The following is a 115,042-nucleotide window of genomic DNA, read 5'->3' as shown; positions in this document are numbered from 1 at the left end:
ATCGACGCGGGCGCGATCATCGACGGCTGGCACGGCGACGCGGCGCTGACCGTCTTCGTCGGCGAGGGGCACTCGGCCGAGCTGCGGGAGCTCTCCCGGGTGACGGAGGAGTCCATGTGGGCGGGGCTCGCCGCCATGCGCAAGGGCAACCGGCTGGTGGACGTCTCCAAGGCGATCGAGAGCTACATCCGCAGGCAGCCGCGTCCTGCCGGCGGCAAGTACGGGATCATCGAGGACTACGGCGGCCACGGCATCGGCTCGCAGATGCACATGGACCCCCACCTGCTGAACTACGTCGAGCGGCGCCGGGGCCGCGGTCCCAAGCTGGTGCCCGGCATGTGCCTGGCCATCGAGCCGATGGTGAGCCTCGGCACGGCGCGCACGCACGTTCTCTCCGACGAGTGGACGGTCAAGACGAACGACGGCACGTGGTCGTCCCACTGGGAGCACTCGATCGCTCTGACGGAGCAGGGCCCGTTCGTGCTGACCGCCCCCGACGGGGGGCGCGCGAAGCTCGCCGAGCTCGGCGTCGAGGTGGCACCCGACCCGCTGGGCTGAGGTGGCTGAAACCTCTGCCCCGCCCCTCCCGGAACCGGGGTCGCGGGCCTCTCCGGAGCCGGGAAGTTTCGGGAACAGGCGAGGTGGGGGGAATAACGAGGGCGGGTAGCGGGGATACTCCACGATTCGTCTTTCTCGACGGCGTGTCGTAGACTGGCTCGTCGGCCCAGGTATATCCGTATGCGTGCGGAGAGCCGGGGCCTCCCAGGTAGCCGATCCCGGAAGGTGAAGCGCTCAAGCATGGCCAAAAAACAAGGGGCCATCGAGATCGAGGGCACCGTCGTCGAGTCTCTCCCGAACGCGATGTTCAAGGTGGAGCTCCAGAACGGGCACCAGGTCCTCGCGCACATCAGCGGCAAGATGCGGATGCACTACATCCGTATCCTTCCCGACGACCGGGTCGTGGTGGAGCTGTCTCCGTACGACCTGACGCGCGGACGGATCGTCTACCGCTACAAGTAGAGCGACAGATCGTGCCGGTATCCCCGCCCCGTGAGGCTCGTGGGGAGAAGGCCAGACCCGGAGAACCTCACCACATGAAGGTCAAGCCGAGCGTCAAGAAGATCTGCGACAAGTGCAAGGTGATCCGCCGCCACGGCCGGGTCATGGTCATCTGCGACAACCTGCGCCACAAGCAGCGCCAGGGCTGACGCACACCACCTGCCTTTCGCAGTACCTTCGCGCGACGCGAGCAACAGTCACATAAGCAGGGCCCGACACCCTCGACGGTGTCGACACCCCCGGTCGGAGGCCGGGGACCCTCCCTCACGCTCTTCGAGCAGGGGACACCCCCAGCCGAAAGGCATGGAGGGAACGGCACTGCTGCAGACCTCCGACGAAATCATCAGGAGCCACATCCATGGCACGCCTCGCTGGCGTCGACCTTCCGCGCGAGAAGCGCGTCGAGGTCGCCCTCACCTACGTCTTCGGCATCGGCCGCACCCTTGCCCAGCAGACCCTGCGCGAGACCGGGGTCAGCCCCGACACCCGCGTGCGGGACCTGGGCGAGGAGGAGATGGTCCAGCTCCGCGAATACGTGGACAACAACCTCCAGGTCGAGGGTGACCTCCGCCGTGAGATCCAGGCCGACATCCGCCGCAAGGTGGAGATCGGCTGCTACGAGGGTCTGCGTCACCGGCGCGGTCTCCCGGTCCACGGCCAGCGCACCAAGACCAACGCCCGCACCCGTAAGGGCCCGCGTCGCGCCATCGCCGGCAAGAAGAAGCCGGGCAAGAAGTAGTCCGCACCGGACACGCTGCAAGCGGTCCGCGTAGTAGGACCGACCACCTCACGGGAGTTATCTCTATATGCCTCCGAAGGGCCGTACGGCCGGCGCCAAGAAGGTGCGCCGCAAGGAGAAGAAGAACGTCGCCCACGGGCACGCTCACATCAAGAGCACGTTCAACAACACGATCGTCTCGATCACCGACCCCACCGGCAACGTGATCTCCTGGGCCTCGGCCGGCCACGTCGGCTTCAAGGGCTCGCGGAAGTCGACGCCGTTCGCCGCGCAGATGGCCGCCGAGAACGCGGCGCGCCGCGCGCAGGAGCACGGCATGCGCAAGGTCGACGTCTTCGTCAAGGGTCCCGGCTCCGGCCGTGAGACCGCGATCCGTTCCCTCCAGGCCACCGGCCTCGAGGTCGGCTCGATCCAGGACGTCACCCCCACCCCGCACAACGGCTGCCGCCCGCCGAAGCGTCGCCGGGTCTGAGAACTGAAGTAGGAGATCACCACACATGGCGCGTTACACCGGGGCCGACTGCAAGCGTTGCCGTCGGGAGAAGCAGAAGCTCTTCCTCAAGGGAGCTAAGTGCGAGAGCGCGAAGTGCCCGATCGAGATCCGTCCTTACCCCCCGGGTGAGCACGGACGCGGGCGCACCAAGGACTCCGAGTACCTGCTGCAGAAGCGTGAGAAGCAGAAGGCCGCTCGGATCTACGGTGTCCTCGAGAAGCAGTTCCGCGGGTACTACAACGAGGCCAACCGGCTCCAGGGCAAGACGGGTGACAACCTGCTGCGCATCCTGGAGACCCGCCTGGACAACGTCGTGTACCGGGCCGGCTTCGCCAAGTCCCGCGACCACGCACGTCAGCTGGTCAAGCACGGTCACATCACGCTGAACGGTCGCAAGACCGACATCCCCTCGGCGCGGGTGTCCGTGAACGACATCGTCGAGGTGCGCGAGCCCTCCCGTAACCTGACCCCCTTCCAGGTGGCGGTCGCGGAGGCCGGAGACAAGACGGTTCCGGCGTGGCTGGAGGCCATCCCCTCCAAGCTGCGGGTCCTCGTCCACTCGCTGCCCGAGCGCCAGGTCATCGACACCCAGGTGCAGGAGCAGCTGATCGTCGAGCTGTACTCGAAGTAATCGGGTCGGTTCCTCGTTCCGGTACCTGGTCTGCGGGCCCGCCCCGGTTTCGGCTTGGGGTTCGGGGATCGTTCCCCGAGGGGACGCAGTATCGACACCCAGGTGCAGGAGCAGCTGATCGTCGAGCTGTACTCGAAGTAAGCAGTACATCGAGCCGTCCTCGGGCCTGTTCGAGGCACGGCTCACAGGGTGGGGGCGGTTCGGTCGGATTCGGCCGGGCCGCCCGTACCCTTGCAGTACCGGCATCAAATAGCGGTTGCCGAAAACTGGAGGCACACATCTCATGCTGATCGCTCAGCGTCCTTCCCTGACCGAAGAGGTCGTCGACGAGTTCCGGTCCCGGTTCGTGATCGAGCCGCTGGAGCCGGGCTTCGGCTACACCCTCGGTAACTCTCTGCGTCGTACGCTCCTCTCCTCGATCCCGGGTGCGGCGGTCACGTCCATCCGCATCGACGGTGTCCTGCACGAGTTCTCCACCGTGCCGGGCGTCAAGGAGGACGTCACCGACCTCATCCTCAACATCAAGTCCCTCGTCGTCTCCTCGGAGCACGACGAGCCGGTCGTGATGTACCTGCGCAAGCAGGGCCCGGGCCTGGTCACCGCCGCGGACATCGCGCCGCCCGCGGGTGTCGAGGTGCACAACCCGGACCTGGTCCTCGCCACGCTGAACGGCAAGGGCAAGCTGGAGATGGAGCTGACCGTCGAGCGCGGCCGCGGCTACGTCTCCGCCGTGCAGAACAAGCAGGTGGGCCAGGAGATCGGCCGCATCCCGGTCGACTCCATCTACTCGCCCGTCCTCAAGGTCACCTACAAGGTCGAGGCGACCCGTGTCGAGCAGCGCACCGACTTCGACAAGCTGATCGTCGACGTCGAGACCAAGCAGGCCATGCGCCCGCGTGACGCCATGGCGTCGGCCGGCAAGACCCTGGTCGAGCTGTTCGGTCTGGCTCGCGAGCTCAACGTCGACGCCGAGGGCATCGACATGGGCCCGTCCCCGACCGACGCCGCGCTCGCCGCCGACCTGGCGCTGCCGATCGAGGAGCTGGAGCTCACCGTTCGGTCGTACAACTGCCTCAAGCGCGAGGGCATCCACTCGGTGGGCGAGCTGGTGGCCCGCTCCGAGGCGGACCTGCTCGACATCCGCAACTTCGGTGCGAAGTCGATCGACGAGGTCAAGGCGAAGCTGGCCGGCATGGGCCTGGCGCTGAAGGACTCGCCTCCCGGGTTCGACCCGACGGCTGCGGCCGACGCCTTCGGCGCCGAGGACGACACGGACGCCGGGTTCGTGGAGACCGAGCAGTACTGAGACCTTCGGTGACGGGGCGGTCCTGAGCGTCTGCCCTGTCGCTGTTGTCGGGGAGCTGCAGGCCGGCTGTGGCCGGTCGCGCAGTTCCCCGCGCCCCTTCGGGGGCATCCCGCTCGGGCAGCAGCCCGCCGCGGGTCCGAAACCCCGGTACCTGATACGGCCGGGACTGCCGCCGGTTCCTGACACGGCCGGTGCAGGGACAACGTAAGGAGAAGCACCATGCCGAAGCCCACCAAGGGTCCCCGTCTGGGCGGCAGCGCCTCGCACCAGAAGGCGATGCTGGGCAACCTGGCGACCGCGCTGTTCGAGCACGGCCGCATCACGACGACCGAGTCGAAGGCCCGCCGCCTGCGTCCGGTCGCCGAGCGTCTGATCACCAAGGCGAAGAAGGGCGACCTGCACAACCGTCGCCAGGTCATGCGCACGATCCTCGACAAGAGCGTCGTCCACACCCTCTTCACCGAGATCGGCCCGCGGTACGAGAACCGTCCCGGTGGCTACACCCGCATCACCAAGATCGGCCCGCGTCGTGGCGACAACGCCCCGATGGCGGTCATCGAGCTGGTCGAGGCGCTGACGGTGCAGCAGACCGCGGTCGGCGAGGCCGAGGCCGCGACCAAGCGCTCCGCGAAGGACGCCGCCGGTGACGAGGCTGTCGCCGACCTGAAGAAGGAGTCGGCCGAGGCCGACGCCGAGGCCGAGGGCGAGTCCAAGGACGCCTGACGCCGCGCGCCTGACGCGTGAGCGGGCCCGTTCCCCAGCCGGGGGGCGGGCCCGCTCGTCATGTGCGGGCCCGAGTGGATGAGAGGATCGCCGAGTGACGAACGACGTGGTGCGCGTACGCCTCGACCTGGCCTATGACGGACGGGACTTCTCCGGTTGGGCCAGGCAGCGGGAGGGGCAGCGCACGGTCCAGGGGGAGATCGAGGACGCGCTCCGCGTCGTGCTGCGGCGCGAGGAGACGCCCGAGCTGACCGTCGCGGGACGGACGGACGCGGGTGTGCACGCGCGCGGCCAGGTCGCGCACGTGGACCTGCCGGCCGAGGTGTGGGCCGAGCAGGGTGACCGGCTCCTGCGGCGGCTCGCGGGACGTCTGCCCATGGACGTACGCGTCCGGCGCGTCAGCGAGGCGCCCGCGCACTTCGACGCCCGCTTCTCGGCGGTCTGGCGCCGCTACGCCTACCGCGTCACCGACCACCCCGGCGGCGTCGACCCGCTGCTGCGCGGCCATGTGCTCTGGCACAACTGGCCGCTGGACCTCGACGCCATGAACGAGGCGGCGCGCGGTCTGCTGGGCGAGCACGACTTCGCCGCGTACTGCAAGAAGCGCGAGGGCGCCACGACGATCCGCACCCTCCAGCGGCTGGAGTGGGCGCGCCGCCCGGACGGGGTGCTGGAGGCCACGGTCCAGGCCGACGCGTTCTGCCACAACATGGTCCGCGCCCTGGTGGGAGCCATGCTCTTCGTCGGCGACGGCCACCGGACCCCCGAGTGGCCCGCCACGGTCCTGGCCGCGGGTGTCCGCGACTCGGCCGTCCACGTGGTGCGCCCGCACGGGCTCACCCTGGAGGAGGTCGCCTACCCCTCCGACGAGGAACTGGAGGCCCGCAACCTCGCCTCCCGCAACAAGCGCACACTGCCACCGCTGCCGCCCTCGCCGGGCTGCTGCTGAACAGAGCGGCCCCCGCCCTACGGGATCGCCACAGGCCCGTCGTCGGGGCCTGTGCGGGGGGCCGGGGACCTCGGGGTCCCGGTGGTGGTGGTTTCGCCCTCGGCCGGTTTGCCGAGGTTCTGCTTGACGGTGTCGAGGATCGTCAGCCCCTGGCTGACGAGCCCCGCTGCGACCTCGCCGAGGCCGTCGGCGCCGTTGAGGACGTTGACGTTGGCGTGGGAGAGGCCGGTCGCGGCTTCCTTGACGATCTGCGGGAGCTGGTCGATCAGCAGTTGGTCGAGGGCGACCCGGTCGTGGGAGGCGGCGGCCTCGGCCTGGATCTTCATGCGTTCCGCCTCGGCGAGGGCGACGACCTTGATGCGTTCGGCCTCGGCCTCGGCGGGCTTGACGACCTCGGCGACCAGTTCCTGCTGCCGCAACTGTGCGGCGCGCTCGGCCAGTTCCGTCTGCGCGGCGAGGACCTCCTGCTGGGCGTGGGCCTGGGCGAGCGGGCCCGCCTGCGCTGACTGGGCCTGTGCGCGGTCGACCTCGGCCTTGTACTCGGCCTCGACGATGGCGGTCTGGCGTTCGTACTCGGCCTGGTTGCGGGCGGCTTCCTGCTGGGCCTCGACGGACGCCTGGGTGGCCTGCGCCTCGGCGATCTTGGCCTGGCGCTGGATGGCTGCCTTGTGCGGGGACGACATGGCCTCGATGTAGCCGGTGTCGCCGTCGTCGATGGACTGGATCTGGAAGGAGTCGACGATCAGGCCGATCTTGCCCATCTCCGTCTTGGAGGTCTCCAGCACCTCGGTGGCCAGCTTCTGCCGCTCGGTGACGATCTCCTCGACCGTCATGGAGCCGATGATGGACCGCAGATGGCCGGAGAAGATGCGGCCCGTCAGCACCGACATCTGCTCCTGTTCGGAGAGGAAGCGCTGGCCGGCGTTGACGATGGATTCGTTGTCGTTGCCGACCTTGAACGCGATGACGGCGCGGACGGTCAGCACGATGCCCTGCTTGGTCACGCACGTCTCGGCGACCTCGGACTCGCTCATCGCCAGCGTGAGGAACCGCACCTTGCGGAAGATCGGCAGGACGAACGTGCCGTGGCCGGTGACGACGCGGAACGGTGCCCCCTTGAGGCCGCGTCGGCCACCCGAGATCAGCATGGCCTCGTCCGGCGAGGGGACGCGGTATCCGAACATGTTTCATCCTCTCCTCGACCGCGCCGGGGCGCGGGGCGGTTCATGGCTCCAGTGGGTCTCGCCACGCGCTGACGTCGACCTGGCGGGTGCCGCGCGACTCGATCACCAGGACGGTCGTGCCGGTGGGCAGCGGCTCGGGCGACCAGGCCAGGAACGTCTCGGACCCGCCCCTGACGCTCACCAGCACCTCGCCGGGGCCCGCCGCGCCCCTGGTGCCGATGACGAGTACGCCGAAGCAGCCGATGACGGCCTCGTCGGACTGCACCGCTTCCCCCTTCGCCCCCGCGGGGCCCACCAGTTCTTCGGCCCCGCGGGGCCGGCCAGTCCTTCGGGTCAGTCGGGCTCGGGAGCCTGCGCGGCGTCCGAGGACTGGCTGCGGCCGCGCTCCAGGACGCGCGCGTAGGCGTAGTTGGAGCCGTCGAGGGCGGCCTGCTGCGCCTCCTTGTCGCCGGCGTCCGAGGCCTTCCCGTTGGTGCGTCCCGCGATGGTGAAGTAGGCGTAGCGGCCCAGGGAGTTGGCTGTGGTGCGGCAGGTGACGGTGCGGCAGAAGTCGGGGACACCGCTGCCGGGCAGCGCCACGAGGTTGGGCTGGTAGTCCTTCTTGACCTGCGCGGCCGTCTTGGCGTCCGCGAAGACCGCGATGCCGACCGTGACGGCGAGCCCGTCGTGGGTGTAGGTGGCGCGGTAGAGGGTGTCGCACTTGTTGCGGGTCAGCACGGGGCCCAGGCCCGAGTGCGCCGCGTCGGCGCAGTTCTCGCTGGTGGAGGTCTTGGCCAGCTCGTAGGGGTGGCCGTTGACGGTCACCTTCTTGCTCGGGTAGAGCGTGTCGGCGGACAGCGGCGCCTTGTCTCGCTTGGCGTCGGAGATGAAGTCCTTGGGCGGCGGCGGGGGCGGCGGCTCGTTCTTGAAGGTGGGCTCGGGTTCCTTGTCGTCGCTCGGGATGCTCGACGAGGGCGGCAGCGAATCCGACGGCTTGTCGGAGGCGCCCTGCGAGCCGCCCTCGTTGACGACGGCCACCGCGACGATGCCCGCGACGGCGGCGGTCGCCAGCGCGCCGCCGCCCGCCAGCAGCCAGCGGCGGCGCCGGGTGCGCCGGCGTTCTGCCTCGTCTGCGAGTTCCGCCCAGTCGGGTGTCGGTGTGGAGCCGCCGGTGTTCCAGCCGGGTCCGCCGGGTCCGCCGCCCTGGGACCCCCACTGGGGTCCCCCCTGCCCAAAGCTCATGTCCGCATCTTATGGCGCCGCGCCTGTTGCCCGATATTCGCTTGGTGTGGGCGTCGTCAGACCGTGACAATCGCCGCATGGGACATGTCGAGGCCGCGCACCTTGCCTTCTCTCTGCCCGACGGGAGGGCGCTGTTCGACGACGCGTCGCTGCGGGTGGGTGAGGGTGCCTCGGTGGCGCTGGTGGGGGCTGGGGGCACCTCCCGGCGTTAGCTGGGGGAGGCGCGGGTAAGACGACGCTGTTGCGGCTGATCGCGGGCGAGGTGAAGCCGGACGCGGGGACGGTCACCGTCAGCGGCGGGCTCGGCGTGATGCCGCAGTTCGTGGGGAGCGTGCGGGACGAGTCGAGTGTGCGGGACCTCCTCGTCTCGGTGGCCCACCCGCGGATCCGTACGGCGGCGAGGGCGGTGGACGAGGCGGAGTACGCGGTGATGACCGTCGACGACGAGGCCGCGCAGCTGCGCTACGCGCAGGCCCTCGCCGACTGGGCCGAGGTGCGCGGCTACGAGGCCGAGACGCTGTGGGACATGTGCACCGTCGCCGCGCTGGGCGTGCCGTACGAGAAGGCGCAGTGGCGCCAGGTGCGCACGCTCTCGGGTGGTGAGCAGAAGAGGCTGGTGCTGGAGTCTCCCCCAGCTTCCGGCCGGGCGGTGCCCCCATGCGCGGCACGGACGAGGTGCTGCTGCTGGACGAGCCGGACAACTATCTCGACGTCCCCGGCAAGCGCTGGCTGGAGGAGCGGCTGCGCGAGACGAAGAAGACGGTGCTGTTCATCTCCCACGACCGGGAGCTGCTGGCGCGCGCCGCCGACCGTGTCGTGGCGGTCGAGCCGGGCGCGGCGGGCAGTGACGTGTGGGTGCACGGCGGTGGCTTCGCGACGTTCCACGCGGCGCGCAAGGAGCGGTTCGCGCGGTTCGGGGAGTTGCGGCGGAGGTGGGATGAGGAGCACGCCAAGCTCAAGCGGCTGGTCATCATGTACAAGCAGAAGGCCGCCTTCAACTCGGACATGGCCTCCAGGCTGCAGGCGGCCCGTACGCGGCTGCACAGGTTCGAGGAGGCGGGGCCGCCGCTGGAGCCGCCGCGCGAGCAGGACATCCGCATGCGGCTGCGCGGCGGCAGGACGGGCGTGCGGGCGATCACCTGTGCCGGCCTGGAGCTGGCGGGACTGATGCGCCCCTTCGACCTGGAGGTCTTCTACGGGGAGCGGGTCGCCGTGCTCGGCTCTGGGGGCACCTCCCGGCGTTAGCTGGGGGAGGCTCGGGGAAGTCGCACTTCCTGCGGCTGCTGGCGGGCGGGGACGTGGCGCACACGGGCGACTGGAAACTGGGCGCCCGCGTCGTCCCGGGCCACTTCGCCCAGACCCACTCCCATCCGGAACTGGCCGAACGCACCCTGCTGGACATCCTGTGGAAGGAGCACGCCCACGACCGCGGCGCCGCGATGTCCGCGCTGCGCCGCTACGAGCTGACCCGGCAGGCGGAGCTGGCCTTCGGGCGCCTGTCCGGCGGCCAGCAGGCCCGCTTCCAGATCCTGCTGCTGGAGCTGGCCGGAGCCACGGCCCTGCTGTTGGACGAGCCGACGGACAACCTGGACCTGAAGTCCGCCGAGGCACTCCAGGAGGGGCTGGAAACGTTCGAGGGTACCGTCCTGGCAGTCACCCACGACCGCTGGTTCGCCCGTTCCTTCGACCGCTTCCTGGTCTTCGGCGCGGACGGCCGGGTGCGGGAGGCGCCGGATCCGGTGTGGGACGAGGGCAGGGTGGCGCGGGCGCGGTGAGGGGCTGCCGGTAGGCGGTGGGGCCGGGACGGTTTTGACCCGTACAGGGGAGGGTCGGTATTCTGTTGGATCGTTGTGTGTATTGGCTTGCCTGTTCTCACGTGGGGGGTCTTTACACCCGGCCTACCGGTCGATGACCAGCGATCACCTGCGGATGCGTCACCGTGCGTGGTCTCGCCTGTCGTGATCTGCCTGGTTGGCCCGCTGTCAGGACCCAATCATTGAGAGAAGCGAAGGCTACGACCGTGCGTACGTACAGCCCCAAGCCCGGCGACATCCAGCGCCAGTGGCACGTGATCGACGCCCAGGACGTCGTCCTCGGCCGTCTGGCCTCTCAGGCCGCCACTCTCCTGCGTGGTAAGCACAAGCCCACCTACGCGCCCCACGTCGACACCGGTGACTTCGTCATCATCGTCAACGCCGACAAGGTGCACCTGTCGGGCAACAAGCGGACCCAGAAGATGGCCTACCGGCACTCCGGTTACCCGGGTGGTCTGCGCTCCGTCCGCTACGACGAGCTGCTGGACAAGAACCCGGAGAAGGCGGTGGAGAAGGCCGTCAAGGGCATGCTCCCCAAGAACGCTCTGGGCCGTCAGATGCTCTCGAAGCTGAAGGTCTACGCGGGTGAGCAGCACCCCCACGGTGCGCAGCAGCCCGTGCCGTTCGAGATCAGCCAGGTCGCGCAGTAAGTCCGGCCACCCCCTAAGACTGAAGAAAAGCTGAGGAGAATCGTGGCCGAGACCACCGCCGAGACCCCCGTCGAGGGCGTCGAGGAGTACACGACCGAGACCCCTGAGGCCCCGCAGGAGTACACCTCCGAGTCCATGGCCTCCCGGTTCGGCGACCCGCAGCCGGCCGCCGGCACCGGTCGCCGGAAGAACGCCATCGCCCGTGTCCGCATCATCCCGGGCTCGGGCCAGTGGAAGATCAACGGTCGCACCCTGGAGGGGTACTTCCCCAACAAGGTGCACCAGCAGGAAGTCAACGAGCCCTTCAAGGTTCTGGAGCTCGACGAGCGCTACGACGTCGTCGCCCGCATCTCCGGCGGCGGCATCTCGGGTCAGGCCGGCGCCCTGCGCCTGGGCGTGGCCCGCGCGCTGAACGAGGCGGACGCGGACAACAACCGCGGCCCGCTGAAGAAGGCCGGGTTCCTCACGCGTGACGCCCGTGCGGTCGAGCGCAAGAAGGCCGGTCTCAAGAAGGCCCGCAAGGGCACGCAGTACAGCAAGCGCTGAGGCAGCGCTCGCTGGAGCTGGAGCCTTTCCGGATGCCCCGTCGGCACCCCACACCGGTGCCGACGGGGCATCCGTCGTATCGGGTGCCGTCGGGGCATCCGTTCTCTCGCCGGGGTCGGGACCGGCATCCCCTCATCGGGGGCGTGCGGGCGCACGGACGGGCGTGTGCGCGTTCGGGCATCCGGGCCGCCCTGCGGGCCCCCGTGGCGGTGCCCGCGCCGTCACGCTGACAACGGGGCGTATATCTGGTGTGCCGGGCTTCCCACGCCCGCCCGGTGAACGCCCGGAGAACTCGGAGGAACGACAGTGGCACGACTCTTCGGAACCGACGGTGTACGCGGTGTCGCGAACGCGGGGCTGACGGCCGAGCTGGCGCTCGGGCTGTCCGTCGCGGCGGCCCACGTGCTGACCGAGGCGAAGGCGGGGGCGAGCGCCGAGGCGGCGCAGGACACCACCCGTCCGGTGGCCGTCGTCGGACGGGATCCGCGTGCCTCGGGCGAGTTCCTGGAGGCCGCCGTCGTGGCCGGGCTGGCCAGCGCGGGGGTGGACGTGCTGCGCGTCGGCGTACTGCCCACGCCTGCGGTCGCCTATCTGACCGGTTCCCTCGGTGCCGACCTGGGCGTGATGCTGTCGGCCAGCCACAACCCGATGCCCGACAACGGCATCAAGTTCTTCGCCCGCGGCGGCCACAAGCTGGCCGACGAGCTGGAGGACCGCATCGAGGCCCTTTACCGCGAGCACGCGGGCGGTCAGGCGTGGGAGCGTCCCCTCGGCGCGGGCGTCGGCCGGGTCAGGGACTACGACGAGGGCTTCGACAACTACGTCGCCCACCTCGTGGGTGTGCTGCCCAACCGGCTGGACGGGCTGAAGGTCGTCATCGACGGTGCGCACGGCGCCGCGGCGCGGGTGTCCCCGGAGGCGTTCGCGCGGGCCGGGGCCGATGTGGTGACCATCGGCACCGACCCCGACGGGCTCAACATCAACGACGACTGCGGCTCCACCCACCTCGACGGGCTGCGCGAGGCGGTCGTGCGCAGCGGCGCCGACCTCGGGGTGGCGCACGACGGCGACGCGGACCGCTGCCTGGCCGTCGACGCCGACGGGCACGAGGTGGACGGGGACCAGATCCTCGCCGTGCTGGCTCTGGCCATGAAGGAGGCCGGGCAGCTGCGCAAGGACACCGTCGTGGCCACGGTGATGTCCAACCTCGGCTTCAAGCTGGCCATGGAGCGCGAGGGCGTCGAGCTGGCCCGCACGGCGGTGGGCGACCGCTACGTGCTGGAGGAGATGAAGCACGGCGGGTTCTCGCTGGGCGGCGAGCAGTCCGGGCACGTGATCGTCCTCGACCACGCGACCACGGGTGACGGCACGCTGACCGGGCTCATGCTGGCGGCCCGCGTGGCGGCGACGGACCGCTCTCTCGCCGAGCTGGCCGGGGTCATGGAGCGGCTGCCGCAGGTGCTGGTGAACGTGTCCGATGTGGACAAGTCGCGGGTCGAGTCGGCTTCGGAGCTGGTGTCCGCCGTCGCCGAGGCGGAGCGGGAGCTGGGGGAGACCGGGCGGGTGCTGCTGCGCCCGTCGGGGACCGAACCGCTGGTGCGGGTGATGGTGGAGGCCGCCGACATCGAGCACGCGCGGGCGGTGGCCGGGCGGCTCGCGGACGTGGTCAAGCGCGCGCTGGGCTGAGGCCCCGAGGAGGACCGCGGGATGCGGCTCTCACAGCTTGCGCAGGGACAGCCGCTCCACCGTGTGGTCGGGGCCCTTGTGCAGCTGGAGGGTCGCTCGGCCGCGGGTGGGGGCTATGTTCTCGCGGAGGTTGGGTTCGTTGATCGTGCGCCAGGTGGTGCGGGCGTAGTCGAGGGCCTCTTCCTCGCTGACGCCGGTGTAGGTGTGGAAGTACGAGCGCGGGTTCTGGAAGGCCGTCTGGCGCAGCTCGCGGAAGCGGTGCAGGTACCACCGCTCGATGTCCGCGGTGCGCGCGTCCACGTACACGGAGAAGTCGAAGTAGTCGGCGACGGCCACCCGGGTGCGGTTGTCCTTGCCGGGCAGCGCGGGCTGGAGCACGTTGAGGCCCTCGACGATCAGGATGTCGGGGCGGCGCACGGTCAGGTGTGCGCCGGGGACGATGTCGTAGACCAGGTGTGAGTAGACGGGGGCCGTCACCTCGGGCTTGCCGGCTTTGACGTCGGCGACGAAGCGGGTGAGGGCGCGGCGGTCGTAGGACTCGGGGAAGCCCTTGCGGGACATCAGGCCGCGTCGTTCCAGTTCGGCCTTGGGCAGCAGGAAGCCGTCGGTGGTCACGCGTTCGACGCGCGGCGCTTCCGGCTGCGGGTGCCCCTCGGCCGGGGGCTGCGGGCGGGCGAGCAGCGCTTGCAGGAGCCGGGAGACGGTGGACTTGCCGACGGCGACGCTGCCGGCGACCCCGATGACGAAGGGGGTGCCGCGCTGCGGCGTCGGACTGCCCGGGGAGCGGGGGTCGGTGAGGAAGGTGTTGAGCGCTCTGCGCAGCCCGTGCGTGGCCTCGACGTACAGGTGCAGCAGCCGGGCCAGCGGCAGGTAGATGTCCCGCACCTCGTCGAGGTCGATGACGTCGCCGAGTCCGCGCAGGGCCTCGACCTCGGCGGCGGTCAGCGGGAGGGGGGTGCGCTCGCGCAGGGCGCTCCAGTCCGCGCGGCTGAGGTCGACGTACGGCTTCGTGGACACGTCCGCCATTCTGCGGGGTCGCCGCCGGGCGCTCACCCGCGGGGCGGCCCGGCCCGGGGCGGCCGGCGGGCGCGTGCCTGACCTGCCCGGATGGCAGCGCGATCGGATGAGAGGCCCGCAGAAGGTGTACGTGGGGTGGAATTGCCGCTATGTTCCGCTCATGTCACGCCCCCTGAGTCGCATACGTCGCCCCCGCATCCGGCGCGCCGCCCGCACCGACCAGCTGTCCGGCTTCGCCGGGCACGTCTACAGCGACCTCGCCGACGGCCTGCCCGACGAGGATCTGACGGAGGACCTGACCGACTCGCTGGAGCTGTACGTGATGGGCAGCAAACCGCGCTGCGAGGAGTCGGAGTACCTGGAGCTGATGGAGGACGCCATAGAGCGCATGGCCCGCGCCCGGTGACCGCGTCCCGCGCCGGGGCCTGAGCCGCGGGTGGGTGCCGCGGCGCCCGGGCGCGCTGCGCGTACCCTCGCCCCGACGGCGGTGTGCCGTGGCACGGGGCCCGGAACGAGGCGACCAGGCGACGAGGCGACGAGGCGACGAGGCGCGGGAGTGAGGCAGCGGTGATCATCGGGGTGGGAATCGACGTCGCGGAGATCGACCGCTTCGCCGCCGCACTGGAGCGCACCCCCACCATGGCGGACCGGCTCTTCGTCGGGCGCGAGCTGTGGTTGCCCGGCGGTCAGCGGCGCGGCACCGCCTCGCTGGCCGCCCGGTTCGCCGCCAAGGAGGCGTTGGCCAAGGCGCTGGGGGCGCCCGGCGGGTTGCGGTGGACGGACGCCGAGGTGTGCGCCGCCGCGACGGGGCAGCCGTATCTGCGGGTGTGCGGCACGGTCGCCGAACGCGCCGCCGAGCTGGGCGTCAGCAGCTGGCACGTGTCCCTCTCGCACGACGCGGGGGTGGCCTCGGCCGTCGTCGTCGCCGAGGGAGACCCGGGTGCGGCCCGCCCTCGGCACGATCAGGGACCTGGGGACGCGACCGGTTGAGGCAGCGGCCACACTGGGGGCATGAGGACTGGTTACGGCGTGGAGACCGTGCGCGCCGCCGAGCGGGAGCTGATGGCGGCGCTGCCCGAGGGCGCGCTGATGCGGCGGGCCGCCGCCGGCCTCGCCGCGGCGTGCGCGGGGCTGCTGGGGCGGGTCTACGGCGCGCGCGTGGTGCTCCTGGTGGGCAGCGGCGACAACGGCGGTGACGCCCTGTACGCGGGCGCCGGGCTGGCGCGGCGGGGCGCCGGAGTGACCGCCGTGCTGCTGTCGCCCGAACGTACGCACGAGGGCGGGCTGGCGGCGTTGCGGGCCGCCTCGGGGCGCACGGTGGTGGCACCGGGCGCGGTCGTCGAGGGCACCGCCGCACCGCTCGGCGCTCTCCTCGCCCGGGCCGACCTGGTGGTCGACGGCATCGTCGGCATCGGCGGCAGGGGAGGACTGCGGCCCGCGGCCGTGGAGCTGGCCGACGCGGTACGCGAGGCCGGGGTGCCCCTCGTCGCGGTGGACCTGCCCAGCGGGGTGGACGCCGACACCGGCGAGGTCGCCGGCGCGGCCGTGGACGCCGCCGCCACCGTCACCTTCGGCGCCTACAAGCCGGGACTGCTCGTCGACCCGGCGCGGGAGCGCGCCGGTGCCGTCCGGCTGATCGACATCGGCCTCGGCCCCCACCTGCCCCCCGTGCCCGACGTCGAGGCGCTCCAGCACGCGGACGTGGCCGCGCTGCTGCCGCACCCCACGGCGGAGACCGACAAGTACCGGCGCGGCGTCGTCGGCGTCGTCGCCGGCTCGGCGCGCTACCCGGGCGCCGCCGTACTGGCCGTCGCGGGCGCCCTGCGCAGCGGCGCCGGAGCCGTGCGCTACGTCGGGCCCGGCCAGGAGGCGGTCCTCGCGCGCTTCCCCGAGACACTGGTCTCCGAGGGGCCGCCGCAGCACGCGGGCCGCGTCCAGGCGTGGGCGATCGGCCCGGGCCTGGGCGACGAACCGGCCTCGCGGCGCGCCGTCGAGGAGGTACTCGCCCACGACGTGCCCGTCCTCGTGGACGCGGACGGGCTGCGGCTGATGGACGTGGAGACCGTCCGCGCCCGCACGGCACCCACCCTGCTGACCCCGCACGCCGGCGAGGCCTCCGCGCTGCTGGGTGTCGCACGCGAGCAGGTGGAGGCGGGACGGCTGGCAGCCGTGCGGGACCTGGCGGCGCACACGGGCGCGACCGTGCTGCTCAAGGGCTCCACGACGCTGATCGCCGCGCCCCCCGACGGCTCCACGGGCCAGGCGTCCCCCGTCCGGGTGAACGCCACCGGGACGAGCCGGCTGGCCACCGCGGGCAGCGGCGACGTGTTGACCGGCCTCGCCGGGGGCCTGCTGGCCACCGGGCTGACCGCCCGCGACGCGGCGTCCGTCGCCGCCTACGTGCACGGTCTCGCCGGCCGCCTCGCCCCCGACCCGCCCTCCGCCACGGATGTCGCCGCCGCACTGCCGCCCGCGTGGCAGGACGTCCTGCGAGCGGGATAGCGCCGGCCCCGCGCCCCCGGCCTACTCGGGGGAGGCCGCCTGCTCGGGTATGTGGCCGAGGGCGCCGGCGGCACGGGGACAGCGGGCGGACCTGCGACACTGAAGCGGTGAACGACGTCCGACAGGCCCACGAGCACGCGCGCGCCTCCGCTCCCTCCGGCGCGGGTGCCGCCGTCGCGGCCGGGGCGCCGCACGTCGCCCCCGCACGGGGCGCGACCTGCCATGAGGGGCCGGGGGATCATGAGGGGCCGGGGGACGAGGCCCGGGTGCGGGCACGGGCCGAGATCGACCTGGCGGCCGTGCGGGACAACGTGCGCACGCTGCGCGGGTACGCGCCGCACGCCGAGCTGATGGCGGTCGTCAAAGCGGACGGGTACGGGCACGGCGCCCAGGCCTGCGCGCGGGCCGCGCGCCAGGCGGGAGCCACCTGGATCGGCACCGCCACCCCCCAGGAGGCCTTCGCGCTGCGGGACGCCGGTGACCGTGGCCGCCTCATGTGCTGGCTGTGGACCCCAGGCGGACCCTGGCAGGAGGCCCTCGGACGGGACATCGACGTCTCCGCGAGCGGCACCTGGGCGCTCACCGAGATCGTCGCCGCCGCCCGCGCGAGCGGACGCACGGCCCGCGTGCACCTGAAGGCCGACACCGGACTGGGGCGCGGCGGCTGCCAGCCCGCCGACTGGCCCCAGCTGGTGGCGGCGGCCCGCGCGGCCGAGGCGGAGGGCGCCGTGAAGGTGACGGGCATCTGGTCGCACTTCGCCTGTGCCGACGAACCGGGTCACCCCGCCAACGCCGCGCAGCTCGCCGCCTTCCACACGGCGCTGTCCGTCGCGGAGCGGGCCGGGCTCGATCCTGAGGTGCGCCACCACGCGAACTCGCCGGCGACGCTCACCCTCCCCTCCTCGCACTTCGACCTGGTGCGCCCCGGCGTCTCCGTCTACGGCCTCTCGCCGTCCCCCGAGGTCGGCACCGCCGAGTCCCTCGGTCTGCGTCCGGCCATGACGCTCAGCGCCTCGCTCGCCCTCGTCAAGCGGGTGCCGGGCGGACACGGCGTCAGTTACGGGCACACCTACACCACGCCGGGCGAGACGACGCTGGGCCTCGTCCCGCTCGGTTACGGCGACGGCCTTCCCCGGCACGCCTCCGGCGGCGGACCCGTGCTGGTGGCGGGCGCGTGGCGCACGGTGACCGGGCGCCTCGCCATGGACCAGTTCGTCGTCGACCTGGGCGGTGACACCGCCTCAGCGGGCGACCGCGCCGTCCTCTTCGGCCCCGGCGACCAGGGCGAGCCGACGGCGGAGGACTGGGCGCGCGCGGCGGGCACCATCTCCTACGAGATCGTCACCCGCATCAGTCCCCGTGTGCCGCGGGTATACGCCAACCAGGACGGGTGACCAGCACGTGTGGCCACACCCTGTGAGCAGGGCGGGTCACCGGCGCGGGTGACCGGGACGTACGCGCACGGACGAGGGACGGGGCGGTCATGGGCGAGGACGGCGGGGCGCGGTCGGCGGTGCACGCGGCCGACGTGACGGGGGCCGCGGCCGCGGCCCGGCAGGCCTGGCGCACGGCGGAAGCCGCCGCGTCGGGTGCGCGCACGCACCCCGGCGCGCCGCCCGTGCCGCCGGCGGCCGGGGGCACGGGCCGGCCGCGCGGGGTGGGGCTGGCCGGCGCCGCCCTCGGAATCGCGGCCGCCGGTGTCGCCCTCGAACGCCTCACCGTGCACCGCGCCGTCCGCCGCAGGGCACGGCTCGCGCTCGACGCCGCCGCCCCCTACGGCTCGCTGCGCGGCACCCCGGGCAGCGTCAGCGCCGAGGACGGCACGGAGCTGTACTACGAGACGGACGAGGCGGATGCTTCTCCCCAGGACCCGCCGCCCGGGCCCTCGCCGGACCCGCCGCCGGTGACCGTGGTCTTCTCGCACGGCTACTGCCTGGGCCAGGACGTGTGGCACTTCCAGCGGGCCGCGCTGCGCGGGAAGGTGCGGTGCGTCTACTGGGACCAGCGCAGTCACGGGCGTTCGGCGCGCGCGCCGGTGGGGGAGCCGGTCTCCATCGACCTGCTGGGGCGCGACCTGAAGGCCGTCCTCGACGCCGCCGCACCGGAGGGGCCCTTGGTGCTGGTCGGGCACTCGATGGGCGGGATGACGCTGATGGCGCTCGCCGAGCAGTACCCGCGCTTCGTCGCCGAGCGCGTCGCGGGCGTCGCGCTTTTGGGCACCAGCGCCGGCGGCCTCGCCGAGGTGACCTACGGGCTCCCCGCGGCCGGGGCGCGCGTGGTCCGGCGGGTGGTGCCCGGGGTGCTGCGGGCGCTGGCTGCGCGTTCCGAGCTGGTGGAGCGGGGGCGCCGGGCGAGCGCGGACGTGTTCGCCGGGCTCGTGAAGCGGTACTCGTTCGGCAGCCCCCGTCAGGTCGATGCGGGCGTGGCCAGGTTCGCGGAGCGGCTGATCGAGTCGGTGCCGGTGGACGTGGTCGCGGACTTCTACCCCGCCTTCGCCGAGCACGAGAAGACGGCGGCGCTGGCGGCCTTCGGCACGGCGTCGGGGCCGCAGGCGCTGGTGATGGCGGGGGACCGCGATCTGATGACCCCGAGCGAGCACAGCGAACGCATCGCGGCGGCTCTGCCGCGCGCCGCGTTCGTGCTCCTGGAGGCGACGGGGCACCTGCTCATGCTGGAGCGCCCCGAGGAGGTCGACGGCCACCTGGCCCGGTTGCTGGCGCGTACCATCCGGACGCATGGAAGCACCGCACCACCAGCATCCCGCCCCGGCCCCGCAGACCCCGCACGGCGACGTCCGGGCCTCTGAGACCCCCGCGCACGGCGGTACGCGGCAGGAGGTCGCCGTCACCGTGCCGACCGCGGAGGGCATGCGCGCCCTCGGCGTACGTCTCGCGGGGCTGCTGCGCGCCGGCGACCTCGTCATGCTCACGGGTGAACTCGGTGCGGGCAAGACGACGTTGACCCGCGGGCTGGGCGAGGGCCTGGGGGTGCGCGGCGCCGTGACGTCGCCCACGTTCGTCATCGCCCGCGTCCACCCGTCGCTGGCGGACGGTCCTCCCCTCGTCCACGTCGACGCCTACCGGCTCGGTGGCGGGCTGGAGGAGATGGAGGACCTGGACCTCGACGTCTCGCTGCCCGAGTCGGTGGTCGTCGTCGAGTGGGGCGAGGGCAAGGTCGAGGAGTTGACCGAGGACCGGCTGCAGGTCCTGATCTCCCGCACGATCGGAGCGGAGGCCGGGGCTGCCGGGGCCGCCGGAGCCGCCGGAGCCGCCGGAGCCGCCGGAGCCGCCGGAGCCGCCGGAGCCGCCGGAGACAAGGCTTCCGCCGCCGGGGACGGGGCCGAGGACGTGCGGATCGTCACGCTCGTCGGGGTGGGGGAGCGCTGGGCCGGGGAGAACCTGGCGTCCTCGGTCTGAGCGGACCGCCCTGTCCCGACAGGGTGTCGGCAAGATGTTGCGTCGTCGGTACGGGGCATGGTCCCATGGGAGGTGAGAGCACGGTTAGGTATGCCTAAGTGCCACCGTGCTGATGCCCCTGGAGGAGCCATGACCGCACAGAATCCCGGGCACCAGCCGGAGCGGGACGACGCGGTGCCCGCCGAAGCGACCGCGCCGGTGCCCGGCACTCCGCCCATGAGCGAGCTGCTCGCGTCCTGCGCCGCCGCGGCCGCCGTCTCCAGCCCCCCGCCGCAGGCCGCTTCCGACGGCGAAGCCGAGGCGGTCGCCCCGCCCCGGGGCTGACCCCGGGCCCGGAGCCCGCCGGCACGTCGGCTCGGGTCAGCTCACCACGATGGTCAGCTCACCACGATGGTCAGCTCACCACGATGGTCAGCTCACCACGACGACGCGGGTGCCGATGGGCGCGTGCAGCCACAGCGCCTCGCCGTCCGCGCGCTTCTCGCGGATGCCGCCCGTCTTGCGCGAGGTGTCCGGGTCGGGAGTGGAACCGTCGAGCGCGGCGCTGAAACCGATGGTGACGCCTCCGACACTGGCGAACCTGACGACGTTCTCCACGGGCACCCCGTCGGAGCCCTTCACATGCGAGGAGCGCGAGGTCACCTCGTAGGTGCCAGGCTGCGGGCTGACCGAGCTGGGCGCCACCTCGAAGGTGCGGGCGGCCTTGCCGTCCTTGCCGACCAGCCACACCCGCTGCCGTTCCAGCGCGTAGACGACGCGCAGACCCTCGCCGGAGCGGGGCGGCAGCGCCGTCTCCTTCTGGGAGGGGGCGTGGCCCTTCGCGTCGCCGCCGTCGTCACCGGGGGACGGCTTGGCCGTCTTCGCGGCGGACGGCCTCTCGGCGCGGTCCTGGGCGGCCGAGGCCTGGTAGGCGAAGAACCCGATCACGGCCAGGGCCGCTACGGTCAGCCCGGCCACGACCACTCCCGCGCTGCCGCCGCTGCTGCGTGCCACCGTGTGCCGCCACCTCTCCTGTCGGCTCCCTGGGGAGCCGTCCGCCGTCTCCGGTCGACGGTAGCAGCAGGCGCGGCACGCCCCGCTGGTCGCGCGGCTGGTGACCGGGAGGGCGGCCACGAGGTGGCCCGGGAGGGAACTTTGAGTAACGGCCGCGCCTGTGTTCGCATGTGCCGATGACCCCCCACGGTTCATCGGCGAACTCCACAACCCCCATACCGAAAATCCCCGATCCGCTCGGGGACCCCGCGGCCGCCGCACGCCCGGCCAACCCGTACGAGGAACTCGCCGCCCTCGCGGACGACCCGCACCCCGGCGCCCCCGACCCGTCCCACGACGGCGCCTACGGCCGCCCCCACGACGCGCCGTACGGCCGCGCGGAAGAGGAGGGGCTGCGCGGGCTCGGCTTCGGTGTGCGCTCTTACTACGACGAGCCCGCCGAGCCCGCCTACGAGGACCGGATGCCGCACCTGCGCGCGGTGCGGCGGCGGCGCCGCTCCCGGCTGACGCGGACCGTGAAGACCGCCATCGCCTGCGGCACGCTGCTGGCCTTCCTGGCGGTCGGCGACCGCTGGGCGGCGCTCTACGCCGAGGGCAAGGCGGCGGAGAAGGTGCAGGACTCGCTGCACCTGCACGCGAGGCCTGAGGTCCACATCAACGGCTTCCCCTTCCTCACCCAGGTGGCGCGCGGCCGCCTCGACCACGTCGAAGCCGCCATCCCCGACGTTCCCGCGGGACGGGTCTCCGTCGCCCAGGTCAGCGGCGACGTGCGGGACGTGAAGATCGTCGGCGACGCCCCGTCGTCCGTCCGCGGCGCGGTCCTGGGCCGGATGAAGGGCGACGTGCTGCTCGACTTCGACGACCTCGACCGCGAACTGGGCACCTCGCAGGTGGCGTTCACGGCGGGCGGCGCGCACACCGTGCGGGCCGCGGGCGAGCTGCCCGTCGCCAAAACCGTGGTCAAGGTCCGCGCCCGCGCCCAGCTCCAGCGCACCGGCGACCACGGGGTGGGCACCACCGTGGACGAGATGCGGCTGGTCGTCCCCGGCCTGTTCAGCTTCACGCCGGGCACCGGCGAGGACGCGGGCCTGCGGCTGTCCCGTCCGCTGGCCGAACGCATCCAGCACGACGCCGCCAAGGCGCGTGCCCTGTTCGGGGTGCGCTCGATCGCGCAGCGGTTCGGGCTCACCCCCGAGCGGGCCGAGCGGGTACGGCACAGCGAGCGCGAGCTGCACCGGGTGACGGGGGCGCCCAAGTTCGTGGACAAGGTGATGCGGCTCAACATGCTCGACGTCGTCGTCGCGCACCCCCAGCTGCTGAGGAAGGTCGGTATCGATCCGGCGCTGGTGGAGGCGCTCAAGAAGATCGAGGAACCGAAGCTCGCGGACAAGCTGGCGCTGCACCTCACCCTGCCCGACCTGCCGGGGGACGTGCGGCTGCGCGGTGTCTCCGTCGTCAAGGAGGGCATCCGCGCCGAGCTGACGGGTTCGGACATTCCCTTCGGCAAGACGGCCGCCGGGCGGTAGCCGGCGGCCTGGGACCGGCTCTGAGGCCTGTCCCGGAAACCTTGTTCCTGTTCTGTTCGGGAAGGGGGTGCCACTGTTCGCGGAGTGCGGTCCGCGGGCGCGAGGTGGCTCGCCCCGCCGCTCCCCGCGCCCCTTCGGGGCGCCCGGAACGGGTGAGAGAGGGGGAACAGGTCGGGGGGTGGGGTGCGGGCGCCGTAGGCTGGTCGGGTGTTGATGCTCGCGCTGGATACCGCCACACCCGCCGTGACCGTCGCCCTCCACGACGCCGACGGCGACCGCACGCTCGCCGCCGCCCACCAGGTCGACGCCCGCCGCCACGGCGAACTGCTGCTGCCCTGCGTCGAGCGGGTGCTTGAGGAGGCGGGGCGGAAGCTGGCCGAGGTCACCGACCTCGTCGTCGGCGTGGGGCCCGGGCCCTACACCGGGCTGCGGGTCGGTCTGGTGACGGCCGAGGCGTTCGCGGCCGCGCTCGGCCAGCGGGTGCACGGCGTGTGCACGCTGGACGGTCTCGCGTACGCCTCGGGGCTGGACGAACCCTTCGTCGTCGCCACGGACGCGCGGCGCAAGGAGGTCTACTGGGCGCGGTACGACGACGCCCGCACCAGGGTCGGCGGACCGGCCGTGGACCGCCCCGCCGCCATCGAGGAGCAGGTCGCCGAGGTGCCGTCCGTCGGCGCGGGCGCCGTGCTCTACGACTCCGTCTTCCGCGGCGTGCGCCGCGACCTGCCCACCGAGCAGTCGGCCGCGGCGCTGGCCAGGCTCGCCGCCGAGCGGCTGGCCGGCGGCGCGGAGCTGCTGCCGCCGCGCCCGCTGTACCTGCGGCGCCCCGACGCGCAGGTGCCCGCGGGCTACAAGGTGGTCACCCCGCGGTGAGCCGCGCGCAGACGGCCAGGGGCGGTGCGGTCACCGGTATCGCCCTGCGCGAGATGCGGTGGTGGGACATCGACCCCGTGCTGGAGCTGGAGCGCGAGCTCTTTCCCGAGGACGCCTGGTCGGCGGGGATGTTCTGGGCGGAGCTGGCCTCCGCGCGCGGCCCGGACGCCACCCGGCGGTATCTGGTCGCCGAGGCGCCGGACGGCTCCCTGGTGGGTTACGGCGGCCTGGCCGCCGTGGCGGGCACCGGCGACATCCAGACCATCGGCATCCTCGCGGCCCACCGGGGCACGGGACTCGGGTCCCGGCTGCTGCGCGCCCTGCTGCGGGCCGCCACCGACTTCGAGTGCGGTGAGGTGCTGCTGGAGGTGCGCGTCGACAACGCGCCCGCGCAGCGCCTCTACGAGCGGTTCGGCTTCGCCCCCCTCGGTATCCGGCGCGGCTACTACCAGCCGGCGAACGTCGACGCGCTGGTGATGCGGCTCGCGGACCCGGAGTCGTACGCAGCCGCGGCGGACGCCCCCGCGCCGGACGCCGGCCGGGGCGCTCCGGACGACGCGCCCCCGAACCCGTCCCCGCCCTCGTCTCCCCACTCGCCTCCGACCACGCACCAAGGAACGAACACCCATGGCTGACGAACCGCTCGTCCTCGGCATCGAGACCTCCTGCGACGAGACAGGCGTCGGAATCGTGCGCGGCCACACGCTGCTGGCCGACGCGGTCGCCTCCAGCGTGGACACCCACGCGCGCTTCGGCGGCGTCGTCCCGGAGATCGCCAGCCGGGCGCACCTGGAGGCGATGGTCCCGACCATCCAGCGTGCGCTCGACCAGGCCGGCATCGCGGCGAGCGACCTCGACGGCGTCGCCGTCACCGCGGGCCCGGGCCTCGCGGGCGCCCTGCTGGTCGGGGTGTCGGCGGCCAAGGCGTACGCGTACGCGCTGGGCAAGCCCCTCTACGGCGTCAACCACCTGGCCTCCCACATCTGCGTCGACCAGCTCGAACACGGGGCCCTGCCGGAGCCCACGATGGCTCTGCTGGTGAGCGGCGGCCACTCCTCGCTGCTGCTGGCGCCCGACATCACCGCCGACGTGCGGCCGCTGGGCTCCACCATCGACGACGCGGCGGGCGAGGCCTTCGACAAGGTCGCCCGCGTGCTGAACCTGGGCTTCCCCGGGGGGCCCGTCATCGACAAGTACGCCAAGGAGGGCGACCCCGACGCCATCGCCTTCCCGCGCGGCCTCACCGGGCCGCGCGACGCGCCCTACGACTTCTCCTTCTCCGGGCTCAAGACCGCCGTGGCGCGCTGGATCGAGGCACGGCGCAACGCCGGTGAGGAGGTGCCCGTCGCCGACGTCTCCGCCTCCTTCCAGGAAGCGGTCACCGACGTGCTGACCCGCAAGGCCCTCCGCGCCTGCCGTGACGAGGGCGTCGACCACCTGATGATCGGCGGCGGCGTCGCCGCCAACTCGCGGCTGCGCGCCATGGCCGAGGAGCGCTGTGCCGCCGCCGGTATCACGCTGCGCGTGCCCCGCCCCAAGCTGTGCACCGACAACGGCGCCATGGTCGCCGCGCTCGGGGCGGAGATGGTCGCCCGCAACCGCGCCGCCTCCGCCTGGGACCTGCCCGCCGACTCCTCCCTCCCGGTGACCGAGCCGCACGTCCCCGCCCCGTCCCCGCACCACGCGCACGACCACGACCACGTGCACGAGACGAGCAGGAAGAACCTCTACGCCTGATGCCGACGGTAGCCCTCATGTGGGAGGCCAGGGCCGCGCACGGCCACGCCCCCGCCCTGTTGGAGTGGGCACGCTCCGCCGCGTTGGCACCGGCGCCCTCGCGCCGTGAGCACTACACGGCGCCGGGCGACCGCGTCCTCGTCATCACCTGGTGGGAAGGCCCCTACGACGCCGACGTCCCCGAATTCCCCGACCCGCCCGGCGACCTCCTCGCCCGCCCCGTGCACCGGTGGAGGTTCGCGCAGGTGTGAACCGGGGCCCGAGTGCGCCGGCAGCGGCGCGGCGCGCCAGTATGGAGCCCGCCGACGGGAGCCGGACGGCGCCGGGAGGCACCGGAAGACAGCGGGGAGCGGGGAGCGCATGCGGGGGCGGTGGGCCGCGCGAGCGGGCGCGGTGGTGTGGTGCGCACTCGTGGGGCTCGCGGGCGCGGGCGGTGCCCACGCGGCCGAGCGGCACGAGACGCCCGCCGCCTACCTGGCCGAGCAGCTGAAGAAGTCCCCCGTCTTCCTCTCCGATCAGATGCCGCGCACCACGCCGCGCTCGGCCAGGCCCGCCTTCGTGAAGGAGGCGAAGCGCACCGGGGTGCCGACGTACGTGGCGGTGGTGCCGGCGTCGGCGAGGTTCGGGGACGAGGGCCTGCTGGAGGCGGTGCACGACCGGGTGGGCCGGCGGGGGCTGTACGTGCTGCTCAGCGGAGACGGCGGCAGCCCCCGGGCCGCCGCCTTCGGTGTGGACGTGCAGGCCCGCGAGGCGGCCATGGCCACCACGTTCGAACTGCCCTACGACGCGGGGGCGCTGGACGCCTTCCGCCATTTCGTCGACGTCATACGCTCCGGCGACGCCGCCGCGCGCGCCGACAGCGGCGCTTCGCAGAGCCGGGCGGGCGAGGAGCCCGACTCCCGCTACACCAGCCTCTCGGACCGGGACAACCAGAGCTTCCTGACCGGCCTCCTGCTGGTCGGCGTGCCGGTGGTCTGGGTGAGCGCCGGCTGGTACGTACGCCGGTGGTGCCACGGAAAGGGCGCGAGACCGCCGGTGGTGGGGGCGGTGCTCCCCGCGGTGGTGAGCGCCGTCGTCATCGGCGTCGGGGCGCCGCTCCTGTGGGACGACACCCGCACGGACAGCGATCCGCTGCCCACCGCCGCCGACATGGCGGCCAGGACCGACAGAGTCGCCGAAGCGCTGCGCGACGACCCCGTCTACGTCGACCCCTTCGCGAGCGGGCTGCTGACCCGTGGGCAGCGCGCCGAACTGGAGGCGCACGCGCAGCGTCTCGAGCGCCGGGGCGTGCCCGTGCGCGTGGTGGTCGTCCCGCTCAGTCCCGAGGACGAGTCGGCGGGCGACGGCGAGGCGTTCGCGCGCCGCATCCACCAGCGGCTGGGCACGGCGGGCGACGGCGTGTACGTCGTCGCGCCCCCGTCCGAGACGGGCGGTCTCGACCTCGTCAACTACGGCGCGAAGGTCGCGAGCAGGCAGCTCCACGACAGCACGGAGAAGCTGCGTTACGGGGAGGAGACCTCGGCGGGGGACGGGCTGTACGGGCGGCTGGACGCGGCACTGCGCGCCGTCGGCCGCGCCCCCTCCGGCTCGTCCGAAGGCCCCTACCTTCAGCCGCCTGCCGCCCCCGACCCCGTCGAGGAGGACGCGCTGCCCGCCCTCTACTCGGGTGACTTCACCGCTGGTGCCGCGCTGGGCGCTGTCGCGGGCCCGCTGGCCCTCGGGCTGACCGCGGGCGGTCTGGGCCTCGCGCGCCGCACCGGGCTCGGCTGGGCGGCGCCCGTCACCGGCGGCCGGGGAGCGGGGCGCACCGGCACGGCGAACCGCTCGGGCCCCGGCGGCCCCCGCACGCGCGCGCCCGGCGACGGGCCGCCGCCGGGTGGGGTGCCGCACGCCCCGGCCCGGCCGTCGACGGGCTGGCTGCGGCGCACCGCCCGGCGGGAACTCGACGCGCTCAGCGCCGGGTTCGAGCGGCTGTCCGACCAGCTGGACGACCGGGTCCGCACCCGTGCCTGGGGGTGTCTGGACGCGGCGACGCTCCTCCTCGACCAGGAGGGCGACAGCCGGGTCGACGCCGACGCCGACGCGCCCACCCTCGCCGCCGGGCTGGCCCTGGTGCGGGCGGGGCACGCCGCCGTGCGCGACCGCGACCTGCCCTTCCCCGCCGAGCTGCGGCTCTGCCTCCTCAATCCGCTGCACGGTCCGGCGTCCGCCACCCGGAGGCTGGAGCTGCCGGGAGAGGGTTCGGCGCGGGCCCGCCCGGTGTGCTCCGCCTGCGCTGCCGCGCTCGCCGCGCGCGACTCCGCCTCCGAGGTGCAGTCCGCCGTCCACGTCGTCCAGACCGTCGGGGCGCGGCTGCTGTGCCTGCGCGCCTCCGGTTCCGGGCGCCTGGCGGCACGCGAGCCGTACCACCGCGTGCCGGGTCCGCTCGGGGCCCGGCACGGCACGGGGCGGGGCGCGAGCCTGACCGCCGACCAGATCGTCCGCCGCGTACGGGAGCAGCTGGGTGTCCACTGAAACGTTCACGGAAGCGTCCTCGGGCTTCTCCGCCGGGACGGGCCGCGCCCGGGGCGGGCCCGGCCGTCTCTTCCGCCTCCCGCGCGCCGCCGTGCCGGGTGGCCGGGGCGCCGCCGTTGCCGCCGCCGTCGCGGCGGCGCTGCTGCTGGTGTGGGGGGCCGTCGCACCGGCCCGGGCCGCCGGGAGCCCCGGCGAGCGGATAGCCGAAGCGCTGCGCACCTCGCCTGTCTACGTCGACCCCGCCTACGAACAGGCGTTCACCGCCGGGGAGCAGCACAAGCTGGAGCGGCGGATCGAGGCGTCGGGACTGCCGGTGCGGGTCATCGTCGTGCCCTTCGTCACCGGCGACGCCTGGGACGCGGACCCGCGCAAGATGATCGACGTCGTCCGCGACCGGCTGGGGGAGAGCCCGCGCAAGGAAGCCGTCTACATGACCCTCAGCGGCACCGACGGGTTCCTGGAGGGGCGCGAGTACCCGCGCGAGGGAACCCACCAGGCGAACTGGGGCGTGGCCGCCGTCGGGCACCAGGAGGACATGGACGGCAAGAGCCTCTACGCGAAGTTCTCCCGGGCGCTGGAGATCGTCGAGGCGGGCAACGGCGACGAGGTGTACGAGAAGGCCACGGCGGACCTGTCCGAAGGACCGGCCGCCGACGGGGCCGGGGGCGGTACCTCCTGGCTGCTGCCGACGCTGCTGACGGCGGGCGCCCTGGCCGTGCTGGCCGCCGCGGTCCTGGTCGTGCGCGCCGTGCGCCGCGGCGGCGCCGCCCGTGGCGCCTTCACCTCCCCGCGCTCCGTCTTCGCCAGCGCGCGCAAGGCCGGCGTGGGCGACCTGCGGCGGCGGGCACAGCGCGAACTGCTCGCCTACAACGGGGAACTCCTCGCCCGCGACCTCGGCGAGGAGGGGGCCGACAGCGCGCTGCTCCAACTCGCCCTCGACGCCTACGACGCCGCCGGCGCCGTCCTGGACGCCGCGCGCGACACACCCGACCTCGCGGGCGTCCTCGCGCTCGTCCACGAGGGGCGCGGCGCGCTGCGCAGGTCTGCGCCCGAGCGGGGAAGGGGCCGCAAGAGCCGCAAGACCGGCGGCGGCGCCGCACTGCCGCTGTGCTTCTTCCACCCGCTGCACGGCCCCGCCACGGGCCGCATCCGCTGGCGTCCGCTGGGGCGCAGGGAAGCGCTGCACGTCGCCGCCTGCGGCACCTGCGCGGCGGCCGTGGCCGCCCACCGCACCCCCGAGGTGCTGACCCAGACCCACGAGGGCCGCACCGTCCCCTACTTCGAGGTGCCGGCCGAGGAGAGCCTGTGGGCCGGGACGGGATACGGCTCCCTCGGCGAGACCACCCTGACCGCACGGGTGCGGCGCGGCGACTTCTCCCGTACCCGGGACTGAGGCGTCGCGGTCAGCGCGGCTCGCGCGGCAGCGGATGCCCCAGCAGCATGCTCGGGGCGCCCGCGACGCGGGTGAGGAAGACGGTGCACGATCCTGTCGCCGCCTTCGGGTCGAGCTTCAGCTTCCTGCGCAGCTCCTCGGGCTCGACGGCCGAGCCGCGCTTCTTCACGGTGACCGTGCCGACGCCGCGCTCGCGCAGCAGCGCTCGCAGCTTCTTGACGTGGAACGGCAGCACGTCGGTGATCTCGTAACCGGTCGCGTACGGGATCGCTCGCGGCGGGGCGTCCGTCGTCACGTAGGCGATCGTCGGATCGATCAACCGCCCCTCCAGCAGCGCCGCCACGTCGGCGACCAGGTGGGCGCGGACGACGGCGCCGTCCGGCTCGTAGAGGTAGCGGCCAACAGGACCCGCGGGGGGATCGGGCAGGCCCCGGCCTGCCAGGGTCTCCCCCGAGGGCAGCAGCGTGGCCAGGGGCGCGGCGGCGGCGCCGCTGCCGGGGGTGAACCACAAGACGGCCTCCTTGACGTCGCCCGAGTGGGAGACCCACTCGGCCTGCGCCTGCGCCGGTACTGCCTCGTGCGGAATGCCGGGCGCCACCTTGAGCGCGGCCAGCGGCGCGGCGAGGGCCGCCTCCACGGCCCAGCTCAGGGGCGGGGAGTAGGCCTCGGGGTCGAAGATCCGGCCGCGCCCTGACCGGCGGGCCGGGTCGGCGAAGAGCGCGTCGTAACCCGCCGTCGAGACGTCCGCGACGTCGGCGCAGCGCACCTCGACGCGGTCGGCCAGGCCCAGCACGTGCGCGTTGGCCCGGGCGACGGCGCAGGTCAGCGGATCGCGGTCGACGGCCAGCACCTCGATGCCCGCCCGGGCGAGGGCCAGCGCGTCCGCGCCGACGCCGCAGCACAGGTCGGCGGCGCTGCCGGCGCCGAGCGCGGCGAAACGGCGGGCCCGGTGGTCGGCCACCGAGGTGCGCGTGGCCTGTTCCAGGCCGTCCGCGGTGAAGTACAGGGCCGCCGCCTCGGCGGCGCCGAACTTGGCCACGGCGCGGGTGCGCAGGCGGCTCTGCGTCAGCGCAGCCGCCACCAGCGCGGGAGCGTACCGCTGCCGCAGCCGCGTGGCGAGGGCCAACTCCTCCGCGGGCGTGACCCCGCGCACCTCCCGCAGCAGCGACTGGCCCGCGGGGGAGAGCAACTCGGCGAACACCTCGACATCCACCCCGCCATTCTCCCGTGCCGCCGGGGCCCGGACGGGAAGGGGTGCGCTGTACGGTCGTGACCGTGAAGTGAGGACCCGATGAGCGCCGCCGCCGCGCGGCGCCCGTGCGCGCAGCGCCGTGTGAGCCCCCTCCGGGCCCCGGCGCCGGTTTCGCGCGCCCGTATCGCCCTCCTCCACTTCGACGATCGGAACCCCATGCACCCCACGCACCCCATGCCCGAGGAACCGCTGAACGGCACCTCGATGTCCGAGGCCCGCAGGCCCGACACCCCGATGTCCGACGCGGCGATGTCCGACGCGGCGTTTCTCGACCACGTCGCCGACCGGCTGGCCGCGCTGCCCGCCGTGCACGCCGTCACCCTGGGCGGATCCCGCGCACAGGGCGCCCACCACCCGGGCAGCGACTGGGACTTCGCCGTCTACTACCGGGGCGCCTTCGACCCCGCCGCCCTGCGCGCCGTCGGCTGGGAAGGCCAGGTCTGTGAGCTCGGCGAGTGGGGAGGGGGCGTCTTCAACGGCGGGGCGTGGCTGACCGTCGAGGGGCGGCACGTCGACGTCCACTACCGGGACCTGGACGTGGTCGAGCACCAGACCGCCGAGGCGCGCGCCGGGCGGTTCCACTGGGAGCCGCTGATGTTCCACCTCGCCGGCATCCCCAGCTATCTGGTGGTCGCCGAACTCGCCACGGGCCAGGTGCTCCGCGGCGACCTGCCGCGCCCCACCTACCCGGAAGCGCTGCGGGCCGCGGCGCCGCCGGTGTGGCGGGACAAGGCGGCGCTCACCCTCCGGTACGCGCTGGGCGCCCACGTGCCCCGCGGCCAGGCCACCGAGGTCGCGGGCGCGCTCGCCACGGCCGCCGCGCAGACCGCCCACGCGGTGCTCGCCGCCCGCGGCGAGTGGATCACCAACGAGAAGCTGCTGCTCACGCGGGCGGGCCTGCGGGAGGTGGACACGCTCCTGGCCGCGCTCGGGTCCGATCCGACGACGCTCAGGCGCGCCGTGAACGAGGCGGCAGCCCTCTTTCGGGGCGTTTCCTGAGCCGTTCGCAGCCTCGCCGGACAGGCCTCGTTCGGGGGCCCGCGCGGCGAGCGCCTAGCACTCGGCTTGACCGAGTGCTAGCGGAGCAATAATCTCAACCTTGGCACTCTCCCCGTGGGAGTGCCAGTAGTACGCGACGGGCAGATCCGGCACCCGCGACGGCGGATCCACCTGGTCGCCACCCCAGACACAAGACCCCATTGAGATCTCCGAAGGGGGAGGTCGGATCGTGACGACCGCCAGCTCCAAGGTTGCCATCAAGCCGCTCGAGGACCGCATCGTGGTCCAGCCGCTCGACGCCGAGGAGACCACGGCCTCTGGCCTGGTCATCCCGGACACCGCCAAGGAGAAGCCGCAGGAGGGCACCGTCCTGGCCGTCGGCCCGGGCCGCTTCGAGGACGGCAACCGGCTCCCGCTCGACGTCAAGGTCGGCGACATCGTGCTGTACAGCAAGTACGGCGGCACCGAGGTGAAGTACAGCGGCGAGGACTACCTCGTTCTCTCGGCCCGCGACGTGCTCGCGATCGTCGAGAAGTAAGACAGCCGCAGCTGCCGCGGTGCACGCGGCAGCTCGCAGCAAACCGCGCCCTGGTGCCCGCTCCCGAGAGGTAGCAGGGTCCAGGGCGCGGTTCGTGCGAGACGTGTCTCGAAACGTGTGAGAGGACACAACAGCTTCCATGGCGAAGATCCTGAAGTTCGACGAGGACGCCCGTCGCGCCCTTGAGCGCGGTGTCAACAACCTCGCCGACACCGTGAAGGTGACGATCGGCCCCAAGGGCCGCAACGTCGTCATCGACAAGAAGTTCGGCGCCCCCACCATCACCAACGACGGTGTCACCATCGCCCGCGAGGTCGAGGTCGAGGACCCGTACGAGAACCTGGGCGCCCAGCTCCTCAAGGAGGTGGCGACCAAGACCAACGACATCGCGGGTGACGGCACCACCACCGCCACGGTGCTGGCCCAGGCCCTGGTCCGCGAAGGCCTGCGCAACGTCGCCGCCGGCGCCTCCCCGGCCGCCCTGAAGAAGGGCATCGACGCGGCCGTCTCCGCCGTCTCCGACGAGCTGGTGAAGACCGCGCGTCCGATCGACTCCAAGGAGGACATCGCCTCCGTCGCCGCGCTGTCGGCGCAGGACAAGCAGGTCGGCGAGCTGATCGCCGAGGCGATGGACAAGGTCGGCAAGGACGGTGTCATCACCGTCGAGGAGTCCCAGACCTTCGGTCTCGAACTGGACTTCACCGAGGGCATGGCCTTCGACAAGGGCTACCTCTCGCCCTACTTCGTCACCGACCAGGAGCGTATGGAGGCCGTCCTCGACGACCCGTACATCCTGATCCACCAGGGCAAGATCAGCTCCATCCAGGACATGCTGCCGCTGCTGGAGAAGGTCATGCAGGCCGGCGGCTCCAAGCCGCTGCTGATCATCGCCGAGGACGTGGAGGGCGAGGCCCTGTCCACCCTCGTCGTCAACAAGATCCGCGGCACCTTCAACGCCGTCGCCGTCAAGGCTCCCGGCTTCGGTGACCGCCGCAAGGCCATGCTCGGCGACATGGCGACGCTGACCGGCGCCACCGTCATCGCCGAGGAGGTCGGCCTCAAGCTCGACCAGGCCGGTCTCGACGTGCTCGGCACCGCCCGCCGCGTGACCGTCACCAAGGACGACACCACCCTCGTCGACGGTGCGGGCAAGAGCGAGGACGTGGCCGGCCGCGTTGCCCAGATCAAGGGCGAGATCGAGGCCACCGACTCCGACTGGGACCGCGAGAAGCTCCAGGAGCGCCTCGCCAAGCTCGCCGGCGGCGTCTGCGTCATCCGCGTCGGCGCGGCCACCGAGGTCGAGCTCAAGGAGAAGAAGCACCGCCTGGAGGACGCGATCTCCGCGACCCGCGCGGCCGTCGAGGAGGGCATCGTCTCCGGCGGTGGCTCCGCGCTCGTCCACGCCGTCAAGGTCCTGGAGGGCAACCTCGGCAAGAGCGACGACGAGGCCACCGGTGTCGCCACCGTGCGCCGCGCCGCCGTCGAGCCGCTGCGCTGGATCGCCGAGAACGCGGGCCTCGAGGGCTACGTCATCACCTCCAAGGTCGCCGAGCTGGAGGCCGGTCAGGGCTTCAACGCCGCCACCGGTGAGTACGGCGACCTGGTGAAGGCCGGCGTCATCGACCCGGTGAAGGTGACGCGCTCCGCGCTGGAGAACGCCGCCTCCATCGCCTCGCTGCTGCTGACGACCGAGACCCTGGTCGTCGAGAAGCCGGCGGAGGAGGAAGAGGCCGCCGCGGGCCACGGCCACGGCCACGCCCACTGAGGCGACCCGCCTCTTCGGCGAGGGCGCACCCCCTGCGGGGTGCGCCCTCGCTGTGCGTACGCCCGGCAGATCACTTCGGGCCGTACTTGCGGCCCGTGGAGGACGAGGCGCGGGCCAGCAGCGCGCGGGGAACGAGGCGCGAGGCGCCCAGCAGCGTCTTGTACCGGGGGTCGGGGACGCACAGCGAACGCCCCCTGGCGAGGTCACGCAGGGCGGTGTCGACCACCTTGTCGGCGTCGAGCCACATCCACCCGGGAATGTCCTCGGTGCCCATCTCGGCCCGCTCGTGGAACTCGGTGCGGACGAATCCCGGGCACAGCGCGAGCAGCCGTACGCCCTGCCCCGCCAGGTCCTTGGCGGCACCCTGGGTGAACTGGGTGACCCACGCCTTGGAGGCGCCGTACGTCCCGCGGGGGAAGAACGCGGCGACGGAGGCGACGTTGATGACGCCGCCCCTGCCCCGCTCGCGCATCGACGCGGTGGCGGCGCTGGTCAGCCGCAGCACCGCCTCGCAGTGCACCTTGAGCATCGCCAACTCGTCGGCGAGCCCCACCTCCAGATAGCGGCCCTTGTTGCCGAAGCCGGCGTTGTTGACCAGCAGGTCGACCGGGTGCGCGGTGTCGCGCAGCCGCTCCTCGACGGCCGCGATACCGTCGTCGGTCGCCAGGTCGGCGGTGATGACGTCCGCCTCCACGCCGTGCCGGTCGTGCAGCTCGGTCGCCTCGCGCCACAGGCGCTCGGTGTCGCGCGCGGCGAGCACGAGGTGGTAGCCGCGGGAGGCGAGGCGGCGCGCGAAGGCGGCGCCGATCCCCGCGGTGGCTCCCGTAATCAGTGCAGTCGTCATACGGCAACGCTATCGGCCCGGCCGCCGGGGTCCGGGCCGAGGCGCCCACGCCCTGACCTGGAGTCAGGCCCGGATGCGCCGCAGCGCCTTGTCCCGCGCCTCGTGGTCCAGCGGCTCACCCGCCGCCAGGATGCGGGGCAGCAGTTCCGGTTCGCCCGTCAGGGACCGGAAGAGGAAACTGACCGTGACCTCGTGGTCGGGGCGGTGCACGACGGTGACCGCGTCCCCCGCCCGCAGGCGGCCCGGGTCGAGCACCCGCAGGTAGGCGCCGGGGCGCCGGCGCGCGGTGAAGCGGTGCAGCCACCGCTCCTCGGCCATCCACCCCGCGAAGGTGCGGCAGGGGATCCGCATGGAGCACACCTCCAGCAGCGGCCCCGCACCGGGGACGCCGATCTGCCAGCGCTCGCCGATGAGCGCCGCGTCGACGTCGATGCCCTCGGTGGTGAGGTTCTCACCGAAGAAGCCGTTGGGCAGGGTGCGGCCCAACTCGCGCTCCCAGTGGTCGAGTTCTTCCCGGGCGTAGGCGTAGACGGCCTGCTCGTCGCCGCCGTGGTGCCGCTTGTTGCCGATGGTGTCCCCGGCCAGCGCGCTGCCGCCGGTGCCGCGGGGCCCCGGAGCGGAGACGGCGACCGGATCGCTGGTGGGCTGCTTGTCGATGCCGGTCCGGTTGTCCGCGGCGTCGCTGTACTCGGACCGGTGGGGTTTGGCCAGGTTCACGGAGAGCAGCTGCATGGCCCGAGGCTAGCCGCGCCCGCCTCAAGCCGCGAACGCGTTTCCCAGCCGACTCCCCAAGGTGTCCTTATGGATGGACGTATGCTCGAAGCATGATCGAGGCACGACATCTGCGGGTGCTGCGCACGGTCGCCACCACCGGGTCCTTCTCCGCCGCCGCGCGCGAGCTGGGCTGCACCCAGCCCGCCGTCAGCCAGCAGATGAAGGCCCTGGAGGCCGCCGCGGGGACCCCGCTGCTGGTCCGGGCCGGACGCGAGATGCGGCTCACCGAGGCGGGCGAGGCGCTGGTGCGGCACGCGGCGGGAATCCTGGCGGGGCTGACCGCCGCGGAGGAGGAGGTCGCGGCGCTGGCCGGGCTGCGCGCAGGACGGGTACGCCTGGTCTCCTTCCCCAGCGGCAGCTCGACCCTGGTGCCGACGGCCGTCGCGGCCATGCGCGCCGACCACCCGGGAACCCGGGTCTCCCTGGTGGAGGCGGAGCCGCCGCGCTCGGTGGACATGCTGCGTGCCGGGGACTGCGAGATCGCGCTGGCCTTCCGCTACGACGCGACCCCGTGGGGGTACCACACGGGCGGAGGCTGGGGGAGGGACGAACTGGTGGCACGGCCCCTACTCACGGACCGGCTGGTCGGTCTGGTGCCGGAGGAACACCCGTTCGCCGACGCCGACGAGGTCGACATCGGCACACTCGCCGAGGAACCGTGGATCGCGGGCTGCCCCCGCTGCCGCCGGCACCTCGTCGAGGTGTGCGAGGCGGCGGGCTTCACCCCGCGCATCGACTTCGCCACCGACGATTACCCGGCGGTGGTCGGCCTGGTCGGTGCCGGACTCGGAGTCGCCGTCCTCCCCGAACTGGCCGTGGAGTCCGTACGCCCCAAGGGCACCCGCGCGGTACGGGTCACCCCGGCGGTACAGCGCGAGGTGGTGGCCCTCACCCTGCCCGACCTCGCCCAGGTACCGGCCGTCGCCGCCATGCTGGACCGACTGGAGACAGCAGCCCGCCGCTGAGCCACTGCCGGGCGCGCCCCGCGCCCGGCCGACTCCGGCCGCCGTCGGGAGACGGCGGCTCGCCCCGGCCCCGGGCCGCCGTCTCCCGCGGGCGGGATGTCCGCGGGCACCCATGGCCGCCAGCCGTGCCTGCTGCTGCCGACCGGCCGGGCCGGGGCCGCAGGCCGCTATCGTTCGCCGACCGGTTCGGTCCGTCCGTACCGGTCGGCGGCGTCGAATCGTTCGCGCTGCTCGAAGCGCTCCATTTCGTCGAACGGCTCGTCCCCGTCGAGGGGCTCGGCGTCGTCGAACCGTTCGGCGGCGTCCATGGCCGCGGCGTCGTCGAAGCGCTCGTCCGCGTCGGGCGCCGGGTCGGGCTCGTCGCGTCGTTCGCTTCCGCCGGTCCGTCCGGGGGCACCGAACGGGTTGGCCGGCTCGGGGGTGGGGGCGGGGGCCGCGCCGCCCGGTCCGGGGGTGGTCTCGGCGCGCCGGTCGTGGGGCGCCGCCACCAGGCGGCTGCGCGCCCGGCCCAGCAGTTCCTCGCGCTCGTCCTCGGTGAGTCCGCCCCACACGCCGTAGGGCTCGCGTACCTGGAGGGCGTGCGCCGCGCACTCCGCGCGCACGGGGCAGCGCATGCACACCTCCTTGGCGGACGCCTCCCGCGCACTGCGGGCCGCGCCGCGCTCCCCCTCGGGGTGGAAGAACAGCGAGCTGTCCACCCCCCGGCAGGCGGCGAGTAGCTGCCAGTCCCACAGATCCGCGTTGGGTCCAGGAAGGCGGGAGAAGTCTGCCATCGCGTCTCTCCTGAGTGCTGCTGGAGGTGATCTGTCACTCGTGCGTAAATATGACTCTTTCGCGAATCTAGCGACCGATCCCGCAAAACGGAAGAAATGCAGCTAAATAGGGCATCGCAGGAAAGAAGGGGCGAGCGCCGTTTCAATGAGGGGATGTTGCTGCTCTGTGTACGGTTGCTCACGTAGAGTGCTGAGAGCGGTACCGGGAAGCCGTAACTCTTTCGGGTGACCGTCGTTGAGAGAGCGAAAGCGATTGACTCGGAACCGGCCGGGGGCACACGTGTCCGAGGCCGTCAATCGCGAGGTGACGATTCTTCCCAAGCAGCCTGGAGGCTCAAGGTGATGCGCATCAGCAGCGGAGGGCGGTCATGACATCCGTCCTCGTATGCGACGACTCCCCGCTCGCCCGAGAGGCCCTGCGCCGCGCGGTCGCGACCGTGCCCGGCGTCGAGCGTGTGACGACGGCGGCCAACGGCGAGGAAGTACTCCGCCGCTGGGGCGCCGACCGGTCCGACCTGATCCTGATGGACGTCCGGATGCCCGGCCTGGGCGGAGTGGAGACCGTGCGCCGGCTGCTCTCCGCGGACCCCGGCGCCCGCATCATCATGCTGACGGTCGCCGAGGACCTCGACGGCGTGGCGCTGGCCGTCGCCGCGGGCGCGCGCGGCTACCTGCACAAGGACGCCTCCCGCGCCGAGCTGCGCGCGACCGTCACCCAGGCCCTCGCCGACCCCACCTGGCGGCTCGCCCCCCGGCGGCTGCGCTCGGCCGAGATGGGCGCGGCTCCCACTCTCACCGCGCGGGAGATCCAGGTGCTGGAGGGCATGAGCCACGGCCGTTCGAACGCGGAGATCGGGCGGGAGCTGTTCCTTTCGGAGGACACCGTCAAGACCCACGCCAGGCGGCTCTTCAAGAAGCTCGGCGCCTCCGACCGCGCGCACGCGGTGGCCCTCGGCTTCCGCTGGGGCCTCGTCCGCTAGCGCACCGCTTCCCCTCGGCGTGCGGCCGGGAGGTGCCCAGGCGGCGGGTAGCACGTCCCCGCCCCCGTGGACGCCCCTGGCCGACTGCCGGTCAGCTCTCGGCGGGCGGCTCCGGGCCCGGCGCCCGGACGTACGCGCCGACCGGCCCGGCGGCTCCGTCCCGGCGCTGTCCCGGCTCCGTGCCGGGGCGACGATCCCCATGGGCGCTGCCGCGGCATCCTGAAAATCTCGCGCGTGTCGCATGCTTGTTGTATGGAGTTCCTCGGGGACCGTTCGGTCAGGCGTGAGGGGAGGGCATGGACATGAGGGCCAGTGCGCCTGCTCATAACGCTTCGGCTCACATCCACGGACGCGGTGCGGCGAACGGCGCCGCGTCGGTGCACCATGGACCGATGCGCGACGACGAGAACGGGCCGCCGCCCGGGCCCGTAAACGGCCAGGGGCCGGTCGTCGCGAGCGCGGAAACCGCCACCGGGGCCGGCGCGGCCGCGGGTGCCGAGAGCGGTGCGGACGCCGCGGGCGCCGCGGAGGCGGCCAGGGTCGCGAAGGTCAGCCGGCTCGTCCAGCGCGCCGTCGAGGGGGACCGCCAGGCCACCCACGACCTGCTCGCCCACGTGCATCCGCTCGCCGTGCGGTACTGCCGCACCCGGCTGACGCGGCTGCCCGGTGACGCGCGTCACTTCGTCGACGACCTCGCGCAGGAGGTCTGCATCGCGGTGCTCTGCGCGCTGCCGCGCTACCGGGACACCGGAAAACCCTTCGAGGCGTTCGTCGTCGCCATCGCCCAGCACAAGGTCGCCGACCTCCAGCGCGCGGCCATGCGCGGTCCCGGCTCCACGGCGGTGCCGTCGGACGAGATGCCCGAGCGCCCCGACGACTCCCTCGGTCCCGAGGAGCGGGCGCTGCTGAGCAGCGACGCCGAGTGGGCCAAGAAGCTCCTCGCCAATCTGCCCGAACACCAGCGCGAGCTGGTGCTGCTGCGGGTCGCCGTCGGGCTGACGGCCGAGGAGACCGGACAGATGCTGGGCATGTCACCCGGAGCCGTACGCGTCGCCCAGCACAGGGCGCTCAGCAGGCTGCGGGCGCTGGCCGAGCAGTAGGGGCCTGCGGTCCGCGGGACACGACCTGCGGTCCGCGGGATTACGCCTCGCGGTTCGGCGGGGGTGCCGACCGTGCCGTCGCGCCGGGGTTTTCCACAGGCGGTCCGGTCACCCTCACCGGGCCGATAGCATGGAGATCCGGCCGGGGCAAGCAGTGGTTCCCCGCGCAAGCGGGGGTGGACCGCATGGGAAAGGTGTCATGACTGAAAACGTCGACGGAGTGCCCGCCAAATTCGCCACTCTGGGCCTGACATACGACGACGTCCTGCTGCTGCCGGGCGAGTCGGACATGGCCCCCCAGGACATCGACACCGCGTCGTACGTCTCGCGGAACGTGCGGGTCAACGTGCCGCTGCTGTCCGCCGCCATGGACAAGGTCACCGAGGCCCGCATGGCCATCGCGATGGCCCGCCAGGGCGGCGTGGGCGTCCTGCACCGCAACCTGTCGATCGAGGGCCAGGCCAACCAGGTCGACCAGGTCAAGAGGTCCGAGTCCGGCATGGTCGCCGACCCCATCACCATCCGGCCCGACGCGACGCTGGAAGAGGCGGACGCGCTGTGCGGGCGGTTCCGGATCAGCGGCGTCCCGGTCACCGACGGCGCGGGCAAGCTGCTGGGCATCGTCACCAACCGCGACATGGCCTTCGAACTGGACCGCAGCCGCCAGGTGCGCGACGTGATGACGCCGATGCCGCTGGTCACCGGGCAGGTCGGCATCTCCCGCGAGGACGCGATGGAGCTGCTGCGCCGCCACAAGATCGAGAAGCTGCCGCTGGTGGACGGCGCGGGCACCCTCAAGGGCCTCATCACCGTCAAGGACTTCGTCAAGGCCGAGCAGTACCCCAACGCCGCCAAGGACGGCGAGGGCCGCCTCGTCGTCGGTGCCGCCGTCGGCGTGGCCGGTGACGCGTACGACCGCGCGCAGGCCCTCATCGAGGCGGGCGTCGACTTCGTCGTCGTCGACACCGCGCACGGCCACTCCCGGCTGGTCGGCGACATGGTCGCCAAGATCAAGTCCAACCATCCGGGCATCGATGTCGTCGGCGGCAACATCGCCACCCGCGACGGCGCCAAGTCGCTCATCGACGCGGGCGTGGACGGCGTCAAGGTCGGCGTGGGCCCCGGCTCCATCTGCACCACCCGCGTCGTCGCCGGTATCGGCGTCCCGCAGGTCACCGCCATCCACGAGGCGTCGCTCGCCGCCCACGAGGCCGGCGTCCCCGTCATCGGCGACGGCGGCCTGCAGTACAGCGGCGACATCGCCAAGGCCATCGTCGCCGGCGCCGACACCGTCATGCTCGGCAGCCTCCTGGCGGGCTGCGAGGAGTCCCCCGGCGAGCTGCTGTTCATCAACGGGAAACAGTTCAAGTCCTACCGCGGCATGGGCTCCCTCGGCGCGATGCAGACCCGCGGCGACAGCAAGTCCTACTCCAAGGACCGCTACTTCCAAGAGGGCGTCAGCGGGGACGACAAGCTGATCCCCGAGGGCGTCGAGGGACAGGTCGCCTACCGCGGCCCGCTCTCCGCCGTCGTCCACCAGCTCACCGGCGGCCTCAAGCAGTCGATGTTCTACGTCGGCGGCCGCACCGTGCCCGAGATGAAGGCCCGCGGCCGCTTCGTCCGCATCACCGCCGCGGGCCTCAAGGAGAGCCACCCCCACGACATCCAGATGACGACCGAGGCCCCGAACTACTCGCGGCGCTGACGCGTTGGACCGAGGGGGGTGCCGGGCCGTACCCCGCCGCGGGCGGCGGGGATACTGGGGCGCGGCACACCAGAGTGAGAGGCAGTAGTAGACGTGACTGAGATCGAGATCGGGCGCGGCAAGCGCGGGCGCCGGGCGTACGCCTTCGACGACATCGCCGTGGTGCCCAGCAGGCGCACCCGCGACCCGAAGGAGGTCTCGATCGCCTGGCAGATCGACGCCTACCGCTTCGAGCTGCCGTTCCTCGCCGCGCCCATGGACTCCGTCGTCTCGCCGCACACCGCCATCCGCATCGGCGAACTCGGCGGCCTCGGCGTCCTCAACCTCGAGGGCCTGTGGACGCGGTACGAGGACCCCGAGCCGCTGCTGGCGGAGATCGCCGAGCTCGACGAGGCCACGGCCAACCGCCGCATGCGGGAGCTGTACGCCGCGCCCATCAAGGAAGAGCTGATCGGGCAGCGCATCAAGGAGGTCCGCGACTCCGGCGTCGTCACGGCCGCCGCCCTCTCCCCGGGCCGCACCGCCCAGTTCTCCAAGGCGGTCGTCGACGCGGGCGTGGATCTGTTCGTGATCCGCGGCACCACCGTCTCCGCCGAGCACGTCTCCAGCGCGGCCGAGCCGCTGAACCTCAAGCAGTTCATCTACGAGCTGGACGTGCCGGTCATCGTCGGCGGCTGCGCCACCTACACCGCCGCCCTCCACCTCATGCGCACCGGCGCCGCGGGTGTGCTCGTCGGCTTCGGCGGGGGCGCCGCGCACACCACGCGGAACGTGCTGGGTATCCAGGTGCCGATGGCGACCGCCGTCGCCGACGTCGCCGCGGCCCGCCGGGACTACATGGACGAGTCCGGCGGCCGCTACGTCCACGTCATCGCCGACGGCGGCGTCGGCTGGTCCGGCGACCTGCCCAAGGCGATCGCCTGCGGCGCCGACGCGGTGATGATGGGCTCGCCGCTCGCCCGTGCGACGGATGCGCCCGGCAAGGGGCACCACTGGGGTATGGAGGCGGTGCACGCGGATGTGCCGCGTGGCCGTCGTGTCGACCTCGGTGCGGTCGGCACGGTGGAAGAGGTCCTTCTCGGTCCCTCCCACACGCCTGACGGGTCCATGAACTTCTTCGGTGCGTTGCGCCGGGCGATGGCCACCACGGGGTACTCCGACTTGAAGGAGTTCCAACGAGTAGAGGTCACCGTCGCCCGCTGACCCCCTGCGGGGCGCACCTCCCCCACGCCCCTCACCTATGTGGGGCGGGCCCCCCATACCTCCCCCTTTACCTGTGGGGCCAGCCCACCCCCGAAGGGCTGCTCTCTATCCGGGGGAGGAGCCGCCCCAACGCCTGGCCGGCGAGGCCCGGGGGTTTGGGGGCGGAGCCCCCAACCACGGCCGAGGGCACCCTCACGGAAGAAGGGGAAGACCATGGGGGCAGGGGCGCAGCCCCGAGAAGAGGGGGAGGTCACAGTCGGTGCGCCGCACCAGTGGGGCTCACGCCCCGAGTGTCCAGCAGCAACTGCGCCTTCGCCGCAATCCCCTGCAAATCGTAAACCCGATGATTCTGCAACAGCAGAGTGAGATCCGCCGCGGCGGCGGCCTCGTAGAGGGAGTCGGCGCGGGGCACGGGCTGCCCCGCGACCCGCCATTGCGGCACGTACGGATCGTGGTAGCTCAGCTGGGCGCCGAGTTCTTTGAGGCGTCCGGCGACTTCCCTCGCGGGGCCGCCTTCCTGGCTGGCGAGGTCGGGTTTGTAGGTGACTCCGAGGAGGAGGACGCGCGCTCCGCGCGCGGATTTGCCGTGTTCGTTGAGCAGGGCGGCGGCCCGCTGGGAGACGTAGCGGGGCATCCGTTCGTTGACTTCCTGGGCGAGTTCGACCATCCGCAGGGGGTAGCCCAGAGAACGGCTGTGGTAGGCGAGGTAGTTGGGGTCGACGGGGACTCCGGGGCCGCCCACGCCGGGCCCTGGCCGGAAGGACTGGAAGCCGAACGGCTTGGTCTCGGCGCACCGGACGACGTCCCACAGGTCGATGCCCAGGTCGTGGCAGAAGACGGCCATCTCGTTCATGAGGGCGATGTTGATGTGCCGGTAGTTGGTCTCCAGGAGTTTGCTGGTTTCCGCCTCGCGGGGCCCTCGGGCGCGCACGACCTTGTCGGTGAGCCGCCCGTAAAAGGCGGCGGCCGCCTCGGTGCAGGCGGGGGTGAGCCCGCCGATGACCTTGGGGATGGTGGCGTAGCCGTACCCGCGGTTGCCGGGGTCGACGCGGCTGGGTGAGCAGGCGAGGTGGAAGTCGCGTCCCGCGCGCAGCCCGGAGCCGTCTTCGAGCAGCGGCCGGACGACGTCTTCCGTGCAGCCGGGGTAGACGCTCGATTCGACGATGACGGTGGTGCGGGGCCGCAGCCGTGCGGCGAGGGTGCGGGCGGCTGTGCGTACGGCGCTCATGTCGGGTGCGCGGTTGGCGCCCAGCCCTGTGGGCGCGCAGATGACCGCGGTGCGTACCCGGCCGAGTACGGCCGGGTCGGTGGAGGCGCGGAATCCTCCGGCGAGCATGCGCCGTACCTCCGCGGCGCTGAGCGGGGCGTCCTGCGGGGGGCGGCCCGCGCCGAGGTCGGCGACGGTGGCGTCGTCGGGGTCGTAGCCGAGGGTGCCGATTCCGTTCGCCGTGGCGGCCTGGGCGAGCGGCAGCCCCGAATGGGTGAGTCCCAGCACGGCGAGATCTGCGGGCATGGCAGCGGTCTTCCCTTCCCCTTGTCGGCCCGGTCCCGTCCCCGGGCAGCACCGGGAGTGGCGAGCGGCGCTCATTAAGGTTAAGAGCCCATATGACAGATAAGTCGGATTGCGCGCTCAGCAGGGCCGACGCTCAGCCAAACTCGCGGGAATGGGGGACCATCGTCAGGGGGACCACAGGGTCCATGGGGTCCGCTGGGCCCACGGGGGCGCTACACGAGGTCAGCACCCGCAGGGAAGGCACACCAGGCGCAGGACACACGGCGAACACGCACAGCAGAGCGCATGGCGAAAGCGCATGGCGAAAACGCACAGCGAAAGCGCACAGCGGACGCGTACCAGGGAGGCAGCAGTGAGGACAGCGGCACTGGGACCGGAGCAGCGCGCCGGGGCACTGGCGAGGATGGCGGAGGCCGAGCTCGACGTGCTGGTGGTCGGCGGCGGCATCGTCGGCGCGGGCACGGCGTTGGACGCGGTCACCCGCGGTTTGTCCACGGGGATCGTCGAGGCGCGGGACTGGGCCTCGGGGACGTCGAGCCGCTCCAGCAAGCTGATCCATGGCGGGCTGCGGTATCTGGAGATGCTGGATTTCGCACTGGTGCGCGAAGCACTGAAGGAGCGCGGGCTGCTGCTGGAGCGCCTCGCGCCGCATCTGGTCAAGCCGGTGCCCTTCCTCTATCCCCTCCAGCATCGGGCCTGGGAACGCCTGTACGCGGGATCGGGTGTGGCGATGTACGACGCCATGTCCCTCTCGTCGGGCCACGGGCGCGGTCTGCCCACCCACCGTCACCTCTCGCGCCGTCACGCCCTGCGCGTGGCTCCCGCGTTGCGCAAGGACGCGCTGGTGGGCGCTTTGCAGTACTACGACGCGCAGGTGGACGACGCCCGCTTCGTCGCCACGCTGGTGCGGACCGCCGCCGAGTACGGGGCGCACGCGGCCAGCCGCGCGCGGGTGGTCGGCTTCCTGCGTGAGGGCGAGAGGGTTGTCGGCGCGCGCATCGAGGACCTGGAGTTGGGGGGCGTGTTCGAGGTGCGGGCCCGTCAGGTCGTCAACGCGACGGGCGTGTGGACGGACGACACGCAGGGGCTGATCGCCGAGCGGGGCCAGTTCCACGTCCGCGCCTCCAAGGGCATTCACCTGGTGGTGCCCAAGGACCGCATCAACTCTTCGACGGGGCTGATCCTGCGCACCGAGAAGAGCGTGCTGTTCGTCATCCCGTGGGGCCGGCACTGGATCGTCGGTACCACCGACACCGGCTGGGATCTGGACAAGGCGCATCCGGCGGCGTCGAGTGCCGACATCGACTACCTGCTCGACCACGTCAACGCGGTGCTGGCGGTGCCGCTCACGCGGGACGACGTGGAGGGGGTGTACGCGGGGCTGCGGCCGCTGCTGGCCGGTGAGTCGGAGGCGACGAGCAAGCTGTCGCGCGAACACACCGTCGCGCACCCGGTGCCGGGGCTCGTGGTCATCGCGGGCGGCAAGTACACGACCTACCGGGTGATGGCCAAGGACGCGGTCGACGAGGCCGTGCACGGGCTCGACCACCGGGTCGCCGACTGCGTCACGGAGGAGGTGCGGCTGGCGGGTGCCGAGGGCTACCACGCGCTGTGGAACGGCCGGGCGCGGCTGGCCCAGCGTGCCGGGCTGCACGTGGCCAGGGTGGAGCATCTGCTGGGCCGTTACGGCTCGATGACCGAGGAGGTGCTCGATCTGGTCGCCGGGGATCCGAAGCTCGGCGAACCGCTGCCCGCGGCCGACGACTACCTCAAGGCGGAGGTCGTCTACGCGTGCACGCACGAGGGTGCCCGCCACCTGGACGACGTGCTGACGCGCCGTACGCGCATCTCCATCGAGACCTTCGACCGCGGGGCGCGCAGCGCCCGCGAGTGTGCCGAGTTGATGGCGCCGGTGCTCGGCTGGGACACCGACCAGGTCGACCGTGAGGTCGAACACTACGAGAAGCGGGTGGAGGCGGAGCGCGAGTCCCAGTTGCAGCCTGACGACCAGACGGCTGACGCGGCGCGGCTGGGGGCGCCGGACATCGCCCCGGTGTAGGTCCGTGTGAGGTCCGTGTGCGTTTCCGGCGCGGGTCTGTGCGAGCCTGTCCCGGCGGGGGGCCCGGCCGTGGGTCCCCCGTTGGACTGGTCGCCCTGGCAAGGGCTGTTGGGCGTGTGAACTCCGGTAAGAAGTGGTGGGGCTGTGGTGTAACCGTGCCGCCCCCGTACACGTCTTGTCAGGACGATGGTTCACAATGAAGGCTCTGCCGGGGGCGGGCTCTCACGCAGAGGGGACACAAGGGGATTCATGAGCGAGGACACGGGACGGCTGGTAGGCGGGCGCTATCGGCTCGGGGGTGTCCTCGGGCGTGGCGGTATGGGCACCGTCTGGCGTGGCGAGGACGAAGTCCTGGGCCGCCGTGTCGCGGTGAAGGAGCTTCGGTTCCCCTCCAGTGTCGACGAGGAGGAGAAGCAGCGGCTCATCACCCGCACCCTGCGTGAGGCGAAGGCCATCGCCAGGATCCGCAGCGGCAGCGCCATCACCGTCTTCGACGTCGTCAACGAGGACAGCAGGCCCTGGATCGTCATGGAGCTGGTCGAGGGCCGCTCGCTGGCCGACCAGATCAAGAAGGACGGGCCGCTCGAACCGCAGCGCGCCGCGCAGGTCGGGCTCGCCATCCTCGACGTGCTGCGCGCCGCCCACCGCGAGGGCATCCTCCACCGCGACGTGAAGCCCTCCAACGTGCTGCTGGAGGACGGCACGGGGCGCGTCGTCCTCACCGACTTCGGCATCGCCAAGGTCGAGGGCGACCCGTCCGTCACCTCCACGGGCATGCTGGTGGGAGCCCCCTCCTACATCTCGCCCGAGCGTGCCCGCGGCAAGCCTCCGGGTCCGCCGGCGGACCTGTGGTCGCTGGGCGGCCTGCTGTACGCCGCCGTCGAGGGCCGCCCGCCCTACGACAAGGGCTCCGCCATCTCGACGCTGACGGCCGTGATGACCGAGCCCATCCCCTTTCCCGAACACGCGGGTGAGCTGCACGAGGTCATCGCGGGGCTGCTGGTGAAGGACCCGGAGAAGCGGCTCGACGTCAGCGGGGCCCGCCTGCTGCTGGAGCCGGTCGCCTCCGGGCTCAAGAGCCCCCTCGGCCCGTCGGGACGTGACGGCGGCGACCCGACCCGCACGTCCGTGCTGCCCCGGGTGGAGGCGTCCTCCGCCTCGTCACCGCCGTCGTCACCGGCCTCGTCGTCAGGCAAGGGCGGTGCCCGGTCGGGTCCCGCCTACAGCGCCGGTACGACGGGCGGCAGGCGCAAGCGGCGGTCCGAGGGCACCAGCTCGGGTGAACGGCTGCGTGGCGCTTTCAAGTCCGTGCGGAACGCGGCAGGCGCCGCCGGCGCGGGTGCGGCGGGTACCGGCCGCGGCACCGACTCCGGTCCGGGTTCCCGGCCTGGCGCCGGTTCCCGGCCGGGGAGCGATGCGCCGTCCTCCGGTTCGGGGCACGGAGCCGGTTCGGGCGGTTCGCAGCAGGGGGCCGGCTCCGGCAGTGCGTACGCTGACGGACAGCGCGGTGCGGCCGCGTCCTCGGGGGCTTCCGCCCCCGCGTCGCCCTCCGTGCCGCCCGTCCCGTCGAGCCCGCCGTCGGCCCCGCGTACACCGCCGCGTCCGTCGTCGCCGCCCACCACGTCCTCGACGACCCCGCGGACGGGCGCGCGGACCGAGAAGCCCGCGAGCGGTACGAGCACGGGTGGCGAGAGCACCGGCGGCAAGGGTGCTGCGGGCGGCGCGACCGACTCCCGCGACGGCGGCGCGGCGAGCCGCACGTCGAGTGGGCGCACGACGGGGAACGGCACGAGTGCGTCCGGCGCGTCAGGTGCCTCCTCCCGGGCAGCCGGGCGGAAGGAGACCGGGCAGCCGTCCGGCGCGACGTCCGGCTCCGGGGCCGCTTCGGGGCCCGGAGCGGCGGCCAAGGGCGAGGATGCCAAGGGCAAGGACGCCAGGGGCGAAGACGCCAAGAACAAGGGCGCGAAGGACAAGGACCACGGCAAGGGCGCGGGCAACGGCGACGGCAAGGCCGCGGGTGGTGGAGCGGGTGCCGCCTCCGCTCCCCGCCCCGCAGCCGCTTCCCCCTCCGCGACGGATTCGACCTCCGGCGCGGGGAATGACGCGGGCGCGGGGGAGAGCGCGGGATCCCGGCTCCCGGGTGCCGCAGGCGCGGGGCCGCTGCCGGCAGCCGGCAGCGGCGGCCGGGCGCTGCCCCCGGAGAGCGGCGGCAGTGGTGCGATCACGTCGCTGCGCGACCTGAGGGATCTGCCCGAGCTCCGCAAGGGCTTGCCTCCGCGGACGTTGGCGCTCGTGGCGGGGGCTGTGGTCGTCGTCATCGTGGTCATCGTGGTGCTGGTGGTGAGCCTGAGCGGCGACGGCGATGGCAAGGGCGACGACGCGTCCGGCAAGGGCTCGGCCACCGCGGGCGCGGAGAAGGCCGGCAGCAGCGGTTCCAGGGAGGGCCAGGACGCCGGCGCGGCGAAGGACGGCCGGACGTCCGACGGGACGCAGGACGGCAAGGGCGACAAGGGTGGCGAGGGCGACAAGGACGGCGGCGAGGACGAGGCGTCCGACTCCGGTCTGCCGGACGGCTACGGGCAGGTGAAGGACGGCAGGTTCCACTTCTCCGTCGCGATGCCCGACGGCTGGAAGCGCTACGGCATAGCGGGCAGCAACTCGGGCGGCAAGTACGCGGCCGACGCGGGCGGTTATCCCCGCATCCAGATCGACCGCACGAGCAGCCCTGGCGCGGACGCCGCCAAGGCCTGGCGCCAGCAGGAGTCGGCGGCCACGAGCAAGAGCCCCGGCTACAAGTCGCTGGGCATCGAGACGGTCGAGTGGCGGGATTACCCGACCGTCGCCGACTGGCAGTTCCTGCGCGAGGAGGACGGCAAGAAGGTCCACGTCCTCAACCGGGGCTTCAAGGTCGATGACGGGAACGGCTACGCGATCCTCATCACGTGCGAGGCCGACGCCTGGCAGGACGAGGAGTGCGAGACGCTCAGGGACACGGCGTTCGAGACGTTCAAGCCACTGTGACCGCCCGCGCCGCACGGCGACGGCGGCGGTAGCGGGCCCGGTCGCGGTGACGCGCGCGGTTCCCGGACGTATCGTGGCAGACGCAGGCCGTCACCCTCCGCAAGCGTGCGGAGGGGAAACGGAGTTGGCGGCCTCGCGCACGGTTGGGGAGGCGTCGTGGAGGGACACGCGGAGTACGCGGGACGGCTGTTGGCCGGCCGCTACCGCCTGCCTCTGCCGCCCGCCGACGCGTACGAGCTCGCCGAGTCCCCGGCCTGGGACACCGTCGGCGGCCAAGAGGTCCTGGTGCGCCAGGTGCCGCTGCCCGAGGTGGTCGAGGCGGAGGTCGTCGAGGCCGAGCTGCTCGACGACAGCCGGGGCGGATACGGGTACGGGGGCGGTTCCGCGGTACGCGGTGCGGCGGAGCCGGTCCGGCCCGGGTATCCCGGCGGCCCGGGGGGCGGCCGGGCGACCCGGCGTCCCGATGACCCGGTGGTGCGCAGAGCGATGGAGGCCGCCGTCGCCGCCGCGCAGTTGCCCGACCACCCGGGGCTCGACCAGGTCTTCGACGTCTTCGTGGAGGACGACGGGCTGTGGATAGTGAGCGAACAGGTGCCCGCCCGCTCCCTCGCCGCGCTGCTGTCCGAGCGCCCACTGAGCGCCCACCGCGCCGCCGAGATCGCCGCCGACCTGCTGGCCGCGCTGGGGGTCGTGCACGTCCACGGCTGGGTGCACCGGAACGTCACCGCGCGCACCGTGCTCATCTGCGAGGACGGCCGGGCGATGCTCACGGGGTTGGCGGTGGGGGCCGCCGAGGAGGCGCTGTGCGGGTACGACCCGCTGCCCGAGGCGGACGAGCCGGGGGCCGCCCCCGCTCCGCCTGGGAGCAGCCCTGCGGGCGACGGCGCCCCCGGGACCCCGCCCCAGCCCCAGGTTCAGATCCCCTCGCAGGCGCAGCCTCAGTCCCAGGCGCAGCCCCGGACTGAGGTTCCCACTGACGCGGTGCCTGCGACCTGGACGGGGCGCAGGCTTCCCGAAGGCTTCACGGCGCGCGGGGAGGACCCGTACGACCCTCGCGGTCAGGGACGGGGCATCTTCGGGTTCGAGGGCATCGACCCCGACGAGGACGTGCGCGGGCCGCGCGGCCGAGGTGTGCGCAGGCCCGGTTCCGGCGCCGGCGGTGAGCCGGGTGGCGACGGAACAGCGGACCCGGCAGCGGATCCGTTGGCGGCGCGCGCGGCCCGGCGCGGTGCGATCGCGGCGTACCGGGAGGGCGCCCAGCGTGCCGTCGCCGACACCCGGAGCGCGGAACGCCGCGCCGGTGGCCCGGGCCCCGAGCACGGAGGCGCCCCGCATGGTGCCGACGCGGGGGATCACCGTCAGCAGGTCACCGACTGGTGGTCCACCGCGCCGGGTGACCGAAACGGCGGCGGCGACGGGCACCATCCGCCTGGCGCGCTGGACGACGAGGTCCGCTGGTTGTCGTCCGACGAGGACGAAGTGCGGCCCGACGCGCTGGAGGAGGGCGGCGGAGGACGCCAGGTCGAGCGGGACGAGATCTACGGACCGCGCGCGGCGGGCCCCTACGGTGCGGGGGCCTCGCCCTACGGGGGGAGCGGCCCGACCGCGCTCCCGGGCGCGCCGCGCCAGGACGGCCGCAGTGTTCCCGCGCAGTGGACCACCGGGCCCGGACACCCGGATGAGACGCGCCGCCATCTCAGGGGGCTCCCTGCCTCCTCCCCGAACGGGGAAGCCGACGGGGACGCCGGCGAGGGTGCTGCCCACGGCGAGAGCGCCTTCCACGGCGAAGGCGCTCCTCACGGCGAGAGGGCGCTTCACGGCGAAGGCGCTCTCCAAGACGAGCACGCGTTTCCCGGGGAGGACGGCTCCTACGCCCCGGAGCCGGGCGGCGTTCCCGCCGACCGCCCCTGGGGGGAGGCGGCAGAGGCGGAGGCCGTCGCGGGGCGGTTCCGCGGTCCCGCGACGGCGCTGGCGGCCGAGCGGGCGCGGCACGCCCGGATGACGGTCGTCGGCCCGGTGACGGAGCGCTGGGCACCCGAGCAGGCCGGTCCCGTGTACGAGAACTGGCGGCTGGCGCCGCCCGTCGGTCCTGCCGCCGATCTGTGGGCGCTGGGTGCGCTGCTCTTCCGCGCGGTGCAGGGCCACGCGCCCTACCCCGAGGACAGCGCCGCCGAACTGGCGCAGATGGTGTGCGCGGAGCCGCCCGCCTTCGCGGAGGACTGCGGTCCGCTGCGTCCCGTCGTCGAGTCGCTGATGCGCCAGGACCCCACGGAGCGCCCGGACTTCGAGGAGCTGCGCGGCTGGCTGCGTTCGCTCGTCCGTTCGGCGCCGGAACCGGATGTGGGGCTGCGGACGGTGACGGCGCCGTCGCTCGAACCCGGCGGCCCGTCCGACCCGCGCAGGCTGCCGATCGTGCGGCGGCGCGGCGAACTGGTGCGCAGACGTCGCCGCTCCAGGCGCCCCGACGGCCGGGGCCGCCCGCGCGGCGAGCGCGCGCAGCCGAGCGCCCGCGCCCCCGTCACGGCGCCCGACCGCACGGAGGTTCTGGGGCCGGAGCGGCTGCCGGAGTACGAGCCCGCCGGGGCGCCGACGCGGGCCGTGCCGCGGGAGAAGCGGGAGCGCGAGCAGCGGTCGGGCGGAGCCGGACCGCGGCGGCTGGGCCTGGTGATCCTGGGTCTCGTGCTGCTCGGTATGGCGGCTGCGGTGGCGTTCGTCATGTGGTTCCTGCCGGACCACGAGAAGGGCGGGGGCAACCAGAAGGGCTCCGTCGTCGTACCGGAGGAGCAGGACCGTGCGCCCGCGGACGGGGACGACAGCGGCAACGACGACAGCGGCAACGACGACAGCCGCAACGACGAGAGCGGTAAGGACGACAGCGGTAAGGACGGAAGCGGCGAGGGCGGCGAGAAGGGGGAGAGCGGCAAGGGGTCCGCGTCGACCGCCGGGCCCGGGGCGAAGTCCCCTCGGGCGCCCGAGGGGTACAAGACCAGCCAGGACCCCGCGGGGTTCCGGATCGCCGTGCCCGAGGAGTGGGACAGGCGCTCGGCCAACGGGCGCGGGCAGGTGCGCTACAACGGCGGTCAGGTGGAGATGGTCGTCGTGGGCGGACGGGACAGCACGAAGAAGTACGGCAAGGACCCGATGGCCTACCAGAGCGAGGACGAGCCGGAGCTGTCCGCCTACCGCGCAGCGGACTGGGCCAGTACGGGCGGGCTTCGGCGCATCGACGTGGGCGACACCGCCATGGCGGAGGGCACGTTCTCCTGGCGGGAGGGCGGCGGGCGGCAGGTGTACGCCCGCAACCGGGCGATGATCCTGGACGGCCGCTACCACGTGCTGCTCGTGATCGGTTCCAAGAGCCACCGTGCCGAGATCGACCGCCATTTCGAGGCGGTCGCCGACACCTACCGTGTCACGGGCGTCCGTTGACGGTCACAGGTCTGTGAACTCGGTGGCGCTCGCGTTTCCGGTTGGTTCAGGGTGGAGGCCATGACGCATTCGGGGGAGCAGGGGCGGTTGGACGAGTCGACCAGCTACGGGCTGCGGCCGCCCGCGCAGGCGAGCCACCAGGACCACCAGCCCTCCCCGCCTTCACAGGCCCAACAGGCCCAACAGGCCCAACAGGCCCAACAGGCCCCAGGAGATGCTCACCACGAGCCGCAGGCGTCGGGAGGTGCCCCGAGCCCTCCGCCCGCGCGGGATCCGCGTACCTACGAGCCGACCAGAGCCTCGGTGCCGGCACCGCCCGCCGCCGGCGCTGATCCGGGCACCGGGCGGCTGGTCGGCGGCCGTTACCGCCTCGCGTCCCGGCTGGGGCACGGTGGCATGGGCACGGTGTGGCGAGCCCACGACGAGGTCGTCGACCGGGACGTGGCGGTCAAGGAACCGCGGCTGCCCGACCACCTGCCGGCGCGCGAGCGCGAGACCATGCACGCGCGGATGCGCCGCGAGGCCCGTACCGCGGCGCGTATCGAGCACCCTTCCGTCGTCACCATCCACGACGTGGTGGTCGAGGACGACCAGCCGTGGATCGTCATGGAGCTGGTCCAGGGGCGTTCGCTGGCCGATGTGCTGGGCGAGGGCACGCTGGACGCGCGCGAGGCGGCCCGGATCGGTCTCGCGGTGGCGGGGGCACTGGACGCCGCGCACGAGAAGGGCGTGCTGCACCGCGACGTGAAGCCGGACAACGTGCTGCTGGGCCGGTACGACCGGGTGGTGCTGACCGACTTCGGTATCGCGCAGGTGCAGGGGGAGCAGGGGCTGACGGAGACGGGCACGTTCGTGGGCTCGCCCGAGTTCACCGCGCCGGAGCGGGTGCTGGGCCAGCGTCCCGGCCCCGAGTCGGACCTGTGGTCGCTGGGTGTGGTGCTGTACGCGGCGACCGAGGGCGTCTCCCCGTTCCGCCGTTCCAACAGTCCGGCCACGCTGCAGGCGGTGCTCTCGTCCGAGCCGCAGCGGCCCGCGCGGGCGCTGAGCGCGTCGGGCGCGTTCGGGATGCTGCTCACCCGGCTGCTGGCCAAGGAGCCGGCGCTGCGTCCTGATGCGACGGAGGTCCGCCAGACGCTTCAGGACGTGGCGCGTCCGCCGGTGCGCTCGCCGCGTCCCGTGCCGGGAGGGCAGGGCGGCGGCAACGCGGTCGCGCGCGGGCTGGGCGGGTTCTTCGGCAAGCTGCGCACCGAGCGCCGCTGGCAGTTCGGCACGGGCGGTGTGGTGGTCGCGCTCGCGGCCGCGCTCACGCTGTTCTTCGTCCTGACGGCCGACCAGGCGCCGGACGGCTGGCATACGCGCAACGAGGACAAGCGGGTGCGGGCCTCCCTGGCCGTGCCCGAGGAGTACAAGCGCAGTGCCGACGAGCAGTCGGTGGCCTTCACCGATCCGGGGAGCGTCATCGCGATGGAGCTGAGCAGGTCGAGCAAGGACATCAAGGACAGCTCGCTCGCGGAGGCCAACTCCTGGAAGAAGTTCTACGAGGACGGTGCCGAGGAGGACGGCTACCGCGACACGATGGGCAACGTCGTCTCCCGGGTGACGGAGGCCGATCAGCAGGGCAAGGAGGCGGCCGAGGTCGTCACCACCTTCCAGGGGCTCGACGACGTGGACGAGCCCGAGGGCCCCAAGAAGCTCCGGCACGAGCTGATCTACGTCAACGGTGACGGCGTGCGCTGGCGGCTCAAGGTGGAGATGCCCGCCAAGGGCAAGTCGCACCAGGACGGCGAGCAGGTCTTCGACGAGGCGAAGAAGTCCCTGAAGATCCACGATCTGTGACCGTGCGGGCGCCGTGGACGTGACGGTCCTGCGCCGCTGCGCGGTGTTGCCAGCAATCACTGGCGGATTCCGTGAAAAGGGGTTACCGCCGGGTATACGAGCCGGTGCCCCGAGTCGTACGCTCGGGCGCATGACGGACTCGCTGGAGAGCACCAACCCCTCAGCCGCCGCCGCTCCCGCCGACGGCAACCCGGTGGCCCCCGCGCCCGCGGGCGCACGGTCCGCGGCCGACGTGGTCACCAGGGACCTCGTCGCGGCGCTGACCCGCGGCGTGGTGGGCAGCGGCAAGACGACCAGCCGCTCCCCCTTCACCGGGGACGTGCTGGCCGAGCTGCCCGAGTCCACCCCCCAAGACGTCGCCACCGCCTTCGAGACGGCGCGTGCGGCGCAGCGGCGGTGGGCGGCGCTGCCGGTGCGGCAGCGCGCGGCCGTACTGCTGCGCTTCCACGATCTCGTGCTGGCCCGCCAGTCCGAGGTGCTCGACCTCATCCAGCTGGAGACCGGCAAGGCGCGGCTGCACGCGCACGAGGAGGTCCAGGCGGTCACCGTCGCCGCCCGCCACTACGGCCGCAAGGCCGCCTCCTACCTGCGGCCCAAGCGGCACACGGGGGCGATACCCGCGCTGACGAAGGTCACCGAGCTGCGTCACCCCCGGGGCGTCGTCGGCCAGATCGCACCCTGGAACTACCCCTTCGAGCTGTCCGTCGGAGACGCGTTGCCGGCCTTCGCCGCCGGCAACGCGGTGGTGATGAAGCCCGACACCCAGACCGCGCTGACCGCGCTGTGGGCCCGCGACCTGATGGTCCAGGCGGGGCTGCCCGAGGACGTGTGGCAGGTCGTCCTCGGGGAGGGCCCCGTGATCGGCCCCGAGGTCGCCGATCGCGGCGACTACGTCTCCTTCACCGGCTCGACCCGCACGGGGCGCGAGGTCGCCCAGCGCGCCGCGGCCCGCCTGGTGGGCTGCTCGCTGGAGCTGGGCGGCAAGAACGCGATGCTCGTCCTGGACGACGCCGACCTCGACAAGGCGGCGGCGGGCGCGGTGCGCGGCGCCTTCTCCTCCGCCGGGCAGCTGTGCATCTCCATCGAGCGCCTGTACGTCCACGAGTCGGTCGCCGACGCCTTCCTGGAACGCTTCCTGGCCAGGGTGCGGGCCATGCGGCTCGGCACCTCCCTCGCCTACGGCGCCGACATGGGCTCGCTGGTGTCCGAACGGCAGCTGGAGACGGTGCAGCGGCACGTACAGGACGCCGTGGCCAAGGGGGCGAAGGTGCTGGCGGGCGGCAGGCACCGCCCGGACGTCGGCCCGCTGTTCCACGAGCCGACCGTGCTGGAAGGCGTCGAGCAGGAGATGACCGTCTGCGCCGAGGAGACCTTCGGACCCGTCGTGTCCGTCTACCGTTTCGCGGACGTGGACGAGGCGATCGACCTCGCCAACCGCAGCGCCTACGGCCTCAACTCCTCCGTCTGGAGCGGCAACGGCCGCCGGGCCCGTGAGACCGCCGCCCGGCTGCGCACCGGAACCGTCAACGTCAACGAGGGCTACGCCTCCGCGTACGGCAGCGCCCAGGCCCCGATGGGCGGGATGGGCGACTCGGGACTCGGCCGCCGCCACGGCTCGGAGGGCATCTTGAAGTACACCGAGCCGCAGACGGTGGCGCACCAGCGGGTGCTGCCGATGGCGCCGTCGCTCGGCATGAGCGACGAGGCCTACGCGGCGTTCATGTCGCGCTCCCTCAAGGCACTCAAGACGCTCCGCTTCCGCTGAGCAGCCGCTCCGCTTCCGCTGAGCGACCGCCGCCGCGCCCGGCGGCTCCGGCCCGGCGGCCCCGCCCGTGAAACCGCCGCCGCCCCCACCGGCGGCCGGCCCGCATCGTCACCGCAGAACCGGAGGTACTCGTGTCCCTACCCCACGCTGCCCACAAGCGGGCGGACGCAGACCCGTTCGACTACGACGTGCTGGTCGTCGGCTCCGGTTTCGGCGGCTCCGTCTCGGCGCTGCGGCTGACCGAGAAGGGCTACCGGGTCTGCGTGCTGGAGGCCGGCCGGCGCTTCTCCCGCGACGAGTTGCCCAAGAACTCCTGGGACGTGAAGAACTTCCTGTGGGCGCCCTCGCTCGGCCTCTACGGCATCCAGCGCATCCACCTGCTCGCCAATGTCATGATCCTGGCAGGAGCGGGGGTCGGTGGCGGCTCCCTCAACTACGCCAACACCCTCTACGTGCCCCCCAAGCAGTTCTTCGAGGACCGCCAGTGGGGCCACATCACCGACTGGCAGGCCGAACTCGCGCCCTACTACGACCAGGCCAAGCGCATGCTCGGCGTCCGCCTCAACCCCACCACCACCCCCTCGGACGTCCACCTGAAGGCCGCCGCCGACCGCATGGGCTACGGCGACACCTTCCACCTCGCCCCCGTCGGCGTCTTCTACGGTGACGGCGACGACGGCGACGGCACCGCGCGCACCACCCCCGGCGAACAGGTCCCCGACCCCTACTTCGGCGGCGCGGGCCCCGCACGCACCGCCTGCGTCGAATGCGGCGAGTGCATGACGGGCTGCCGCAGGGGCGCCAAGAACACTCTGAACGAGAACTACCTCCACCTCGCCGAGCAGGCCGGAGCCGAGATCCGCCCCCTCACCACCGTCGTGGGCATCCGCGAGCGCACCCCGGGCACCGACGAGGACGGCTACGAGGTGGCGACGCTGCGCACCGACCGGCGCCGCGCGAAACCCCGCGTCCTGCGCGCCCGCCGCGTCGTCCTCGCGGCCGGCACCTACGGCACGCAGAAGCTGCTGCACCGCGTCAAGGACGCCGGCACGCTGCCGCACCTCTCCCCGCGCCTCGGCGAGCTGACCCGCACCAACTCCGAGGCCCTCGTCGGCGCGCAGACCGTGGCGCGCCGCTACCGCAAGAAGTGGGGCAAGGACGCGGAGCTCGACTTCACCAAGGGCGTCGCCATCACCTCGTCCGTCCACCCCGACGCCAACACCCACATCGAGCCCGTCCGTTACGGCAAGGGCTCCAACGCGATGAGCGCCCTGACCACCCTCCAGGTGCGGCAGAACACCACCCTGCCCGGCGCCCTGGCGCACGTGCTGACCTGTCTGCGGCACCCCGCGCTGTTCGCCCGCTCGCTGTCCGCGCGCAAGTGGTCGGAGCGCATCATCATCGGGCTCGTCATGCAGACGCTCGACAACTCGCTGACCACCTACCGCAAGAAGGGCGGCCTCGGCAAGGGCATGCTCACCGCGCGGCAGGGGCACGGCGCCCCCAACCCGGTGCACATCCCCGAGGGCGCCCAGGCGGCGACCGCGCTCGCCGAGGAGATCAACGGCTTCGCCGGCACCAACGTCGGCGAACTGATGGGCACCCCGCTCACCGCCCACTTCCTGGGGGGCTGCCCCATCGGAGAGGACACCGAGCACGGCGTCATCGACCCCTACCACCGGCTGCACGGCCACCCCGGCATCTCCGTCGTCGACGGCTCGGCCGTCTCCGCGAACCTCGGCGTCAACCCGTCGCTGACCATCACCGCGCAGGCGGAGCGCGCCATGTCGTTTTGGCCCAACAGGGGCGAGAGCGACCCGCGTCCAGCCCAGGACGCCGCCTACCAGCGGCTGGCGCCCGTCACGCCGGTCGAGCCCGCGGTACCCGAGAGCGCCTTCGGGGCCCTGCGGCTGCCCCTGCTGCCGGTGCCGGACGTGCCGGCGCGGGAGGCGGGAACGGCGGACTGAAACCCGCGCGGGAGCGCCCGGCCGGCGGTGCCACGGTCCGGGCGGGGCCACGACGAAGGGCCCCGTGGCGCCGGCCGGGTGGGTGGCGGCAGCCGCGGGGCCCTCGGACCAGCACCGGCGTCAGGGCAGCGCCCGTGCTGTGAGGCGGCGCCGGGGGGAAGCGCCGCCGGATTGGTCGAACCAATGGCGGAAGTCCGCCACGGCCGACCCGTGGTCGTCGAGTGGTGCGCTCACTGGGCTCGCTCTCGCATCGTCCTGGATGCGGCTCACCTTCCGCAACCGTTTCGACGGAGCGGGATTTTTGCCAGCTCGGCGCGGAGTCCGCAGTGCGCTCGTGACGCCGTCGAAAGACCGCGGAGCGGCCGGCCCAGAGCGTCCCCGGGACCGGCCGCTGTCGTGACCGGGCTGCTGTCCCCTGCCGTCCGGTCACAGCACCAAAGCGAGGTCCCACGACGCCCGGCGTCTCCCCTCCCGGGAAGGACGGACGTCTCATCGCTCCGGTGACGCCGCCCCGCTCGCCGCCGGACGCCCGGCGGAGATCAGGGACACCGGGATCAACGAAGCCCCTCCGAGCCGGTCACGCGCCGTACGGGTGAGGCCTCTTCGGGCCCCGCGGCCCGCACACTGCGGGCAGTGGCACCCCCGTGCCGGAAGAGGCCCCGCAGGGCAAGCCCTAATGTCCGCGGCACAGCCGCAGCAGCGTCATCGCCAGGTCGCGGCCCGCTGAGCCGAGCTCGCCGCTGTAGTGGTCGAGGATCTCCATCTCGCGAGCGAGATGGACCCGGCGGCCGCCCGACTCGATCCGTACGCGCTGGATCGTCTCGGAGACCTCCATCCGCTCGCGGACCAGCGCCACGATGCGGGTGTCCAGGGCGTCGATACGGGCGCGCTCCGCGGCGATCACCGTCTCGGGGTCGTCCGGGGCGGCCTGCGGGGTCGGTTCGGTGACGGTGGTCGGGCGCATCAGCTGCCAGCTCCTCAGCTCGGTGGAGCCCTCGGGCTACGGCGGCCCGGGAACCGACACACAGGCGCCCCGGGCCTTGGCCGGCCCGGGGCGCCTGGGGAAGTCGTGTGTTCTCTTGCTCACACAGAACGTCGACCATGGCAGCCGGCCGGACCGGTGCCATAGGTAAACCAGAAAGCGCTCTGCGTAAACACGCGCCCAGTATGTCACGGCCGCCCGCGCCCGAGCCGCCCTCCCCTGCGGGGTGCCGGGGGCGCTGTCCGTGCGGTGGGGGAGCGCGCGCGGGCGTGGGGTCCGGAAGGGGATCGGTATCATCGGGGGTGAACCCCTTCACCGCCGAAAGGCATCAGCTTCGTGGCTTCCAACCCGTCCGAGAGCAGCGCCCCGGACACCGTGCTCGTCGTCGACTTCGGCGCGCAGTATGCCCAGCTCATCGCGCGTCGGGTGCGTGAGGCGCGGGTGTACAGCGAGATCGTCCCCTCGACCATGCCGGCCGCCGAGATGCTCGCCAAGAACCCGAAGGCGATCATCCTTTCCGGCGGCCCCTCCTCCGTGTACGCGGAGGGTGCCCCCTCCCTCGACCGCGGCGTCTTCGAGGCGGGTGTCCCGGTTCTCGGCATCTGCTACGGCTTCCAGCTGATGGCGACGGCGCTGGGCGGCACCGTCGACAACACGGGCAGCCGCGAGTACGGCGCGACGTCGCTGGCGGTCACCAGGTCGGGCTCGACGCTGTTCGAGGGGACCCCGGACGAGCAGCAGGTGTGGATGTCCCACGGCGACGCCTGTTCCGCGGCGCCGGAGGGCTTCACCGTCACGGCGTCCACGGATCTGGTGCCCGTGGCGGCGTTCGAGAACGACGAGCGGAAGCTGTACGGCATCCAGCACCACTGCGAGGTGATGCACTCCACGCACGGCCAGCAGGTGCTGGAGCACTTCCTGTACCGGGGCGCGGGGCTGACCCCGTCGTGGACGACGGAGAGCATCGTCGACGAGCAGGTCGAGGCGATCAGGGCGCAGGTCGGCAGCAAGCGCGCGATCTGCGGGCTGTCCGGCGGCGTGGACTCGGCGGTGGCCGCCGCGCTGGTGCAGAAGGCGATCGGCGAGCAGCTCACCTGCGTGTACGTCGACCATGGGCTGATGCGCAAGGGCGAGACCGAGCAGGTCGAGAAGGACTTCGTGGCGGCGACCGGCGTGCAGCTTAAGGTCGTGGACGCGGCCGACCGCTTCCTGGACGCGCTGGCGGGGGTCTCGGACCCGGAGCAGAAGCGCAAGATCATCGGCCGGGAGTTCATCCGCGTGTTCGAGGCCGCGCAGGCCGAGATCGTCGCGGAGGCGCCGAGCGACGAGCCGGTCGCCTTCCTCGTGCAGGGCACCCTCTACCCGGACGTGGTGGAGTCCGGCGGCGGCACGGGCACGGCCAACATCAAGTCGCACCACAACGTGGGCGGTCTCCCCGAGGATCTCGAGTTCGAGCTGGTGGAGCCGCTGCGCAAGCTGTTCAAGGACGAGGTGCGGCAGGTTGGCCAGGAGCTGGGGCTGCCGGAGGAGATCGTCCAGCGCCAGCCGTTCCCGGGCCCCGGGCTGGGCATCCGGATCGTGGGCGAGGTGACGCGCGAGCGGCTGGACGTGCTGCGGGAGGCCGACGCGATCGCCCGCGAGGAGCTGACGGCCGCCGGTCTCGACCGCCAGATCTGGCAGTGCCCGGTCGTGCTGCTCGCCGAGGTGCGCAGCGTCGGTGTCCAGGGCGACGCGCGGACGTACGGGCACCCGGTGGTGCTGCGTCCGGTCTCGTCCGAGGACGCGATGACGGCCGACTGGTCGCGGCTGCCGTACGACGTGCTGGCCCGTATCTCGACGCGGATCACCAACGAGGTCTCCGAGATCAACCGGGTCACGCTGGATGTGACGAGCAAGCCGCCGGGGACGATCGAGTGGGAGTGATTCTCTCCTGACGGTCCGCCTGCGGGTGCCGTGTGCCCCCGTGTTCCGCTCCGGAGCACGGGGGCACACGTGTGCGAGCTGGGATACGGTTCCCGGGTGGCGGAGGCGGACGATGAGGCCAGGGGGCCCGAAGAGGCGGAGCGTACCGGCCGGGCGGGGCTCCTCGACTACTCGGACGAGCAGCGCGAGAGCTGGCGCGTCCTCCGGGAACAGGGAGAGCGGCGCCGCCGCCGCAGGCGCGTCGTCGGCTGGTGCGTGACAGGAGTGCTGGTGCTCGGTGTCGCCGGATGGGCGGCCAAGCCGACGCTCAAGGACATGAGGATCGCCTCCAGCGCCTGCGACGGGGCGATACCCGACGGCGGCATGGACGCGCTGCGCGCCGCGGCGGGCAGTCCGGACGCGCACCTGACCGAGTCCACCAGCGAGACCCGCGCCGAGTTGGGGCGCTACTCGTGCGAGGTGGTCAGCGAAGAGGAGCGCGTCATCGAGGTCGAGGTCTACGGCCGCCGCGACGACATCGACCGGGAGTTGTCCAGGGAGTTCGAGGACCAGGGCGGGCGCCCCCGGGTGGCGCTTCCCGGCGGGCTGCCGGGGTTCGAAGGCCAGATGTCCACGGTGCGGCTGATGCCTTCGTGCCCAGGGCGCGGCAAGGACGCGGCAGGACACCGGGGGCAGTTGCTGGTGAGCGTGTCGGGCGGGCATCCGGGGCGGCCGCACCACCTGCTGCGCGCCGGTGTCGCCGTCGCCAACAAGGCGGCCGCGAAGCTGGGCTGCGACGCGAAGCCGCTGCCCCTGCCGGAGCAGGGGGCGCAGCCGAAGGGCGTCAGGCTCGCGGCCGCGGCCCACACCTCCTGCGCGGCGCTCGCCGAGGGCCCCTTGAAGGGGTCGGCCTGGACCGCCGATCTGCGCATCCCCGACGGACCCGCACCGATGGCGAGTTGCGAGGTGCGGCCTTCGGGCACCGACGAGGACGGCGACCCGCACGCGGCGGTGGTCACGCTGTACGGCTGGTACGGCGACTTCTCGCGGCGCCTGCGGCTCTTCGACGCCAGGACGAACAAGGCGAGCACGGACCGGGAGCAGGCCGGTCCGTGGCTCACGGAGGCCAACGGCTGGGCACTGGCGCGGTGCGAAGGGCAGGCCGCGGGCTTCCAGATCACCGTCAGGAGACCGGGCAAGTACACGGGCCCGGAGAGCACCACGGTGGACCGCGACCAGTTGGGCAAGGACGAGATGCTGGCGATGCTCTCCTCCTTCGCGAAGAAGGAGAGCGCCGCGCGCGGCTGTGAGGACCTGCGGCTGCCCACCCGCCCGTGAGGAGCCGCGCGGGCACGACGGCGCTCGGGTTCAGATCAGGCGGAGCCCCAGCACGTACCGCCAGTCGATGGCCACCCGGAGCCGTTCGGCGCGGCCCGGGGGTATGCCGCGCTCCTTCGCCCAGGCGTCGAAGACCGCGAAGAGCTGGATCCGTCCGTCCATCAGCTGTTCCGCGGCCCTGCCGCCGGTGCCCGGCGAGGCGTCGGGGCGGCGCTGGGCGAGGGTGGCCGCCGAGGGGCGTGAGCGCACCCGGTGGTCGGCGGCGTGGTAGAGGCCGCGGGTGTGGCGCAGTACCGCACGGTCGAACGCGTCGGGTGAGGAGGCGAGTCCGTTCGCGAGGGCGCTCGTGCGGGAGGCCATGAGCCTGGCCACGAAGGCGGCGCTCTGTTCGAGTTCCGACTCGGTTCCCGACAGCCCGTACTCGGTCTTCGCGCCCGGTTCCAGCGCGTCGTCGGTGAGCCGTTCCAGGTAGGCGGCGAAGCGGGCGCGTTCGGCGTCGTACAGGGTGGCGAACGCGCGCGGTGAGGCGGCCAGGCGGCCTATCAGGTTCTGCGCCTGCTCGATGTCCGGGAAGACGACGTGGATGTCTTCTCCGCTGGGGAAGGGGGTGACGGCGTTGCCGCTCCCGTCCGGGTACTCCGCTTCCCGGTCGCTGATGGTGGGCCGGCGCTGGTCGTCCCGTGGCGGTCCGTGGGTCATCGCACGGCTGGTGTCCTGGATGTAGGAGGCGAACATCCGCGCGAGGTGGGGTGCCAGGCCGAGGGGGAAGTCGGGCCCGTGCCCGTCGTGTCCCTCGCCGAGCAGCAGGACGACGGCGTGTGTCACCCGGGCCGCGCGCTCGGTGTGGGGGCGGGCGGGCCTGCCCTGGTCCTCGGCGGTGCGGCCCGTGGTCGCGGCGACGAGTGTGCGGCCCGCCAGCGCGGTGCCGTCGGGGCCCTCGCACAGCGGGTGGCCGCCGGGCCGCAGGAGGCGCTTGAGCGGGCGCGTGCGGGCCACGTCCTCGCCCGGGTCCAGCGCTTTGGCCGCGCGTTCCGGGTCGTCGGCCAGGGCGCGCGCCCGGACGGGGGCGCGCCGGCAGACGGTCTCCTGCCGGCCGTCGAGCAGCACGGGGACCAGGACGGCGACCAGGGCGAGTGCCGCCACGCCGGCCAGGGCGGTGAGGAGGGTGCGCCGTGAGGCGCCGCGCAGCGGGCTCAGGGCGCGGACACGGTCGAGGGAAGGCACCGGGTGAGAGTACCCGGCGCACTCGCTCAGGTGTGCGGGACCAGTCGGCCGGCCGCCGAGAGCGAACCTCGGCGTGCCCGCCCGGGTTTCGCGTCGGCGTCGGTCGGGGTCAGGGGCCCCAGGCGCGGGTGAGGGCCGCCGCTTCACCGCGTGTGGTGACCCCGAGTTTGGCCAGGATGTTGGAGACGTGGAACTTCACCGTCGACTCGCTGATGCCCAGCGCTCGCGCGATCTCGCGGTTGCGGCGCCCCAGTGACACCTGCTCCAGTACGTGGGCCTCGCGGGGGTGGAGGTCGCGCAGGCCGTGGGGGCCGCCGTGGGCCACTGCCGCCCGGTCCGTCCTCGCGGCCCGTCCCGCCGCCGCTGCCACCGTGGGCGGTGCCGCCGTGCGGGCGCCGGCCGGGGCACCCAGGGGGAGGACGAGCGTCACCGTCGTGCCCCAGCCGGGTACCGGGTCGGCGGTCACCGTGCCCTCCAGCGCGGCGACGCGTTCCGCGACGTTCGCGGGGACGACGGGCTCGTCCGCCGGCGGCCGTCCGGGGCCGTCGTCCCGCACGGCGATCCGCAACGTGTCGCCCTCCAGCCACCAGCCCACGTGCATCCGCCCGACCCCTTCCTGCTCCAGCAGGGCGAGTGCGACGGTGCGCGTCGCGGCGCGCGCCGTGTGAGCGGTGTCGGACGGCAGGGAGCGCCCGCTTCCGGGCGGACGCAGCGCGAGCCGGACCGCGCGGTGGCGGGCCGGCGGCCGCAGCTCGCGGGCGCCGCGGTGGAAGGCGGTGTCGGCGTCCTCCTCGCTCAACTCACGGTTCCAGTACGTCATGCGGCCGAGCGCGGCGAGCGCGTCGACGGCCAGGTCGGTGGCGGCCGCGCGGGCCGCCGCGTCGTCCAGCGCGGGCGCGCGCAGGGCGGTGAGGACGCCCGTGAGGGCGGCGCCGTGCGCGTCGGCCAGCTCCGCCAGTACGGCGGCGCGGGCCGCCGCGGCGACGCGGGAGACCGACGTGTGCGAGGGGAAGGCCTCGGCGGTGAGGCGGTAGGTGGAGACGGTCACCAGGTCCCAGACGCGCTGCACGGTGCGCAGCACGGCGGGCGGGGGCGGTGCCGCCGTCCGCAGCCCGGTCAGCGCCAGCAAGGCGCCTCCTTTCCCGGCGTGTGCCGCCGCGACACCGAGCACGGCGCGGCGCTCGCCGCCCAGCACCGCCTCGCCCCACCAGGGCGCACCGACCCGCACCCGGAAGGCCAACTGGCCCAGCTCGTCGTGGGTGATGCGCGCGGCCAGGTCGCGGTCCGCGCCCACGGCCTGCTTGGGCGCGTACGCGGACACCTCGCTCAACTGCGCGGCTGCGGTGTGCCGCACCAGTCCGTTCAGTGCGCGCGAGGTGCGCTCCAGCAGTTCGGGCAGCGGCGCCGCGACGAGGTCGAACGCCCGGGCCAGTGCGTCGTCGGGACTGCTCCAGCGTGGTTCCACCCGGCCCACCGTACGACTGCGCGGCCTGCGGCCACCTGGCCGTAAGGAGAGCCGAGGTCCGGTCTTTCGAGGGGCCCGCCACCGGCCGCCCGCCGGTGACAGTGGTGCGGTGCGGGACCGGCCCGGCCGTACCGCCGCACCCCGCCGGCACCTCCGTACGACCCGAGGAGAACACCCGATGACACTCACCACGCACGCCATGGCCTTCGACCGGTTCGGGGCGGCCGACGTCCTCGCGCCGCACCGGGTCGAGCTGCCCGAACCGGGGCCGGGACAGGTCCGCGTCCGGGTGCGGACGGCGGCGGTCAACCCGCTGGACTGGAAGATCCGCCGGGGCGGGATGACCGAACTGTTCCCGGTGCCGCTGCCGCACGTCCCCGGGCTGGAGGCGGCAGGCGTCGTCGAGGCCGTCGGCCCTGACGTGGGCGGACTCGACGTCGGCGACGAGGTGTTCGGACGTACCTCCACGGGAAGCTACGCCGCCCACGCACTGGCCGAGGCCCGCAACCTGGCGCGCAGGCCGCACGCACTGGGGTGGGCGGAGGCCGCGGTGATCCCCACAGCCGCCGAGACAGCGCTGCGGTGCTTCGCGTACCTGGGCCTGGAGCGGGGCGAGACGCTGCTCTTCCACGCGGCGGCCGGCGGGGTCGGCACGCTGGCGCTCCAGCTCGCGGCGGCGCGCGGAATCCGTGTCATCGGCACCGCGAGCGAGCACAACCACGCGTATGTACGGAAGTTGGGCGGCGAGCCGGTCAGTTACGGGGAGGGGCTGACCGAGCGGGTGCGGCGGCTGTCCCCGCGGGGTGTGGACGCGGCGATCGACGGGGCGGCTCCGTGGAGGCGTCCCTCGCGTTGACGGGCGGCAGCGCGCGGGTCGTCACCATCGTCCACCCGGACGAGGCCGCACGGTCGGGTGTGCACTTTTCCGGCGGAGGCGGGGACTGGGACTTCGCGGGGGCGCTCGCCGAGGCGTCGGCCCTGCACGCGACGGGCTTCGGGCTGCGGTTGCCTGTGCACCGGATGTACCCGCTGGCGGACGCGGCAGCCGCGATGGCGGAGAGCGAGAGCGGTCATGTGCGAGGCAAGGTGGTGCTGGTGGTGGGCTGACGGGGGCGCACGCGTACGGGGCGGGGCCGAGGCGATGGCGAGGCGCACAGTGTTGCGGGCCTGCGGCGTGATGTAGTACTTCTTATACATGAGCGAGCAAGTGCACAACAGGCTGGCGGTCGTGCGGGCGGAGCGGAAGGTGTCCCGCCAGGCGCTGGCCACGGCGGTGGGTGCGCACTACCAGACGATCGGCTACATCGAGCGCGGGCAGTACAACCCCAGCCTCGATCTGGCGCTCCGGATCGCCGCCCACTTCCGGCTCCCGGTGGAGGCGCTGTTCTCCCTGGAGCCCTTCCGCCCGCTCACGGACGAGCTGTACGGCGGCCCGGCCGACGGGACGGGCAGTGCCGACGACACGGGGAGGACGCCGCGATGACCACGACGCGCTCGAACACCACGCGCTACGACACATGGATGCTCAAGACCATGAACGACGCGCGCACCAAGCGCTACCACGCGACCCGGCGCGCGCGGCGCCGCATCGTGGCCGCGCACATCGCGGCCACGGCCGTGGCCGCGGCGGGCATGGTGACGCCGCTCGCCGTCTCGTCCCCCTGGCCGCTGGTCGCCCTGCTGGTGGCAGGGCTGGCCTGGATCCCCCTCATGGGGCTCCTCAACTCCATGACGCGGGGCCTGCTGGAGCTGCGCCCCCGGGTTTTGGACGAGCGGCAGCTCGCCGAGCGCGGCACGGTGCACGCGCTGGCCTACCGGATCAGCTCTTCGGTGATGGCCGCGGCACTGCTCGGCTTCTACGCCGCCTGGCTCACCGGCGCCGGCCTCGACGCCCTCGCCGCCCCTCTGGCGACGGCGGGGTTCGGCCTCCTGGTGCTGCACTGGCTGCTGCCGCACTGGATCGCCGCCCTGCGCGTGCAGGACGAACCGGAGGACGACGAGCCGTGGGCCGCCCCGGACCCCACCTGACCTGCCGGTCCGCCGTGCACCTGCCGGTCCGCCGTACACCTGCCGGTCCGCCGCACACCTGCCGGTCCGGGCGGCCGTCGGGTGTACGGCCGCCTCCGGCGGTGTGCGCCGTTCGGGCGGACTCGCGGATGCCGCGCGCCGCGTCACCCGTGACGCGGCGCGCCGGTGCTACGCAGGGGACATGCGATCTGATTGTCATATCTTCACGCGACGGGGTCTGCTGTTCACCGGCCTCGGCGTCGGCACGGCGGCGCTGTCGGGTGTCGCTGCTGGAGCGTTCGCATACCACGACGCCGGGCGGAAGGGACACGCCGTCGCCGCCGCGAAGCATCCGGGCGACCCGACGCGCCCGGCGGGCGGCGGTGCCGGCGCGGGCAGGCGGCCGGTGCGCGGCCTCCCGCACGCGGAGCACGCGGAGCACGCCGCCACCGACAGCTACCGGCTGCGCCCGCTCGCCGGGGAGACGTCGATGGGTGCGCCGAGCGCCCACCCGCCCGTGCGCACCCAGGCGGAGATGACGCTGCCCGGAACGCACGGGCGCCGCGTCCTCGCGCTCACGTTCGACGACGGGCCGCACCCCGTCCACACCCCGGCGCTGCTGGAGGTGTTGCGGCGGCACGGCGTGCAGGCCACGTTCTTCGTCGTCGGCGAGAACGCCGCCGTCTTCCCCGAACTGCTGCACGACATCGCCGCCGAAGGGCACGTCGTCGCCAACCACTCCTACAGCCACCGCCAGCTGACCCGGCTGCGCACCAAGGACATCGAGAGCGAACTCTCCCGCACCAGCGAACTCATCGACCGTGTGCTCGGCGTCCCGCCCACCTGGTGCCGCGCCCCCTACGGCGACTGGCACGCCCCCTCGCTGAAGATCTGCGCCCGCCTGGGCATGGAGCCGATGGGCTGGTCCCTGGACACCCGCGACTGGTCGCGCCCCGGTACGACCACCATCGTGCGCGCCGTCCTCGACAAGGCCACCCCCGGCGCCATCGTCCTCCAGCACGACGGCGGCGGCCCCCGCGAGCAGACCGTCCAGGCCGTCGACCGCTACCTGCCCGTACTGCTGGAGCAGGGCTACACCTGCGTACGCCCCGAGGCGTGAGCACCGCGCCCGGCGGGAGACGCACCAAGGCCCCGCGGAACCGTGCCGCGGGGCCTCGTCTGCGTGGTGATCGCCTACCGGATGGCCTTGATCAGCTCTCCGTCCGGGGTGTCACCGCTCAGCTCCCAGACGAAGGTGCCGCCCAGCTTCTGCTGCTTGGCCCAGTCGACCTTGCCGTGCAGGGTCTCCGGGGTGTCGTAGCTCCACCACTGGTCGCCGCAGTGCGCGTAGGCGGTGCCCCCGACCTTGCCGGTGGCGGGACAGCGGGTCTTGAGCACCTCGTAGTCCTCGATGCCCTGCTCGTAGGTGCCCGGAGCCGGACCCGTCGCCTTGCCGCCGGGCTCCGACTGCGTCACCCCGCTCCAGCCGCGGCCGTAGAAGCCGAGCCCCATCAGTACCTTCTCGGGGGGCACCCCGCGGAAGATGAGCGACGCGATGGACGACTTGGTGTCGAAGAGCTTCTTGGGGATGCCGTCGTAGGTCTCCAGCGCCGAGTGCGGCGCCGTGGGACCTTCCTTGTCGAAGGCGCCGAAGTAGTCGTACGTCATCGGCAGGTACCAGTCGACGTACTGCGCGGCCGCCTTGTAGTCGGTCGCCTCCATCTTGCCGCCCTTGGAACCGTCGGCGGTGACGGCCGCCGTCACCAGCTTGTCGCCGAACTTGCCGCGCAGCGACTTCATCAGGTTGGCGAAGGCGTCCGGGCCGCTGGTGTCGCACCCGAGGCCGCAGGCGTTGGGGTACTCCCAGTCGATGTCGATGCCGTCGAAGAGGCCCTCCCAGCGCGGGTCGTTGACCAGGTTGAAGCAGGACTCGGCGAAGGCGTCCGGGTTCTTGGCCGCCTCGGTGAAGCCCTTGGACCAGCTCCAGCCGCCGAAGGACCACAGCACCTTCAGGTCCGGGTGCTTCTTCTTGAGCTTCAGCAGCTGGTTGAAGTTGCCGCGCAACGGCTGGTCCCAGGTGTCGGCCTGGCCGTCGACGCTCTGTTCGGCGGTGTAGGCCTTCTCGTAGTCGGCGTAGCTGTCACCCACGGTGCACTTGCCGCCCTGGACGTTGCCGAAGGCGTAGTTGATGTGGGTCAGCTTGTCCGCCGAGCCGGAGGTCTCGATGTTCTTGACATGGTAATCGCGCTGGTAGACACCCCAGTTGGTGAAGTATCCGACGTTTTTGCCTGCTGCCGACGAGTCGGCGGCAGCGGCCAGTTCCGGCCGCTTGCCGTCCTCGCCGGACGTGGTGTTGACGGTGATCAGGGTCACGGCCACGGCCGCCGCGCACAGCGCGGCGATCACTGCGATGAGGCCGCGGCGGGATCCCCGGTCGTCTGAGTAGTCCTGTCTGCTGTCAGATCCGAACATGGTCACCTCGCGTAGGGGGTGCGGAAAGGTGCCCGTCGTCCGCTCGGACGGACGAAGAAGGACCGGAGCAGTCCAGCAACGTTCGGAACACTCTCAGCACCGCAGGCACCGCCCCCAGACACGGGCGGACCCACGCTTCGGTTCACTCCGCGGCCGCGGGCAGGCCGTCTGCGGTGAGTGCCGCGCGTGCGGTGAGTGCCGCGCGTGCTGCACGTGCCGCGCGTGCTGCACGTGCCGCGCGTGCTGCGTGGAAGGTGCGGAGGCCGGTCCCGGGCGCGGGCACGGGCGTCGCCGTGGCTGCTGCCGCCGCGCGCGGCAGGCGGGGCACCGGTCCTCGTCGCCGACGGGGGTGAACAGCAGCGGCTGGGTGTGTGGGCCCGCGCATTCCCGCATGCGGGACACGCGCGGCTGCGGCGCTGTCCTGGCCGGTGGCGTGGTGATGGGCTCGGGCAGGGCGTGCTCCAGCCGCCACCGGAGCGCCCCGAGCGGGGAGCGGGCCTGTTCCAGCCCCGCCGTGAGCGCCGTGCGTACGTCGTCGGTGCCCAGGCCGCACTCCAGCCAGCGCGCTGCGAGGGGTGCCCAGCGCCGGGCCTTGCGGGCGGGCATCGCGAGGTAGGGCGCGGTGCGGGGGAGGGAGAGCAGGAGCGCTTCGGTGCGGGCGCGGATCTCGGTGCCGAGTCGGGGCGCCGCGGCTTCGGTGGCTTCGGTGGCTTCGGTTGTCGTGGGAGGGTGGGGGGTGTTCCCTACGGGTGTTTTACGGGGTTGAGGGGCGGCGGGCCGACGGGTCGGCGCACCGGTGGCCGGTACGGCGGCTGTCGGTCGGGCGGCGGGCTGGACGGCGACGCGGGCTTCGTCGGGCGACAGGGGGGTGTTGGCGACGAGCTGGACGGTCTGCCAGCGCCCGTGCTCGTTCTGGTGCCGCCACTCGAACAGGTAGCGTTCGGCGCGGAGTTGCCGCTTCGCGTGCTGGAAGGCGACCTTGCCGATTCCGGCGCGCTCTGCCGTCTTCCACAGCGGTTCGTCGGCGCCCTCGGGAAGGGAAAGCTGCCAGGCCAGGAGCCGTACCGCGGTCGCGGACAGGCGGGGGTGGCGGATGATGTCGTTCGGCAACTGGGAGAAGAAGCGCGAGGGCGCGCTAACATGCCTGTGCATCCCAGGGTCCCTTCGGATGACCTTGGTGGTGAAGGCCCTCGACCGGTGCTCCAACACCGTCGGGGGCCGCCTCATGTGTGACACATGGGGCGAGCTGACACGCGGCAGAGTACACCGGCTGTGGGTAGTTGGCGACGGACGGTTACGGCACGTGATCCTCTACGTAGAGCTCCGTCGGTGGCCGCTCACGGGAGCCTGCTCTGCCGGTTCAGGTCGGTGACCCGTGCGCGCAGCTCCTCGATGACCCGCGCGGCGCGGATCGCGTCCGGCGGCACGTCCCACTCGCGACCGCCACCGGGTGGCCGCATCTGTACGTACGGCCCCTCGCGGCCCATCACTTGACCGATCCGGCCCGTCCGCGTGTCGACCGCGAAGGCGCCCGCAGGGGGAATCTCGCTGTTCATGGCGCACAGCGTGCTGGTCACGCCGTACGGTGCGAAGTAACGGAGCAGGTACGGACGGTGAGTGTGCCCGGGGTGTCCCCGCCCTCGGGCGTACTGGCTCAGGAGGCGAGCCGGTTGGCCAACGGCAGCAGCAGGAACGGCGACGGCGACGACCGCCCCATGGCATGGCGCTACGCCGGCGACCAGATGAAACGCTGGCGCGAGGCGGCCGGTATCTCGCGCCAGGCCCTGGCGCAGGAGGCCGGCTACGGCTACGACGCCATCAAGGGCATGGAACGCGGAGTGCGCAAGGTGCAGGCCCATGTGCTGCGCATCGCCGACGAGATGTGCGGTGCGCAGGGGAAGCTGGCGGCGGCGGTGGAGTTCCTCCGCCCGGAACCGTTCCCGTCGTACTCGCAGGACTTCATGCAGGCGGAGAGCGAGGCGGTGGCCCACAGTTCGTATGAGAACGAGTTCGTGCCTGGGCTGTTGCAGACAGAGGAGGTGGTTCGGGCTCTATTCAATAACTACTGTCCGCCATTGGACGACGAGACGATCGAGGAACGGGTCGAGGCTCGGCTTAAGCGGCAGGTGATGCTCGACAAGCAGACCAAGGCGTTCAGCTTTGTGATCTCGGAGAACGCGTTGCGGGACTGCGTGGTGGGGGGAGAGTCGAGAACCAGGCAGTTGCGTCATCTTCTGGACGTGGGGGCGCGGCGAAACGTGACCATCCAGGTGCTCTCTTCCGGAGGAGGTCCGCATGCGGGTCGCCGCGGGCCGTTCGTCCTCCTGGAGACACCTGACCACGAGCACCTGGGCTACGAGGAGGGGCAGACCACAGGCGTGCTCCACTCGGATCTCGGCAAGATCGGCACGCTTCGTCAGCGTCATGAAATGATCCTGCGGCAGGCCCTCAGCCCGGAGGGGTCGGCGCGGTTCATCGCCGAGTTGACGGAGGAGCTATGAACACTGAGCTGGCGTGGTTCAAGTCCAGTTACAGTAACGACGATGGCGGCAACTGCGTCGAGGTAGCCGCCTGTCCCCACACCATCCACGTCCGGGACTCCAAGCAGCACTCCACGGGCCCCCAGGTCGCCTTCACCGCCGGCGCCTGGTCGGCGTTCGTCGCCGGCGTGCGCTCTGCCGCTTAGCAATACGGTGGTCGCTGAGCTCGAGTCCGCGTGCCGGAGGCGCCGACGCCGGGCGGATCCTCAGACCAGCCGCCGTGCCGTCGCCCACCGGGTCAGCTCGTGGCGGTTGGACAGCTGGAGCTTGCGCAGCACCGCCGAGACGTGGGACTCGACCGTCTTGACGGAGATGAACAGCTGCTTGGCCACCTCCTTGTAGGCGTAGCCGCGCGCGATCAGCCGCAGGACCTCGCGTTCGCGCTGGGTGAGGCGGTCCATGTCCTCGTCGACCGGCGGGGCGTCGGTGGAGGCGAAGGCGTCCAGGACGAAGCCGGCCAGCCGCGGGGAGAAGACCGCGTCGCCGTCCGCGACGCGGAAGATGGCGCCGACCAGGTCACCGCCCGTGATGGTCTTGGTGACGTAGCCGCGCGCACCGCCGCGGATGACGCCGATGACGTCCTCGGCGGCGTCGGAGACCGACAGCGCGAGGAAACGCACGGGCCGCTCCGCATCGCCCATCAGCGGCGCGCAGCGGCGCAGCACCTCGACGCCGCCGCCACCGGGCAGGTGCACGTCGAGCAGGACCACGTCGGGGCGGGTCGCCTCGATGACCGTCATCGCCTGGTCGACGTCGCCCGCCTCACCCACGACGTCGACACCCGTCTCGTCGGTGCGGCCGATCTCCGCCTGCACGCCCGCGCGGAACATGCGGTGGTCGTCCACGAGGACGACCCGGACCCGGCGGCCCCCTCCGGCGTCCGTGCCCTGCTGCTCGCCCGCCGCGCTCGTCTCGTTCGGTCCGTCCGTCACGACTCCGCCGCCCTCTCCATCTCCAGCTCGACCTCGGTCCCCTCGCCCGGTGCGGTGCGCAGCCGCGCCGTGCCGCCGTTGCGGCGCATCCGGCCGATGATGGACTCGCGTACGCCCATCCTGTCCGACGGCACGGTGTCCGGGTCGAAGCCCGGACCGCGGTCCCGCACGGAGATGAAAACGGTACGCCCCTCCACCTCCGCGAAGACCTGCACGGCGCCGCCCTCGCCACCGTACTTGGCGGCGTTGACCATCGCCTCGCGCGCGGCCTGGAGCTGCGCGCCCAGCGCCTCGTCGAGAGGGCAGTCACCGACGCAGACGACCTCGACGGGGACCCCGTGGTGGTCCTCGACCTCGGCCGCCGCGGCCTTCACCCCCTCGGCCAGCGTCGTGGGCTCGTCCTCCTCCTCGACGGGCCGCGTCCTGCCGGACGCGTCCGTGGGCTTGTACAGCCAGGCGCGCAGCTCGCGTTCCTGGGCGCGGGCCAGGCGGGCGACCTCGCGGGGCTTGTCGGAGTTGCGCTGGATGAGGGTCAGCGTGTGCAGCACCGAGTCGTGGACGTGCGCGGCGACCTCGGCCCGCTCCTGGGCCCGGATACGCATCAGCCGTTCCTCGGAGAGGTCCTGCACCATCCGCACCAGATACGGGCCCGCCATCAGGGCGATACCGACCAGCACCGCCAGCGCCGCCTGCAGCACGGAACCCAGATGGCTGACCGAGCCCTGCACGACGACGATGCCGGTCACCCCGACGGCGACCAGCGCGACCCCCGCCGCGCTGCGGGCCAGCGGCAGCAGCCTGGCCCGCCGCCCGACCTCCACCCAGTGGGCGCGGCGGGAGTTGTCGGCCTGCCGCCACACCAGGGCGACGCCGATCCCGATGAGCACGACCGGCCACAGGTAGGTGTTGGCCGCGCCGAACTGGAGGTTGTCCGCGGTGACGAAAATGGCGACGACCAGCGCCAGTACGGCGATCAGCTGGCCCTTGTCCGGCTTGTGGAACAGCCGGCGCCGCAGCCCGCGCCGGTCGGTGACCGCCTCGGTCAGGCCCGCCGCACCGGTGCGGTGCCCCACGCCGACACCGCCGGTGCCGAGCGGGACGACGAACCAGAACGCCGCGTACAGCAGCACCCCGAGCCCGTTGGCGAGGGCGAGCGCGATGAAGACGATCCGCACCCAGGAGACCGGCAGCGCCAGATGGCCCGCCAGGCCGCGCGCCACGCCGCCCAGCATCCGCCCCTCCGCGCTGCGGTAGAGCTTGCGCTGCGGCGGCTCTTCGGCGGACGGGTCCGCGGACGCGGGCCCCTGGGGCGCGTCCACGGCGGGGGAGGCGGGCGCTGTCATGCTCCGATCGTCACACGCCCGGCGCGCCGGGACATCAGGGTCGACCCCTGAGGCTCCCCCGAGGCGGCCTCGCGACGGCGCGCGGGGGCGCGCGCCGATCTCAGGGATCGCTCCGGGTAGGGCCCCGATGCCCGGCCGCGCCCGGGGCGCCACCATAGGCGTATGAGCGAGGACGAGCAGCGCGGGGAACGCGTCCCGGAGGACCCGGAAGACGCGGACCGCACGCGGCGCGGAACGGGGGAGGGGGAGACGCCTTCCGGCGCGGGGCCGCGGCGGCCCGGTGCGGGGGCGCGCTCTGGTGCGGGAGCCCGCTCTGGGGCACGGGCACGCTCCGGGGCGGGGGCGCGCGAGAGTGAGGGCGCGGGGGCACCGTCGTGGGGGGCGCACAATCCGCCGCCCCAGGGGCCGAAGGGCAGGCAGCTGCGGCGCAGCCGTGCGCACAAGGTCGCCGGGGGCGTCTGCGGGGGCCTGGGGCGGTACTTCGACCTCGATCCGGTGATCTTCCGCGTCCCGCTGGCCGTGCTGTCCGTCGTCGGCGGGTTCGGCCTCATCTTCTACGGGTTCGCCTGGCTGCTCATCCCCGCCGAGGGCGAGTCGCAGAACGAGGGGCGGCGGCTGCTGTCCGGACGGGTGGAGAGCTCCTCGCTCTCCGCGGTCCTGGTCGCTCTCGTCGGCTGCGGCCTCTTCCTCGCCTCCCTCGGGGGCCGCAGCGTGCCCTTCTCCGTGCTGCTGATCGGCACCGTGGCCGGGGCGGCGTACTGGTCGCGGCACCGGCGGCAGGCCGAGGCCGCGCGCGGGGAGGGGGCGCGCGTCGACCCGGCGACGGCGCACGCCGTCGCCGACGCGCCACCCGAGACGCAGGCCCCTCCCGTCGCCGTACCCGCCTCCTGGTGGCGGGAGCCGCTCACCAAGGAAGGAAGCGAGGCGGGCACCGCGTCGACCAGCCCGTGGAGCCGCGCGGGCGCGGCCACCGGCTATCTGTGGGGCCCCGAGGCCGCCCGTCCGCACGCGGCGCCGCCGAGCGCCCACGCGCGCGGCGGCGAGTCGTTCGGGGCGCCGGTTCCCGCGGGAGCCAAGGGCGGCGGTCCGCCCGCGCGGCAGGGCGCGGGCGGCGGCTCGCTCGGCGGGCTCACCTTCCTGCTGGCGCTGGTCGCGGGCGGCGTGTCCGCCGCCGCCACCTGGGAAGGGAACCCGCTGGCCACGATCCTCGTCATCGGCTTGAGCAGCGCCCTGGCGGTCTTCGGTCTCGGCCTGGGCGTCAGCGCCTTCGTCGGCCGTACGGGCCCTGGAACCCTCTTCTGCCTCGTGCTGACGGCGGGCCTGCTGGCGGGCGCGGCCGCGCTGCCGAAGGACATCTCGACGCACATACGGGACACCCGCTGGGTGCCCGCCGCGGCGCAGGAGATCAAGCCGCGCTACAAGCTGGGAAGCGGAGCGGGTGAACTCGACCTGACCGAGGCCGGGCTGAAGGCCGGCCAGACGGTGCGCAGCGGCGTGCGGATCGGCGCCGGGGAGGCGAAGGTGGTGGTGCCGGACAACGTGGTGGTCAAGCTGCACACGGACGTCGGGATGGGGGAGACGGTCTTCCCGCGGTCCCTGGACGGGGACGGGAACGTCGTTCCCGACAGCTCGGGCGGCCTGGGCACGACCCGCAGGATCACCCTGCGCCCCTTCGACGGCGCGCGGCCCGAGGGGACGATCGAGCTCGACATGAGCGTCGGCCTCGGCCGCGTCGAGCTCGTCAGGGAACTGCCCTCCGGTGAGCGCTCCGACCACCGGCGGCCGCCCGGCGAGACCATCCCGGACGAGACGGCACCCGCAGACGCCCCGGACGAGACGGCACCCGGGGACCCGTCCGGCGCCACGGGCCGCGGCGCCGTCGGCCCGGGCGAGCGCTCGGGGGCGGGCGCACACCCAACGTTGCCCGCCGCGGAATCCCGCCACTCCGCACAGGAGGCGACCCGATGAGGCACCGCTTCGAACCCTCCCGGCTGCTGCTCGGCCTCGCCATGATCGTCATGGCGGTGCTGTACCTGCTGGACGTGGCGGGGGAGTTGCAGCTGCCCTTCTGGGCGCTGCTGATCGCGCTCCCCGCCGCCCTTCTCCTGGCCGGCTGCGTCTCCCTGCTGACGTTTCTGCTGCGCCGCGCACGGGGAAGGCGGCGGGAGCCCGGAACCTGAGCGGACCGTCGGTCTGAGACTCGGCCTCGTCCTCAGCCGAAAATCTGCTGGCCCTTGCGCCGTCGCCGTACCGCCAGCAGCGCGTCCAGCGACAGCAGGGGTGCCCCGGCCAGCAGCAGCGGCAGCCACGCCATCAGGTACGGCAGATCGTTGCCGTAGTAGTACGGCTCGCTCGACCAGCTGACCGTCAGCCACAAACACAGGGACAGCAACGCCCCACCGGCCGCCGCAACCCGGGTCCACAGGCCGCACAGCGTGCCGAAACCCACCGCGACCTCCGCGACGGAGAGAGCCGTACCGAAGCCCTGCGGACTCTGCTGGGCGAGGTCGGCCAGCCAGGGCGCCGCGGCCGTCTCGTGGACGGCCCGCAACGTGCCGGCGAACGAGCCCGGTCCGCTTCCGGTCAGGAAAGTGCCGTCGGTCAGTTTGTGGATGCCCGCGTACAGAAAGGTGATGCCGAGAAAGAGCCGCAGCGGCAGCAGCGCGTACCGCGCCGCGAGCCCCCGCACCCCGACGGGCGCGCCCGCCACCGGTCCCGGGAAAGCATGGACGGTCTTGGCCCCTTCGTCGGTCCCGCCTCCGCCCGGACCTGTCACAGACATCCCACGGCTCCCGCCCTTCCGCAAACGCGTTCGGTGTGGCCGCGATTCTTCCCACACGCCCTGGCCACCTGGCAAGTGCGCGAGCACAGGGGTGCTGCGTGCGGCGTACGGCGCCGGGGCGAGGGGTGTTACTCCACCACGTCGATCGGGTAGCGGTTCGTCTCGGCCCCGGCCGCCGTCACCACCTGGACCTCCACGCGCCCCGGTTCGACCTCCACGGGAACGGGCACCGTCAGCGCCGAGTCGGCGGGGCTGGCGAAGCCCCCACGCACGGGGATGAGCGGGGCGTGCACATGGACGGTGCCGATGCGCACCACCATGCGGGAGAGCCGGTCGGGCTCTGTGGCCCCCACCGGGACGAAACCCGTGCCGCGGATCTCGATGTCGTCACCCGTCCTGATCGGCGCGTGCAGATCGCCCACCTCGCGCGCACGGACCACCGACAGCACCACGGGACGGCTGCTCTCGGCGTACTTGCCCGCCAGATACGTCACGGTCGAGACGACGACCAAGAGCGCCAGCCCCCACGGCAGATCGGGCAACCGGTCCGGCTGCCCGGCCAACCGGACGGCGGCGAAGACCACGGCGGCCGCGCTGATCAGCACGTACTGCACATCGGAGAACGCGCCACGGCCCGCGTCGTCCGTGAGCAGGTCAGCGGCGCGCGGACGGTCGGCCCGCACCTTCTGCAACCGCCTGCCCTGCACCCGTACGGTCACCGTCCGGCGCACCACGACGGCGACCGCGCAGGTCAGGGCCACGACCGTGACCATTCCGGCCCCCCTCGCCAGACCGAGCCCCGCCAGCAGGTCACCGCGCGCCCCCGCGTCCGGGGCCGCCGCCAGTTCGACGGCCATGACCAGCACGGCGAAGACGGACAGCAGCACCCAGGCGGCGGCCACCGTACGCGAGGTGGACAGCCGGTTGTCCTCACCGATGACAGGCGCCAGCACCCCGCCGCGTGCCCGGTGCAGCCACGCGGCCGCCGACAGCAGGACGGCCGAGACCAGCGCCGCCACCAGACCGGCCGACCTGCCGACCGACCAGCCGCCGGCCAGAGCGGTCAGCAACTGCACCAGCAGGAGCACACCGACCGCCGCCCACACGGCGAGGACGGTGCGCCGCCACAGCCTCGCCACCCACGCCTCACCCTCCGCGCGCCTCCGGTCGGCCACCTCACGTGCCGCCCGGGTCAACTCGTCGGAGACCCACTGCCGTGAAGCCCCCGCCGAGTGCGCGAGACCGACCGGCACGCCCTCGCCGTCGGCGAACTCGTCCCGCCGCCGCACGAACGCCTCCACCGCCCTGCGGTGCTCATGGCGAGCACTGTTCGGACAGTTCTCGCACTGGCAGGGCGAAGGGGAGGCAGCGGAGATACCGGCGGAACGGGACGTACGACGCGCCTCCGGCCGTGCCCCTGCCTCGGACGGCGCGGCCTCGGGCCGCGCCCGGTGCGGCGTGCCGGAGCCGCCCAGCGGCAGTTCCACCCGAGGGGGCCGCCGCCGACCGCCACCTGAGCCTGTACCGGCACCCGTGCCCGTTGCGTTCGTGCCCGTGCCCGTGCCCGTGCCCGTGCCCGTGCCGGTCGTACTTGTGCCCGTGTCTGCGCCTGCACCTGCGCCCGGAACCTTCCCCTGCGGCCGCGCGGTCGGCTCCTGACGCGGGGCGCGGTCAGTGGGGTGCGCCGCTGCGGGGCGTGCGTCGGTGCGTGCCTCCGGGGAGCGTGTTTTCGGGGGGCGCGTGTCGGTGGGACTCGCGCCGGTAGACGCCGGGTGTCCGGCGGAGGGCGTCTTGCGCGTGCCCGATGCCGCCGGGTGCGCGTCGGGAGGCGTGCTGCGCGTGCCGGAAGCCGCCGGGCGGGCTTCGGGACGCGCCGAGCGGGCGCCGGGTGCCTCCGAGTGGGCGCCGGGTGCCGACGGGCGCGTGCCGGGTGCCGACGGGCGCGTGCGGGGAGTCGCGGGGTCGGGCGTCGCCGAACGCCCGGACGCTCGCGCGGGGTTCTCGCCGGCCCCGGCCCCGGGAACCCGCGCCCCTTCCGGCCTCCCGCCGGCACCGGCGTCCCCCTCGCGAGTGCGGGGGACGCCACCGTCGTTCACCTCACGTGAGGCGCCCGCCTGGCGTGTGGCGCCCGCGGGAGCTGCGGCATCCGGGGCGCTGCGGGGCCCCTGCGCCGCGCTGCCGGACTGCGGGCCGGCGCCCCGGTCCGCCTCCGGGCGCCGCGGCGCCGCCGCGGCGCTCCCCGCGCCGCGGGTGTCTGCGGCGGTCGGGCTCGTTCTGGAGTCGGCGGGTGTGCGCCGGGCGTCGTCGTCGGTGCGCTGGGCGGCGCCGTCGGGGCCGTCCTCGTCGTCGTCCGGGCCCTTCGAGCCGTCCCGAGCCGTGTCCACGGCCACTGTGCAACCCCGCCTCTCAACTTCCATGTGATGCAAGGGGATTGTGCCTCACCTCAGCCGTGGACGGCCTCGGAGGCCGTCCACGGCCCGGGTGATCCTGCTGGAGAGAGGTTGATAGGCGCGCCAAGCGGTGCTCGTGTGGGTGAGCGGCGGTCATCCTCCGGTTGACGTCGCACCGCCGGGCCGGACCGCTCCGGCGAAGGGCATCTGATCGATCGGGGCCACGCGCACCGACGTACCGGGGCGAGGCGCGTGGATCATGCGGCCGCCGCCGATGTAGAGGCCGACGTGGCTGACGTTGTCGTAGAAGAAGACCAGATCGCCTGGCGCGAGCCGGGAGCGGGACACGCGGGTGCCCGCGTGGATCTGGCTGTAGGTCGTACGCGGCAGCGCGACGCCCGCCGCCTTCCACGCCGCCTGGGTCAGCCCGGAACAGTCGTATCCCGAAGGGCCCGTACCGCCCCACACGTACGGTTTGCCGAGGGCGCGGTGGGCGAAGGCGACCGCGCGGGCGGAGCGCCCGGCCGTCGCCGCACCGGCGGGGTGGTGCGCCGGGGAGGCGTCGCTCTGTCCGGCGGCCCCGGCACCGTTCCCCGTCCCGTCCCCGCCCCCGTCCGCACGGTCGTCCCGCCCGGGCCCTGTCGTGGACGGGCTTCCGTTCGGGCCTCCCTTCCGGCCGCCGTCCGTGGGGGACGGGTCGGTGGAGGACGGGCTCGCGGGTGCACCGAGGACATCGGCGCGCTGTTGCGCCGTGAGGGTGTCGAGGAGCCGCTGCGCCGCGTGCAGCTTGCGTTGGACGGCGGACTTGTGGCCGCGTGCCGCGTCGGCCGAGCGGTCCAGCTCGGCCGACGCGCCTGCCGCCTCCTTGCGCAGCTGCGCGAGCTGCCGGGTGCGTGCCGCGGTGCGGCGCAGGGCCGTCGACCTGCGATCCGCGACCCGTTCGGCCAGCGCGGCGTGCTCCAGGTAGTCGGACGGGCTGGCGGAGAGAGCGAGCCGGAGGGTGGGGGCGACGCCGCTGCCCTCGCGGTACTGCTGGGCGGCGTATCCGCCGAGTGCGGCGCGGGCGGTGTTGAGCCCGGCCTGTGTGCGGGCGGCCTCGTCGCGCAGCGACTCCAGTTCGTCGCGTGCGGCCTCCGCCTGACTGCGGGCGCCGTTGTACGCCTCGGTGGCGCTCTCGGCCTCCCGGTGCAGCCGGTCGACCTTCGCCTTGACGCCGGCCTTGTCCGTGGGGGCTTCGCCGTCCGTGAGGGCTTCGCCGGCGGGAGCTTCGCCGGCGGGTGCGCGGTCCGCTGGAGCCTTGTCGGCGTGGGCGGTGCCGCCCAGGGCGGTGGCGCCCGTGATGCCCGTGAGGGCGAGGGTGAGGGCCGCGCGGGCGGCCGTGAGCGGTCGGGGGCGGGGAGGGGGTTTGCGGTGCGAGGCCATGGGGGCCGTCACTTCCTCATCGGGTGTCACTGGTGTGTCACTGAGGTCACATCTGGCCCGGCTGCCGGGGGGTGGCCGCGCCGACCGGCGGGGCGCGGCCACCTGACGAGGACGCTATGCGCGGACCCCGCCGCCGGGCACGGGAATGACCGCAAATGATCTTTATCGGTGTAAGCTGCCCTTCTCTGTCCGGTAAGGGCCGCCGTCCGCACGGTGCCGGGCGCATATGCGCGGAGCCGACCGTTGCCGTGTCGGCCTCGACGGCGAAGGCGGGGGTGTGCTAAGAGCGCCGGAAACGCCCGGATACGCTCACCGGCATGGACGTACTCATCAATGTCTTCGTCGGCCTGCACGTCATCGGTATCGCCGCGCTCCTGGGCGGTTTCTTCACGCAGATGAAGGCGATGGGCAAGGGTGAGGCCCGCATAGCCCCCGGCATGCTCCACGGCGCGCTGACCATGCTGGTCACCGGCGTCGCCATGATCGGCCTGCACCAGGCCGACGACAGCCCGGTGAACAACCTCAAGATGGGCGTCAAGCTCGCCCTGCTCGTGGTGATCCTCGGCATCACCTACGTCAAGCGCGACGACGAGCGCGTGAGCACCCCGCTGTTCGGCGCGGTCGGCCTGCTGACGATCGTCAACATCTTCATCGCCGTTCTGTGGGTGTGACCCTTGTGCGGGGGCGGCTCTGCGGGGGCGTCCCGTCCGTGGCGCCCATGGACGCGGGGTGTGTCCGGAGTCGCTCGGCGGCCGGTTTTCCACAGGGCGTGAGGTGTGTCGGTGTGTCGGCCTAGACTCGGACGACGATGAGCAGCCTCTTCGACGACAGTTTCCTGGCGGACCTCGACGGCACGAGCCCCGAGGCGGACGCGCCGCCACCGCCCGAGGACCCCGAGGCCCCCGGCCGGCACGGGCACCAAGGCCCGGAGGAGGAGATCCCCGAGGATCTCTTCCAGGGCACCTTCGCCGGCCCGCGCGCGGGTGCGGGCGCCGCCGCGGGGCGTGACGCCTACCACCGTGACGGCGCGCCCCGCTCCGTCGTCGAGCCCGCCGCGCTCCTGGAGGGGATGAACGAGCAGCAGCGCGAGGCCGTGCTGCACGCCGGCTCCCCGCTGCTCATCGTCGCGGGCGCCGGCTCGGGCAAGACGCGGGTGCTCACCCACCGCATCGCCTACCTGCTGGGCGCCCGGAACGTGCACCCGGGCCAGATCCTCGCCATCACCTTCACCAACAAGGCCGCGGGCGAGATGAAGGAGCGCGTCGCCGATCTGGTGGGGCCCCGCGGGCAGTCGATGTGGGTGTCCACCTTCCACAGCGCGTGCGTGCGCATCCTGCGCCGGGAGAGCAAGAAACTGGGCTTCACCTCGTCGTTCTCGATCTACGACGCGGCGGATTCCAAGCGCCTGATGGCCCTGGTCTGCCGCGATCTGGACCTGGATCCGAAGCGGTTCCCGCCCAAGGCGTTCAGCGCGAAGGTCTCCAACCTCAAGAACGAGCTGATCGACGAGGAGGACTTCGCTGGGCAGGCTGGGGGCACCTCCCAGGGGGCACCGCCCGGCCGAAGGCTGGGGGAGGAGTCTGGGGGAGGGTTCGAGAAGACTCTCGCCGAGGCCTACACGATGTATCAGGCGCGGCTGCGCGAGGCCAACGCGCTGGACTTCGACGACCTGATCATGACGACGGTCCACCTGCTCCAGGCGTTCCCCGACGTCGCCGACTACTACCGCCGCCGCTTCCGCCACGTCCTCGTCGACGAGTACCAGGACACCAACCACGCGCAGTACCAGCTGGTGCGCGAGCTCGTCGGCCCGGCGGAGGAGCAGGCCGAGCTGTGCGTCGTCGGCGACGCCGACCAGTCGATCTACGCCTTCCGCGGCGCCACCATCCGCAACATCCTCCAGTTCGAGGAGGACTACCCGGACGCGACGACGATCCTGCTGGAGCAGAACTACCGCTCCACGCAGACGATCCTGTCCGCCGCGAACGCCGTCATCGAGCGCAACGCCGACCGCCGCCCCAAGAACCTGTGGACCAGGGCGGGTACGGGCCCCCGCATCACCGGGTACGTCGCCGACACCGAGCACGACGAGGCCCAGTTCGTCGCCGAGGAGATCGACCGCCTCGCGGACGGGGAGGCGGCGGAGGGGCAGCCGGCCCAGGAGAAGGTCCGCGCCGGTGACATCGCCGTCTTCTACCGCACCAACGCCCAGTCCCGGGTCTTCGAAGAGATCTTCATCCGCGTCGGCCTGCCCTACAAGGTCGTCGGCGGCGTGCGCTTCTACGAGCGCCGCGAGGTCCGCGACATCCTGGCGTATCTGCGGGTGCTGGCCAACCCGGAGGACGCGGTGCCGCTGCGCCGCATCCTCAACGTCCCCAAGCGCGGCATCGGTGAGCGCGCCGAGGCCATGATCGAGGCGCTGGCCCTCCGCGAGAAGATCACCTTCCCGCAGGCGCTCGTCCGCGTCGACGAGGCGTACGGGATGGCGGCGCGTTCGGCCAACGCCGTCAAGCGCTTCAACGTCCTCATGGAGGAGCTGCGCACCGTGGTGGAGTCCGGGGCCGGACCCGCCACGGTGCTGGAGGCGGTGCTGGAACAGACGGGATACCTCGCGGAGCTCCAGTCCTCCACCGACCCCCAGGACGAGACCCGCGTCGAGAACCTCCAGGAGCTCGCCGCCGTCGCCCTGGAGTTCGAACAGGAGCGGAGCGAGGAGGAGTCCGCCGGCACCCTCGCAGACTTCCTCGAACAGGTCGCCCTCGTCGCCGACTCCGACCAGATCCCGGAGGAGGGCGACGAGGAGGGCGTCGTCACCCTCATGACCCTGCACACCGCGAAGGGCCTGGAGTTCCCCGTCGTCTTCCTGACCGGCATGGAAGACGGCGTGTTCCCGCACATGCGCGCCCTGGGCCAGGCCAAGGAGCTCGAAGAGGAGCGCAGGCTCGCCTACGTCGGCATCACGCGCGCCCAGGAACGGCTGTATCTCACCCGTGCCGTCATGCGCAGCGTCTGGGGCCAGCCCTCCTACAATCCGCCCTCCCGCTTCCTGGAGGAGATCCCGGCGGAGTACCTCGACTGGAAGCGGACGGGTGCGGGCAGCGGGCCCGCCGGAGTTCCCTCCGGCATCGCCGCCTCCCTCTCCTCGTCCGCCGGCGCCTCGTCCCGGCGCGGGGGCCCTTCCGGCTTCGCCACGCGGCGGACGACGGACCGGCCGGTGGTCTCCCTCCAGGTCGGGGACCGTGTCACTCACGACAGCTTCGGCCTGGGCACCGTCCAGGCCGTCAAGGGCAGTGGCGACAACGCCGAGGCCACCATCGACTTCGGCGGCGAGAAGCCCAAGCGGCTGCTGCTGCGGTACGCACCGGTGGAGAAGCTGTAGCCGCGGGGCGCGCCTTCGGCGGCGGGGCTGTGTTGGCTGCGGGCGTCTTCAGGTGAAGGCGCCCGCGCGTGCCGCGTGGTAGGCCGCGGCGGCCGTCCGCCGCGCCACCCCGGGTTCCAGCGGCTGGCGGCTGACCAGCAGCCGGTAGTAGATCGGTGCGCTGACCGCCTCGACGACGGCGAGGACGTCGGTGCCCGCAGGGATCTCCCCGCGGGCGGCGGCGTGCCGGACCATGCCGGACACCTGGCGGGTGCGCGCGGCGAAGAAGTCCCGCACCGTCCGCGCGCCCTCGGGATGCGCGGTGGCCGCCGCGACCATACGGAACAGGGTGTTGCGGTGCTGCGCGGACGTGTACAGGGTCACGATGCCCTCGGCCAGGAGGCGGAGGTCCTCGTGCAGGCTGCCGGTGTCGGGAATGCGGACCTCTCCGGCGACGTGGTCGAACAGGTCGAGCACCACCCCGTGCACCGAGCCCCAGCGCCGCCGGATCGTCGAGGGGTGCACCCCGGCCCGGGCAGCCAGCCCTTCGACGGTCAGTTCCGCGTACTGCCCGGCCCCTAACCGCTCCCGCGCCGCCTCCAGTACCGCGGCCCGGGTGCGTGCCGTCCTGCCGCCCGGCCGTACCGATCCGTGAGCCTGCTGCTGTGTCACGCCGTCCCCCGCCCTCGCCCGGCACCGCCGGATGCTGAAGCTGTTCCCCGTGCCCTTGTCACTGTCCGCCCGCGCCCCCGCCGCTGCCCTCCCGCGCCCGTCCTTCCGTACCGGGCCGCATGCTAGTCTCCCTCGCGGCTAATGCGTCAAGTCATGCATTAGTGGGGGTGGTTGGATCCGGACGGGTACGCCGAAGGGCCCGGCGGTCGCACCCGATCCCGGCAGCGCGAATGGAGACATGTCATGCGGAGGAAGTGGGGCCCCGCCGCCCTGGTGCTGGCCGCCGGACTGCTGGCCGGCTGCGGGGGATCCTCCGGGGACGAGGGCTCCGGCAAGGCGGAGACCGGTGCGTCGGAGTCGGGAGAGTCGGGGCCGGGGGAGTCGGGGCCGGGGGAGTCGGGTCACGAGGAGGCCGGCACGTCCGCGGGCGGCGAGTTCGGGGGAGACTCCGGGCAGGAGTCCGCCGGCGCGCAGGCGCCCGCAGGGCTGGACGGCACCTGGCGGGTGGGCAACCGGGACAGCCCCCTCAGTACGGTGAAGATCAACGGTGCGAAGGTCGAGACGACCGGCAAGCAGACCTGCCCCGGCGAGATCGACGATCCGAAGAGCGGGAAGCCGCGCATCACACTGCACTGCGCCAAGCCCCTCGACGGCCGCGAGAAGGGCACCGTCGAGGTCAAGCCGGACGGGTCGAAGCTGAACATCAGCTGGGACGGGCCCGAGTGGGGCGGCTACATCGACGTCTTCAGCCGTAGCTGAACCGATGTGTGCGGGCGCCCCGGGGTGTGCGGGGACGCGACGTGCGTGGCAGGGAGCGGCGCGCGTGGCGGGGCCGCCCTGGCCGGGCGCGGCTCCGTCAGCTGATGTTGAGGCCCTTGCTCTGGAGCCACGGGATCGGATCCACGGCTGAGCCGCCGCCCGGCCGCACCTCGAAGTGGAGGTGCGGGCCCGTGGAGTTGCCCGAGCTGCCCGAGTAGGCGATGACGTCGCCCGCCTTCACCTGTCCCGAGCGGATCTTGTTGCTGCTCAGGTGGCAGTACCAGGTCTGCGTGCCGTCCTTGGCCGTCACGATGGCCATGTTCCCGTACGACGCGTCGTACTTCGTCGAGACGGTGCCGTCGGTGGCCGCCATGACGGGGGTGCCGTAACTGACGGGGAAGTCGATACCGGTGTGCACCGACATCCAGTTCACCCCGGCCTGCCCGTAGCGGGCGCTGAGCGTGTGGTTCTTGACCGGAAGGACGAACTTGGGGCGCGCCGCTTCCTTGCGCGCCGCCTCCTTCGCCTTGCGCTCCTTCTCGGCCTCCTGGCGCTTCTTGAGGTCGATGCGCTCCTGCGTGCGACTGGCCCGGTCGGCGAAGTCGTCGGCGTCGGCGGAGAGCCCCGCGAGCTGGGTGTCGAGCTTGTTGTTGGCGCTCGACGGCTTCACCGGTGCCGCGTCCGGTGCCGCGACGGTGGTGGTGCCGCTGTCTTTGTTGCCGTCGCCGTCGTCGCCACCCATCACGCTGGCCGCGGCCGCGCCCGCCACACCCATGACGGCCACCGACGGCACCGCGACGGTCATCAACGCACGACGGCGCGGTCGGGGCTTGGGCGAGCGCCGGCGCCCCCGCGAGGAGGGGCCGCTGCCGACCGTACCGAGAGCCGCGGGAGCGGAGGCGTCCGCTACGTCGTGCTCGTCGGGGAACTCGCCCTCCACGGCGTCCTCGTCCGCCAGGCGGGACGTGGCGGACGACGCCATGTCCGGCGCCGGAGCGGCCTCGTCGTACGCCTGCTGGTGCTCCGCCAGTTCGGAGAAGTCCCACTGAGCGGTGGAGTCCTGCGGAGTGGAGAAATCCTGCTGAGCGGCGAAGTCCTGCTGTTGGTGCTGAGGCGGCGGATCCTGTGCGAACTGCTGATCCTGGGCGGGGGAGTGGCTCAGGCCGTCGAAACCGTAGCCGTCGTATGCCTGGAGCCCGGCGTGACCCTCGTGGCCTCCGGGGGACTCATAGCCGTACGCGGCACCGTGACCGTCCGTCTCCCAGGCGCCCGCGTGCCAACCGCTGTTGTCCCAGCCGGCCGTGTTCCACTCGGCCGCGTACCAGTCGGCCGTCCCCGCGCCGGCTGCTGTCGTGGCGGCTGCCGCCGTGGCGTCCACCGCGCCGACGCCGACCGTGCCCTCACCGGGGGCGTCCCAACCGCCGTTCCAGGACGACGCGTCCCAGGCCGCGGTCTGCTGCCCGGCCTCCTGCACGCCGAACGTCCACTGGCCGGTCCCGTCGTCGGGCGCGGGGTAGCCGTAATGCGCTTGCTCAGGTCCTGCCTGGGCCGGGATGCTGTAGTCCCCTGTGGGCTGAGTGCCGTAACCGGCGTCCCAGGCCCCGGAGCCGTCCCAGGCGGTGTAGCCGGCCGTGTTGTTCTCCCAGCCCGCGCTCGGATAGCCGCCGGTCCCGGCCTGGGGGACGGCGCCCGCGTGCGTCTCGGCTCCCGGAAGGGTTCCGAAGAGCGGGTCGTCGGCGCCGTAGGAGGCGTAAGCGCCGGTGGGCGAGCCGTAAGCGTCGACGGAGTACCCACCGTGCGGGTCCGTCGAGTAGGCGGCTTCACCGTACGCGCCGTACGCCGACTGTCCGTAGTCCCCGCCATAGGGCTCGTACGAGAAGCCGGTACCGGAGTCGTCGTCGGGACTCGGGACTCCCGACGGATGACGGTCGTTCACCACCAACTTCTCTTTCGCCTCGGCGACAGGGGCGGAGCAGTGCGGCGACTGTACCCGGCGGTACGTGACGGCGACAATCTTCGGGGGGTTTTAGCCGCTCGAGAAAAGGGCAATCAGCCGTCTTTCGGCGGACTACGGGCGGGTAGTAGACGCTGAGTTCGAAATACGTTCGAAAAACTGGGGCTGTTCCGAGGAGCGGTCGACCGCGCCTCCCCGGCCCCGTCGTGCGTCCGCCCCCACGGTCAACTCCGCACGGAATCGGGCAGAAACACCGTACCCGGACGGAATCCCCGCCTGCCGGCAGAACCAGGGAAACGACGGACACGTCCGCACGCCGCCTCGCCCGTGCGCCGGGCGCACGAGGTGTACGACCTGGAGCGCGCGGCGCAGCGGACGCTGGTCCGCGCACGGCGGGGTCCGGCCCCACCCCCCCACCGCGGGGCGAACGCCGACGCCGAGGCGGACGCCGACGCCGGCACGGATGTGCGCCCGCCGACTGTGGCCGTGGACGAGGCCGTGGCCGTGGCCGTGGCCGTGGAGAGTGGCCCGGCGTGTGATTTCTCCCTCCCTTCCGGGCGCGGGACGGACGGTTGCGGGATGCTGGGGATAACGTGCGTTCACGCCCCCATGGCCTACCCGGCCGGGAGGTCGTGGAGGTCGTCCAACAGGGAGGCAATGATGGTTGTGTCCGGTCCGATCCGCGTGGTCGTCGCCAAACCCGGCCTCGACGGCCATGACCGGGGCGCCAAGGTCATCGCCCGCGCCCTGCGCGACGCGGGCATGGAGGTCATCTACACCGGCCTGCACCAGACCCCGGAGCAGATCGTCGGCACCGCCATTCAGGAGGACGCCGACGCCATCGGCCTCTCCATCCTCTCCGGCGCGCACAACACCCTCTTCGCCCGCGTCCTGGAACTGCTGCACGAGCGGGACGCCGGCGACATCAAGGTGTTCGGCGGCGGGATCATCCCCGAGGAAGACATCCCCCCGCTCAAGGAACAAGGCGTCGCGGAGATCTTCACCCCCGGTGCCACGACCAACGAGGTCGTCGACTGGATCCGCACGCACGTGGGACCGGTGGCCGCCTGAGCCCTGCCAGTGGCCCAGGGCGGCGCGCCACGGAGTCGGATCACCCTCCCCCGCTCAGTTCCGCCAGCATCGTGCCCCGAAGCCGCAACGTGCTGACGAGCCGCTGGAACGACTCCGCCCAGTAGGCCCCGGCCCCCGGAGACTCCTCCTCCCGTGCGTCGGGAACAGCGGCGAGCGGCGCGAGCCGCTCGGCGTCGGACGGATCCAGGCAGCGCTCCGCCAGCCCCATCACCCCGCTGAAGCTCCACGGGTAACTCCCCGCGTCACGGGCGATCTCCAGCGCGTCCACGACCGCCCGCCCCAACGGCAGCGACCACGGCACCGCGCACACCCCCAGAATGCGAAACGCCTCCGACAGGCCGTGGCTCGCGATGAAGCGTGCGGCCCACGCCCCCCGCTCCTCCTCGGGCAGCACCGACAACAACTTGGCCGGATCGCGCGGCCCCTCCGCGAACGGCTCGATGGGCTCACCGATCAGCGCACGTGCCCACGCGGCGTTCCGCTGCCGGACAGCCGCACCGCACCACGCGGCGTGCAGGTCGTCCCGCCAACCGTCGGCGACCGGCAGGGCGACGATCTGCTCGGGCGCCCGCCCCTCCAGCCGTTCGCACCACACATGCAACGGGGACGCCTCCACCAACTGGACGAGCCACCACGCCCGCTCACCCCGCCCGGTGGGCGGCTTGGGTATGACGCCGTCGCGCTGCATACCGGCGTCACACTCGTGCGGCGCCTCGACGACGATGCCGCCGCCGCGCACCCGGTCCGGAGCCACGCAGGCTCTGGCCCGCTCCGCCATGCGCGCCGCCAGCGCGGAACCGGGCAGTGCCGCCAACAACTCGGCCGCCGTCGCCCGCACCGTACGGCTGCGGTCCGCCAGAGCACGCTCCAGGAACGGCTCGTCGGCCTCGCCGAGCCCCTGGCGCAGTGAGTCCAGGAACATCAGCCGGTCCTCGGCGCGCTCGGTCTGCCAGGTCGAGGCCAGCAACGCCAGCCCCGCCTCAGGGCGGTGCCGCCGCAACGACGACAGCACCGCCACCCGCTCGGCGAACAGCCCTTCCTGCCAGACCCGTTCGGCCGCGCCCGGATCCTCGCCCGCGCCCGGTACGCGGCGCCGCACACCGTCCCGCAGCGCGAACCTCCAGTCCGGGTTGTGCCGCGCCAGCCACAGCGCCCGGGGGCCTGCGAAGGCCAGCGTCTCGGCCCGCAGGTCCGTACGGGCCCGCGCCGCGTCCAGCAGCGCCGGCAGCAGGTCCGCCGGGGCCCGGTAGCCCTGGCGGTTGGCCTCGGCCAGCCACTGCGGCAGCAACTCGCCCAGGTCGGGCCCCGCGCCGCGCCGCCCCGCCACCGCGCCCGGGTGACCCGTCCCGCCGCCCACCCGCTCCGCGAGCAGCGTGGCCAGCCGCTGCTCGGCAGCGGTGGGCAGCGGCGTCCGCGCGTCCTGCGGTGCGGGCCCCGGCCGCCTGCGGGGCGCGGCGGGCCGCGCCCCTGCCCGACGGCGTACGGTCTCGGCCGCTGCCGCGTCCAGCAACGCCCTCGAGCTCCCGCCCGGCGGGCGCCGCCGCTCGCCCCCCAGCAGAGCGGCAGCCACCAACTCCCCCCACTCCGGACCGTCCGGCTCGCCGCCCTCGCCCCGCCCCGCACAGTGCGGACCGCCCGCGTCCCCTCGCCCCCTGTCCGGGCCCGGGCCGGGCCCCGTACTCGTACCCGGGCCCGGGACGGCTCCTACCGGCCTGGCCGCCGCCTCCGCCTCTGCCTCCGCTCTCGGCTCGGCGGCTTCCGCCACCTCCGGCGGCCCGCTCATCCGATGCTTCCGTTCGACTTCCGTCTCAGCCGACACGTCGTTCAGCTCCCGTCCCGCCGCCGTCTCCTCTTTCCCCTGACCCGGGTGTCCCAGGACGAACCTTTCCGAGGGAGAAGCCCACGCACGGTTCGTCCGCTCCGTGCGGCTCTCGACCGCTGACCCACGCCTTCCCGGCTTCCCACCTTTCCGGCTGACCGGCCTTCCGGCCGTCCCGCCTTCCGTCGTCAGAGGGTGACGGGTCTGCTTCCGAGCCAGGCCGTGTGCGGGGTGAAGCCGTGGTGCCCGCACTCGCCGAAGACCGTGAGGGGGCCGTCGGCAGACATGGCCAGCAGTTTCCACAGGGCTCTGGGGCTGGTACCCGGGGCGAGAGGGAGAGCGACATCGGCTCCGGCGGAGGCCAATTGCCAACCGGTGGCCGTCCGGGGCCGGGGCTGGGCCGGTCCCGTGGCGGACGCGCCGCCCTCGGGCGGGGGTATCGGCACCACATCCCGCAGCACGTACGGCCAGCCCTCCAGCCACGGATCGCCGTGGAGAGCGTGCGCGTACGTCTCCAGGGCTTCCGGGATGCTGCCGCCCGCCGGGGGGAAACCGGGCATCGGCGCCCCGTGCCGCTCGCCGAGCGCCACCCGCAGCGGGCTGCCACCGGGGTAGTAGGCGACGTCGGCGTCCAACGCCGCACCCACCGGCAGCGCCGGCTCCGGCGCACGCCCACCGGCGGCGAACGAAAGCAGCATCGCCGATCGCCCCGTCCCGCGGCCGTACAGCCAGATGCGCCGGGCCGTGAGACGCCCCTCCTCCGTGTCGCGCTGGGCGAGCACCAGCCACTCGTCCCGTATCAACGCGTCACCGTCCGCGAGAAGTTCCGACGTCTCGACCGTCAGACCCACTCGGGTGCGCACCGTCTCGGCCAGTGGCCTCGGCAGCGTGTCCCTCCCCTCCCAGGCGCGGGCGAGCAGATGCAGCAGCGCACACTCGGCCAGCAGCCGTTCCGGCCACCCCTCGCCCGATCCGGCGACCGAACCCAGTTCCCGTACCCGAGCGGCCAGGCCCGGGGCCTGGGAGTCGACCATGCGGGCCGCGATCTCCTCCCACAGCGCGTATCCCGCCTGCTCGGCGCCCGCGAGACCGCCGCGCAGCAGGTCGGCCAGCCGCTGCTCCAACTCCTCCGTGCCCGCGCTGATCCGCGCCGCGCGCTGTGCGGCACGACGGTGCGCTGCCTCGGTGCGGGACCGGCTCTGGGCCGGGGCAGGTGTGCCTGCTCCGGAGCTCCCTTCCCCGGACATGCCGGTCTCCGCTCCGGCGCCCTCTCCTTCGGCGCGGAGTGTCGCGTCGTCGGCCGGCATCGGCGTGCCTGCTCGCTCCGCCGGCCGGCGGACCGTGTGTCCACCCATGCCGAAAACGGTAGGCGCCGCCACTGACAACGGGCCTCCAATTCCTCGTCGCCGCAGGTCAGAAGCGGTTGCGGAGGCGTTGTCAGTGGCGGGGTGCACAGTGGTTCACGGATCGGCCGAGGTGCTGCGGCGCGGGGGTTCTTTCCTTGGCCGCTCCCCTGTCTTTTTCCGTCATCGAGTCCGAACCGAGCTTCCGAACCGAGCTTCCGAACCGAGCTTCCGAACCGAGCCCTGCGTTGAGGGGGAGTTGTGACCCAGAGCAATGTCGCGGAGCAGCCGGCGCTGCGGCCCCACGCCGAGGACGCGTTCGCGGACGAGCTGGCTGCGCTGGCGGACGTCGACGACAGGCCGCGGCCCGCTCGTTGGCGGCTGTCGCCGTGGGCCGTGGCGACGTACCTCCTCGGTGGCGAGCTGCCGCAGGGCCGGGTGATCTCGCCCAAGTACGTGGGTCCGCGGCGCATCGTGGAGGTCGCCGTCAGTACGTTGGCCACGGACCGGGCGCTGCTGCTGCTCGGTGTGCCGGGCACGGCCAAGACGTGGCTGTCTGAGCACCTGGCGGCGGCCGTCAGCGGGGACTCGACGCTGCTGGTGCAGGGCACGGCCGGCACGGCGGAGGAGTCGATCCGCTACGGCTGGAACTACGCGCAGCTGCTCGCGCAGGGGCCCAGCCGGGAGGCGCTGGTCCGCAGTCCCGTGATGCGCGCCATGGCCGAGGGCATGACGGCGCGGGTCGAGGAGCTGACCCGCATGCCCGCCGATGTGCAGGACGCGCTGATCACCGTCCTGTCCGAGAAGACGCTGCCGGTCCCCGAGCTGGGTGAGGAGGTGCAGGCGGTCCGCGGCTTCAACCTGATCGCCACGGCCAACGACCGTGACAGAGGGGTCAATGAGCTCTCCAGCGCCCTGCGCCGCCGCTTCAACACGGTGGTGCTGCCGCTGCCGGAGAGTGCGGAGGCGGAGGTGGAGATCGTGGCGCGCCGCGTCGGTCAGCTGGGCAGCTCTCTCGACCTGCCGCCGGCCCCGGAGGGGTTCGACGAGATCCGCCGGGTGGTCACCGTTTTCCGAGAGCTGCGCGAAGGCGTCACCGAGGACGGGCGCACCAAGCTCAAGTCGCCCTCGGGCACGCTGTCCACGGCCGAGGCCATCTCCGTGGTGACGGGCGGCCTGGCGTTGGCCGCGCACTTCGGTGACGGGGTGCTGCGCGCGGGCGACGTGGCGGCGGGGATTCTGGGCGCCGTCGTCCGTGACCCGGCGTCCGACCAGGTGGTGTGGCAGGAGTACCTCGAGGCCGTCGTGCGTGAGCGGGAGGGCTGGAAGGACTTCTACCGCGCCTGCCGAGAGGCGTCGGTATGAGGGCTTCCGCACACGAGGGCGCCGTCGCGCCGACGACCTGCGGCCCTGCTCGGGACGCGGTATCGCAAGGGGGGCCGGCGGCCGGGCCGCTGCTGCTCGGCGTGCGGCACCACGGGCCGGGCTCGGCGCGTGCGGTGCGGGCCGCGCTGGAGGCGTACGAGCCGCGTGTCCTGCTGATCGAGGGCCCGCCGGAGGGTGACGCGGTGGTGGGCCTGGCGGGGGAGGAGGCCATGGTTCCGCCTGTGGCGTTGCTGGCCCATGCGGTCAACGAGCCGGGCAGGGCCGCTTTCTGGCCACTGGCGGAGTTCTCGCCGGAGTGGGTGGCCATCCGCTGGGCGGTGCGGCGCGGGGTGCCGGTCCGGTTCATCGACCTGCCGGCAGCGCACACCCTCGCCATGAGCGAAGACCTCACGATGAGCGAAGGCGAGGGGGAACCACCCGGGGAAGGCGAGGGGGAACCACACGAGGACGGCGAAGAGAAGCCGCACAGCGGAGGTGAGAAGGAGCCGCACAGGGAGGGGGAGGAGACGGTCCCCGGCGGCCCCCACGGGGGTGGAGCCGCCGGGGACACGCCACCCGAGGGGATGCAGCGGGCCGCAGGCCACCAGGAGATACGGCTCGACCCGCTGGCGGCGCTCGCGGAGGTCGCCGGGTACGACGATCCGGAGCGCTGGTGGGAGGACGCCGTCGAACACCGGAGGGGCGGCCACCACGACCCCCTCGCGCCGTTCACCGCACTCGGTGAGGCCATGACCGAGCTGCGCGCCGTGCACGGGGACGGCGGCCACTCTCAGGACCTCCTCCGCGAGGCCCATATGCGGCTGCGGCTGCGGGAGGCCGCCAAGGAGTGCGGAAGCGCGGGGACGGCCGTCGTCTGCGGCGCCTGGCACGTGCCCGCGCTGGCCGAGCTGGAGCAGACGGCGGTGACGGCCGACCGCCGGCTGCTCAAGGGGCTGCCGAAGGTGAGGGCCGAGGTCACGTGGGTGCCGTGGACGTACCGACGGCTGGCGCATCGGTCGGGGTACGGAGCGGGGATCGCCGCGCCCGGTTGGTACGGCCATCTGTTCGCCGCGCCGGACCGGCCCGTGGAGCGGTGGATGACGAAGGTCGCGGGGCTGCTGCGGGAGCAGGACCATCCGGTCTCGTCCGCTCATGTGATCGAGGCGGTGCGGCTCGCCGAGGCCTTGGCCGTCATGCGCGGACGCCCGCTGGCCGGGCTGACGGAGTCCACTGACGCGATGCGTGCCGTGCTGTGCGAGGGCTCCGACGTGCCGTTGGCCCTGATACGGGAGCGGTTGGTGGTCGGTGAGGCGCTGGGCGAGGTGCCCGAGGGCGCTCCCGCCGTCCCGTTGCAGCGGGACGTGGAGCGCCGGCAGCGTGCCGTGCGGCTCAAACCGGCGGCCACCGAGCGGGAGCTGGACCTGGACCTGCGCAAGGACACCGACGCGGCCCGCAGCCGCCTGCTGCACCGGTTGCGGCTGCTGGGCGTCGAGTGGGGCGTGCCCGCGCACTCGCGTGCGGGCAGCACCGGCACGTTCCGCGAGACGTGGCGCCTGCGCTGGGAGCCGGAGCTGTCCGTGCGGGTGGCCGAGGCCGCGCTCTGGGGCACGACGGTGTACGAGGCGGCCACCGCCAAGGCCTGCTCCCGTGCGGTGGAGGCGCCGGCCGGCACGCTCGCGGACGTCACCGCGCTGGCCGAGCACTGCCTGCTGGCGCACCTGCCTGAGGCGTTGCCCGTCGTGATGCGGGTCCTGGCCGACCGGGCGGCGTTGGAGGCCGATGTCGGGCACCTCGCGCAGGCGCTCCCCGCGCTGGTGCGCAGCCTGCGGTACGGCGACGTTCGGGGCACCGACGCGGGGGCGCTCGCCGAGGTGGCGGGCGGTATGGCCGCGCGGGTGCGCGTCGGGCTCCCGCCCGCCTGCGCGGGGCTCGGTGACGAGGGCGCCCGCGAGATGCGCGGACATCTGGACGCCGCGCACCGGGCCGTGCGCCTGCTGACCCGCGACGCGTCGTGCGCGGAGGGCGGGGAGGGTCTGCTCGGGCAGGGCCTGGCGGAGGAGGGCCAGGCGGGGGAGGACCGGTCAGGGGCCGGCCTGTTGAGCGGGTGGCGCGGGATGTTGCGGACGCTCGCCGGGCGGGACCGGATACCCGGCCTGCTGCGTGGCCGTTGCGTGCGGCTGCTGTTGGACGAGGGCTGCCTGGCGGGCGAGGAGGCGGAGCGGTTGATGAGTCTCGCTCTCTCGCCTGGGGCGCCGCCGGGTGAGGCTGCCGCGTGGGTCGAGGGCTTCCTCTCGGGCGGGGGGATGCTGCTCGTCCATGACGAGCGGCTGCTTGCGTTGGTCGACCGGTGGCTGACCGGTGTGCCGGCGGAGGCGTTCACGGACGTACTGCCGCTGCTGAGACGGACGTTCGGGCAGTTCGAGTCGGGGGTGCGGCGCACGCTGGGTGAGCTGGTGCGGCGAGGGCCCGCCGGCGACGGTGGCAGGGCTGAGCCGGGGGCGGGGGCGGCGGAGGGGCTGCCCGGTTTCGCCCCGGGGCTGGAGGCGGCGCGTGCCGAGCCCGCGCTCGAGACGGTACGGCTGCTGCTCGGCGGGGCCCGGGCCAAAACGGGAGCGTTCGGGGAGGACGAGAGCGGTCCGGTGGACGAACGGCGGGAGGTGCGCATATGACCGCAGGTCAGGGCGGTGTGCCGGCGGCTACTGAGGCGGAGGCGGAGCGGTTGCGGCGCTGGCGCATGGTGCTCGGTGGCGGCGAGGCGGACGGCACCGGCTGCGCGCTGAACACCGCGGACAGCGGCATGGACCGGGCGCTGGAGACCGTTTACGGCGCGGACGGCTCCGGTGGCGGCGACCGGAGTGGCGGTGGCAGCCGGGGCGGCGGGCTCGGCGCCTCCGCCCCGCAGGTCTCCCGCTGGCTGGGCGACATCCGCACGTACTTCCCCAGTCCGGTGGTGCAGGTGATGCAGCGGGACGCCATCGACCGGCTCGGGCTCTCGTCGCTGCTGCTGGAGCCCGAGATGCTGGAGGCCGTCGAGCCGGACGTGCATCTGGTGGGCACGCTGCTGTCGCTCAGGGCCGCGCTGCCGGAGACCAGCAGGGAGTCGGCCCGCGCCGTGGTGCGCAAGGTGGTGGCGGAGCTGGAGCGGCGGCTGGCGGCCCGGACCAGGGCGGCGCTGACCGGCGCGCTGGACCGTTCCGCGAAGGTCGACCGCCCGCGGCACCGGGACATCGACTGGAACCGGACCATCCGGGCGAACCTGAAGAACTACCTGCCCGAGCAGGGCACGGTGGTGCCCGAGCGGCTGGTCGGCTACGGGCGGGCCGCGCGGTCGGTCAGGAAGGACGTCGTCCTCTGCGTCGACCAGTCGGGGTCGATGGCGTCGTCCGTGGTCCACGCCGCGGTGTTCGGTGCGGTGCTGGCGTCGATGCGGACGGTGGACACGCGGCTCGTCGTCTTCGACACCGGCGTCGTGGATCTGACCGACGAGCTGGACGACCCCGTCGACGTGCTGTTCGGCACCCAGCTGGGCGGGGGCACCGACATCAACCGCGCGCTCGCCTACTGCCAGTCGCGGATCAGCCGCCCGTCGGAGACGGTCGTCGTGCTGATCAGCGACCTGTACGAGGGAGGGATACGTGGGGAGATGCTGGGGCGGGTCGCCGCGATGAAGGACGCCGGTGTTCAGTTCGTCACGCTGCTCGCGCTCTCCGACGAGGGGGCGCCCTCCTACGACAGGGACCATGCCGCCGCTCTCGCCGCCCTCGGCGCTCCCGCTTTCGCCTGCACTCCGGACCACTTTCCCGAGGTCATGGCCGCCGCGATCGAGAAGCGTCCGATACCGGTGCCGGGAGATCGGGGGTCCGGGGGCCTGTGACCGTTGTCACCGCGTATGTGTGAGGTGCGATTTAGGCAGCGCACGCGCGCAGGGCTAACCTGCAAGGCGGACATGCCGCGCGACCCGTGGACGCCGCGGCCCTGCGGCACGCCCACGCTGACAACGACCGCGAGACCATTGATTAAGGGGACGGACGCGCGTGGACCTGTTCGAGTACCAGGCGAGGGACATCTTCGCCAAGCATGACGTACCGGTGCTGGCCGGTGAAGTCATCGAGACGCCTGAGGCGGCGCGCGAGGTGACCGAGCGGCTCGGCGGCCGAGCGGTCGTCAAGGCCCAGGTCAAGACCGGCGGCCGCGGCAAGGCCGGTGGCGTGAAGCTGGCCTCCGACCCGGCGGACGCGGTGGAGAAGGCCGGCCAGATCCTGGGCATGGACATCAAGGGCCACACGGTCCACAAGGTGATGCTGGCCCAGACCGCGGACATCGCGGAGGAGTACTACGTCTCCTTCCTCCTGGACCGCACCAACCGCACCTTCCTGGCCATGGCCTCGGTCGAGGGCGGCGTGGAGATCGAGGAGGTCGCCGCCACCAAGCCGGAGGCGCTGGCCAAGATCCCGGTGGACGCCATCGAGGGCGTCACCGAGGCGAAGGCCCGTGAGATCGCCGAGGCCGCGAAGTTCCCGGCCGAGCTGGTCGACCAGGTCGCGCAGGTCCTGATCAAGCTGTGGGACGTGTTCGTCAAGGAGGACGCCCTCCTCGTCGAGGTCAACCCGCTGGTCAAGACGGGTGACGGCAAGGTCATCGCGCTCGACGGCAAGGTGTCGCTGGACGCAGGCGCCGACTTCCGCCAGCCCGACCACGAGGCGCTGGAGGACAAGGCGGCCGCCAACCCGCTGGAGGCCGCGGCCAAGGCCAAGGGCCTCAACTACGTGAAGCTCGACGGCCAGGTCGGCATCATCGGCAACGGCGCGGGTCTGGTCATGTCCACCCTCGACGTGGTCGCGTACGCGGGCGAGGGGCACAGCAACGTCAAGCCGGCCAACTTCCTCGACATCGGCGGCGGCGCTTCCGCCGAGGTCATGGCGAACGGCCTGGAGATCATCCTCGGCGACCCCGACGTCAAGTCGGTCTTCGTCAACGTCTTCGGCGGCATCACCGCCTGCGACGCGGTCGCCAACGGCATCGTGCAGGCGCTGGAGCTGCTCAAGTCCAAGGGCGAGGACGTCAGCAAGCCGCTGGTCGTGCGCCTCGACGGCAACAACGCCGAGCTGGGCCGCAAGATCCTTACCGACGCGGCGCACCCGCTGGTGCAGCAGGTCGACACGATGGACGGCGCGGCCGACAAGGCCGCCGAGCTGGCCGCCAAGTAAGCCCGGACGAGACCGAACGAGGACACCGACAACACCATGGCTATCTTCCTCACCAAGGAGAGCAAGGTCATCGTCCAGGGGATGACCGGCTCCGAGGGCCAGAAGCACACCAAGCGGATGCTTGCTTCCGGCACCACCATCGTCGGCGGCGTGAACCCGCGCAAGGCGGGCACGAACGTCGACTTCGACGGCACTGAGGTGCCCGTCTTCGGCGGCGTCAAGGAGGCGATGGAGAAGACCGGTGCGGACGTCACCGTCATCTTCGTCCCGCCGAAGTTCGCCAAGGACGCCGTCGTCGAGGCGATCGACGCGGGCATCGGCCTGGCGGTCGTGATCACCGAGGGCATCGCCGTCCACGACACCGCCTACTTCTGGGACTACGCCTCCCAGAAGGGCAACAAGACGCGGATCGTCGGCCCGAACTGCCCGGGTCTGATCACTCCCGGCCAGTCGAACGCGGGCATCATCCCGTCCGACATCACCAACAGCGGCCGCATCGGCCTGGTCTCCAAGTCGGGCACGCTGACGTACCAGATGATGTACGAGCTGCGCGACATCGGCTTCTCCACCTGCGTCGGCATCGGCGGTGACCCGGTCATCGGCACCACCCACATCGACGCCCTCAAGGCGTTCGAGGCCGACCCCGACACCGACCTGATCGTCATGATCGGTGAGATCGGCGGCGACGCCGAGGAGCGCGCGGCGGACTTCATCAAGGAGAGCGTGACCAAGCCGGTCGTCGGCTACGTCGCGGGCTTCACCGCGCCCGAGGGCAAGACGATGGGCCACGCCGGCGCGATCGTCTCCGGCTCCTCCGGCACGGCGCAGGCCAAGAAGGAGGCGCTGGAGGCCGCGGGCGTGAAGGTCGGCAAGACCCCGTCCGAGACCGCCCGCCTGGCGCGCGAGCGCCTGAGCGCCTGAGGCACCCGAGTCACCTGAGGCGCCTCGGCGCCTGAGCCGCCCGAGTCGCTCGAAGGTCTGAGCGACGCCTGGAGGCCGCGCGTCCGAGACGGCGACGCCGGGCCGTGGCACGGCTGCTTGACGGGCCCGCACCCCGCGAGGGTGCGGGCCCGTCAGCTGTTCCGGCCCTCGTCCCGCTCGTTCCGCTGGACGTCGTGCAGGTCCACGCGCCCGTTGGTGGAGCGGAGCTGGGGCAGATAGGCACGGTCCGAGGGCGACGAGCGCCTGGCCTCGGCGTGCCGGCGACCCCGGCCCTCTTCACTCGTCCGAGTGGTTCTCACCATCGACGCGCCGGGGAACGCCGCCGGAGCGAAGGTCCGGGGCACCACCTGGGCGGGCTTCCTCGGAGGCTGCTCGCTCTCCGCCGTCACGAGAGTGAGCACCGTAGCCGCCGTCACGGTCGCGGTCAGCCCCAGCGAGGCCCGCGTCCACAGCCGCGTCGTACGGATGCTGCGGCGGCGTACGAGACGGGGCGGCACGGGCCGTACCGGCTGGGCCACGGCGAGCTCGCGCAGCGTGCGGGCCAGCACGGCGCCGCGCCGTCTGCGCGGGAGCTCCCGCAGCGGCGGCCAGCTCTCCTCGAGCGCCACCCGCCCGTGGGTGACCCGGCCCGCGGCCGCCTCCGTGCTGCACTCCACCTCGGCGGCGGTCTCCGGCAGCGTGAGCCCCAGCCCGTAGTGCAGCAGCAGAGCGGCACGGTAGCTGCGCGGCAGGCCCAGAAAAGCCTCCAGCACGGCGCGGTCCTCCGGTGGGCCCGAGTACGCCTGCGGCACGCGGCGCAGGGGGTGGAACTGGTGCCACGGGGACAGCGCGTACTCGTACACCGTCGCGCGCACCGTGCGCGTCGGGTCGCCGCCCGCCAGCACCCTGGGCCAGTGCTGCCACGCCTGGTGGAACGCCCACCGCACGGCGCGCTCCGCCACCCGCCGGTGTCCTGACAGCAGGAACGCCTGCCGCGTGAGGGCCCGCGCCTGTCGCACGTACAGTTCGTCGAACGCCTCGATGGGGTCCGACGGCAGCTCCCGCGGCTGCGCGGCCGTCCGTACGAAGTCGTCCACAGGCCCCGCCACGCTCGCGACCACCTCGACGCGGGGCGGCTCCGCTTCGCTCCGCCGCGGTGCGGGTGCCGACACCCGCGGTGTCGGCGCCCCCTCGCCGGTGACGGGGTCGTTCCGGGACGTGGGCGCCGGTGCCGTACGGGTCTCCGCGTCGTCCCCGCCACAACCGCCCTCCGCCCCGGGAGGACCCTCGGACCCGGGAGAACCCTCCGCCTCGGGAGGACTGTCCGCCTCGGGAGGACCGTCGACCTCGGGAGATCCCTCCTCTGCCACGGCCTCCACGGCTCCGGGCGGCTCATCCGCTGCGGGACTCGGAGTGGCGTCCGGTTCGGGACTCGGCGCTGTGGGGCGCGGTGTGGCGCTCGACGTGGCGGCGTCCGGTGCGGGAAGTGACGCGCCGTCCGATGCGGCGCTCGACGTGGCGGGTGGTGCGGCCTGCGCGGGAGACTTCTGCCGCTGGGCGGTCGAACGTTTGGCCTGACCCTTGCCCCTGGCCTTGCCCTTGCCCTTGTTCTTTCCCTGGCCCTTTCCCTGGCCACTGTGCCGCCCGTTCTTGGCGGCCTCTCCCCGGGACTCCCTCGCGGTCTCGCCCTCCGTCTTCGCCGTCGTCGTAGACGGCTCCGCTGCTGCGGTGGTGGGGGCGGAGGGGGACGAGGGGGCGTCAGGTGCCCCGGGAGCGGGACGCGTTGCCGCGTCGGCGGCCGCGCCGGCTGCCGCGTCCGCAGGCGCGGCAGCAGAGCTGGAAGAAAGACGCATAGCCCTTAGCTTGTGCGACACAGCGACAAAATGCCTGCTACTAGGGCAAAACGGGTGTTCTTGGCAGCATGGCGTCGTGAGCCAATTGACGCACCGCGGTCCCTCGTTGTCCTCGGGCCGTGGCCACCCCCGCTCCCTGTCCCTGACCAGCGGTTGGCTGCTGGGCGGCGCCGTGGCCGCCGGGCTCGGCCTCGGCGTGTGCGCCGTGGTCGTCCTGCTGCTGTGGACCGTCTCGCCGTACCCGGACAGTGACGCGGACGGTGCCCTCCACCTGGCCGCGGACCTGTGGTTGCTGGCGCACGGTGTGCAGCTCGTGCGGCACGAAACACTCTCCGGCATCCCGGCACCCGTCGGGGTGACGCCGTTGATGCTGACGGTCGTACCGGTGTGGCTGCTGTGGCGGGCCACGCGCGAAGGGCTCGAATCGCGGCCGGTCGCGGGTTACGGGTACGGGGCGGTGGCCGTCGCGGGCTGGGTCTCGGGCGGCTACCTTCTCGTCACCGCCGCAGCTGTCGCCTACGCCTCGGGCGGGCCCATCGAGGCGGAGCCCGCCGGCACCAGCTGGCGGTTGCCCCTGTTCGTCGTCGTCGTGACGGGCCTGTGCGCGGCGTTCTACGCGCAGCGCCGCTCGGTGGCGCACGCGTGGGCCCAGCTGTCCTCCCGGCTGTCGGAGGCACCCAGGGAGCGGGTGTCGGGCGTCATGCGGCAGATGACGCGAGAGCGGGTCATCGTCGCGGTGCAGGCGGGTGGTGCGGCAACCGTCGTGCTGTGCGGCGGGGGAGCGTTCCTGCTCTCGGCGGCCCTCGTGTGGGACGTGCGGACCGTCTGCCGCACCTTTCCGCAGCTGACGGAGTCCTTCTCCGGGCAGTTCGCGGTTCTGCTGCTGGTGGTGGCGCTGCTGCCCAACGCGGTGCTGTGGGCGACGTCGTACGGGCTCGGCCCCGGCTTCACGCTGGGCGGCGACAGCGTCGTCTCCCCGGTTGTGAGCACCGGCTCGCCGCACCTGCCGCCGTTCCCGCTGCTCTCCGTCGTCCCGGACGAGGGCTCTGGCGGAGTGGTCGCCTGCTGCCTGGTGGCGGTGGTCCCGGCGCTGGGCGGCCTGATGTGCGGATGGTGGGTGGGGCGCTCCCGGGTGGCCGTAGGACGGGCCGAGGCCGCCGTCGGGCACCGGGGCGGGCATCCGGCGGGCTGGCGGGCCGTGCTGGTGACGGTGCCGCTCGCCGCCGTCCTGTGCGGCGGGCTCCTCGCGCTGCTCGCCGCTGTCGCCGGCGGCCCCCTCGGGAGTGCCGGCCTCGCGCATATGGGACCGACCTGGTGGCAGACGGGTGGGGCCGCGTGCGGCTGGATGACCGCCGTCGGGCTGCCGACCGCACTGGGCGTGCGCTGGTGGGTGAGGTCCAGCGCCCGCAGGGCCGCAGCCGCGGCGGCCCGCGCCGCGGAGGCCGCGGCCAAGGGGGCGGCCGGGCTCGGCCCGGACGCCGCGTGGCACACGGACGCGGCCCGCCGTGTGCGCTGGGCCGCGATGAGAGCTGCCTCAGGCGGTCTGATGGCGTCGTTCGCCCCGGCCGACCCGACGGAGCACGGGTTCGTTCAGCGGATCAACAGAGCTGCTCTCGTTCTCGACGTGGACGTGGACGTGGACGGGGAAGCGGACGTGAACGTGGGAGCGGATGCGAACGCGGACGGGGGCGTGCACGCGGAGGCACCCGCGCACCCGGACGGGGAGAGACATCCGGAGACGGACGTGAACGCGGACGAGGGCGCGAGCGCGGAGGGGGACGCGGACGAGGACAGCGAGGACGCTCCCGGCTCCGGTGCCCCGCCCTCCGCAGACGGTCCGGTCGAGGCGCCCTCCGCAGACGGTCCGGTCGTGGCGCCGGCCGCCGCCGACGTCCCCCGTGGTGACGCACACGGGAATCTCACCGCGAAGCCGGCCCCCGGCAGGCCCCCCGGCGGACCGGGGAAGGCCTGAGCGCGCCGCCCCGGTTCGTCCGCCTCAGCAGCGCTGCCGCCTCAGCGGACCCATCTCGGTGGGCCCCGCCTCGGTGGGCCCCGCGTCGGTGGGCCCCGCGTCGGTGGGCCCGCCTCAGCGGTTCTCCAGGAACGGCTGCAGTTCCTCCGGCAGGTGCCGCTCGCAGTCGTCGCGGGAAGACTGGGTCAGCGCGTCGTTCTGGCAGGTGTAGTACTCGCTGTAGGCGAACTGGAACGTGTACGTCGCCGCGACGATCGCGAGTGTCAGCCCCGCGGTGACCAGGCCGCTGATGGCGGCCGTCCGCTTGGCCTTGGCCGCCTGGGCCGGGGTGACGGCGAGCGGGATCGGCGACCGGCCGTCCGGGCCACCGGCGCCGCCCTGGCCCCCGGGGCCGGCGGTTCCGCCGGGGCCCGCGGAGCGTCCCGGCTCCTCCTCGCCCTCCGCGCTGCGGTCGGTACCGGCGACGTCCTCCGCCGTGGCGGTCACGGAGCGGCGCCGCTTGTCACCCTTGGACCTGCGGCCTTCGGTCGTGGATTTCGGTGGGTTGCCGCGCAGCGCGCTGATGCCCCAGTAGAGCGAGAGCGCCCCGAGCAGGAGTGCGGCCTCGGGGACGCCCAGCAGAGCGAAGAAGAGGCCCCAGATGCCTGCGTGGAGGGCGTACCGGGCGTGCCGCTGGAGCGGGTCCGTCGGGTCCCAGCGCATGCCGCGCCCGCCGGAGCCGCCGGGCCCGCCTCCGGGTCCGCCAGGCCCCCGGTCGCCGTTGCCCTGCCGGTCGCGGTCGCGGTCATTCCCGCGGTCGCCGCCGCCGAAGCTGCCGCCGTGCCGTCCCGGCTGGCGGCTGCTCCACTGGCTGCCCCACGCGGAGGGCCGCTGCTCGCCGTCCGACGAGCCGGAATCCCCTCCCGAGCCGTCGCCTCCGCCGCCGGATCCTCTCCCGGCGTCCGGCCCCGGGCCCCCTGGGCCACGGGGGCCCCTGGGGCCGTCGGGGTCCGACCCGTCGTCCTTCTCCTGGGCGAGCCGCCGCGGCTGCCGAGGCTGCCATGGCTGGTCCGGCTGCCCCTCCGGCGGTGGCGCGAAGGGGTTGTCCTCGCGGGAGGTGCTGTCGGATGCGGCCGTACGGCGGCGTCGGTCGGTCATCTGGTGTGTGTCTTCCTCGTCGCTTCCGCGTCGGTTACACGGCCGTGTGGCCCTCCGAGCCCCGCGGGAGCCCGAGAAGGCCGTGTCCCTGACGCTACCTTCCGGTTGCGCCCCCGTCCCGTGGGGGCCGTTCCGAGGGCCGGTATGGTTGCCGACGGTCGGACGCTTCGTAGAGTTCCCCGGAATTCGCGGGTCCACGTACTTGTGCGACCACACAATGACGCCCGGCCGCCCCGTCCGCCCCACCCACCTCACCGCGCCCCTCCAGCACCCCTCAGTACTGCCTGCATCCTGCCCGTCTCCCGCGAGAGAGAGCACCGTCGTGGACGCGCCGTCCTTCCGTCCCGCCGCCCCCGTGCGCCTCGTCGTCCTGGTGTCCGGCTCAGGTACCAACCTCCAGGCGCTGATCGACGCCGCGGCCGACCCCGCCACGGACACCCCGTACGAGATCGTCGCCGTGGGCGCCGACCGGGGCGGTATCGAGGGGCTGTCGCGCGCGGAACGGGCCGGGATCCCCACCTACACGTGCCGGGTGAAGGACTTCGCCACCCGCGGGGAGTGGGACGCGGCGCTGGCGGAGGCGACGGCCGCCCACGCCCCCGACCTGGTGGTCTCGGCGGGCTTCATGAAGGTGGTGGGCCCCGGGTTCCTGGCGCGCTTCGGCGGGCGGTTCCTCAACACGCACCCCGCGCTGCTCCCCAGTTTTCCCGGCGCTCACGGCGTACGCGACGCGCTCGCGTACGGCGCGAAGGTGACCGGGTGCACCGTCCACTTCGTCGACGACGGCGTCGACACCGGGCCCGTGATCGCGCAGCGCGCCGTCGAGGTCCGGGAAGAGGACCACACCGACGAGGGTGCCGCTCTGCACGAGCGGATCAAGGAAGTCGAGCGACGGCTGCTCGTCGAGGTCGTGGGGCGCATCGCCCGCGACGGCTACACCTTCGAGGGGCCGAACAGAAGAAGGGTACGACTGGGTCATGAGTGAGACTGCTGCGACCACGGGCGCCAAGCGGCCGATCCGCCGGGCGCTGGTCAGCGTGTACGACAAGACGGGTCTGGAGGAGCTGGCCCGGGGGCTGCACGCCGCGGGGGTGCAGCTGGTCTCGACGGGATCGACGGCGAAGCGCATCGCGGACACCGGCGTTCCGGTCACCCCCGTCGAGGAGCTGACCGGCTTCCCCGAGTGCCTGGACGGGCGGGTCAAGACCCTGCACCCGCGTGTGCACGCCGGCATCCTCGCCGACCAGCGCCTTACGGCACACCGCGAACAGCTGGGCGAGCTGGGCGTCGAACCGTTCGAGCTGGTCGTCGTCAACCTCTATCCGTTCGCCGAGACCGTGGCCTCGGGCGCGTCGGACGACGAGTGCGTGGAACAGATCGACATCGGCGGCCCCTCGATGGTGCGCGCCGCCGCCAAGAATCACCCGTCCGTGGCCGTCGTCGTCAACCCGGACCGCTACGGCGACGTCCTGGACGCTGTCCGGGAGGGCGGCTTCGACCTGGCCGCGCGCAAGCGCCTGGCGGGGGAGGCCTTCCGGCACACGGCGGCGTACGACGTGGCGGTGGCGGGCTGGTTCGCCGAGTACACCGGCAAGGACGAGGAGGAGCCCTCCCCGTTCTCCGAGTTCATCGGCGTCACCTACACGCGCAAGAACGTGCTGCGCTACGGCGAGAACCCGCACCAGCCGGCCGCGCTCTACACGGGCGGCTGCGGCGGGCTGGCCGAGGCCGAGCAGCTGCACGGCAAGGAGATGTCGTACAACAACTACGTCGACACCGAGGCCGCGCGGCGTGCCGCCCACGACCACGACGAGGCGTGCGTGGCGGTCATCAAGCACACCAACCCCTGCGGTATCGCGGTCGCCGCCGATGTGGCCGAGGCGCACCGCAAGGCGCACGCCTGCGATCCGCTGTCCGCCTACGGCGGCGTGATCGCCGTCAACCGTCCGGTGTCGAAGGAGATGGCCGAGCAGGTCGCGGGCATCTTCACGGAGGTCATCGTCGCCCCGGACTACGAGGAGGGCGCTGTGGAAGCGCTCACCCGTAAGAAGAACATCCGGGTCCTGCGCTGCCCCGAGGCCCCTGCGGCGCCCGCCGAGTTCCGTCCCATCGACGGCGGTGGACTCGCCCAGGTCAAGGACGCCTTCCAGGCGGAGGGCGACGACCCGGCGCACTGGACCCTGGCCGCCGGGGCGGCGCTGGACGCCGGTGAGCTGGCCGAGCTGGCCTTCGCCTGGCGGGCGTGCCGCGCCGTCAAGTCCAACGCCATCCTGCTCGGCAAGGACCGGGCGACGGTCGGCGTCGGCATGGGGCAGGTCAACCGGGTCGACTCGGCACGGCTCGCCGTCCAGCGCGCGGGCGAGGAGCGGGCGCGGGGGGCGTACGCGGCGTCGGACGCGTTCTTCCCGTTCCCGGACGGCCTCGAGGTGCTGGCGGAGGCGGGCGTGCGCGCCGTCGTCCAGCCGGGCGGGTCCGTGCGCGACGAACAGGTCGTCGAGGCCGCCGAGAAGGCGGGCATCACGATGTACGTGACGGGGACGCGGCACTTCTTCCACTGAGTGCCTGCCGAGTGTCCGGCGAATGTCCGGGCGCGTGCTCCACCGAGCCCGGTCAGGCACTCCGCGACTCTCCACGGCACTGTGCGGCCCTCTACGGCACTGTGCGGCCCTCTACGCACAGTGCGGCACTGTGCGGCACGCCTCCGGGGCCGGCGGACGCTTCCGCCGGCCCCGGAGTGGTTCTCACCGCCCCGTGCGCCCGCTCAGCAGCTCTTGACCCAGCGGATGGCGTCCACCGTGTAGTCGTAGCCGTTCCACTTCTCGCCCGGGGACAGGCAGCCCCAGTGAGACGTGCCGCTGTCGGTGTAGTTCCACTTGACCTTCACGTGGTCCAGGGCCTCGTCGGTCCGCCCGTTGTTCCAGGCGGAGCTGATGTGGTTGTAGTTGTTGTTCGTGTTGACGAAGCGCTGGTACTTCTTCCCGGTGCCCTTCGTGCCCGTGTAGAAGCAGACCGCCCCCCGGGTGCACGAGTACGCGGTGACGCTGACATCCGTGCTGTGGGCGCCCTTCGGGTCGACGGTCTTCGCGGCCGTCCCCGCCGACGCGCTCTGGACGGTGGTCGCCGGCGTGGTGGCGCCGGCGGTCATGGTTCCCCCGGTGGCGATGAGTGCCGCGGTCCCGACGCAGATCGCGGCGAGCTTCAGCTTGCGCATGATGGTTCCCCTCCGGTTCTCATGGACACCGGGCCCGCCCCCCGTGTCGACCGGGCCCGGTGTTTCCCCCTGCGTGCCGCCCTGGGCGGCACGACTTCACAGTGCCGTCAGGGCGCGGGGACCGGTACCTCGCAACTCCCAGGGTGCGCACAGCCGCCCCCGCGCGGAGCGTCCGTCCGCGCTGCCGCGCACACCTGTCAGCAGCTCTTGACCCAGCTGTGGGAGCGGATCTCGGGAAGGTCGGCGGGCAGGTCCGTCCTGGCCAGCCGGCTGATGCACCCCTCGCGCCCGTGGTGGTCGTCGGAGTGGAAGTAGGCGACGGCGGTGTGCTTGCCCTGCGTCCCGTTGTTGAACACCGAACGGGGTGCCTGGCGGGCACTCCAGGGGCAGCGGATGGTGCCGGTGCGCCAGTCCTCGTCGAAGCCGAACCAGCTGCACATGTCGCCCTGGCCCGCGGGCTCGGTGAAGAAGCAGACGTAGCCCCGTTCGCACCGGTCGTACCCGGTGGGTTCCGCCGTGCTGTGCGTGCCGGAACCGTCGTCGACGAGCGTCGCCGTCACCGCCGCGGTGCCCGCCACCAGGCCGAGTCCGGTGAGCCCCGCCGCCAGGGACAGCCCGAAGCGGCGCCGCCGGGAGCGCGGTCTGGCGGCCCGCGCGGTGCCTGCGGCCTCCTCCGTCCTGGGCAGCAGGGACCGCGCGTCGTGCCGGGCGCGCTCCTCGTGCGTGGGGGCCAGGCAGTCGGTGACGATGCCGCGCCAGGCGTCCGGGAGCTCGTCCGACAGGCGCAACCCCTCGCCGCCGCGCGCGTAGCGCAGCACGGCGTCCCTGCGGGCCGAAGAGGTGCTCCCGGGGAACGGGAAGTCACCGGTCAGTACGAGGTGGGCGAGGACGCCGAACGCCCACACGTCGGTGCTGGGCCTGATGCGCTGCCCCCGCTCGCCGATGTCCGACCACAGCAGTTCGGGCGGCGTGTAGTCGGGCGTGGAGAACGCGGGCGAGTAGGCGTGTGTGCCCTCCAGCTCCGCCGCGAGGTTGAAGTCGCACAGGCGCACCGTGCTGTCCCGCATGAGCAGGACGTTGGCCGGCTTGAGGTCACCGTGCACCCAGCCCGCCGAGTGCAACTGGACCAACCCTTCGCACACCTGCGCGAGCAGTGCGGCCTGGATGAGGCCCCCGTGGGCGAGCATCCGCTCCACAGAGGTGTGCGCACGCTCCAGAACGAGCACACAGGCGCCGTCGACGTCGGGCCGCTCCGGATCGTCGACGGTGAGCACCTCGTGCATCCGGATCAGCCGTGGCCGCTGGACGGCCCGCAGGAGCGCCACCTCGCGCTCCGTGAGATCACGCAGGTGGTCCAGCTGGCGCGGCGTCCGTGTCCCCGTCGGCAGGAACTTCAGGGCGGCGCGGGACGGCTCGCCACCCGGCGGCCCCCCGACCTCGCCGTGCGCTTCCTCGCGTGCGCGCATGTGCGGCTTTCTGCGGGCTCTGTCGTGCCGCCTTCCACGGATGTTGCTCTGCGTTCCCTCGTGGACGCTGTCCTGCGGGTCATTGCGGGCGCTCTCTCGCCGCTCCTCGCCGACGCTGCCGCGCGGCTCCTCCTGGACATCGGGCTGCGGCTCGCGGGCACTGCCGTGCTTCCCCCCGTGGACGTCGCCCTGCGTCTCCTCGTGGACGTCGCCGTGCGGCTCCTCGGGGACGCTGACCCGCTGGCCCTCGTAGACGCTGCCGAACGCGCCGCTCGCGATGGATTCCCGCACCTCCCAGGCCCCCACCCGGTAGCCGATCGGGAGCCGTAGCGTCATGCCGGCACCGTTCCGCCCGGGCGCGCGTCCAGCCGTCCGCGGCCTCGCGCACTGCCGAGCAGGGTCAGATCGTCCTCGCGCACCAGGTCGAAACGGAGCGCCAGAGCGACCAGCATCTCCTTCTTCCCGTTGAGCCGCGCTCTGCCCTCCGGACTGTCCTCGGGAGCGGGCCGCAGGCGCAGTTTGACGGCGAGATAGTCGATGTTCCACTGCACCGAAGCGCGGCCCGCCTCCGGCCACGCCGTCCGCAGCCGTTCGGTCAGCTGCTCGGTGGTGGGCAGCGGCGCGTACGGTTCCCCGCGCAGCCGCGGCTCACACAGTGCGACCAGCACCCGGAAGTACCGGGAGTTCCGGTCGAGCGGGAAGGCCGGAACGGTCAGCGCCCCCTCGTCGGCACCCGGTTCCGTCCGCAGGTGGTCGTGGCGTGGCGCCCACACCTCGAAAGTGACCAGCTCGTCCCCCGCGGGCAGCACCACCCGGGAGAACTCGAAGGGCACCGGAGCCTCCACCCGGCCCGGCACCACCTTGATGTGCTCTCCCGCGCCCTCCGGGTTCTCCACGACGTACGTACGGTCGCGACTGTGGTTGGTCAGCGTCCAGAACGAGCCGCTGGCCGCGAGCACCCCGGCACTCCTGGACACCCCCGGGTGCGCGAGGACGAGTCCGCACTCCTCCTCCCGGCCGAACCGGAGACTCTCGCCGGGCGCCAACCGCACCTGCCCGGCCTGCCGTCTTGCCCCCTGTGCCGCCCACTCCTCGGGCGGCACAACGATGATGCTGTGCATACGCAACCCCCCGGCGCATACATGCCCGGCGCGGCACGGAGCCATTCGCCGCACGACGGCGGGCGGCGGGCGGTCACCCACAACAGCGACGGCGCGGCCGGAAGTCCGGCCGCGCCGTCACCGCGCGGTTGCCGCGGCCCCTGCTCGGACGGCAGGGGATGGCCTGAACGACAGGCCGAAGGCCTAGTACTGCGGCCTGTTGAACCACTGGCCCGCGGCGCTCATCGAGCAGAACGCGATCGTGAGTACGGCGGTCGCCAGCCACAGCACGGCGAGGATCAGCGAGCCGGCCGCCGAGTCACTGCTGGCCAGGCTGCCGATGAAGCTCAGCAGGGGGATCAGCGCGTTGACCGAGCCGGCGATGATCGCCGTCACGCGCGTGCCGGTGCGGCCCCTGCCGAACATCGAGGCGGGCACGATGTGCAGCGCCGCCAGACCACCGCCGATCAGCAGCCCGAACAGCGCGACACCCAGGGCGGCACCGCCTGCCGCCCCCACACCGGGAATGTCGTCCAGCGCGTCGTTGGCGGCCACGCCGCCGATGAGCAGGATGACGCCGAACAGCGCCCACAGCGAGCCCGCGATGAACAGCAGGACGCGCGCGGTGACGACCACCCCGGGCATGCTGACGGTGGGCTGCATGCCGCCGCCCGGGTAGGCGGGCATACCGGCCTGCGGGTAGCCGTAAGGGGCCGGGGCGCCCTGCTGGGGGTAGCCGTAGGGGGCGCCCTGCTGGGGCTGCTGCGGCGCCGAGTACGGATTGTGTGGACTCTGTCCTGGGGGCGGGGGGTAGCTCACGGGCTTTTTCCTCCGACGGTGTTGAGGGAGCGGATCGGGCCGAGTGACTCCGGAGAACCACGGCCTGCCCTCAGCAATGTCGCCTCCCCCGGGTACGGCGCCGCACCGCCGGCCCACTCTGTAGCGCCCGACGCCGTCCCACAATGGTGGTGGTCGGACTGTCGGACTGTCCAGCCGGGTTTCCGTACTGTGGCGAATCCGCAACGCGCGGTCAGACGCACTGTGACGACCGTGCCAGTCCGGTGCTCGGACCAGCGGTCCGGGCTCGGACCGACGGTGCTCAGACCAGCAGCCCGGCGCAGATCAACTGTCCGCCCGGCAGCGCCAGGTGCCCCTCGTGCGCGAGGTCGAAACGGAGCGCAAAGCGCACCAGCCCGGCGACGGCGTCCTCCGAGTCTCCCCGCGGGCGGCCTCCGAGCCGGCGCGAGCGGAGCCCCGTGCGGGGCCCGAGTGGAGCCTGAGTGGAGAGACGGGGTCCGCATCCGCGAGGATGGGCGCATGACCGCCCAGATTCTCGATGGCAAGGCCACCGCCGCCGCGATCAAATCCGATCTCACCGTGCGCGTCGAGGCGCTCAAGGCCAAGGGCGTCACGCCCGGCCTCGGCACGCTGCTCGTCGGCGACGACGTCGGCTCGCAGAAGTACGTCGCGGGCAAGCACCGCGACAGCCGGCAGATCGGCGTCAACTCCATCCAGCGCGCTCTCCCCGCCACCGCGACGCAGGAGGAGATCGAAGCGGTGGTCCGCGAGCTGAACGAGGATCCGGCCTGCACCGGCTACATCGTCCAGCTCCCGCTCCCCAAGGGCATCGACGTCAACCGGGTGCTGGAGCTGATGGACCCGGCCAAGGACGCCGACGGGCTCCACCCCACGAACCTGGGCCGCCTCGTGCTCAACAAGCCGGCGCCGCTGCCCTGCACACCCCAGGGCATGATCGTGCTGCTGCGCCGCTACGGCGTCGAACTGGACGGCGCCCACGTCGTGGTGGTCGGGCGCGGCGTGACGGCGGGCCGCCCGCTGCCGCTGCTGCTGACCCGGCGCAGTGAGAACGCGACCGTCACCCAGTGCCACACCGGCACCCGGGACCTGCCCGGAGCGCTGCGCCAGGCCGACATCGTCGTCGCCGCCGCCGGGGTGCCGCACCTGATCAAGCCGGAGTACGTGCGGGAGGGCGCGGCCGTGCTCGACGTGGGCGTCAGCAGGGACGAGAACGGCAAGATCGTCGGCGACGTACACCCGGGGGTCGCCGAGGTCGCCGGCTGGCTCTCGCCCAACCCGGGCGGTGTCGGCCCGATGACGCGGGCCCAGCTGCTCGTCAACGTCGTGGAAGCGGCCGAGGCGGCGGCGCGCTGAGGGCGGCCATGAGCAAGGAGAACGAGGCGGGGACGGAGCCCGCGACGCGTACGGAGAAGACGGCGGACACCGAACAGCCGGCAGCCGACGGACAGCAGGCGGCCGCCGCCGGGGAGCCGCCGTCCGACGGGCGGCAGCAGGCCGCTGCCGCGCCGCGCAGGCGCTCGCGGCGCTTCCCCGTGCTCACCCGGGACACCGCGCGGCCCGAGGGCGGCGGACGTGCGGTCGGAGGGCACCACCCGGCCCCCTACCGGCAGTGGCCGCTGCTGGCCGTGTGCGCGGGTGTGCTGGTCGGGCTGCTGGTGACGGTGATCGAGTTCCGCTCCGGTACCTTGATCATCGGTCTGGCGCTGATGGGCGGTGCGGTGCTGCGCTGGGCGAAGCCGTCGGTCGGCATGCTGGCCGTCCGCTCCCGCTTCACCGACATGGTGCTCTACGGCGTACTGGGCCTGGTCATCGTGCTCCTGGCCCTGATGGCCCAGCCCAAACCCCTGTTGACGGTGCCGTTCCTCGACACGATCGTGCACTTCACGGTCCGCTGACCGCACGCTCAGCTGACGGGTCGGACGCCAACGGCGAGGCCGCGTACCACTCGTGTGAGTGGTACGTGACGGACGCAACGGTTGGCGTCCGGACGGGCTGGCAGACTAGGGGTCGTACGCGTGGACGAGGGGGTTGTGCGCGGGTGTGGGTCACGGCCCGTGACACCCCCGTGCGCCCCCGCTTCCGGAGCTGTCATCCTGGCCGCCTGCATCCCCCTGGGCAGCCGGTACGCGACCCGGTGACCCGGGGCCGGCGCACACACGGGGGAAGGGAAGGCACACAGCGCAGTCGGGGACGAGGGGGAGGCCATGCCTCGGTGGAGGTCGCTACCGGAGGATCTGGACCCGCAGATCCGGGAGTTCGCGAACCAGTTGCGGCGGCTCGTCGACCGCAGCGGACTGAGCATCGCGGGCCTCGCCGACCGCACCGGCTACAGCAAGTCGTCGTGGGAGCGCTACCTCAGCGGCCGGTTGCTGCCGCCTCGCGGCGCCACCCAGGCCCTTGCCGAGGTGACCGGCACGGACGTACGCCACCTCGGCACCATGTGGGAGCTGGCCGAACGGGCATGGAGCCGCAGCGAGATGCGGCACGACACCACCCTGGAGGCCATCAGCATCGCCCAGGCCCGAGCCGCGCTGAACGGAGCCGAGGCGACCGGGCAGGAGCCGTTCGAAGGCGAGTCAGGAGCCGGACAGGACAAGGGCCGCAGACGGCGCAAGGGCGAGCGCTCCGGTAACGCGCGGTCCGGTGGACCGTCCGGTGGCGCACGGTCCGCAGAGGAACTCCCCTGGAGCGACCAGCCCGCGAGCGCTCCGTCCGCTGGCGAACCGTTGAGCGGCGGACCGCCCCCGGACAGGGAGACGGCCGTCCTGCGCAAGGACGCCATCCGTGCGGCGGGTGCCGCGGGACCCGGCACACGTGACCACCAGGTGCCGGGACAGCGGCGCGGCGGCGCAGGCGAGCAGGCGTCCGGCTCCGGCACCACCGGCCTTTCCGGAGGGACCGGTCCCTCCGGAACCAGCCCTCCCGGAACCGGTCCCGACGTGACGGGGTCCCGCGCGCCGGACACGGGGGAGGCGAGCAGCGGACGCCAGGGGCGTGGCGGCCGAGGCCGACGCAAGGTCACCGTCCTGCTCGCGGCGCTTGTGGGCGTGCTCGTCCTCGTCGCGGGGGCGGTCCTCTTCCTCGACCTGGGCGGCGCCGAGGACGAGGCGGCCAAACCGAAGCCGCCCCCCACGGAGAAGACCCGGAAGCTGCCCGCAGGGGTGAAGTGCGCGGGCGAGGACTGCTCGGGTCAGGACCCGGAGGCCATGGGCTGCGGTGGTACACACGCCACGACCGTCAGCTCGGCACGGGCCGGCTCAGGCCTCGTCGAGGTGCGCTACAGCGACGTCTGCAAGGCGGCGTGGGGGAGGATCAGCGGCGCGGCGGCCGACGACGTGCTGCGCATCACCGGCCCGGGCGGGCAGAAGGAGAGCGACACGGTGACGGCGACCGACGCGTACACCGCGATGGTCTCCGCACCGACCGAGGAGGACGCGCGCGCCTGCGCGACGACGGCCGCGGGCGGCGAGGGCTGCACCACCCCGGGCCGGACGGTGCCGTGAACGCGAGGCCGGCCGCAGCGCCGGATTCCACCCCCTGACGGAGCGGCGTCGGCCGTCCCTCGGCACGGCCGCTCGGACAGCCAGGCGAAACCCGGGTGCGGCGCCCCTTGGTCCGACCCGGGGGTGCGGCGGGGACGGGGTCGGATAGCCTGGCCGATGGGTCTCTTGACGTAGAGAGACTTCCGGCCACCCGCCAGCCACGTCAGGTACTACGGAGAACGCCATGACCCGCACTCCCGTCAGCCCCGTCAACGTCACCGTCACCGGCGCCGCAGGCCAGATCGGCTACGCGCTGCTCTTCCGCATCGCCTCAGGCCAGCTGTTGGGCGCGGACGTGCCGGTCAGGCTGCGCCTGCTGGAGATCACCCCGGCGCTGAAGGCCGCCGAGGGCACCGCGATGGAGCTGGACGACTGCGCCTTCCCGCTGCTCCAGGGCATCGACATCACCGACGACCCGAACGTGGCCTTCGACGGCACCAACGTCGGCCTGCTCGTCGGCGCCCGTCCCCGCACCAAGGGCATGGAGCGCGGCGACCTGCTCGAGGCCAACGGCGGCATCTTCAAGCCGCAGGGCAAGGCCATCAACGACCACGCCGCCGACGACGTCAAGGTCCTCGTCGTCGGTAACCCGGCCAACACGAACGCGCTGATCGCCCAGGCGGCCGCGCCGGACGTGCCGGCCGAGCGGTTCACCGCCATGACCCGCCTCGACCACAACCGCGCGCTTACCCAGCTCGCCAAGAAGACCGGCTCCACCGTCGCCGACATCAAGAAGCTGACGATCTGGGGCAACCACTCCGCGACCCAGTACCCGGACATCTTCCACGCCGAGATCTCCGGCAAGAACGCCGCCCAGGTCGTGAACGACGAGAAGTGGCTGGCCGACGAGTTCATCCCGACCGTCGCCAAGCGCGGCGCCGCCATCATCGACGCCCGCGGCGCCTCCTCGGCCGCCTCCGCCGCCAACGCCGCCATCGACCACGTTCACACCTGGGTCAACGGCACCGACGAGGGCGACTGGGCCTCCATGGGCATCCCCTCGGACGGCTCCTACGGCGTGCCGGAGGGCATCATCTCCTCCTTCCCGGTCACCACGAAGGACGGCGCGTACGAGATCGTCCAGGGCCTGGAGATCAACGAGTTCTCCCGCACCCGCATCGACGCGTCCGTCAAGGAGCTGACCGACGAGCGCGACGCGGTGCGCGGTCTCGGCCTGATCTGACGAGCAGCGC

General features: G+C 73.0%; 94 protein-coding genes and 4 pseudogenes (1 of these 98 cut by a window edge). 67 read left to right on the top strand and 31 right to left on the bottom strand.

The annotated features are described in order from the left end of the window. The 9 genes from map to truA form a co-directional block, all read left to right on the top strand. A protein-coding gene (gene map, locus DTL70_RS20735) for a type I methionyl aminopeptidase (RefSeq protein WP_114023467.1) crosses the window boundary here: on the top strand, positions 1 to 558 show its 3' portion. Its footprint begins 279 nt before the window's first position; 558 of the gene's 837 nt are visible here — the last part of the coding sequence; the start codon falls outside the window, past its left edge; its stop codon occupies positions 556 to 558. 240 nt (positions 559 to 798) lie between these two features. Then, the gene (gene infA / locus DTL70_RS20730) at positions 799 to 1,020 is read left to right on the top strand and encodes a translation initiation factor IF-1 (RefSeq protein WP_003948620.1); all 222 of its coding nucleotides are present in this window, start codon (positions 799 to 801) and stop codon (positions 1,018 to 1,020) included. Between the two features lie 74 nt (positions 1,021 to 1,094). Then, entirely contained in the window at positions 1,095 to 1,208 is a 114-nt protein-coding gene (gene rpmJ, locus DTL70_RS20725) for a 50S ribosomal protein L36 (RefSeq protein ID WP_003956441.1), read from the top strand. 209 nt (positions 1,209 to 1,417) lie between these two features. After that, on the top strand, positions 1,418 to 1,798 hold the full coding sequence (gene rpsM / locus DTL70_RS20720; protein WP_114023466.1) for a 30S ribosomal protein S13: 381 nt from the start codon (positions 1,418 to 1,420) through the stop codon (positions 1,796 to 1,798). Positions 1,799 to 1,865: 67 nt separating this feature from the next. Beyond that, complete coding sequence (rpsK, locus tag DTL70_RS20715; RefSeq protein WP_016473404.1) at positions 1,866 to 2,270, top strand: 30S ribosomal protein S11; 405 nt, start codon at positions 1,866 to 1,868, stop codon at positions 2,268 to 2,270. A 25-nt stretch (positions 2,271 to 2,295) separates the two neighbouring features. Then, the gene (gene rpsD, locus DTL70_RS20710; RefSeq protein ID WP_114023465.1) at positions 2,296 to 2,922 is read left to right on the top strand and encodes a 30S ribosomal protein S4; all 627 of its coding nucleotides are present in this window, start codon (positions 2,296 to 2,298) and stop codon (positions 2,920 to 2,922) included. 283 nt (positions 2,923 to 3,205) lie between these two features. Then, positions 3,206 to 4,228, top strand: a complete 1,023-nt coding sequence (locus tag DTL70_RS20705; RefSeq protein ID WP_114015379.1) for a DNA-directed RNA polymerase subunit alpha — start codon at positions 3,206 to 3,208, stop codon at positions 4,226 to 4,228. Between the two features lie 219 nt (positions 4,229 to 4,447). Next, on the top strand, positions 4,448 to 4,951 hold the full coding sequence (gene rplQ, locus DTL70_RS20700) for a 50S ribosomal protein L17 (protein WP_114023464.1): 504 nt from the start codon (positions 4,448 to 4,450) through the stop codon (positions 4,949 to 4,951). A gap of 94 nt (positions 4,952 to 5,045) precedes the next feature. Beyond that, positions 5,046 to 5,900, top strand: coding sequence for a tRNA pseudouridine(38-40) synthase TruA (gene truA / locus DTL70_RS20695; RefSeq protein ID WP_114023463.1), 855 nt, complete (start codon positions 5,046 to 5,048; stop codon positions 5,898 to 5,900). Positions 5,901 to 5,917: 17 nt separating this feature from the next. Here the strand turns inward: truA and DTL70_RS20690 are convergent, their stop codons facing one another. The 3 genes from DTL70_RS20690 to DTL70_RS20680 all read right to left on the bottom strand — a co-directional run bounded on the left by DTL70_RS20690 (position 5,918) and on the right by DTL70_RS20680 (position 8,305). Next, positions 5,918 to 7,084, bottom strand: coding sequence for a flotillin family protein (locus tag DTL70_RS20690; RefSeq protein ID WP_245979493.1), 1,167 nt, complete (start codon positions 7,082 to 7,084; stop codon positions 5,918 to 5,920). A 40-nt stretch (positions 7,085 to 7,124) separates the two neighbouring features. Further along, positions 7,125 to 7,349, bottom strand: coding sequence for a hypothetical protein (locus DTL70_RS20685; protein ID WP_114023682.1), 225 nt, complete (start codon positions 7,347 to 7,349; stop codon positions 7,125 to 7,127). Positions 7,350 to 7,417: 68 nt separating this feature from the next. Then, a complete protein-coding gene (locus tag DTL70_RS20680; protein ID WP_181861008.1) occupies positions 7,418 to 8,305 on the bottom strand; it encodes a hypothetical protein in 888 nt (295 codons plus the stop codon). A 77-nt stretch (positions 8,306 to 8,382) separates the two neighbouring features. On the opposite strand from DTL70_RS20680, the pseudogene DTL70_RS20675 reads away from it, so the two are divergent. From DTL70_RS20675 to glmM, 4 genes and pseudogenes are all read left to right on the top strand, one after another. Continuing rightward, positions 8,383 to 10,080, top strand: a pseudogene (locus DTL70_RS20675) (ATP-binding cassette domain-containing protein). 245 nt (positions 10,081 to 10,325) lie between these two features. Beyond that, positions 10,326 to 10,769 (top strand): 50S ribosomal protein L13, encoded by a 444-nt coding sequence (gene rplM, locus DTL70_RS20670; protein WP_114015388.1) that lies wholly within the window; start codon positions 10,326 to 10,328, stop codon positions 10,767 to 10,769. A 42-nt stretch (positions 10,770 to 10,811) separates the two neighbouring features. Further along, positions 10,812 to 11,315, top strand: a complete 504-nt coding sequence (rpsI, locus tag DTL70_RS20665) for a 30S ribosomal protein S9 (RefSeq protein ID WP_114023462.1) — start codon at positions 10,812 to 10,814, stop codon at positions 11,313 to 11,315. Between the two features lie 306 nt (positions 11,316 to 11,621). Continuing rightward, positions 11,622 to 13,001, top strand: coding sequence for a phosphoglucosamine mutase (glmM, locus tag DTL70_RS20660; protein ID WP_114023461.1), 1,380 nt, complete (start codon positions 11,622 to 11,624; stop codon positions 12,999 to 13,001). A gap of 30 nt (positions 13,002 to 13,031) precedes the next feature. Here the strand turns inward: glmM and coaA are convergent, their stop codons facing one another. After that, positions 13,032 to 14,027, bottom strand: a complete 996-nt coding sequence (gene coaA, locus DTL70_RS20655) for a type I pantothenate kinase (protein WP_114023460.1) — start codon at positions 14,025 to 14,027, stop codon at positions 13,032 to 13,034. A gap of 151 nt (positions 14,028 to 14,178) precedes the next feature. On the opposite strand from coaA, the gene DTL70_RS20650 reads away from it, so the two are divergent. The 7 genes from DTL70_RS20650 to DTL70_RS20620 all read left to right on the top strand — a co-directional run bounded on the left by DTL70_RS20650 (position 14,179) and on the right by DTL70_RS20620 (position 20,260). Next, entirely contained in the window at positions 14,179 to 14,424 is a 246-nt protein-coding gene (locus tag DTL70_RS20650; RefSeq protein ID WP_114023459.1) for a hypothetical protein, read from the top strand. A 161-nt stretch (positions 14,425 to 14,585) separates the two neighbouring features. Then, entirely contained in the window at positions 14,586 to 15,008 is a 423-nt protein-coding gene (locus DTL70_RS20645; protein ID WP_114023458.1) for a holo-ACP synthase, read from the top strand. Positions 15,009 to 15,029: 21 nt separating this feature from the next. After that, positions 15,030 to 16,520 (top strand): NAD(P)H-hydrate dehydratase, encoded by a 1,491-nt coding sequence (locus DTL70_RS20640; RefSeq protein ID WP_114023457.1) that lies wholly within the window; start codon positions 15,030 to 15,032, stop codon positions 16,518 to 16,520. Positions 16,521 to 16,786: 266 nt separating this feature from the next. Continuing rightward, positions 16,787 to 17,914 (top strand): alanine racemase, encoded by a 1,128-nt coding sequence (gene alr, locus DTL70_RS20635; protein WP_114023680.1) that lies wholly within the window; start codon positions 16,787 to 16,789, stop codon positions 17,912 to 17,914. Positions 17,915 to 18,003: 89 nt separating this feature from the next. Then, entirely contained in the window at positions 18,004 to 19,326 is a 1,323-nt protein-coding gene (locus DTL70_RS20630) for an alpha/beta fold hydrolase (protein WP_114023456.1), read from the top strand. Continuing rightward, on the top strand, positions 19,256 to 19,936 hold the full coding sequence (gene tsaE, locus DTL70_RS20625; RefSeq protein WP_425470387.1) for a tRNA (adenosine(37)-N6)-threonylcarbamoyltransferase complex ATPase subunit type 1 TsaE: 681 nt from the start codon (positions 19,256 to 19,258) through the stop codon (positions 19,934 to 19,936). Before DTL70_RS20630 ends, tsaE begins: the two co-directional genes overlap by 71 nt. Positions 19,937 to 20,065: 129 nt before the next feature. Beyond that, complete coding sequence (locus DTL70_RS20620) at positions 20,066 to 20,260, top strand: hypothetical protein (RefSeq protein ID WP_114023455.1); 195 nt, start codon at positions 20,066 to 20,068, stop codon at positions 20,258 to 20,260. Between the two features lie 87 nt (positions 20,261 to 20,347). Here the strand turns inward: DTL70_RS20620 and DTL70_RS20615 are convergent, their stop codons facing one another. Next, positions 20,348 to 20,929 (bottom strand): L,D-transpeptidase, encoded by a 582-nt coding sequence (locus DTL70_RS20615; RefSeq protein WP_181861006.1) that lies wholly within the window; start codon positions 20,927 to 20,929, stop codon positions 20,348 to 20,350. Between the two features lie 176 nt (positions 20,930 to 21,105). Here DTL70_RS20615 and DTL70_RS20610 point away from each other — a divergent pair, with 176 nt between their 5' ends. The 7 genes from DTL70_RS20610 (at position 21,106) to DTL70_RS20580 (ending at position 28,972) form a co-directional block, all read left to right on the top strand. After that, complete coding sequence (locus DTL70_RS20610) at positions 21,106 to 22,455, top strand: LmeA family phospholipid-binding protein (protein ID WP_114023677.1); 1,350 nt, start codon at positions 21,106 to 21,108, stop codon at positions 22,453 to 22,455. A 207-nt stretch (positions 22,456 to 22,662) separates the two neighbouring features. Further along, positions 22,663 to 23,328, top strand: a complete 666-nt coding sequence (gene tsaB / locus DTL70_RS20605; protein ID WP_114023454.1) for a tRNA (adenosine(37)-N6)-threonylcarbamoyltransferase complex dimerization subunit type 1 TsaB — start codon at positions 22,663 to 22,665, stop codon at positions 23,326 to 23,328. A gap of 53 nt (positions 23,329 to 23,381) precedes the next feature. Further along, entirely contained in the window at positions 23,382 to 23,963 is a 582-nt protein-coding gene (gene rimI, locus DTL70_RS20600) for a ribosomal protein S18-alanine N-acetyltransferase (RefSeq protein WP_114023676.1), read from the top strand. Then, positions 23,956 to 25,065: a tRNA (adenosine(37)-N6)-threonylcarbamoyltransferase complex transferase subunit TsaD gene (tsaD, locus tag DTL70_RS20595; protein WP_114023453.1), complete on the top strand. Its 1,110-nt coding sequence runs from the start codon at positions 23,956 to 23,958 to the stop codon at positions 25,063 to 25,065. Before rimI ends, tsaD begins: the two co-directional genes overlap by 8 nt. Beyond that, a complete protein-coding gene (locus DTL70_RS20590) occupies positions 25,065 to 25,316 on the top strand; it encodes a hypothetical protein (protein WP_114023452.1) in 252 nt (83 codons plus the stop codon). Before tsaD ends, DTL70_RS20590 begins: the two co-directional genes overlap by 1 nt. Before the next feature lie 109 nt (positions 25,317 to 25,425). Continuing rightward, positions 25,426 to 27,579, top strand: coding sequence for a hypothetical protein (locus tag DTL70_RS20585; protein ID WP_114023451.1), 2,154 nt, complete (start codon positions 25,426 to 25,428; stop codon positions 27,577 to 27,579). Further along, on the top strand, positions 27,569 to 28,972 hold the full coding sequence (locus DTL70_RS20580; RefSeq protein WP_245979492.1) for a hypothetical protein: 1,404 nt from the start codon (positions 27,569 to 27,571) through the stop codon (positions 28,970 to 28,972). Before DTL70_RS20585 ends, DTL70_RS20580 begins: the two co-directional genes overlap by 11 nt. 10 nt (positions 28,973 to 28,982) lie before the next feature. Here the strand turns inward: DTL70_RS20580 and DTL70_RS20575 are convergent, their stop codons facing one another. Then, a complete protein-coding gene (locus tag DTL70_RS20575; protein WP_114023450.1) occupies positions 28,983 to 30,185 on the bottom strand; it encodes a class I SAM-dependent methyltransferase in 1,203 nt (400 codons plus the stop codon). A 288-nt stretch (positions 30,186 to 30,473) separates the two neighbouring features. Here DTL70_RS20575 and DTL70_RS20570 point away from each other — a divergent pair, with 288 nt between their 5' ends. The 3 genes from DTL70_RS20570 (at position 30,474) to groL (ending at position 33,526) form a co-directional block, all read left to right on the top strand. After that, a complete protein-coding gene (locus DTL70_RS20570; protein ID WP_114023674.1) occupies positions 30,474 to 31,223 on the top strand; it encodes a nucleotidyltransferase domain-containing protein in 750 nt (249 codons plus the stop codon). 229 nt (positions 31,224 to 31,452) lie between these two features. Next, positions 31,453 to 31,761 carry a co-chaperone GroES gene (gene groES / locus DTL70_RS20565; RefSeq protein WP_114023449.1) on the top strand — a complete coding sequence of 103 codons (309 nt, stop codon included), beginning with the start codon at positions 31,453 to 31,455 and terminating at the stop codon, positions 31,759 to 31,761. Positions 31,762 to 31,900: 139 nt separating this feature from the next. Then, positions 31,901 to 33,526, top strand: a complete 1,626-nt coding sequence (groL, locus tag DTL70_RS20560; protein WP_114023448.1) for a chaperonin GroEL — start codon at positions 31,901 to 31,903, stop codon at positions 33,524 to 33,526. 70 nt (positions 33,527 to 33,596) lie between these two features. Here the strand turns inward: groL and DTL70_RS20555 are convergent, their stop codons facing one another. Further along, positions 33,597 to 34,370, bottom strand: a complete 774-nt coding sequence (locus DTL70_RS20555) for an SDR family NAD(P)-dependent oxidoreductase (RefSeq protein WP_114023447.1) — start codon at positions 34,368 to 34,370, stop codon at positions 33,597 to 33,599. Between the two features lie 63 nt (positions 34,371 to 34,433). Further along, positions 34,434 to 35,102, bottom strand: a complete 669-nt coding sequence (locus tag DTL70_RS20550; protein ID WP_114023446.1) for an MOSC domain-containing protein — start codon at positions 35,100 to 35,102, stop codon at positions 34,434 to 34,436. A gap of 92 nt (positions 35,103 to 35,194) precedes the next feature. On the opposite strand from DTL70_RS20550, the gene DTL70_RS20545 reads away from it, so the two are divergent. Beyond that, positions 35,195 to 36,109 (top strand): LysR family transcriptional regulator, encoded by a 915-nt coding sequence (locus DTL70_RS20545; RefSeq protein ID WP_114023445.1) that lies wholly within the window; start codon positions 35,195 to 35,197, stop codon positions 36,107 to 36,109. 422 nt (positions 36,110 to 36,531) lie between these two features. Here the strand turns inward: DTL70_RS20545 and DTL70_RS20540 are convergent. Continuing rightward, a pseudogene (locus DTL70_RS20540) lies at positions 36,532 to 36,882 on the bottom strand (WhiB family transcriptional regulator); the annotation flags it as partial. Between the two features lie 368 nt (positions 36,883 to 37,250). Here DTL70_RS20540 and DTL70_RS20535 point away from each other — a divergent pair. The 4 genes from DTL70_RS20535 (at position 37,251) to DTL70_RS20520 (ending at position 41,870) form a co-directional block, all read left to right on the top strand. Further along, a complete protein-coding gene (locus tag DTL70_RS20535; protein WP_003948568.1) occupies positions 37,251 to 37,862 on the top strand; it encodes a response regulator transcription factor in 612 nt (203 codons plus the stop codon). Between the two features lie 392 nt (positions 37,863 to 38,254). After that, a complete protein-coding gene (locus DTL70_RS20530) occupies positions 38,255 to 38,962 on the top strand; it encodes a sigma-70 family RNA polymerase sigma factor (protein WP_114023444.1) in 708 nt (235 codons plus the stop codon). 199 nt (positions 38,963 to 39,161) lie between these two features. Further along, positions 39,162 to 40,667, top strand: a complete 1,506-nt coding sequence (gene guaB, locus DTL70_RS20525) for an IMP dehydrogenase (RefSeq protein ID WP_114023443.1) — start codon at positions 39,162 to 39,164, stop codon at positions 40,665 to 40,667. A 93-nt stretch (positions 40,668 to 40,760) separates the two neighbouring features. Then, positions 40,761 to 41,870 carry a GuaB3 family IMP dehydrogenase-related protein gene (locus DTL70_RS20520; protein ID WP_114023442.1) on the top strand — a complete coding sequence of 370 codons (1,110 nt, stop codon included), beginning with the start codon at positions 40,761 to 40,763 and terminating at the stop codon, positions 41,868 to 41,870. 250 nt (positions 41,871 to 42,120) lie between these two features. Here the strand turns inward: DTL70_RS20520 and DTL70_RS20515 are convergent, their stop codons facing one another. Further along, complete coding sequence (locus DTL70_RS20515; protein WP_114023441.1) at positions 42,121 to 43,383, bottom strand: nucleotide sugar dehydrogenase; 1,263 nt, start codon at positions 43,381 to 43,383, stop codon at positions 42,121 to 42,123. 352 nt (positions 43,384 to 43,735) lie between these two features. Here DTL70_RS20515 and DTL70_RS20510 point away from each other — a divergent pair, with 352 nt between their 5' ends. The 6 genes and pseudogenes from DTL70_RS20510 to DTL70_RS20485 all read left to right on the top strand — a co-directional run bounded on the left by DTL70_RS20510 (position 43,736) and on the right by DTL70_RS20485 (position 57,460). After that, positions 43,736 to 45,442: a glycerol-3-phosphate dehydrogenase/oxidase gene (locus DTL70_RS20510; RefSeq protein WP_114023440.1), complete on the top strand. Its 1,707-nt coding sequence runs from the start codon at positions 43,736 to 43,738 to the stop codon at positions 45,440 to 45,442. Positions 45,443 to 45,691: 249 nt separating this feature from the next. After that, positions 45,692 to 46,891: pseudogene (locus DTL70_RS35145) on the top strand (serine/threonine-protein kinase); the annotation flags it as partial. A 1,728-nt stretch (positions 46,892 to 48,619) separates the two neighbouring features. Beyond that, positions 48,620 to 51,892, top strand: coding sequence for a protein kinase (locus DTL70_RS20500; RefSeq protein ID WP_114023438.1), 3,273 nt, complete (start codon positions 48,620 to 48,622; stop codon positions 51,890 to 51,892). Between the two features lie 60 nt (positions 51,893 to 51,952). Then, positions 51,953 to 53,728, top strand: coding sequence for a serine/threonine-protein kinase (locus DTL70_RS20495; protein WP_114023437.1), 1,776 nt, complete (start codon positions 51,953 to 51,955; stop codon positions 53,726 to 53,728). A gap of 130 nt (positions 53,729 to 53,858) precedes the next feature. Further along, positions 53,859 to 55,493, top strand: a complete 1,635-nt coding sequence (locus tag DTL70_RS20490; protein ID WP_114023436.1) for a succinic semialdehyde dehydrogenase — start codon at positions 53,859 to 53,861, stop codon at positions 55,491 to 55,493. A gap of 131 nt (positions 55,494 to 55,624) precedes the next feature. Then, positions 55,625 to 57,460, top strand: a complete 1,836-nt coding sequence (locus DTL70_RS20485) for a GMC oxidoreductase (protein ID WP_114023435.1) — start codon at positions 55,625 to 55,627, stop codon at positions 57,458 to 57,460. A 673-nt stretch (positions 57,461 to 58,133) separates the two neighbouring features. Here DTL70_RS20485 and DTL70_RS20480 read toward each other — a convergent pair. Next, complete coding sequence (locus DTL70_RS20480) at positions 58,134 to 58,424, bottom strand: chorismate mutase (protein ID WP_114023434.1); 291 nt, start codon at positions 58,422 to 58,424, stop codon at positions 58,134 to 58,136. A gap of 354 nt (positions 58,425 to 58,778) precedes the next feature. Here DTL70_RS20480 and guaA point away from each other — a divergent pair, with 354 nt between their 5' ends. Next, the gene (gene guaA, locus DTL70_RS20475) at positions 58,779 to 60,365 is read left to right on the top strand and encodes a glutamine-hydrolyzing GMP synthase (RefSeq protein WP_114023433.1); all 1,587 of its coding nucleotides are present in this window, start codon (positions 58,779 to 58,781) and stop codon (positions 60,363 to 60,365) included. A 96-nt stretch (positions 60,366 to 60,461) separates the two neighbouring features. Continuing rightward, complete coding sequence (locus tag DTL70_RS20470; protein ID WP_147266798.1) at positions 60,462 to 61,682, top strand: hypothetical protein; 1,221 nt, start codon at positions 60,462 to 60,464, stop codon at positions 61,680 to 61,682. A gap of 30 nt (positions 61,683 to 61,712) precedes the next feature. On the opposite strand, the gene DTL70_RS20465 is transcribed toward DTL70_RS20470, so the two are convergent. Both DTL70_RS20465 and DTL70_RS20460 read right to left on the bottom strand, forming a co-directional pair. Beyond that, positions 61,713 to 62,906, bottom strand: coding sequence for a hypothetical protein (locus tag DTL70_RS20465; RefSeq protein WP_114023431.1), 1,194 nt, complete (start codon positions 62,904 to 62,906; stop codon positions 61,713 to 61,715). 109 nt (positions 62,907 to 63,015) lie between these two features. Beyond that, positions 63,016 to 64,371, bottom strand: a complete 1,356-nt coding sequence (locus DTL70_RS20460) for a helix-turn-helix transcriptional regulator (RefSeq protein ID WP_114023430.1) — start codon at positions 64,369 to 64,371, stop codon at positions 63,016 to 63,018. Positions 64,372 to 64,549: 178 nt separating this feature from the next. Here DTL70_RS20460 and DTL70_RS20455 point away from each other — a divergent pair. The 4 genes and pseudogenes from DTL70_RS20455 to DTL70_RS20440 all read left to right on the top strand — a co-directional run bounded on the left by DTL70_RS20455 (position 64,550) and on the right by DTL70_RS20440 (position 67,498). Next, positions 64,550 to 65,478, top strand: a pseudogene (locus tag DTL70_RS20455) (NADP-dependent oxidoreductase). An 88-nt stretch (positions 65,479 to 65,566) separates the two neighbouring features. Beyond that, a complete protein-coding gene (locus DTL70_RS20450; protein WP_114023429.1) occupies positions 65,567 to 65,854 on the top strand; it encodes a helix-turn-helix transcriptional regulator in 288 nt (95 codons plus the stop codon). Further along, a complete protein-coding gene (locus DTL70_RS20445; RefSeq protein WP_114023428.1) occupies positions 65,851 to 66,399 on the top strand; it encodes a hypothetical protein in 549 nt (182 codons plus the stop codon). Before DTL70_RS20450 ends, DTL70_RS20445 begins: the two co-directional genes overlap by 4 nt. A 181-nt stretch (positions 66,400 to 66,580) precedes the next feature. Next, the gene (locus DTL70_RS20440; protein WP_114023427.1) at positions 66,581 to 67,498 is read left to right on the top strand and encodes a polysaccharide deacetylase family protein; all 918 of its coding nucleotides are present in this window, start codon (positions 66,581 to 66,583) and stop codon (positions 67,496 to 67,498) included. 74 nt (positions 67,499 to 67,572) lie between these two features. Here DTL70_RS20440 and DTL70_RS20435 read toward each other — a convergent pair whose 3' ends face one another. The 3 genes from DTL70_RS20435 to DTL70_RS20425 all read right to left on the bottom strand — a co-directional run bounded on the left by DTL70_RS20435 (position 67,573) and on the right by DTL70_RS20425 (position 70,406). Beyond that, a complete protein-coding gene (locus tag DTL70_RS20435; protein ID WP_114023426.1) occupies positions 67,573 to 68,850 on the bottom strand; it encodes a glycoside hydrolase family 18 protein in 1,278 nt (425 codons plus the stop codon). Between the two features lie 93 nt (positions 68,851 to 68,943). Further along, a complete protein-coding gene (locus tag DTL70_RS20430) occupies positions 68,944 to 70,002 on the bottom strand; it encodes a hypothetical protein (RefSeq protein WP_114023425.1) in 1,059 nt (352 codons plus the stop codon). 185 nt (positions 70,003 to 70,187) lie between these two features. Continuing rightward, positions 70,188 to 70,406, bottom strand: a complete 219-nt coding sequence (locus DTL70_RS20425; protein WP_114023673.1) for a hypothetical protein — start codon at positions 70,404 to 70,406, stop codon at positions 70,188 to 70,190. Positions 70,407 to 70,565: 159 nt separating this feature from the next. On the opposite strand from DTL70_RS20425, the gene DTL70_RS20420 reads away from it, so the two are divergent. Continuing rightward, positions 70,566 to 71,351, top strand: coding sequence for a helix-turn-helix domain-containing protein (locus tag DTL70_RS20420; protein WP_114023672.1), 786 nt, complete (start codon positions 70,566 to 70,568; stop codon positions 71,349 to 71,351). Further along, the gene (locus DTL70_RS20415) at positions 71,348 to 71,536 is read left to right on the top strand and encodes a DUF397 domain-containing protein (RefSeq protein WP_114023424.1); all 189 of its coding nucleotides are present in this window, start codon (positions 71,348 to 71,350) and stop codon (positions 71,534 to 71,536) included. The genes DTL70_RS20420 and DTL70_RS20415 overlap by 4 nt, the downstream gene beginning before the upstream one ends. A 60-nt stretch (positions 71,537 to 71,596) precedes the next feature. Here the strand turns inward: DTL70_RS20415 and DTL70_RS20410 are convergent, their stop codons facing one another. Next, positions 71,597 to 72,322 carry a LuxR C-terminal-related transcriptional regulator gene (locus DTL70_RS20410; protein WP_114023423.1) on the bottom strand — a complete coding sequence of 242 codons (726 nt, stop codon included), beginning with the start codon at positions 72,320 to 72,322 and terminating at the stop codon, positions 71,597 to 71,599. Then, entirely contained in the window at positions 72,319 to 73,665 is a 1,347-nt protein-coding gene (locus DTL70_RS20405; protein ID WP_114023422.1) for an ATP-binding protein, read from the bottom strand. The genes DTL70_RS20410 and DTL70_RS20405 overlap by 4 nt, the downstream gene beginning before the upstream one ends. A 162-nt stretch (positions 73,666 to 73,827) precedes the next feature. Between DTL70_RS20405 and DTL70_RS20400 the strand changes: the two genes are divergently transcribed. Together DTL70_RS20400 and DTL70_RS20395 are read left to right on the top strand one after the other, a co-directional pair. Next, on the top strand, positions 73,828 to 75,633 hold the full coding sequence (locus DTL70_RS20400) for a PspC domain-containing protein (protein ID WP_114023421.1): 1,806 nt from the start codon (positions 73,828 to 73,830) through the stop codon (positions 75,631 to 75,633). After that, positions 75,630 to 75,845: a hypothetical protein gene (locus DTL70_RS20395; protein WP_114023420.1), complete on the top strand. Its 216-nt coding sequence runs from the start codon at positions 75,630 to 75,632 to the stop codon at positions 75,843 to 75,845. Before DTL70_RS20400 ends, DTL70_RS20395 begins: the two co-directional genes overlap by 4 nt. Positions 75,846 to 75,877: 32 nt before the next feature. On the opposite strand, the gene DTL70_RS20390 is transcribed toward DTL70_RS20395, so the two are convergent. The 3 genes from DTL70_RS20390 to DTL70_RS20380 form a co-directional block, all read right to left on the bottom strand. Beyond that, entirely contained in the window at positions 75,878 to 76,447 is a 570-nt protein-coding gene (locus tag DTL70_RS20390) for a DoxX family protein (RefSeq protein ID WP_114023419.1), read from the bottom strand. 128 nt (positions 76,448 to 76,575) lie between these two features. Then, on the bottom strand, positions 76,576 to 77,823 hold the full coding sequence (locus DTL70_RS20385) for a hypothetical protein (RefSeq protein WP_114023671.1): 1,248 nt from the start codon (positions 77,821 to 77,823) through the stop codon (positions 76,576 to 76,578). Positions 77,824 to 78,990: 1,167 nt separating this feature from the next. Then, entirely contained in the window at positions 78,991 to 80,259 is a 1,269-nt protein-coding gene (locus tag DTL70_RS20380; protein ID WP_114023418.1) for a C40 family peptidase, read from the bottom strand. 317 nt (positions 80,260 to 80,576) lie between these two features. On the opposite strand from DTL70_RS20380, the gene DTL70_RS20375 reads away from it, so the two are divergent. Both DTL70_RS20375 and pcrA read left to right on the top strand, forming a co-directional pair. Further along, on the top strand, positions 80,577 to 80,930 hold the full coding sequence (locus DTL70_RS20375) for a hypothetical protein (RefSeq protein ID WP_114023417.1): 354 nt from the start codon (positions 80,577 to 80,579) through the stop codon (positions 80,928 to 80,930). Positions 80,931 to 81,067: 137 nt separating this feature from the next. Next, the gene (gene pcrA, locus DTL70_RS20370; RefSeq protein WP_114023416.1) at positions 81,068 to 83,638 is read left to right on the top strand and encodes a DNA helicase PcrA; all 2,571 of its coding nucleotides are present in this window, start codon (positions 81,068 to 81,070) and stop codon (positions 83,636 to 83,638) included. Positions 83,639 to 83,686: 48 nt separating this feature from the next. Here pcrA and DTL70_RS20365 read toward each other — a convergent pair whose 3' ends face one another. Continuing rightward, on the bottom strand, positions 83,687 to 84,289 hold the full coding sequence (locus DTL70_RS20365; RefSeq protein WP_114023415.1) for a TetR-like C-terminal domain-containing protein: 603 nt from the start codon (positions 84,287 to 84,289) through the stop codon (positions 83,687 to 83,689). A 243-nt stretch (positions 84,290 to 84,532) separates the two neighbouring features. On the opposite strand from DTL70_RS20365, the gene DTL70_RS20360 reads away from it, so the two are divergent. Further along, complete coding sequence (locus DTL70_RS20360) at positions 84,533 to 85,048, top strand: hypothetical protein (RefSeq protein ID WP_114023414.1); 516 nt, start codon at positions 84,533 to 84,535, stop codon at positions 85,046 to 85,048. Positions 85,049 to 85,145: 97 nt separating this feature from the next. Here DTL70_RS20360 and DTL70_RS20355 read toward each other — a convergent pair whose 3' ends face one another. Further along, the gene (locus tag DTL70_RS20355; protein WP_181861024.1) at positions 85,146 to 86,984 is read right to left on the bottom strand and encodes a M23 family metallopeptidase; all 1,839 of its coding nucleotides are present in this window, start codon (positions 86,982 to 86,984) and stop codon (positions 85,146 to 85,148) included. 675 nt (positions 86,985 to 87,659) lie between these two features. Here DTL70_RS20355 and icmB point away from each other — a divergent pair. Further along, positions 87,660 to 88,073 (top strand): coenzyme B12-dependent isobutyryl CoA mutase small subunit, encoded by a 414-nt coding sequence (gene icmB, locus DTL70_RS20350; RefSeq protein ID WP_484421903.1) that lies wholly within the window; start codon positions 87,660 to 87,662, stop codon positions 88,071 to 88,073. A gap of 40 nt (positions 88,074 to 88,113) precedes the next feature. Here the strand turns inward: icmB and DTL70_RS20345 are convergent, their stop codons facing one another. Beyond that, entirely contained in the window at positions 88,114 to 89,859 is a 1,746-nt protein-coding gene (locus tag DTL70_RS20345) for a DUF5691 domain-containing protein (RefSeq protein WP_425470392.1), read from the bottom strand. Positions 89,860 to 90,101: 242 nt separating this feature from the next. Then, the gene (locus DTL70_RS20340) at positions 90,102 to 91,268 is read right to left on the bottom strand and encodes an SWIM zinc finger family protein (RefSeq protein WP_114023670.1); all 1,167 of its coding nucleotides are present in this window, start codon (positions 91,266 to 91,268) and stop codon (positions 90,102 to 90,104) included. A 249-nt stretch (positions 91,269 to 91,517) separates the two neighbouring features. On the opposite strand from DTL70_RS20340, the gene DTL70_RS20335 reads away from it, so the two are divergent. From DTL70_RS20335 to sucD, 5 genes are all read left to right on the top strand, one after another. Then, complete coding sequence (locus DTL70_RS20335) at positions 91,518 to 92,621, top strand: ATP-binding protein (RefSeq protein ID WP_114023411.1); 1,104 nt, start codon at positions 91,518 to 91,520, stop codon at positions 92,619 to 92,621. Next, positions 92,618 to 95,290 (top strand): DUF5682 family protein, encoded by a 2,673-nt coding sequence (locus DTL70_RS20330; protein ID WP_220183640.1) that lies wholly within the window; start codon positions 92,618 to 92,620, stop codon positions 95,288 to 95,290. Before DTL70_RS20335 ends, DTL70_RS20330 begins: the two co-directional genes overlap by 4 nt. Then, on the top strand, positions 95,287 to 96,495 hold the full coding sequence (locus tag DTL70_RS20325; protein WP_114023410.1) for a VWA domain-containing protein: 1,209 nt from the start codon (positions 95,287 to 95,289) through the stop codon (positions 96,493 to 96,495). Before DTL70_RS20330 ends, DTL70_RS20325 begins: the two co-directional genes overlap by 4 nt. Before the next feature lie 160 nt (positions 96,496 to 96,655). Then, the gene (gene sucC, locus DTL70_RS20320) at positions 96,656 to 97,828 is read left to right on the top strand and encodes an ADP-forming succinate--CoA ligase subunit beta (RefSeq protein WP_114023409.1); all 1,173 of its coding nucleotides are present in this window, start codon (positions 96,656 to 96,658) and stop codon (positions 97,826 to 97,828) included. Between the two features lie 36 nt (positions 97,829 to 97,864). Next, entirely contained in the window at positions 97,865 to 98,749 is an 885-nt protein-coding gene (sucD, locus tag DTL70_RS20315; RefSeq protein WP_114023408.1) for a succinate--CoA ligase subunit alpha, read from the top strand. A gap of 152 nt (positions 98,750 to 98,901) precedes the next feature. Here sucD and DTL70_RS20310 read toward each other — a convergent pair whose 3' ends face one another. After that, a complete protein-coding gene (locus DTL70_RS20310) occupies positions 98,902 to 99,858 on the bottom strand; it encodes an RNA polymerase sigma factor (RefSeq protein WP_147266797.1) in 957 nt (318 codons plus the stop codon). 820 nt (positions 99,859 to 100,678) lie between these two features. Here DTL70_RS20310 and DTL70_RS20305 point away from each other — a divergent pair. After that, positions 100,679 to 102,574 carry a cell division protein PerM gene (locus tag DTL70_RS20305; RefSeq protein ID WP_181861005.1) on the top strand — a complete coding sequence of 632 codons (1,896 nt, stop codon included), beginning with the start codon at positions 100,679 to 100,681 and terminating at the stop codon, positions 102,572 to 102,574. A 114-nt stretch (positions 102,575 to 102,688) separates the two neighbouring features. Here the strand turns inward: DTL70_RS20305 and DTL70_RS20295 are convergent, their stop codons facing one another. Then, the gene (locus DTL70_RS20295; RefSeq protein WP_181861004.1) at positions 102,689 to 103,711 is read right to left on the bottom strand and encodes a hypothetical protein; all 1,023 of its coding nucleotides are present in this window, start codon (positions 103,709 to 103,711) and stop codon (positions 102,689 to 102,691) included. 322 nt (positions 103,712 to 104,033) lie between these two features. Between DTL70_RS20295 and purN the strand changes: the two genes are divergently transcribed. Together purN and purH are read left to right on the top strand one after the other, a co-directional pair. Continuing rightward, positions 104,034 to 104,696 carry a phosphoribosylglycinamide formyltransferase gene (purN, locus tag DTL70_RS20290; protein WP_245979490.1) on the top strand — a complete coding sequence of 221 codons (663 nt, stop codon included), beginning with the start codon at positions 104,034 to 104,036 and terminating at the stop codon, positions 104,694 to 104,696. Next, positions 104,689 to 106,269, top strand: a complete 1,581-nt coding sequence (purH, locus tag DTL70_RS20285; protein WP_114023404.1) for a bifunctional phosphoribosylaminoimidazolecarboxamide formyltransferase/IMP cyclohydrolase — start codon at positions 104,689 to 104,691, stop codon at positions 106,267 to 106,269. Before purN ends, purH begins: the two co-directional genes overlap by 8 nt. Before the next feature lie 203 nt (positions 106,270 to 106,472). Here the strand turns inward: purH and DTL70_RS20280 are convergent, their stop codons facing one another. The 4 genes from DTL70_RS20280 to DTL70_RS20265 form a co-directional block, all read right to left on the bottom strand. Further along, positions 106,473 to 106,922, bottom strand: a complete 450-nt coding sequence (locus tag DTL70_RS20280; protein WP_114023403.1) for a peptidase inhibitor family I36 protein — start codon at positions 106,920 to 106,922, stop codon at positions 106,473 to 106,475. A 197-nt stretch (positions 106,923 to 107,119) separates the two neighbouring features. Next, positions 107,120 to 108,724, bottom strand: a complete 1,605-nt coding sequence (locus tag DTL70_RS20275) for a protein kinase domain-containing protein (protein ID WP_245979489.1) — start codon at positions 108,722 to 108,724, stop codon at positions 107,120 to 107,122. Then, a complete protein-coding gene (locus tag DTL70_RS20270; protein ID WP_114023402.1) occupies positions 108,721 to 109,509 on the bottom strand; it encodes an FHA domain-containing protein in 789 nt (262 codons plus the stop codon). Before DTL70_RS20270 ends, DTL70_RS20275 begins: the two co-directional genes overlap by 4 nt. Positions 109,510 to 109,692: 183 nt before the next feature. Then, positions 109,693 to 110,307, bottom strand: a complete 615-nt coding sequence (locus DTL70_RS20265; protein WP_114023401.1) for a hypothetical protein — start codon at positions 110,305 to 110,307, stop codon at positions 109,693 to 109,695. 498 nt (positions 110,308 to 110,805) lie between these two features. Between DTL70_RS20265 and DTL70_RS20260 the strand changes: the two genes are divergently transcribed. The 4 genes from DTL70_RS20260 (at position 110,806) to DTL70_RS20245 (ending at position 115,032) form a co-directional block, all read left to right on the top strand. Continuing rightward, positions 110,806 to 111,660 (top strand): bifunctional methylenetetrahydrofolate dehydrogenase/methenyltetrahydrofolate cyclohydrolase, encoded by an 855-nt coding sequence (locus DTL70_RS20260; protein ID WP_114023400.1) that lies wholly within the window; start codon positions 110,806 to 110,808, stop codon positions 111,658 to 111,660. An 8-nt stretch (positions 111,661 to 111,668) separates the two neighbouring features. Beyond that, positions 111,669 to 112,202 (top strand): DUF3017 domain-containing protein, encoded by a 534-nt coding sequence (locus DTL70_RS20255; protein ID WP_114023399.1) that lies wholly within the window; start codon positions 111,669 to 111,671, stop codon positions 112,200 to 112,202. A 309-nt stretch (positions 112,203 to 112,511) separates the two neighbouring features. Then, positions 112,512 to 113,810, top strand: a complete 1,299-nt coding sequence (locus DTL70_RS20250; protein WP_114023398.1) for a helix-turn-helix domain-containing protein — start codon at positions 112,512 to 112,514, stop codon at positions 113,808 to 113,810. Between the two features lie 223 nt (positions 113,811 to 114,033). Continuing rightward, positions 114,034 to 115,032, top strand: coding sequence for a malate dehydrogenase (locus DTL70_RS20245; RefSeq protein WP_114023397.1), 999 nt, complete (start codon positions 114,034 to 114,036; stop codon positions 115,030 to 115,032). Positions 115,033 to 115,042: the final 10 nt, after the last annotated feature.

Source organism: Streptomyces diacarni (assembly GCF_003323715.1).
Lineage (GTDB): Bacteria > Actinomycetota > Actinomycetes > Streptomycetales > Streptomycetaceae > Streptomyces > Streptomyces diacarni.
The sequence above is the reverse complement of the archived record's forward strand: the minus strand, read 5'-3'. Positions and strand labels throughout refer to the sequence as shown.

Coding starts and splice junctions, on each gene's coding strand:
- DTL70_RS20380 (WP_114023418.1), bottom strand. CDS start 80,259: ATGGCCTCGCACCGCAAACCCCCTCCCCGCCCCCGACCGCTCACGGCC.
- DTL70_RS20490 (WP_114023436.1), top strand. CDS start 53,859: ATGACGGACTCGCTGGAGAGCACCAACCCCTCAGCCGCCGCCGCTCCC.
- DTL70_RS20275 (WP_245979489.1), bottom strand. CDS start 108,724: ATGACGCTACGGCTCCCGATCGGCTACCGGGTGGGGGCCTGGGAGGTG.
- DTL70_RS20255 (WP_114023399.1), top strand. CDS start 111,669: ATGAGCAAGGAGAACGAGGCGGGGACGGAGCCCGCGACGCGTACGGAG.
- DTL70_RS20360 (WP_114023414.1), top strand. CDS start 84,533: ATGCGGAGGAAGTGGGGCCCCGCCGCCCTGGTGCTGGCCGCCGGACTG.
- DTL70_RS20400 (WP_114023421.1), top strand. CDS start 73,828: ATGAGCGAGGACGAGCAGCGCGGGGAACGCGTCCCGGAGGACCCGGAA.
- DTL70_RS20495 (WP_114023437.1), top strand. CDS start 51,953: ATGACGCATTCGGGGGAGCAGGGGCGGTTGGACGAGTCGACCAGCTAC.
- DTL70_RS20295 (WP_181861004.1), bottom strand. CDS start 103,711: ATGACCGACCGACGCCGCCGTACGGCCGCATCCGACAGCACCTCCCGC.
- purH (WP_114023404.1), top strand. CDS start 104,689: ATGAGTGAGACTGCTGCGACCACGGGCGCCAAGCGGCCGATCCGCCGG.
- DTL70_RS20535 (WP_003948568.1), top strand. CDS start 37,251: ATGACATCCGTCCTCGTATGCGACGACTCCCCGCTCGCCCGAGAGGCC.
- pcrA (WP_114023416.1), top strand. CDS start 81,068: ATGAGCAGCCTCTTCGACGACAGTTTCCTGGCGGACCTCGACGGCACG.
- DTL70_RS20395 (WP_114023420.1), top strand. CDS start 75,630: ATGAGGCACCGCTTCGAACCCTCCCGGCTGCTGCTCGGCCTCGCCATG.
- DTL70_RS20420 (WP_114023672.1), top strand. CDS start 70,566: ATGGCATGGCGCTACGCCGGCGACCAGATGAAACGCTGGCGCGAGGCG.
- DTL70_RS20340 (WP_114023670.1), bottom strand. CDS start 91,268: ATGGGTGGACACACGGTCCGCCGGCCGGCGGAGCGAGCAGGCACGCCG.
- DTL70_RS20245 (WP_114023397.1), top strand. CDS start 114,034: ATGACCCGCACTCCCGTCAGCCCCGTCAACGTCACCGTCACCGGCGCC.
- DTL70_RS20585 (WP_114023451.1), top strand. CDS start 25,426: ATGCGGGGGCGGTGGGCCGCGCGAGCGGGCGCGGTGGTGTGGTGCGCA.
- DTL70_RS20270 (WP_114023402.1), bottom strand. CDS start 109,509: ATGCACAGCATCATCGTTGTGCCGCCCGAGGAGTGGGCGGCACAGGGG.
- DTL70_RS20445 (WP_114023428.1), top strand. CDS start 65,851: ATGACCACGACGCGCTCGAACACCACGCGCTACGACACATGGATGCTC.
- coaA (WP_114023460.1), bottom strand. CDS start 14,027: ATGGCGGACGTGTCCACGAAGCCGTACGTCGACCTCAGCCGCGCGGAC.
- tsaE (WP_425470387.1), top strand. CDS start 19,256: ATGGAAGCACCGCACCACCAGCATCCCGCCCCGGCCCCGCAGACCCCG.
- DTL70_RS20705 (WP_114015379.1), top strand. CDS start 3,206: ATGCTGATCGCTCAGCGTCCTTCCCTGACCGAAGAGGTCGTCGACGAG.
- icmB (WP_484421903.1), top strand. CDS start 87,660: ATGATGGTTGTGTCCGGTCCGATCCGCGTGGTCGTCGCCAAACCCGGC.
- DTL70_RS20430 (WP_114023425.1), bottom strand. CDS start 70,002: ATGCACAGGCATGTTAGCGCGCCCTCGCGCTTCTTCTCCCAGTTGCCG.
- DTL70_RS20260 (WP_114023400.1), top strand. CDS start 110,806: ATGACCGCCCAGATTCTCGATGGCAAGGCCACCGCCGCCGCGATCAAA.
- DTL70_RS20390 (WP_114023419.1), bottom strand. CDS start 76,447: ATGTCTGTGACAGGTCCGGGCGGAGGCGGGACCGACGAAGGGGCCAAG.
- DTL70_RS20375 (WP_114023417.1), top strand. CDS start 80,577: ATGGACGTACTCATCAATGTCTTCGTCGGCCTGCACGTCATCGGTATC.
- DTL70_RS20570 (WP_114023674.1), top strand. CDS start 30,474: ATGTCCGACGCGGCGTTTCTCGACCACGTCGCCGACCGGCTGGCCGCG.
- DTL70_RS20640 (WP_114023457.1), top strand. CDS start 15,030: ATGAGGACTGGTTACGGCGTGGAGACCGTGCGCGCCGCCGAGCGGGAG.
- DTL70_RS20405 (WP_114023422.1), bottom strand. CDS start 73,665: ATGACAGCGCCCGCCTCCCCCGCCGTGGACGCGCCCCAGGGGCCCGCG.
- DTL70_RS20415 (WP_114023424.1), top strand. CDS start 71,348: ATGAACACTGAGCTGGCGTGGTTCAAGTCCAGTTACAGTAACGACGAT.
- rplQ (WP_114023464.1), top strand. CDS start 4,448: ATGCCGAAGCCCACCAAGGGTCCCCGTCTGGGCGGCAGCGCCTCGCAC.
- DTL70_RS20450 (WP_114023429.1), top strand. CDS start 65,567: ATGAGCGAGCAAGTGCACAACAGGCTGGCGGTCGTGCGGGCGGAGCGG.
- DTL70_RS20680 (WP_181861008.1), bottom strand. CDS start 8,305: ATGAGCTTTGGGCAGGGGGGACCCCAGTGGGGGTCCCAGGGCGGCGGA.
- DTL70_RS20250 (WP_114023398.1), top strand. CDS start 112,512: ATGCCTCGGTGGAGGTCGCTACCGGAGGATCTGGACCCGCAGATCCGG.
- DTL70_RS20590 (WP_114023452.1), top strand. CDS start 25,065: ATGCCGACGGTAGCCCTCATGTGGGAGGCCAGGGCCGCGCACGGCCAC.
- DTL70_RS20530 (WP_114023444.1), top strand. CDS start 38,255: ATGCGCGACGACGAGAACGGGCCGCCGCCCGGGCCCGTAAACGGCCAG.
- rimI (WP_114023676.1), top strand. CDS start 23,382: ATGCGGTGGTGGGACATCGACCCCGTGCTGGAGCTGGAGCGCGAGCTC.
- DTL70_RS20550 (WP_114023446.1), bottom strand. CDS start 35,102: ATGCAGCTGCTCTCCGTGAACCTGGCCAAACCCCACCGGTCCGAGTAC.
- DTL70_RS20325 (WP_114023410.1), top strand. CDS start 95,287: ATGACCGCAGGTCAGGGCGGTGTGCCGGCGGCTACTGAGGCGGAGGCG.
- DTL70_RS20650 (WP_114023459.1), top strand. CDS start 14,179: ATGTCACGCCCCCTGAGTCGCATACGTCGCCCCCGCATCCGGCGCGCC.
- DTL70_RS20610 (WP_114023677.1), top strand. CDS start 21,106: ATGACCCCCCACGGTTCATCGGCGAACTCCACAACCCCCATACCGAAA.
- infA (WP_003948620.1), top strand. CDS start 799: ATGGCCAAAAAACAAGGGGCCATCGAGATCGAGGGCACCGTCGTCGAG.
- rpsK (WP_016473404.1), top strand. CDS start 1,866: ATGCCTCCGAAGGGCCGTACGGCCGGCGCCAAGAAGGTGCGCCGCAAG.
- sucD (WP_114023408.1), top strand. CDS start 97,865: ATGGCTATCTTCCTCACCAAGGAGAGCAAGGTCATCGTCCAGGGGATG.
- DTL70_RS20555 (WP_114023447.1), bottom strand. CDS start 34,370: ATGACGACTGCACTGATTACGGGAGCCACCGCGGGGATCGGCGCCGCC.
- rpmJ (WP_003956441.1), top strand. CDS start 1,095: ATGAAGGTCAAGCCGAGCGTCAAGAAGATCTGCGACAAGTGCAAGGTG.
- rpsM (WP_114023466.1), top strand. CDS start 1,418: ATGGCACGCCTCGCTGGCGTCGACCTTCCGCGCGAGAAGCGCGTCGAG.
- DTL70_RS20435 (WP_114023426.1), bottom strand. CDS start 68,850: ATGTTCGGATCTGACAGCAGACAGGACTACTCAGACGACCGGGGATCC.
- groL (WP_114023448.1), top strand. CDS start 31,901: ATGGCGAAGATCCTGAAGTTCGACGAGGACGCCCGTCGCGCCCTTGAG.
- DTL70_RS20330 (WP_220183640.1), top strand. CDS start 92,618: ATGAGGGCTTCCGCACACGAGGGCGCCGTCGCGCCGACGACCTGCGGC.
- guaB (WP_114023443.1), top strand. CDS start 39,162: ATGACTGAAAACGTCGACGGAGTGCCCGCCAAATTCGCCACTCTGGGC.
- DTL70_RS20545 (WP_114023445.1), top strand. CDS start 35,195: ATGATCGAGGCACGACATCTGCGGGTGCTGCGCACGGTCGCCACCACC.
- rpsD (WP_114023465.1), top strand. CDS start 2,296: ATGGCGCGTTACACCGGGGCCGACTGCAAGCGTTGCCGTCGGGAGAAG.
- DTL70_RS20620 (WP_114023455.1), top strand. CDS start 20,066: ATGACCGCACAGAATCCCGGGCACCAGCCGGAGCGGGACGACGCGGTG.
- DTL70_RS20280 (WP_114023403.1), bottom strand. CDS start 106,922: ATGCGCAAGCTGAAGCTCGCCGCGATCTGCGTCGGGACCGCGGCACTC.
- DTL70_RS20425 (WP_114023673.1), bottom strand. CDS start 70,406: ATGAACAGCGAGATTCCCCCTGCGGGCGCCTTCGCGGTCGACACGCGG.
- DTL70_RS20515 (WP_114023441.1), bottom strand. CDS start 43,383: ATGCCCGCAGATCTCGCCGTGCTGGGACTCACCCATTCGGGGCTGCCG.
- DTL70_RS20440 (WP_114023427.1), top strand. CDS start 66,581: ATGCGATCTGATTGTCATATCTTCACGCGACGGGGTCTGCTGTTCACC.
- tsaD (WP_114023453.1), top strand. CDS start 23,956: ATGGCTGACGAACCGCTCGTCCTCGGCATCGAGACCTCCTGCGACGAG.
- DTL70_RS20480 (WP_114023434.1), bottom strand. CDS start 58,424: ATGCGCCCGACCACCGTCACCGAACCGACCCCGCAGGCCGCCCCGGAC.
- DTL70_RS20630 (WP_114023456.1), top strand. CDS start 18,004: ATGGGCGAGGACGGCGGGGCGCGGTCGGCGGTGCACGCGGCCGACGTG.
- DTL70_RS20690 (WP_245979493.1), bottom strand. CDS start 7,084: ATGTTCGGATACCGCGTCCCCTCGCCGGACGAGGCCATGCTGATCTCG.